This is a genomic window from Dongia sp. (genome assembly GCF_041909655.1).
In the GTDB taxonomy this organism is placed as follows: Bacteria; Pseudomonadota; Alphaproteobacteria; order Dongiales; family Dongiaceae; genus Dongia.
Genome location: NZ_JAYRDA010000007.1, coordinates 55,570 through 137,184, shown reverse-complemented (window position 1 = coordinate 137,184; position 81,615 = coordinate 55,570). Strand labels below are relative to the sequence as shown.

86 protein-coding genes (1 of these 86 only partly in view) are annotated in these 81,615 nt (G+C 63.0%); 44 read left to right on the top strand and 42 right to left on the bottom strand.

Going from position 1 to position 81,615, the window contains the following annotated elements; translation table 11 throughout:
• Positions 1-403: hypothetical protein (locus ACE3PR_RS15710; RefSeq protein WP_374373777.1), on the top strand; the 403-nt coding region annotated here is incomplete at its 5' end.
• On the top strand, positions 400-798 hold the full coding sequence (locus ACE3PR_RS15705) for a hypothetical protein (RefSeq protein WP_374373775.1): 399 nt from the start codon (positions 400-402) through the stop codon (positions 796-798). The genes ACE3PR_RS15710 and ACE3PR_RS15705, both read left to right, overlap by 4 nt.
• Here ACE3PR_RS15705 and arsC read toward each other — a convergent pair.
• Positions 795-1,142, bottom strand: coding sequence for an arsenate reductase (glutaredoxin) (gene arsC, locus ACE3PR_RS15700; protein ID WP_374373773.1), 348 nt, complete (start codon positions 1,140-1,142; stop codon positions 795-797). The two genes, ACE3PR_RS15705 and arsC, sit on opposite strands and share 4 nt — an antisense overlap.
• 124 nt (positions 1,143-1,266) lie before the next feature.
• Here arsC and ACE3PR_RS15695 point away from each other — a divergent pair, with 124 nt between their 5' ends.
• Genes ACE3PR_RS15695 through ACE3PR_RS15685 form a run of 3 tightly spaced genes read left to right on the top strand, consistent with a single transcriptional unit; the run spans position 1,267 to position 2,586 of the window.
• Positions 1,267-1,848, top strand: coding sequence for a PAS domain-containing protein (locus tag ACE3PR_RS15695; RefSeq protein WP_374373770.1), 582 nt, complete (start codon positions 1,267-1,269; stop codon positions 1,846-1,848).
• A complete protein-coding gene (gene moaD / locus ACE3PR_RS15690; protein ID WP_374373768.1) occupies positions 1,845-2,099 on the top strand; it encodes a molybdopterin converting factor subunit 1 in 255 nt (84 codons plus the stop codon). Before ACE3PR_RS15695 ends, moaD begins: the two co-directional genes overlap by 4 nt.
• A gap of 22 nt (positions 2,100-2,121) precedes the next feature.
• Positions 2,122-2,586: a molybdenum cofactor biosynthesis protein MoaE gene (locus ACE3PR_RS15685; protein WP_374374013.1), complete on the top strand. Its 465-nt coding sequence runs from the start codon at positions 2,122-2,124 to the stop codon at positions 2,584-2,586.
• A gap of 2 nt (positions 2,587-2,588) precedes the next feature.
• Here ACE3PR_RS15685 and ACE3PR_RS15680 read toward each other — a convergent pair whose 3' ends face one another.
• Both ACE3PR_RS15680 and ACE3PR_RS15675 read right to left on the bottom strand, forming a co-directional pair.
• Positions 2,589-2,921: a hypothetical protein gene (locus ACE3PR_RS15680; protein WP_374373765.1), complete on the bottom strand. Its 333-nt coding sequence runs from the start codon at positions 2,919-2,921 to the stop codon at positions 2,589-2,591.
• 70 nt (positions 2,922-2,991) lie between these two features.
• Positions 2,992-3,801: a helix-turn-helix domain-containing protein gene (locus tag ACE3PR_RS15675; RefSeq protein ID WP_374373763.1), complete on the bottom strand. Its 810-nt coding sequence runs from the start codon at positions 3,799-3,801 to the stop codon at positions 2,992-2,994.
• 99 nt (positions 3,802-3,900) lie between these two features.
• Here ACE3PR_RS15675 and hppD point away from each other — a divergent pair, with 99 nt between their 5' ends.
• From hppD to ACE3PR_RS15660, 3 genes are read left to right on the top strand one after another with little or no spacing between them, the layout of a single operon-like run.
• On the top strand, positions 3,901-4,998 hold the full coding sequence (hppD, locus tag ACE3PR_RS15670) for a 4-hydroxyphenylpyruvate dioxygenase (RefSeq protein WP_374373760.1): 1,098 nt from the start codon (positions 3,901-3,903) through the stop codon (positions 4,996-4,998).
• On the top strand, positions 4,995-5,555 hold the full coding sequence (locus tag ACE3PR_RS15665) for a VOC family protein (protein WP_374373758.1): 561 nt from the start codon (positions 4,995-4,997) through the stop codon (positions 5,553-5,555). The genes hppD and ACE3PR_RS15665 overlap by 4 nt, the downstream gene beginning before the upstream one ends.
• The gene (locus tag ACE3PR_RS15660) at positions 5,552-6,571 is read left to right on the top strand and encodes a fumarylacetoacetate hydrolase family protein (protein WP_374373755.1); all 1,020 of its coding nucleotides are present in this window, start codon (positions 5,552-5,554) and stop codon (positions 6,569-6,571) included. Before ACE3PR_RS15665 ends, ACE3PR_RS15660 begins: the two co-directional genes overlap by 4 nt.
• On the opposite strand, the gene ACE3PR_RS15655 is transcribed toward ACE3PR_RS15660, so the two are convergent.
• Positions 6,549-6,776, bottom strand: coding sequence for a hypothetical protein (locus ACE3PR_RS15655; RefSeq protein ID WP_374373753.1), 228 nt, complete (start codon positions 6,774-6,776; stop codon positions 6,549-6,551). The genes ACE3PR_RS15660 and ACE3PR_RS15655 overlap by 23 nt on opposite strands.
• Before the next feature lie 158 nt (positions 6,777-6,934).
• Positions 6,935-7,144: a cold-shock protein gene (locus ACE3PR_RS15650; RefSeq protein ID WP_374373750.1), complete on the bottom strand. Its 210-nt coding sequence runs from the start codon at positions 7,142-7,144 to the stop codon at positions 6,935-6,937.
• 407 nt (positions 7,145-7,551) lie between these two features.
• Here ACE3PR_RS15650 and ACE3PR_RS15645 point away from each other — a divergent pair, with 407 nt between their 5' ends.
• Positions 7,552-9,795 (top strand): esterase-like activity of phytase family protein, encoded by a 2,244-nt coding sequence (locus ACE3PR_RS15645; protein WP_374373748.1) that lies wholly within the window; start codon positions 7,552-7,554, stop codon positions 9,793-9,795.
• A 46-nt stretch (positions 9,796-9,841) separates the two neighbouring features.
• On the opposite strand, the gene ACE3PR_RS15640 is transcribed toward ACE3PR_RS15645, so the two are convergent.
• From ACE3PR_RS15640 to ACE3PR_RS15630, 3 genes are all read right to left on the bottom strand, one after another.
• A complete protein-coding gene (locus ACE3PR_RS15640) occupies positions 9,842-10,951 on the bottom strand; it encodes a hypothetical protein (RefSeq protein WP_374373746.1) in 1,110 nt (369 codons plus the stop codon).
• A 121-nt stretch (positions 10,952-11,072) separates the two neighbouring features.
• The gene (locus ACE3PR_RS15635) at positions 11,073-11,849 is read right to left on the bottom strand and encodes an enoyl-CoA hydratase (RefSeq protein WP_374373744.1); all 777 of its coding nucleotides are present in this window, start codon (positions 11,847-11,849) and stop codon (positions 11,073-11,075) included.
• Positions 11,850-11,869: 20 nt separating this feature from the next.
• Positions 11,870-12,232, bottom strand: a complete 363-nt coding sequence (locus tag ACE3PR_RS15630) for a hypothetical protein (protein ID WP_374373741.1) — start codon at positions 12,230-12,232, stop codon at positions 11,870-11,872.
• 201 nt (positions 12,233-12,433) lie between these two features.
• On the opposite strand from ACE3PR_RS15630, the gene ACE3PR_RS15625 reads away from it, so the two are divergent.
• Entirely contained in the window at positions 12,434-12,637 is a 204-nt protein-coding gene (locus ACE3PR_RS15625) for a DUF1127 domain-containing protein (protein ID WP_374373739.1), read from the top strand.
• Positions 12,638-12,647: 10 nt separating this feature from the next.
• Here ACE3PR_RS15625 and ACE3PR_RS15620 read toward each other — a convergent pair whose 3' ends face one another.
• Positions 12,648-13,124, bottom strand: coding sequence for an HIT family protein (locus ACE3PR_RS15620; RefSeq protein WP_374373737.1), 477 nt, complete (start codon positions 13,122-13,124; stop codon positions 12,648-12,650).
• 251 nt (positions 13,125-13,375) lie between these two features.
• Here ACE3PR_RS15620 and ACE3PR_RS15615 point away from each other — a divergent pair, with 251 nt between their 5' ends.
• The 7 genes from ACE3PR_RS15615 to hemW all read left to right on the top strand — a co-directional run bounded on the left by ACE3PR_RS15615 (position 13,376) and on the right by hemW (position 20,166).
• Positions 13,376-14,314, top strand: coding sequence for a hypothetical protein (locus ACE3PR_RS15615; RefSeq protein WP_374373734.1), 939 nt, complete (start codon positions 13,376-13,378; stop codon positions 14,312-14,314).
• Positions 14,315-14,359: 45 nt separating this feature from the next.
• Positions 14,360-14,941: an OsmC family protein gene (locus ACE3PR_RS15610; RefSeq protein ID WP_374373732.1), complete on the top strand. Its 582-nt coding sequence runs from the start codon at positions 14,360-14,362 to the stop codon at positions 14,939-14,941.
• A gap of 476 nt (positions 14,942-15,417) precedes the next feature.
• Entirely contained in the window at positions 15,418-16,353 is a 936-nt protein-coding gene (locus ACE3PR_RS15605; protein WP_374373730.1) for a ribose-phosphate pyrophosphokinase, read from the top strand.
• Positions 16,354-16,456: 103 nt separating this feature from the next.
• Positions 16,457-17,173, top strand: coding sequence for a 50S ribosomal protein L25/general stress protein Ctc (locus tag ACE3PR_RS15600; protein WP_374373728.1), 717 nt, complete (start codon positions 16,457-16,459; stop codon positions 17,171-17,173).
• Positions 17,174-17,203: 30 nt separating this feature from the next.
• Positions 17,204-17,833 (top strand): aminoacyl-tRNA hydrolase, encoded by a 630-nt coding sequence (gene pth / locus ACE3PR_RS15595; protein ID WP_374373726.1) that lies wholly within the window; start codon positions 17,204-17,206, stop codon positions 17,831-17,833.
• Positions 17,834-17,894: 61 nt separating this feature from the next.
• On the top strand, positions 17,895-18,998 hold the full coding sequence (gene ychF, locus ACE3PR_RS15590; RefSeq protein WP_374373724.1) for a redox-regulated ATPase YchF: 1,104 nt from the start codon (positions 17,895-17,897) through the stop codon (positions 18,996-18,998).
• 7 nt (positions 18,999-19,005) lie between these two features.
• A complete protein-coding gene (gene hemW / locus ACE3PR_RS15585; RefSeq protein ID WP_374373721.1) occupies positions 19,006-20,166 on the top strand; it encodes a radical SAM family heme chaperone HemW in 1,161 nt (386 codons plus the stop codon).
• Positions 20,167-20,254: 88 nt separating this feature from the next.
• Here the strand turns inward: hemW and ACE3PR_RS15580 are convergent, their stop codons facing one another.
• Both ACE3PR_RS15580 and ACE3PR_RS15575 read right to left on the bottom strand, forming a co-directional pair.
• Complete coding sequence (locus tag ACE3PR_RS15580) at positions 20,255-21,988, bottom strand: methyl-accepting chemotaxis protein (protein ID WP_374373719.1); 1,734 nt, start codon at positions 21,986-21,988, stop codon at positions 20,255-20,257.
• A gap of 200 nt (positions 21,989-22,188) precedes the next feature.
• Positions 22,189-23,349 carry a penicillin-binding protein activator gene (locus ACE3PR_RS15575; protein ID WP_374373717.1) on the bottom strand — a complete coding sequence of 387 codons (1,161 nt, stop codon included), beginning with the start codon at positions 23,347-23,349 and terminating at the stop codon, positions 22,189-22,191.
• Between the two features lie 201 nt (positions 23,350-23,550).
• Here ACE3PR_RS15575 and rsmI point away from each other — a divergent pair, with 201 nt between their 5' ends.
• The 5 genes from rsmI (at position 23,551) to gshB (ending at position 27,563) form a co-directional block, all read left to right on the top strand.
• Positions 23,551-24,396, top strand: coding sequence for a 16S rRNA (cytidine(1402)-2'-O)-methyltransferase (rsmI, locus tag ACE3PR_RS15570; protein WP_374373715.1), 846 nt, complete (start codon positions 23,551-23,553; stop codon positions 24,394-24,396).
• The gene (locus ACE3PR_RS15565) at positions 24,389-24,781 is read left to right on the top strand and encodes a YraN family protein (protein WP_374373713.1); all 393 of its coding nucleotides are present in this window, start codon (positions 24,389-24,391) and stop codon (positions 24,779-24,781) included. The genes rsmI and ACE3PR_RS15565 overlap by 8 nt, the downstream gene beginning before the upstream one ends.
• A gap of 64 nt (positions 24,782-24,845) precedes the next feature.
• Complete coding sequence (locus ACE3PR_RS15560; RefSeq protein WP_374373711.1) at positions 24,846-25,658, top strand: BON domain-containing protein; 813 nt, start codon at positions 24,846-24,848, stop codon at positions 25,656-25,658.
• Positions 25,659-25,691: 33 nt separating this feature from the next.
• The gene (locus ACE3PR_RS15555; protein WP_374373708.1) at positions 25,692-26,543 is read left to right on the top strand and encodes a SirB1 family protein; all 852 of its coding nucleotides are present in this window, start codon (positions 25,692-25,694) and stop codon (positions 26,541-26,543) included.
• Positions 26,544-26,624: 81 nt separating this feature from the next.
• On the top strand, positions 26,625-27,563 hold the full coding sequence (gene gshB / locus ACE3PR_RS15550; protein WP_374373706.1) for a glutathione synthase: 939 nt from the start codon (positions 26,625-26,627) through the stop codon (positions 27,561-27,563).
• 6 nt (positions 27,564-27,569) lie between these two features.
• Here gshB and ACE3PR_RS15545 read toward each other — a convergent pair whose 3' ends face one another.
• Entirely contained in the window at positions 27,570-28,514 is a 945-nt protein-coding gene (locus ACE3PR_RS15545) for a DMT family transporter (protein ID WP_374373704.1), read from the bottom strand.
• Positions 28,515-28,681: 167 nt separating this feature from the next.
• On the opposite strand from ACE3PR_RS15545, the gene irrA reads away from it, so the two are divergent.
• The 4 genes from irrA (at position 28,682) to ACE3PR_RS15525 (ending at position 31,905) form a co-directional block, all read left to right on the top strand.
• Positions 28,682-29,101, top strand: a complete 420-nt coding sequence (gene irrA / locus ACE3PR_RS15540; protein ID WP_374373702.1) for an iron response transcriptional regulator IrrA — start codon at positions 28,682-28,684, stop codon at positions 29,099-29,101.
• A 182-nt stretch (positions 29,102-29,283) separates the two neighbouring features.
• Positions 29,284-29,703, top strand: coding sequence for a rubrerythrin family protein (locus tag ACE3PR_RS15535; protein ID WP_374373700.1), 420 nt, complete (start codon positions 29,284-29,286; stop codon positions 29,701-29,703).
• Between the two features lie 142 nt (positions 29,704-29,845).
• Entirely contained in the window at positions 29,846-31,177 is a 1,332-nt protein-coding gene (locus ACE3PR_RS15530) for a heterodisulfide reductase-related iron-sulfur binding cluster (protein ID WP_374373698.1), read from the top strand.
• 134 nt (positions 31,178-31,311) lie between these two features.
• Complete coding sequence (locus ACE3PR_RS15525; protein WP_374373697.1) at positions 31,312-31,905, top strand: DUF3501 family protein; 594 nt, start codon at positions 31,312-31,314, stop codon at positions 31,903-31,905.
• A gap of 4 nt (positions 31,906-31,909) precedes the next feature.
• Here the strand turns inward: ACE3PR_RS15525 and ACE3PR_RS15520 are convergent, their stop codons facing one another.
• Positions 31,910-32,410 (bottom strand): SH3 domain-containing protein, encoded by a 501-nt coding sequence (locus ACE3PR_RS15520; protein WP_374373695.1) that lies wholly within the window; start codon positions 32,408-32,410, stop codon positions 31,910-31,912.
• A gap of 278 nt (positions 32,411-32,688) precedes the next feature.
• On the opposite strand from ACE3PR_RS15520, the gene ACE3PR_RS15515 reads away from it, so the two are divergent.
• Positions 32,689-33,672: a 2-hydroxyacid dehydrogenase gene (locus ACE3PR_RS15515; protein ID WP_374373693.1), complete on the top strand. Its 984-nt coding sequence runs from the start codon at positions 32,689-32,691 to the stop codon at positions 33,670-33,672.
• Between the two features lie 22 nt (positions 33,673-33,694).
• Here ACE3PR_RS15515 and ACE3PR_RS15510 read toward each other — a convergent pair whose 3' ends face one another.
• The 10 genes from ACE3PR_RS15510 to ubiE all read right to left on the bottom strand — a co-directional run bounded on the left by ACE3PR_RS15510 (position 33,695) and on the right by ubiE (position 43,120).
• Entirely contained in the window at positions 33,695-35,470 is a 1,776-nt protein-coding gene (locus ACE3PR_RS15510) for a hypothetical protein (RefSeq protein WP_374373691.1), read from the bottom strand.
• Between the two features lie 244 nt (positions 35,471-35,714).
• Complete coding sequence (locus ACE3PR_RS15505; RefSeq protein ID WP_374373689.1) at positions 35,715-36,206, bottom strand: hypothetical protein; 492 nt, start codon at positions 36,204-36,206, stop codon at positions 35,715-35,717.
• Positions 36,203-36,970, bottom strand: a complete 768-nt coding sequence (locus tag ACE3PR_RS15500) for a ThiF family adenylyltransferase (protein ID WP_374373687.1) — start codon at positions 36,968-36,970, stop codon at positions 36,203-36,205. The genes ACE3PR_RS15505 and ACE3PR_RS15500 overlap by 4 nt, the downstream gene beginning before the upstream one ends.
• Positions 36,971-37,093: 123 nt before the next feature.
• A complete protein-coding gene (gene cysK / locus ACE3PR_RS15495; protein WP_374373685.1) occupies positions 37,094-38,053 on the bottom strand; it encodes a cysteine synthase A in 960 nt (319 codons plus the stop codon).
• A 34-nt stretch (positions 38,054-38,087) separates the two neighbouring features.
• Entirely contained in the window at positions 38,088-38,543 is a 456-nt protein-coding gene (locus ACE3PR_RS15490) for an Rrf2 family transcriptional regulator (protein WP_374373682.1), read from the bottom strand.
• Between the two features lie 31 nt (positions 38,544-38,574).
• Positions 38,575-39,063, bottom strand: coding sequence for a dUTP diphosphatase (dut, locus tag ACE3PR_RS15485; protein WP_374373679.1), 489 nt, complete (start codon positions 39,061-39,063; stop codon positions 38,575-38,577).
• The gene (coaBC, locus tag ACE3PR_RS15480) at positions 39,060-40,268 is read right to left on the bottom strand and encodes a bifunctional phosphopantothenoylcysteine decarboxylase/phosphopantothenate--cysteine ligase CoaBC (RefSeq protein WP_374373677.1); all 1,209 of its coding nucleotides are present in this window, start codon (positions 40,266-40,268) and stop codon (positions 39,060-39,062) included. The genes dut and coaBC overlap by 4 nt, the downstream gene beginning before the upstream one ends.
• A gap of 87 nt (positions 40,269-40,355) precedes the next feature.
• Positions 40,356-40,790 carry a YqaA family protein gene (locus ACE3PR_RS15475; RefSeq protein WP_374373675.1) on the bottom strand — a complete coding sequence of 145 codons (435 nt, stop codon included), beginning with the start codon at positions 40,788-40,790 and terminating at the stop codon, positions 40,356-40,358.
• Positions 40,787-42,340 (bottom strand): 2-polyprenylphenol 6-hydroxylase, encoded by a 1,554-nt coding sequence (ubiB, locus tag ACE3PR_RS15470; protein ID WP_374373672.1) that lies wholly within the window; start codon positions 42,338-42,340, stop codon positions 40,787-40,789. The genes ACE3PR_RS15475 and ubiB overlap by 4 nt, the downstream gene beginning before the upstream one ends.
• Complete coding sequence (ubiE, locus tag ACE3PR_RS15465; protein WP_374373670.1) at positions 42,341-43,120, bottom strand: bifunctional demethylmenaquinone methyltransferase/2-methoxy-6-polyprenyl-1,4-benzoquinol methylase UbiE; 780 nt, start codon at positions 43,118-43,120, stop codon at positions 42,341-42,343.
• 117 nt (positions 43,121-43,237) lie between these two features.
• Between ubiE and mutM the strand changes: the two genes are divergently transcribed.
• Positions 43,238-44,062, top strand: coding sequence for a bifunctional DNA-formamidopyrimidine glycosylase/DNA-(apurinic or apyrimidinic site) lyase (gene mutM / locus ACE3PR_RS15460; RefSeq protein WP_374373668.1), 825 nt, complete (start codon positions 43,238-43,240; stop codon positions 44,060-44,062).
• Here mutM and ACE3PR_RS15455 read toward each other — a convergent pair.
• The 3 genes from ACE3PR_RS15455 to ACE3PR_RS15445 all read right to left on the bottom strand — a co-directional run bounded on the left by ACE3PR_RS15455 (position 44,059) and on the right by ACE3PR_RS15445 (position 47,392).
• A complete protein-coding gene (locus ACE3PR_RS15455) occupies positions 44,059-46,122 on the bottom strand; it encodes a pyridoxamine 5'-phosphate oxidase family protein (RefSeq protein WP_374373666.1) in 2,064 nt (687 codons plus the stop codon). The two genes, mutM and ACE3PR_RS15455, sit on opposite strands and share 4 nt — an antisense overlap.
• Before the next feature lie 70 nt (positions 46,123-46,192).
• Positions 46,193-46,804 (bottom strand): glutathione S-transferase family protein, encoded by a 612-nt coding sequence (locus ACE3PR_RS15450; protein WP_374373664.1) that lies wholly within the window; start codon positions 46,802-46,804, stop codon positions 46,193-46,195.
• 36 nt (positions 46,805-46,840) lie between these two features.
• Positions 46,841-47,392: a carboxymuconolactone decarboxylase family protein gene (locus ACE3PR_RS15445; RefSeq protein WP_374373662.1), complete on the bottom strand. Its 552-nt coding sequence runs from the start codon at positions 47,390-47,392 to the stop codon at positions 46,841-46,843.
• Between the two features lie 150 nt (positions 47,393-47,542).
• Here ACE3PR_RS15445 and ACE3PR_RS15440 point away from each other — a divergent pair, with 150 nt between their 5' ends.
• The 3 genes from ACE3PR_RS15440 to ACE3PR_RS15430 all read left to right on the top strand — a co-directional run bounded on the left by ACE3PR_RS15440 (position 47,543) and on the right by ACE3PR_RS15430 (position 50,462).
• Positions 47,543-48,436: a LysR family transcriptional regulator gene (locus ACE3PR_RS15440; protein WP_374373660.1), complete on the top strand. Its 894-nt coding sequence runs from the start codon at positions 47,543-47,545 to the stop codon at positions 48,434-48,436.
• Positions 48,437-48,597: 161 nt separating this feature from the next.
• Complete coding sequence (locus tag ACE3PR_RS15435) at positions 48,598-49,425, top strand: UDP-2,3-diacylglucosamine diphosphatase (RefSeq protein WP_374373657.1); 828 nt, start codon at positions 48,598-48,600, stop codon at positions 49,423-49,425.
• An 8-nt stretch (positions 49,426-49,433) separates the two neighbouring features.
• Positions 49,434-50,462: a glycosyltransferase family 4 protein gene (locus ACE3PR_RS15430; protein WP_374374010.1), complete on the top strand. Its 1,029-nt coding sequence runs from the start codon at positions 49,434-49,436 to the stop codon at positions 50,460-50,462.
• A 16-nt stretch (positions 50,463-50,478) separates the two neighbouring features.
• Here ACE3PR_RS15430 and ACE3PR_RS15425 read toward each other — a convergent pair whose 3' ends face one another.
• Positions 50,479-51,672 (bottom strand): acetate/propionate family kinase, encoded by a 1,194-nt coding sequence (locus ACE3PR_RS15425; RefSeq protein WP_374373655.1) that lies wholly within the window; start codon positions 51,670-51,672, stop codon positions 50,479-50,481.
• A gap of 135 nt (positions 51,673-51,807) precedes the next feature.
• On the opposite strand from ACE3PR_RS15425, the gene ACE3PR_RS15420 reads away from it, so the two are divergent.
• The 3 genes from ACE3PR_RS15420 to ACE3PR_RS15410 are packed head-to-tail and all read left to right on the top strand — an operon-like array spanning position 51,808 to position 53,661.
• Positions 51,808-53,025 (top strand): CCA tRNA nucleotidyltransferase, encoded by a 1,218-nt coding sequence (locus ACE3PR_RS15420; RefSeq protein ID WP_374373653.1) that lies wholly within the window; start codon positions 51,808-51,810, stop codon positions 53,023-53,025.
• A gap of 46 nt (positions 53,026-53,071) precedes the next feature.
• Entirely contained in the window at positions 53,072-53,371 is a 300-nt protein-coding gene (locus tag ACE3PR_RS15415; protein ID WP_374373651.1) for a type II toxin-antitoxin system RelE/ParE family toxin, read from the top strand.
• Positions 53,368-53,661, top strand: coding sequence for an addiction module antidote protein (locus ACE3PR_RS15410; protein WP_374373649.1), 294 nt, complete (start codon positions 53,368-53,370; stop codon positions 53,659-53,661). The genes ACE3PR_RS15415 and ACE3PR_RS15410 overlap by 4 nt, the downstream gene beginning before the upstream one ends.
• A gap of 7 nt (positions 53,662-53,668) precedes the next feature.
• On the opposite strand, the gene hemF is transcribed toward ACE3PR_RS15410, so the two are convergent.
• Both hemF and ACE3PR_RS15400 read right to left on the bottom strand, forming a co-directional pair.
• Positions 53,669-54,547, bottom strand: coding sequence for an oxygen-dependent coproporphyrinogen oxidase (gene hemF / locus ACE3PR_RS15405; protein WP_374373647.1), 879 nt, complete (start codon positions 54,545-54,547; stop codon positions 53,669-53,671).
• Entirely contained in the window at positions 54,544-54,999 is a 456-nt protein-coding gene (locus tag ACE3PR_RS15400; protein WP_374373645.1) for a tRNA (cytidine(34)-2'-O)-methyltransferase, read from the bottom strand. Before ACE3PR_RS15400 ends, hemF begins: the two co-directional genes overlap by 4 nt.
• 318 nt (positions 55,000-55,317) lie before the next feature.
• On the opposite strand from ACE3PR_RS15400, the gene petA reads away from it, so the two are divergent.
• From petA to ACE3PR_RS15375, 5 genes are all read left to right on the top strand, one after another.
• Entirely contained in the window at positions 55,318-55,869 is a 552-nt protein-coding gene (gene petA, locus ACE3PR_RS15395) for a ubiquinol-cytochrome c reductase iron-sulfur subunit (protein ID WP_374373642.1), read from the top strand.
• 17 nt (positions 55,870-55,886) lie between these two features.
• Positions 55,887-57,215: a cytochrome bc complex cytochrome b subunit gene (locus ACE3PR_RS15390; protein ID WP_374373640.1), complete on the top strand. Its 1,329-nt coding sequence runs from the start codon at positions 55,887-55,889 to the stop codon at positions 57,213-57,215.
• Positions 57,215-58,009, top strand: a complete 795-nt coding sequence (locus tag ACE3PR_RS15385) for a cytochrome c1 (RefSeq protein WP_374373638.1) — start codon at positions 57,215-57,217, stop codon at positions 58,007-58,009. Before ACE3PR_RS15390 ends, ACE3PR_RS15385 begins: the two co-directional genes overlap by 1 nt.
• A 179-nt stretch (positions 58,010-58,188) precedes the next feature.
• Positions 58,189-59,085, top strand: a complete 897-nt coding sequence (locus ACE3PR_RS15380) for a VOC family protein (protein ID WP_374373636.1) — start codon at positions 58,189-58,191, stop codon at positions 59,083-59,085.
• Positions 59,082-59,834 (top strand): trans-aconitate 2-methyltransferase, encoded by a 753-nt coding sequence (locus ACE3PR_RS15375; protein ID WP_374373634.1) that lies wholly within the window; start codon positions 59,082-59,084, stop codon positions 59,832-59,834. Before ACE3PR_RS15380 ends, ACE3PR_RS15375 begins: the two co-directional genes overlap by 4 nt.
• A gap of 171 nt (positions 59,835-60,005) precedes the next feature.
• Here the strand turns inward: ACE3PR_RS15375 and ACE3PR_RS15370 are convergent, their stop codons facing one another.
• The 8 genes from ACE3PR_RS15370 to ACE3PR_RS15335 form a co-directional block, all read right to left on the bottom strand.
• Positions 60,006-61,304, bottom strand: a complete 1,299-nt coding sequence (locus ACE3PR_RS15370; protein ID WP_374373632.1) for a DUF3422 family protein — start codon at positions 61,302-61,304, stop codon at positions 60,006-60,008.
• Positions 61,305-61,392: 88 nt separating this feature from the next.
• Positions 61,393-62,835, bottom strand: a complete 1,443-nt coding sequence (locus tag ACE3PR_RS15365; RefSeq protein WP_374373629.1) for an MFS transporter — start codon at positions 62,833-62,835, stop codon at positions 61,393-61,395.
• Between the two features lie 119 nt (positions 62,836-62,954).
• On the bottom strand, positions 62,955-65,009 hold the full coding sequence (locus tag ACE3PR_RS15360; protein ID WP_374373627.1) for an ASKHA domain-containing protein: 2,055 nt from the start codon (positions 65,007-65,009) through the stop codon (positions 62,955-62,957).
• A gap of 162 nt (positions 65,010-65,171) precedes the next feature.
• The gene (locus ACE3PR_RS15355) at positions 65,172-66,119 is read right to left on the bottom strand and encodes a methyltetrahydrofolate cobalamin methyltransferase (protein ID WP_374373625.1); all 948 of its coding nucleotides are present in this window, start codon (positions 66,117-66,119) and stop codon (positions 65,172-65,174) included.
• 37 nt (positions 66,120-66,156) lie between these two features.
• Entirely contained in the window at positions 66,157-67,167 is a 1,011-nt protein-coding gene (locus ACE3PR_RS15350) for a methylenetetrahydrofolate reductase (RefSeq protein WP_374373623.1), read from the bottom strand.
• A complete protein-coding gene (locus ACE3PR_RS15345; protein ID WP_374373621.1) occupies positions 67,164-67,706 on the bottom strand; it encodes a methylenetetrahydrofolate reductase C-terminal domain-containing protein in 543 nt (180 codons plus the stop codon). Before ACE3PR_RS15345 ends, ACE3PR_RS15350 begins: the two co-directional genes overlap by 4 nt.
• A gap of 6 nt (positions 67,707-67,712) precedes the next feature.
• Positions 67,713-68,024, bottom strand: coding sequence for a virulence factor (locus ACE3PR_RS15340; protein ID WP_374373619.1), 312 nt, complete (start codon positions 68,022-68,024; stop codon positions 67,713-67,715).
• A 10-nt stretch (positions 68,025-68,034) separates the two neighbouring features.
• Positions 68,035-68,658: a DUF1638 domain-containing protein gene (locus ACE3PR_RS15335; protein ID WP_374373617.1), complete on the bottom strand. Its 624-nt coding sequence runs from the start codon at positions 68,656-68,658 to the stop codon at positions 68,035-68,037.
• Positions 68,659-69,039: 381 nt separating this feature from the next.
• On the opposite strand from ACE3PR_RS15335, the gene ACE3PR_RS15330 reads away from it, so the two are divergent.
• The 3 genes from ACE3PR_RS15330 to ACE3PR_RS15320 all read left to right on the top strand — a co-directional run bounded on the left by ACE3PR_RS15330 (position 69,040) and on the right by ACE3PR_RS15320 (position 72,669).
• Positions 69,040-70,407, top strand: a complete 1,368-nt coding sequence (locus ACE3PR_RS15330; RefSeq protein WP_374373614.1) for a protoglobin domain-containing protein — start codon at positions 69,040-69,042, stop codon at positions 70,405-70,407.
• Between the two features lie 121 nt (positions 70,408-70,528).
• Entirely contained in the window at positions 70,529-70,738 is a 210-nt protein-coding gene (locus ACE3PR_RS15325) for a hypothetical protein (protein ID WP_374373612.1), read from the top strand.
• A gap of 245 nt (positions 70,739-70,983) precedes the next feature.
• Complete coding sequence (locus ACE3PR_RS15320) at positions 70,984-72,669, top strand: hypothetical protein (protein ID WP_374373609.1); 1,686 nt, start codon at positions 70,984-70,986, stop codon at positions 72,667-72,669.
• Positions 72,670-72,690: 21 nt separating this feature from the next.
• On the opposite strand, the gene ACE3PR_RS15315 is transcribed toward ACE3PR_RS15320, so the two are convergent.
• On the bottom strand, positions 72,691-76,161 hold the full coding sequence (locus ACE3PR_RS15315; RefSeq protein ID WP_374373607.1) for an FAD-dependent oxidoreductase: 3,471 nt from the start codon (positions 76,159-76,161) through the stop codon (positions 72,691-72,693).
• A 380-nt stretch (positions 76,162-76,541) separates the two neighbouring features.
• On the opposite strand from ACE3PR_RS15315, the gene ACE3PR_RS15310 reads away from it, so the two are divergent.
• Positions 76,542-77,024 carry a tetratricopeptide repeat protein gene (locus tag ACE3PR_RS15310; RefSeq protein ID WP_374373605.1) on the top strand — a complete coding sequence of 161 codons (483 nt, stop codon included), beginning with the start codon at positions 76,542-76,544 and terminating at the stop codon, positions 77,022-77,024.
• A 200-nt stretch (positions 77,025-77,224) separates the two neighbouring features.
• Here the strand turns inward: ACE3PR_RS15310 and ACE3PR_RS15305 are convergent, their stop codons facing one another.
• From ACE3PR_RS15305 to ACE3PR_RS15290, 4 genes are read right to left on the bottom strand one after another with little or no spacing between them, the layout of a single operon-like run.
• On the bottom strand, positions 77,225-77,938 hold the full coding sequence (locus tag ACE3PR_RS15305; RefSeq protein ID WP_374373603.1) for a hypothetical protein: 714 nt from the start codon (positions 77,936-77,938) through the stop codon (positions 77,225-77,227).
• A 3-nt stretch (positions 77,939-77,941) separates the two neighbouring features.
• Entirely contained in the window at positions 77,942-78,613 is a 672-nt protein-coding gene (locus tag ACE3PR_RS15300) for a phytochelatin synthase family protein (RefSeq protein ID WP_374373601.1), read from the bottom strand.
• Complete coding sequence (locus tag ACE3PR_RS15295; protein WP_374373599.1) at positions 78,610-79,500, bottom strand: fatty acid desaturase; 891 nt, start codon at positions 79,498-79,500, stop codon at positions 78,610-78,612. The genes ACE3PR_RS15300 and ACE3PR_RS15295 overlap by 4 nt, the downstream gene beginning before the upstream one ends.
• Complete coding sequence (locus tag ACE3PR_RS15290) at positions 79,497-81,212, bottom strand: adenylate/guanylate cyclase domain-containing protein (protein ID WP_374373597.1); 1,716 nt, start codon at positions 81,210-81,212, stop codon at positions 79,497-79,499. The genes ACE3PR_RS15295 and ACE3PR_RS15290 overlap by 4 nt, the downstream gene beginning before the upstream one ends.
• 88 nt (positions 81,213-81,300) lie before the next feature.
• On the opposite strand from ACE3PR_RS15290, the gene ACE3PR_RS15285 reads away from it, so the two are divergent.
• Positions 81,301-81,615, top strand: partial view of a diaminopropionate ammonia-lyase gene (locus ACE3PR_RS15285; protein WP_374373595.1) — the beginning only. The gene runs 906 nt beyond the window's last position; only the first 315 of its 1,221 coding nucleotides appear in the window; the start codon lies at positions 81,301-81,303; its stop codon lies off the right edge, out of view.

Here is an 81,615-nt window from a genome sequence, read left to right as displayed (position 1 = left end):
GGAAACCAAGACTGCGGAAACCAAGACTGCGGAAACCAAGACTGCGGAAACCAAGACTGCGGAAACCAAGACTGCGGAAACCAAGACTGCGGAAACCAAGACTGCGGAAACCAAGACTGCGGAAACCAGGGCCGCAAGCTGGACGATCGAGCGCGTCCAAACGGGCGTGCGCCTGGAAAAGCGGCTGCTGAAAGTGCTGAAGGCGTTGGCCGAGTTGAAGGACATAACCCTCGGCGACCTGCTGGAGGGCATGGCGCTGCATGCCTTCGAGGGCAAGGTGCCTTTCGACAAGGAAACCATCGGCCAGATCGCCGCCCTCAAGAAGGTCTATGGCCTGCCGCTGGGCGCCGATGCCAGTCATCGGCTGAAGGAAAAGGCGCCGATCGACGGAGAAAGATCATGAATGACACTGAGTTTCTGCGGGCCCTTGAAGCCGGCACCCTGCCCTTGAGCGCGTTCGACCACACGGCCCATATCCGCGCCGCCTGGCTTTATCTGACGCAGCGGGATTTCACCGATGCCATCGAGGGGATGCGCCGCGCGATCAAAGGCATTGCGGCGCGGAACGGCAAAGACGGTCTTTATCACGAGACAGTCACCGTCGCCTTCATGACCCTGATCAACGAGCGAGTGGCGCAAGGCGGCGGCGATTGGGAGAGTTTCCGCGCCGGCCACGGCGATCTCTTCACCGGCAACCCGCTGGCAGCCTTCTATTCGAAGGAACGCCTGGCGAGCCCCCTGGCACGACGCATCTTCCTGCTGCCGGATCGCGCCGGCAGCGGCCGCGAAGCCGCCTAGGAAACGATTTCCCAGACCCGTTCCGGCGGGCGGCACAGAACCGCCGCCTTGTCGGTGATGACGATCGGGCGCTCGATCAGCACGGGATCCGCCAGCATATGGGCGATGAGTGCTGCATCGCTCAATTTCGCCGGATCACCCAGCGCCTCATAGGCATCGCCCTTGCGGCGCAGGATGTCGGCCGGCTTCGCCTTCATCAGCTTCAGGATGCGCTGCAGCGTCGCCGCATCGGGCGGGGTTTTCAGATATTCGACAATCTTCGGCGCATGACCTTTTTCCTGCAGCCAGGCAAGGACTTTGCGCGAGGTGCTGCATTTCGGATTGTGGTAGATAGTGATGGCCATCTCGATGGGTCCCGCCGGTCGCCGTGCTCAACTCGATCAATTGCGCGAAGGTAACGAAGCCGGCCGGGCGAGTGCAAGAGATGGTTGCGGGGTGTGCCTGCCAGGAAGCGGATGCCGCGAGCCGATGATGCATGAGGAGATCACCGACGCGGCTGAATTGTGGTCGCATCCCGGGTTCGGGCGGCTGCTCGGCTATGTCGATCAGAAGCGCGGCGGCAACAGATGGGCGCGGCGATCCGATATCGATCCCTGCGAGATTCCGGGCCTGCTGCCGCATCTGTGGCTGATCGAGGTGGCAGAGGGCAGCCCACGGCTGCTGGTGCGCCTGGCCGGCACGCGAGTGGAAAGCGTCTATGGCCGCAGCCTTACCGGAATCCATCTGGAGAATCTCGATTGGGGCCCGAATTCGGCCCGCATCTTCGCCTCGCTCCACGGCATGGCCGATACCGGGCGGGGCCATTTCCTGGATGTGGCGGCGCATGTGACACCGCGCCTCGCGCGGCGGGTGCAGCGCCTGGGCCTGCCGCTTTCCGAGGATCAGGAACGCGTCTCGCATCTGCTGCTGGTGGCGTTCTACGCCTTCACCCGCGGCGGCCAGGGCAGCATCGGGCCGGAACATTTCCGCGAATTCTGGCTGGAGGATGCGGATACCAGGCGTGATCGGGCTGGACGCATCGCCCCCGCCGCACTAAATGAGAAGCCATGAAGCTGATGTATTTTGCCTGGATCCGCGCCAAGATCGGCATGGCCGAGGAAATCGTGACGCCGCCCGCCGACGTGCGCCGGGTGGGCGAGCTTCTCGATTGGCTGGAAGGGCGCGGTGCCAATTTCGCCGCCGCCCTCAAGGAGCGGCGCGTGGTCAAGGTCGCGGTCAATCAGGAATATGTCGATGCCGATCACCTCTTGCAGGCGCAGGATGAAGTGGCCTTGTTCCCGCCCGTGACCGGCGGGCATTGAGCGCATCGGACAACCCATGCCGATCACCATCAAGGTACAGGCAGAGGATTTCGATGTCGGCGCCGAACTCGCCGCGCTGAGCGATGGCCGCGCCCAAGTGGGTGGTGTCGCGAGCTTCCTGGGATTGGTGCGCGACATCGCGCCGGATGCGGCCAGTACGTCCAGCATGACGCTGGAGCATTATCCCGGCATGACCGAGAAGCAACTGACCGCCATCGCCGAAGAGGCGATGCGCCGCTGGCCGCTGGAGACCTGCCTCATCATCCATCGCCATGGCAGATTGCTGCCCGGCGATCGCATCGTGCTGGTGGGGACGGCCTCAGCGCATCGCGAGGCGGCGCTGGAATCCTGCGCCTTCCTCATCGACTGGCTGAAGACCAAGGCACCGTTCTGGAAGATCGAGGATGACGGGCGCCAGCAGCGTTGGGTCGAAGCCAAGGAAAGCGACGACGCAGCCGCCGCGAAATGGGCGCTGCCGAAAAGCTGACGTTATTTGCCGCGGGCGTCTTCGGCCAGCAGCTTCGTCAGGATGTTGCGCCAGGAAGGCAAAGGCGGCGAATAGCGGATGTCGAGACCGGCCGCATCGTTCTTGATGACGACGCCATAGGTCGGCAGCGATCGCTCCCAATCCTTCAACGTGATCACGAAGGAAAATTCCACGCGCTGTCCGACGGACATCCAATCAGGCATGCCGCCGATCAGCACTTCCTGGATGTTCATGTTGACGATCGGATGGGTTTTGCGGTCGACCAGCACGTGCATGCATTTGAGCGTGAAGCGCGGTGATGCCTGGGCGGCGGGTGGTCCCGATTGGGCCTGCATTGTTGAGCCTTTTCTGGATCGAAACGATCCTCTCTCCCTGCAGGGTGCAGCAAGATGGTTAGGAATTGGTTTATAGCGTTTTTGTGACGCGGTTCCCGGCCTTTCCGAGGGATGCGACAATATTCCTGACAGCGAGTTTGAGATCGGATAAATGGCCCCGCGCGACCGCTTCCGGCGCGGCATCTTCGCTGGGCCAGACCAGACTGACGCAACCCAAGACCTTGCTGCCGGCGACGAGCGCCACGGCGATGTCCATCGGCTCGCGCCCATAATCCGAAGATTGCGGCCAATAGCCTTGCGCGCGAATCCCGTAGCCCCGCTTTTGCGTGCGGGCGATTTCGGCGGCGAGCTGACCGCTGGTCGCGGCATGTCGCTCGGCCGGTGAATCGGTCCGCAGCAGATGCTGGAGATGCCGCGCCCGCTCCGCTTCCGAACTTGCCGCGAGAAGCGCGCGGCCGGGCGCCGAGAAAGCAAGCGAGGGACGGAAGCCCGCCACTTGCGGGTCGACGCCGCCCGCCTTGCGCCGGCGGGTGGAATCGATGACCTCGAGGATGCCGGGCTCGATCAGCCAGGTGAGATCGGCGGCAAGGCCGGTCCGCGCCGTGAGGGCGGCCAGATGCGGCAGCGCCAATTGCGCGGTGCGCGCGGCCGTCGCCAAAGCCTGCGGCCCGATGACGGCGACATAGCGGCCGTCATTCCGGCGCCGATAGACCCAGCCGGATCCCGCCAGCGTGTTCAGCAGGCGATAGATGGTGGGCTTTGGCAAGGCGGCGGCGCGGGTGAGATCGGCGAGGCCCAGCGCCCCGCTTTGCGCGAGATGGTCGAGGAGCTGGAGGCCGCGCTGGAGCGAGCGGTTGGCCTTGGGGGCGGGCGGTGCCATGAGGGTAGTGTTTCACCAGGTGAAACACTTGTCTAGGCAGCAACCACAAGGGGGCTTTAGCGTTACCACTCAGGATGACATCCGCGACGGAGCCGCCGCATGCTCGACACCGTTAACCCGATTGGCAACCCGATTGGCCTCGACGGATTCGAATTCGTCGAATTCGCCGCCCCCGACGCAGCTGAGCTCGATCGGGTCTTCACCGGCCTCGGCTTTACCAAGATCGCCGCGCATCGGTCGAAGAACGTGCAGCTCTATCGCCAGGGCGGAATCAATTTCATCGTCAACCAGGAGCGCTCGAGCTTGGCCGATTACTTCGCCGAGGAACATGGCCCCTCGGCCTGCGGCATGGCCTTCCGCGTCGCCGACGCCCATCACGCCTATGCCGAATTGCTGCGCCGGGGCGCGCAGCCGATCGACATCCCGCCGGGGCCGATGGAATTGAAGCTGCCGGCGATCAAGGGAATCGGCGGCGCGCCCATCTATCTCATCGACCGCTATCAACCGGGTGCCAGCATCTACGATATCGATTTCCGCTATCTCTCGGAGGAGCGGCATCCGGTGGGCGCGGGCCTCACCGAGATCGATCACCTCACCCACAATGTCTATAAGGGCCGCATGGCCTATTGGGCGGCGTTCTACGAGCGCCTGTTCCATTTCCGCGAGATCCGCTATTTCGACATCAAGGGCGAATATACCGGGCTCCATTCGAAGGCCATGGCAGCCCCCGACGGCCGCATCCGCATTCCCTTGAACGAAGAAGCCTCGCGCGCGACGGGACAGATCGAAGAATTCCTGATGCGCTTCAACGGCGAGGGCATCCAGCATATCGCGCTTGCCACCGACGACATCTACGCAAGTGTGGACCGGCTGCGCGCGCAGAACGTCGCCTTCATGCCTGCCCCACCCCAGGCCTATTACGACATGTTGGCCGAACGCCTGCCGGGCCATGGCGAGGATGTGGCGGCGCTGCAGGCGCGCGGCCTTCTCATCGACGGCAGCACGGAGAATAACGATCCCCGCATCCTGCTGCAGATCTTCACCGAGACTTTGCTGGGGCCGGTCTTCTTCGAGATCATCCAGCGAAAGCGCGAGGAGGGATTCGGCGAGGGGAATTTCGCCGCCCTCTTCCGCTCGATCGAGCGCGAGCAGATGAGCCGCGGCGTGATTGGCGAGAAATCGGGAGGCCCGGGATGAACAGGCCGGTGAAACTGCCCGTGAAACTACAGGGCGTCCATCACGTCGCCTATCGCTGCCGCGACGCGAAGGAGACGGTGGAATGGTACGAAAAACATCTCGGCATGGATTTCATCCTGGCCATCGCCGAGGACGAGGTGCCCTCGACCAAGGAACCGGATCCCTACATGCATGTCTTCCTCGATGCGGGCGGCGGCAATGTGCTGGCCTTCTTCGAACTCCCCACCAGGGAGCCGATGGACCGCGACCGCAACACGCCGCTCTGGGTGCAGCATCTGGCCTTGAAGGTCGCGAGCGAGGCGGAATTGCTCGGGGCCAAGGAAAGCCTGGAGGCGGCCGGCATCAAGGTGATCGGCCCAATCGATCACACGCTCTTTCACTCGATCTATTTCTTCGATCCCAACGGCCACCGGATCGAACTGGCCCATGACGTGACCACGCCGGAAATGCAGGCGCGCCTTGACGCGGTGAAGCGCCCGATGCTGGAGGAATGGGCGCGGACGCGGAAGGCGCCCAAACATGCCGATTGGCTGCACAAGAAAGCACCCGCTTCGTGAAACTCGCCAGCTTGCGCAACGGGCGGCGCGATGGGGCGCTGCATGTGGTGGATCGCGACCTCACGCGCGCGTTGCCCTGCCAAGCCTTTCCGACCTTGCAGGCAGCCCTCGACGATTGGGACGAAGCGGCGATCATGCTGCAACGCCTGGCCGATGAATTGCGCGACGGGCGCCGGGAAGGCACCCTGCCCTTTCGCGCGGAGGATTGCCTGGCGCCCTTGCCGCGCGCCTATCAATGGGCAGATGGCTCGGCCTATGTGAATCACGTGGCGCTGGTGAGACAGGCGCGCGGCGCCGAGATGCCGGAGAGCTTCTGGTACGATCCCCTGATGTATCAGGGCGGCTCGGACAGGTTCCTGGGGCCTTGCGATCCGATTCCGCTCAAGGATCCGGATTGGGGCTGCGATTTCGAGGCGGAGGTGGCGGTGGTGACCGGCGATGTGCCGATGGGCGCGACACCGGCAGAGGCCACCGAAGCGATCCGCCTTATCATGCTGGTCAACGACGTTTCCCTGCGCAACCTTATCCCGGGTGAATTGGCCAAGGGCTTCGGCTTCTTCCAGTCGAAACCGGCCTCCGCCTTCTCCCCGGTCGCGGTGACGCCCGATGAACTGGGTGCTGCCTGGGCGGGGGCGAAACTTGCGCTCCCCTTGCTCAGCCATTTGAACGGTACGCTCTTCGGCCGGCCCGATGCCGGCCAAGACATGATCTTCGATTTCGGTCAGTTGATCGCCCATGCGACAAAGACACGGGATCTGGCCGCCGGCAGCATCATCGGCTCAGGCACCGTTTCCAACCGCGACGCGGAGGGCGGGCCGGGCCGGAAAGTGTCGGAAGGCGGGCGCGGCTATGCCTGCATCGCCGAGCAGCGCATGGTCGAGACGATCCGGAACGGCGCACCGGCGACGCCCTTCCTCAAACCCGGCGACCGGGTGCGGATCGAAATGCTGGACGGTGCCGGGAAATCGATCTTCGGCGCCATCGACCAGGTGGTTACTGATTCGGCGAGCGCTTGATGGTTTTGATGCGGCCGCGGGACTGGCCGGACATTTCGGCGATCTTGCGGTCCTGGGCTTCGATGATGGTCTTGGCGGGCGTGTCGCCGTCGAGGCCGCCGAGTTCGCCGGCCGGCACCTTGCGGTTCGAAGTCTGGCGACCGTCTTCGTAGATCACGTCGAACAGCACGAAGCCGCTTTCGACGACGGGTTTCTTGCGGGCCATATGAAAATCTCCATCGGGTCGGGCTGATGCGCGCGACCCAACCGAGGGACAAAATCCCGGGCACGACACAAGCAAGGATAAAACAAAAGCAATGGGGCACCAGTTTCCTGGTGCCCCATCAAGCTCGGCGCTGGCCTAAGGCCGGCGCGCGAAAAGGCTTAGACCGCCTTCAGGTTCTCGGCCGAAGTCTTGCCGCGCTTCGGATCGCGCTGCTCTTCGTACGAAACCTTCTGGCCGTCCTTCAGGGTGCCGAGACCGGCACGCTCGACCGCCGAGATGTGCACGAACACGTCCGGGCCGCCGGCTTCCGGCTGGATGAAGCCATAACCCTTGGTGTTGTTGAACCATTTGACAGTGCCGACGGGCATTGCTGTCCTCCGTTAGAAGTTGGGTGGCACCGCTCCCATTGAGCCGTGCATCAGACTGTGTCTCGGAATGACGCGATCTGGGCACCCGGAGGGCGTAGCAGGTCGGCAAGCTCGAAGCAGAATGACGGCCATAAGATAGAAAATCCCACAAAAGACGCAAGAAGAAAGGCGAGCCGGATTCCGAGATTTTTTACTAATACTATGATTTACCGAGATTAATTCTGTGATTGCCGCAACCGCAAAAATGCAATCCCTGCGTGCCTTTGCGCCATTTTCGGAACTTTTGCCGGGCGGGGCGTCATGGAAGTTTCGCCGGGAGGTCACGAAACCATCATCAGCCACCCCTAGCTGTGGCTTTCCGGCCGCCTGCCATCGCGGGCGCCGCGCTCATTGGAGGGGACCCAGATATGAACAGCCAACGCCGTCTCGACACCTTGCTGGCAGGAACCGCGCTGAGCCTTTGCGCCCTTGTCGCCAGCCAATCCGCGGCCCGGGCCGAGGAATCCTATTTCAGCCGCTTGGCGACTCTGCCCGCCTTCCTCAACCTGCCGCAGGACAGCGATCCCGCGACGGAGGCGGCGGCCGAGATCATCACGGCGACCGCCGACGGCATGGGCCTCGTCTACAGCAACAGCCCGGGGAAGGCCCTGGGCTTTGTCGACATCACCGACCCCATGGCGCCCAAGCCCACCGGCCAGATCGACATGGGCGGCGAGCCCACCTCGGTCACCGTGATCGGCAATGTGGCGCTGGTGGGCGTCAACACCAGCGAAAGCTATGCAAAGCCCAGCGGCCATGTGGCCATTGTCGATCTCACCAGCCGGCAGGTGACCGCCACCTGCGACGTGCAGGGCCAGCCCGATTCGGTGGCGGCAAGCCCCGACAAGAAATACCTCGCCGTTGCCATCGAGAACGAGCGCGACGAGGATCTGAACGAGGGCGTCCTCCCGCAGATGCCGGCCGGCCACCTCGCCATTTTCGACGTGGAGAGCGACGGCACCTTGGCCAATTGCGATGCCGCGACCATCGTCCAGATGACGGGCCTCGCCGAGATCGCAGGCGACGATCCGGAACCGGAATTCATCGACATCAACAGCGACAACATCGCCGCCGTGACCCTGCAGGAGAACAACCATATCGCGCTGGTGGATCTCGCCAGCGCCAAGGTCACCGCGCATTTCTCGGCCGGCAGCGTGGATCTCGACAAGATCGACGCCAATGACGACAAGGTCATTTCCGCCATCGACAGCAAGGCCGGAATCCTGCGGGAACCCGATGCGATCGGCTGGCTCGACAACGAGCGATTCGTCACCGCCAATGAAGGCGATTACAAGGGCGGATCGCGCAGCTTCACCATCTTCGACAAGACGGGGAAGGTGCTCTACGAATCGGGGAACGCGGTCGAGCATCTCGCCATGGCCAACGGCCAGTTCCCGGTGAAGCGCGCCAAGAGCAAGGGCGTCGAGCCCGAAGGCCTGGAGATCGGCAAGTTCGGCGACGACACGCTGATCTTCGTCCTGGCCGAGCGCGGCAATTTCGTCGCCGTCTATCGCGACAAGGGCAAGACGGAAGCGCCGGAATTCCTGCAATTCCTGCCGACCGCGGTGGGCCCCGAAGGTGCCATTGCCATTCCCGCGCGGAACCTCTTCGCGGTGGCTTCCGAGACCGACAGCGCCGAGGACAATCTGCGGTCCAGTGTCAGCCTTTACGCCCGCGACGCAGCGGCACCCTTTGCGCCGGCCATCGTCTCGGAAACCGATCCCGCGACCGGTGCCCCGATCGGGTGGGGGGCACTTTCCGGTCTCGCCGCCGATCCCGCGGCGGAGGGCAAGCTCTTCGCGGTCAATGACAGCATCTATGGCCTCTCGCGCATCTACGATCTCGATGCGACCGCCACGCCGGCCAAAATCACCGGCTATGTCGATCTTCAAAAGGACGGCAAACCCGCCGGCTATGACATCGAAGGCATCACGCTCAGGGAGGGCGGTGGCTTCTGGCTGGTCTCGGAAGGCAATCCCGAGAAGGAATTGCTCAACAAGCTGCTGGCGGTGAAAGCCGACGGCACCGTCGAAGAAGAGATCCTGCTGCCCGAGGCCTTGACCGCCCAGGCCGAGCGTTTCGGCCTCGAAGGCATCGCCGCCTGGGACGACAACGGCACCGAGAAGCTGATCCTCGCTTTGCAGCGTGAATGGAAGGACGATCCCAAGGGCCTGGTGAAGCTCGCCATCTATGAGCCGAAGAGCAAAGCCTGGAGCTTCGTCCACTATCCGCTCGAGAAGCCGAAATCGGCCAATAAGGGCTGGGTCGGCCTCTCGGAGATCACGCATCTCGGCGGCTCGCGCTTCGCCCTCATTGAGCGCGACAACCAGCCGGGTGTTTATGCCGCGATCAAACACATCACCACGATCGATCTGGCCGGCATCGAGCCGAAGCCGCTGGGCGAGACCCTGCCGGTGGTCGAGAAAAAGATCGCGCTGGACGTCCTCCCGCTGATGCAGGCCAGCCATGGCTGGATCTCGGACAAGATCGAGGGCCTGACCGTCACCAAGGACGGCCAGGTCTATGCGGTCATCGACAATGACGGTGTCGCGGACGCGCCGGGCGAGACGCAGTTCCTGCGCCTGGGTGCGCTCGATCAGTTGACGCAGTAAACTTCGAACGAACGGGAGCCCGGCACCGAAGCACGGTGCCGGGCTTTTATTTTGCCGTCAGGATAAAATCCGCTTCGCCCAGGATGCGGCCGTTGACGCGGATGTCGAGCTTGTGGGCGCCGGGGTAATAGCGCCGCGTCGTCACGGGTTTGAGGCTGTGCTTGCGCGAGAGAGCGATGGTTTCGCCCGGGGCCAGTTCGACCTGCTTCCATTTGAAGACCTTGGGCCGCAATTCGCCGCGGGCACCGAGATGATGGACGGCATAATCGATGATCGCCATCGCCGCACGCTTCCCCGCATTGCGCAGGGCAAGATCGATGGGGAGAGAGCCGCCGATGGCGATGCGCGTTTTTCCAAGGGCGAGGTCGCGCAGCTGGAATTTCGCCGCCTGATCGACCCCCATCAAATGCAGCGCGCCGCCATGGCCCTGCTTCACCAGATGGCGCAGCGCATGACGGATGAGCGGCGCGCGGCTGGAATCGCTGCGCCAGGCGCCCAGAATTTCCACGGCGAGATCGGGATGGTCCTTGGCGATGTCGTTGAGGGAATTGGCGACCGAGCGGCGCACGGCTTCGATCGGATCGTCGCGCAGGGCTTCGAGAATCGGCAACAGAGGCGCGGGATCGGCGACCAGCGCCTGGAGCCTGAGGCCCCAGGGAAGACGCGGCCGTGCGCCTTCCGAGGCCAGGCGCCGCACGCGCCAATCCTTGTCATCGGCCCAATCGCGCATCACGCCCAGCACGCGGGCCTGATCGCGCACCAGAAACGGGCGGATGTCGAATTCGCCGGAGAAGTGCCGCGTCGTATCCTTGAAATAGGCAAGCGCATGGTCGGTGTGATCCAGCCCGGCCTGCGCCACGAAGCGGTGGCAGGGAAGCACGCGGAACGAACCGAAATCGGTGCCGTCACCGGCGGGCGGCGGCGCGCCCAGGGCCTTGGTAACGATCCGCACCGCTTTCCGGAAATCTGCCGGCAGGGTCGCCTGCATCTCAAGCGCGATGCGGTCGACCCGCGCGATGAGTTCCAATGCTGGCAGATCAGCGAGTATCGCGCGCTTGAACTTGGCGGCAGGGAAATCCGGCCAGGCCGAACCGAGCCGCCCGGCCAGCCAATCGACCGCCGCCTTGTTGAACATTTCCTTCAAAGGCTCGGCCATCGTCACCTCGTCATCCCTGAACAATCGGATGGGAAGGCCTGTAACGCGATTCGGGGCGCGGGCAAACCGGTTCGCGGCAAGCCTATCCTCACTGCTGCCACAACGCTGGCAGCAGCGATCGTCAGCGATGCTTGAAAGCAGGCTTCCGCTTTTCGACGAAGGCTGCCATGCCTTCCTTCTGGTCCTCGGTACCGAAGGCGGCGTGGAACATCCGGCGCTCGAACTTCACCCCTTCGGCGAGGCTGGATTCGAAGGCGCGGTTCACGGATTCCTTCGCCATGAGGACGATGGGGAGCGAGAAGCCGGCGATCTTGCCGGCAACTGCCATCGCTTCTTCCATCAGCTTCTCGGGTGCTACGACGCGGGCGACGAGGCCCGCGCGTTCGGCCTCGGCCGCATCCATCATGCGCCCGGTGAGGACGAGATCCATCGCCTTGGCCTTGCCCACGGCGCGGGTGAGGCGCTGGGTGCCGCCGGCGCCGGGGATGATGCCCAATGTAATTTCCGGCTGGCCGAATTTCGCGTTTTCGGCGGCGATGATGATGTCGCACATCATCGCCATCTCGCAGCCACCGCCCAAAGCGAAGCCCGCCACCGCCGCCACCACCGGCTTGCGGCATTGCGCGACACGTTCCCAGCCCTTGCTGATGAAATCCTTGACCAGCACGTCGACAAAACCGCGGCTGGCCATTTCCTTGATGTCGGCGCCGGCGGCGAAAGCCTTTTCAGAACCGGTAAGGATGATGGCACCGATCGCGTCATCGTTTTCGAGATCGTCGAGGGCAATCCCCAGTTCGGCGACCAATTGATCGCAGAGCGCATTCAAAGCCTGGGGCCGGTTCAAGCGAATGATGCCGACGCGGCCCTCGCGCGTCAGGTCGATGGTGGCAAAAGCCATGATCGCAAACTCCCGATCGATTAATTGTCCGAGGAAAGGGTGAAGGTCGCCGTCACCGGGCCGGCTTCGGGTCCGAGCACGTCGATCTTGAGGACCTGGTTCTCGCGCCGCCAATTGCCCTCGTCGGTTTCGTCCCAGCCCAGTTGCGGCAGAGTCGATTCGTAAAAATCGTGCACCGAATCCGCGGTGCCGGGGCCGCTGGCGTAGGCGGTGACGATGCGCCCGACTGCGGAATCGAACACGGTCGATTTGTCCTTGGCCTCCTTGAGGCCTTCGGGCAGCGGCAGATCGCTGATACCGGTGAGGTAATCGGTGGCCAAAACCGGCAGAGCCGGCAGGAAAAGCGCGAAAGCGAGGCTGGCGGCAGCAAGGAATCGGCGCATTTCCGTCTCCGAGAAAAGGGGCCTTTTTCTACCCCGGATAAGGCGGCGTCACAAGCCGCCCTGAGCGGCGGGATTTCACGCAGGTGACATGATCCGGACACAGGATGCGGATAGCTCATAGTTCGGTCGCGATCTAAGCATCAGGCATGGTTTCGGTGGTTACTTGGGGGACGAAAAGACGCCCGCCACAGGAGGAAACAGATGTTTGCCAGCAACACACGATCTGCCCGCTCGACCGCCCATGGCAGCCTTCTCCAGGCTGTCGGCACCCATTTCCGGGATATGGCCGAGACCTGGCGCCAGCGCCGGCATCTCGCCAATCTGAGCGATGGACAACTTCGGGATATCGGCCTCACCCGCGCCGATGTCGCCGCCGAGACAAACCGACCGTTCTGGAAGCTTTAGGCCCGCGACCTCAATCGCGCAGCAACATCTCTCGCACGCTGTCTGCGGTGCCTATCAGCTGGTCACGCGGCAATCCGGGAAATTCCTGGCTGTAGAAGCGGGTGAGGCCATTCGGCAGTTTTTCCTCGACGATCTCGCCCCGGATCATTTGGTCGCTCAATGCGTCGCCGGAGCGATGCGGCGCCAGATGGACGTGAAGGTGCGGAACGCCGTCACCGAAAATGTAGACATAGACGATTTCGCTCTGCGTGGCGGCTTTCAGTGCCTGGGTGCATCTTGCCAGCGCAGGACCGAAAGTCCTGGCCTCGTCGCCATCAAGCACGTGTATGTGAGAGATGTGGCGCTTCGGTTCGAGATAGGCAAAGCCTGCAACCTCGGCGGAGAGGCTGACCGTCAGGCGCCAATGCGCATCCTGCCAGACCTCGATGCGCTCGAGCTCGGCATCGGCGTCGGCGCCGCGACACAATATGCACGCTCTGCTGGACATTTCCCGCTGATCCCCATCTTGCCAGTACATCGCCGGGCGCGGCGCCCGTAACGGTTGGGCGGCATGCGCGCGGATCGGGTAACTATGCCCGCCATCATGGCTCTTGCGTCAATCCCGTGCCAGGGATTCAGGCCTGGGGTTTGGAACGAGAGACGGCGCCTTGTGAAACGCTTCACAGCCGCGAGACCGCGCACCCGCTAGGTAAGACTCGACCGGCAAATGGCCGGAAACGACCTAGCGGAATTTAGAGGATGCGGCATCACGGGTTTTCCTATCAGGCGGCGTTTCGGAATTCGCTCCGCGTGAAATGGCAGATCGAGGATCTGATCGGCGGCGACAAGACGCTCGATTTCTCGCGGCCCTTTCTGCCCGAGGCGCTGGCCGCCACGGCGACGCTGCCCGGCCTCGATCGGCACGAGAAGACGCTGCTCAACCAGATTCGCGGGCACAATTATCTCTATCTCTTCGGTCTGGTCGAAGAATTCATTCTGCCCTTCGTGCTGGATCACGTGCGCAACCGGTTGCAGGCGCCGGATATCGAGACGCGGGCGCTCCTGAATTTCGCGGCTGAGGAAGCCAAGCATATCGACCTCTTCAAGCGGTTCCGCGCCGCCTTCGAGATGGGATTCCGCGTGCCCTGCCGGGTGATCGGGCCGCCCGAGGCCATCGCCGAAGCGGTGCTGGCCCATCACCCGCTGAGCGTCGCCCTTGCCATCCTGCAGATCGAATGGATGACGCAGCGTCATTACCTCGACAGCGTCGAAGGCGACGATTCCCTCGATCCCTGTTTCAAGGATCTGCTGAAGCATCACTGGATGGAAGAAGCGGGCCACGCCAAGCTCGACACGCTGATGGTCGAGGAACTGGCCTGGCACCTCACCGCCGCCGAAATCGCCGAGGCGGTCGATGGCTACATCGCCATCATCCAGATCCTGAACGCGGGCCTCCTGCAACAGGTGGAATTCGACCTCACTGCCTTGCAGGCCGCCAGCGGGCGTTCGCTCACAGAAAAGGAACTGGCCGAGATCCGCTTTGCCCAGCAGGCCGCCATGCGCTGGACCTTTCTGGGAAGCGGCATGAGCCATCCCATGTTCCGCGCCACTTTGGGCGGCATCAGCCGCCAGGGTGCCGTGCGGGTCGACGCCCTTGCCGGCATTTTCGGCCGGCCGGAGAGCGTGGTCGCGGGCTGAGCGACCCACGCCGTTTTCACCACAACAGCCAATGAGGACATGCACATGAGTATGACAAAAGCAGCCAACAAGAATGCCCCCGCCAATATCGTCAACGGTATCGATCTGGATGCCCTGCACGAGACCGTGGCAGCGATCGAGCAGGATCCCACGCGCGCGCTGTTGCGCTTCCGCGTCGCCACGCAATGGCTGGGCCAGACCCGCACCCGTGCGACGATCGAAGGTTTCGAGCGGGCCGGCGAATGGATCGAGCGCGGCTTCACCATCGCCGCCGACGAACCGACCGAACTCCTCGGCAGCAACACCGCCCCAAATCCGCAGGAATTGCTGATGGCGGGGCTCAATGCCTGCATGTCGGTGGGTTACGTGGCGGGTGCTGCCACCCGCGGCATTACCCTTAACCATCTGCGGATCGAATCCGAGGGACGTATCGACGTCCGCGGCTTTCTTGGCCATCCCGATGTCCCGGCCGGCTACACCGAGATCAAGCTGAAGGTGGAGATCGGGGGCAACGGATCGGCCGAGCAGTTCCGCGAGATCCATGAGGCCGTGCTGAAGACCTCGCCCAATGTCTTCAACCTGACCCAGCCGGTGAGGATCGCGGCTGACCTCGCCATCAGGGGCTAGGCGGCAGCGGTTGGCCGGGCGATGGGGCTTGCCATCGCCCGGCGGCGCATCCTATGGACTCCGGAAAGCTTGGGAGAATGGGATGCCCTATATGATGCTGATGGTGGCGGGGCTGATCCTGGCCAGCTTCATGATTTTCCTGGCCCTCTAGGGAAGACGGGGTAGCCAGGACGCCCGCCGGAACACCGCCGCCCGCCGCAAGGCTGCCCTGCTTTGACATTTTATTTATATATTTCAGTTAGTTAAATATTGTTCGCCGATGCACACGCCGGCCTTTACGGCGTTGGGACCCGCTGATACATTCCGCGCGCCTTTCGACCCCCCGCTGGCCCCGTGCCGGCGGTTCAGGGGAGGGGCTCTTTTGTCTTGGCCGAATCGGCGAAAGCCGGCCAGCCGACAAGAATGCGCGAACTAGAGAGATGGGATGCGAGACCATGGGTCGCAAGGCACTCAGGTCGCCAGGAGACGGACGCAGCATGAAGATCCTTACCGGCAACAGCAACCGGCCCCTGGCGGAGGCGATTTCGGCCTATCTCAACCTGCCGCTGGTCAATGCCAGCGTGCGGCGCTTCTCGGACATGGAAGTGTTCGTCGAAATCAACGAGAACATCCGCGGCGAGGATGTCTTCATCGTGCAGCCGACGTCGTTTCCGACCAATGACAATCTGATGGAATTGCTGGTCTCGATCGATGCGTTGAAGCGCAGTTCCGCGCGCCGCATCACCGCGGTCATCCCCTATTACGGCTATGCCCGCCAGGACCGGAAATCCGGCCCCCGCACACCGATTTCGGCCAAGCTGGTCGCCAATCTGATCACCACCGCCGGCGTCGACCGCATCCTCACCGTCGATCTTCATGCCGGCCAGATCCAGGGTTTCTTCGACATTCCGACCGACAATCTGTTTGCCGCCCCGGTCCTCACCAAGGACATCAAGGAACGCTTCGGCACCGGCAACAATTTGTGCATCGTCAGCCCGGATGTGGGCGGTGTGGTGCGCGCCCGCGCCTTTGCCAAGCGGCTGGACGCGGATCTCGCCATCGTCGACAAGCGCCGCGAACGCGCCGGTGTTTCGGAAGTCATGAACATCATCGGCGAGGTTGACGGCAAGCGCTGCATCCTGGTGGACGACATCGTCGATTCGGCGGGCACGTTGTGCAACGCCGCCGTGGCCTTGAAGGAAGCTGGCGCGCAATCGGTCGCCGCTTATGTCACCCATGGCGTGCTTTCCGGCGGTGCCGTGGCCCGCGTCTCGGCCTCGCCCTTGGAAAGCCTCGTCATCACCGATTCCATTCAGGCCACCGAAGCCGTGCGCGTGTCGCAGACGGTGCGCCAACTGAGCATCGCGCCGCTTCTCGCCGAAGCCATGGCGCGGATCAGTGAAGAGAAATCGGTCTCGTCCCTGTTCGACTGAGCAGGGTTACGCGACCGAAATCCGATCGACACCCCTGGAGGTCGATCGGTCGGTGCCCGGATGGTCCGGGTTCCGGTAACTGCGATTTTTATAGGAGACAGCAATGTCCGCAGTTCAGTCCGTCAGCGCGGAAGTTCGCGACCGCGCCGGGAAGGGGGCCGCCCGTGCCACGCGTCGTGCCGGTCGAGTGCCCGCCGTCATTTATGGTGACAAAAAAGAAGCGACCATGATCTCCCTCGACCCCAAGGAGATCGACAAGCACATCCACAAGAAGGGTTTCTTCGCGACCCTCCTGGACGTGGAAGTGGCTGGCAAGAAGCATCGCGTCCTGCCGCGCGACGTGCAGTTCGACGTGGTCACCGACCGCACCCTGCATGTCGATTTCCAGCGCGTCAGCAAGGACACCAAGATCCACGTCAACGTGCCGGTCGTGGTGCGCAACGAAGCCGCCGCTCCGGGCATCAAGAAGGGTGGCGTGCTCAACATCGTGCGTCACGAGATCGAATTCATCTGCTCGCCGGACAACATCCCGCAGATGATCGAGATCGATCTCACCGGCCTCGATATCGGCGCCAGCGTGCATATCAGCTCGGTGAAGCTGCCGGAAGGTGCGACGCCCGCGATCCGCGAGCGTGACTTCACCGTCCTTACCCTGGCGGCACCGTCGGCGATGAAGTCGGAGGCGGAAGACGCCCCGGCGGCAGCGGCGGCGGCTCCGGCGGCGGGTGCCGCGGCACCGGCCAAGGGTGCAGCACCTGCCAAGGGCGCTGCCCCGGCAGCGGCGGCAGCCCCGGCCAAGGGCGGCGACAAGAAGAAGTAAGAACTGTTATCGGTATAAGCGGGGTCCGCGATGCGTCTTATCGTTGGATTGGGCAATCCCGGCCCCCGCTATGCCGGCAACCGGCACAATATCGGTTTCATGGCGGTGGACGAGATCGTCCGCCGCTATTCTTTTGGCCCGATCAAGAGCCGCTTTCACGGCGCCGTTGCCGAGGGCGAGATCGCGGGCGAAAAGACCATCTGCCTCTGCCCCACCACCTTCATGAACGATTCGGGCCGCGCCGTGCAGGCGGCCCTGCAGTTCTACAAGCTGGCGCCCGGCGACATCATCGTGCTGCATGACGAGATCGACCTGCCTTTGGGCAAGGTCAGGGTGAAGAAGGGCGGCGGTGCCGGCGGCCATAACGGCCTCCGGTCGATCGATGCCCATATCGGCGCCGATTACTGGCGCATCCGGATGGGTGTGGGGCATCCCGGCGTCAAGGAGATGGTCAAGAATTTCGTGCTGATGGATTTCGGCAAGGAGGAGATGAAGGAGGTCGCGCGCATCAACATCGCCTGCGCCGATGCCCTGCCCTTTCTCTTCACCAAGCACGAGAACGAGTTCATGAACAAGGTCAATCTGGCCTTGAACCCGCCGCCGCCCAAGGACGAGAAGCTGAAGGTAGATCGGCGCGGCAAGGCGGATGAAGGCGAATAGAGATATCCTCGCCCCACGCCTGTGGGAGCGGGTTCCAGAGTCGATGCAAAGGTAGAATTCCATGGGTTTCAATTGCGGTATCGTCGGTCTGCCCAATGTCGGCAAGTCGACCCTCTTCAACGCGCTGACCGCGACCGCCGCGGCGCAGGCCGCCAATTATCCGTTCTGCACGATCGAGCCCAATGTGGGCCGCGTCTCGGTGCCGGATGAGCGGCTGGAGAAATGCGCCGTGATCGCGAAATCGGCAAAGCTCATTCCCACACAGCTGGAATTCGTCGACATCGCCGGTTTGGTGCGCGGCGCCAGCAAGGGCGAGGGTCTTGGCAACAAGTTCCTCGCCAATATCCGCGAGGTGGATGCGATCGTCCATGTGCTGCGCTGCTTCGACGGCGAAGTGACCCATGTCGAGGGTTCGGTCGATCCCATCCGCGATGCCGAGACGGTCGAGACCGAATTGATGCTGGCCGATCTCGAGAGCGTCGAGAAGCGGCTGGAGAACGCGCAGAAGCGCGCCAAGATCGGCGACAAGGAAGGCAAGGCCCTGGCCGATCTCCTGGGCCCGATCGTCGAAGCTCTGCGCGCCGGGCGGCCCGCGCGCACAATCCTGCCGCAACTGACCGCCGACCAGAAGCCCCAGTTCCGGCAATTGCAGCTGATGACGGGCAAGCCCGTGCTCTATGTCTGCAATGTCGAGGAAGCCAGTGCCGCCACCGGCAACGATTGGTCAAAGAAGGTCGATGCGATGGCGAAGGCACAGGGTGCTGCAACCGTCATCATCTCGGCCGCCATCGAGGCGGAAGTGGCGCAGCTCTCGAGCGATGCGGAGAAGCAGGAATATCTGGAGACCCTGGGCCTCCAGGAAACCGGCCTCACCCGCGTCATCCGCGCCGGCTACAAGCTCCTCGACCTCATCACCTTCTTCACCATCGGGCCGAAGGAAGCCCGCGCCTGGACCGTGCGCCACGGCGCCAAGGCGCCGGAAGCGGCGGGCGTCATCCACACCGATTTCGAGCGCGGCTTCATCCGCGCCGAGACCATGTCCTGCGAAGACTTCATCGCCCTGGGTGGTGAAGCCGCGGTGAAGGAAGCCGGCAAGTTCCGCCAGGAAGGCAAGGAATATGTGGTGCAGGACGGCGACATCTTCAATTTCCGCTTTAACGTCTGACGGTGGGATGAGCGAGGACAAACGCGGTTTTGGAATCTATGTGCATTGGCCCTTCTGCAAGGCCAAATGTCCTTACTGCGATTTCAATTCCCATGTCCGCGCCGAGATCGATGAGGCCGCGTGGCGTGAATCATACCTCAAGGAACTGGCGCATTTCGCGGCGCTGACACCGGGGCGCAGCGTCAGCAGCATCTTCTTTGGCGGGGGCACGCCCTCGCTGATGAATCCCGCGACGACCGCGGCCGTGATCGATGCGGTGGCGCGGCATTGGCGCATCGCCAACGATATCGAAATAACGCTGGAAGCCAACCCGACTTCGGTTGAGGCGGGGAAGCTCCACGATTTCCGGCAGGCCGGCATCAACCGCGTCTCGCTCGGCATCCAGGCCCTGGACGACCGCGAATTGAAATTCCTGGGGCGCCAGCACAATGCGGATGAAGCGCTGGCGGCACTCGACCTCGCCGCCAAGACCTTCGCGCGCTTCACCTTCGATCTCATCTATGCGCGACCCAGGCAGAGCGTTGCAGCATGGCGCGAAGAACTGACCCGCGCGCTTTCTTTCGCCGCCGATCACATCTCGCTCTATCAACTCACCATCGAGACCGGGACGGTGTTCGAGCAGGCCTATGCGCGCGGCGATTTTCAGCTGCCGGATGAAGAGGCGCAATCGGCGCTCTTCGAGATGACACAGGAGATTCTGGGTGGCGCCGGGATGCCGGCCTATGAGATTTCCAACCATGCGAGACCTGGATCGGAATCGCGGCACAACCTCGTCTATTGGCGCTATGGCGATTATGTGGGGCTTGGCCCCGGCGCCCATGGTCGCCTGACACTCGACGGGCGCAAGATCGCCACCCGCCAGCACCGCGCGCCGGAACGCTGGCTGGAGATGGTGGCGGCGCAAGGCCATGCCACGCGCCAGCAGGATGAGATTGCGCGCGACGACCGAGTGAGCGAGATGGTGATGATGGGCCTGCGCCTGGCCGAAGGAATTCCGCTAGCGCGTTTCACAGCCGAGACGGGCAAGGAGATGCGCGATTGCCTCGACGCAGCAAGGCTTGCGCGATTGATCGGCGGCGGGTTCCTGGCGTTGCGCGATGAACGGCTGCTGGCGACCGAATCCGGCCGCCAGCGCCTCAATGCGGTGTTGGGGGAATTGCTGGGGTGACAGCTTCTCCTCCCCCCTTCAGGGGGGAGGTCCGTCGGCGCATGCCGACATGCGTCGGCGGGAGGGGGGCATGGGTTCGCACCACCCGTCACCTGCGTGGCCCCACCCAGCCCGCCCCCCGCCGGGGGGGGGGGGATCCGGAATCATTAAACAGCCCGATCCGGCCGATGAATTCGCCGGAAAGGGTGCGGAGCTGATCGACATCGCCGGCCAAGGCGATCGCTTCGTCGCGCAGTTTCGCGGCACCGGTGCCGGAACTGCCGGCGGCTTCGGCGGCGGCGGCGATGCGCTTGCTCACCGTTTCGGTCTCGGACGAGGCCTGCTGGACATTGCGCGAGATTTCGTTGGTGGCTTCCAACTGCTGGGCGACGGCGTCGCTCACCACATGGGCCTTCTGGTTGATGTCGTTGATCGAGGTGGCGATATCGCTGATGGCGCCCACGGCCTTCTGCGTTTCCGCCTGGATGCCCTGGATCTGGGCCTGGATTTCGTCGGTGGCCTTGGCGGTCTGGGTCGCCAGATTTTTCACTTCCGAGGCCACCACGGCAAAGCCCTTGCCGGCATCGCCGGCACGGGCGGCTTCGATCGTCGCGTTCAAGGCGAGGAGATTGGTCTGGGACGCGATCTCGTTGATGAGTCGCACCACTTCGCCGATGCGGTTGGCGGCCTCGGCGAGGTTCTGCATGGTCCCGCTGGTGGTGTTGGCCTCGCTCACCGCGCGTTCGGCGGCGGCGGAGGTTTCGCTGACCTGGCGCGAGATGTCGCTGATCGAGGCGGTCAGTTCCTCGGTGGCGGCGGCCACCGCTTCGACATTCCTGGCGACACGTTCGGCGGCTTCGTTGGCCGAGCCCACATCGCCGGTGGTCTCGCCCGCCTGATGGGCGACATTATCGGCACCGCCGCGCAGGGAGCCGGTCGCGGTGGCGACGCGGTCGACCACGCCCAGGACCGAATCGCGGAATTGCGCGGCGACGTTCTGGAGTGCGTTGCTGCGCTCGGCCTGCGCCTTCTGGCGTTCGCTTTCCTGCGCCGCCTGAAGGCGGTTCCGTTCTTCCATGCCGTCCTTGAAGATGGCGACGGTACGCGCCATGACGCCGATCTCGTCGCTGCGCTCGGTATGCTTCACGGTGACGTTGAGATTGCCGGCACCCAGGGCACTCAAATCCTCGCGCAGTTCCGCCATCGGGCGCATCAGGCGCTTGGTGACGAAGAAGCCGAGGCCCACCAACACCACCGTGACGACGAGGGTGACGAGGCCGAAACGCCAGAGCAGGTTGTCGACGACGGTAAAGAAATCGGCCTTCTTCACACCGACATAGAGGATGCCGATGGTCTCGCCGGCCGCATTCTTGATCGGGTCATAGCCGGTGAAGAAGGTATTGCCGAGGATGTCCACCGTGCCGGCAAAAGGCTCGCCACGGCCCAGCACCGATTCATGCGCCGCGTTCTTGGCGAGCTGCGTGCCCACCGCGCGGCCCGAGCCGTCGGGCTTCATCACATTGGTGGCGACACGGGTATCGCCCTGGAAGATGGTGGCGGTGCCGCCGACCAGCTCCTTCACCTTGTCGACCAGGTCGTTGTTGTCGTTGAGCAGCACGTCGCCGGCATAGAGCTTGCCGTCCTTGATGGCATAATCGGTGCCCGCCTGCTGCAGCACGTTCCAGGCAACGCGCATGCTGGTCTTCTGCGCCGAAACGGCCTGATTTTCCATTTCCTGCGCCACCAATTGGTAGGCGGAGAAGATGAGCACGCCGGCGAGAAGGATGAGAAAGGCCGCGATGGCGATCGAAATGCGCGCGGCGACGGAGAGACGTTTCAGCATGGCTTTTCGGGTTCCCGAACTGGCTAGACGATAAGGGGGGCGAGCCGCCCACATCTATGCCGGCGGCTGAATGCCCCAGTATTTACGTCAAGTATACTAATGAAACGTTACCGCGCCTGACCAGGATCAACCGGAAATTGGGACGTCATTCCGATAGCTTACATCGGATATGACGCCTCAAAATCAGAGTTAACTCTCTTTCAGTTAATCGTTGCCGCGAAGCTATTCGGTGCCGGATCACGGACCGAAAAACCGCCCGGACTGACTTCCAGAACGGCCAGGCCGCGCTCGGTTTTGCCGTCGGGGAGCAGCCGGAAAACCCCGGTCACGCCGGCAAAACCGGAGGGATCGGTGATGCGGGCGGCCGAGAAATCGCCCTCTGGCTTGGATTGTGCCAGAGCGACGGCGAGGGTCACGGCATCGTAGACGATCCCGGCGCGGGGATCGGGCTGGCCGCCATAGAGGCCGGCATAACGCTGCGCGAAGGCCTGCCAGCGATCGGGTGGTGTTGCCGGGAACCAGCCGCCGACGAGGGCCGGATCCGCGAGCGTCGCATTGTCCTGCCAGAGCGAGGTGCCGAGCAGGCGCACGACACCCGGCGGCAGGTCGAAGGCCGGCAGCATGGAGGCAAAGCCGCGCAGGCGCTGGCCGCCTTCCGGGATCATCAGCGCGTCGAAAGGATCGCGCTTGTAGGCCTCGCCGATCGCGCGCGCCGGCACGGTGATGTCGGGGTCCTGCGGATCGTAGAACGTGATCTGCGATACGGTGCCGCCATGGCGCACGACAGCTTCCTGATAGGCACTGAGCACGGCGCGGCCGAAGCCGGAATTCGGCAGCAGGATGGCAAAGCGCTTCAATTGCTGGGAGGCCGCATAGCCCACGACGCGGTCGACCTGAGCCTCGGGTGTCACCCCCAGAACATAGACGCCAGGCTGGGCGGCGCTGGTATCGTTGCTGAAGCTCACCATCGGCACCCGGCCGGCGGTGGCGGGAGGTGCGGCCATTTTCAGTTCGGCGCCGAAAAGCGGCCCCAGGATGATGTCGGCCTTTTCGCCGAGCACGCTCACCACCGCCCCGTCCGGGCCGCCCGCGGCGGCGCTGTCGCGCACCAGGAGGTCAAAATTATCGCCGGCCACGTCGAAGAGGCCCATTTCGGCCGCCTGCAGCATGGCGCGGCCCAATCCGGCCTGGGGTCCCGAGAGCGGCAGGAGGAGGCCCACCTGGGCACCCTGGCGGAATTGCTCGGGCGCCGGGGCCGGGGCCTGCACCGTGGGTGCCGGGAGAGCCGGCGCCGGGGCCGGCTGCACGGGCTTGGGCGGCGGCGCACTGGGAGCGCAGGCGGCTAGGATAAGGCTCGACAAGGTAAGGGCGGCAAGGGCAGTTAGAAGACGTGGCCGCCCGGATGAACCTACCTTGGGGCGCCGCAAACCAATCATGATGACTCCACTGGACAATCGAGCGATATGAGCAGGCCGCCGAAGCCGACCGCAGAGAACCCTAACGAGAGAGCTGGGCCAAGTAAACCGAGCGATCCAGGCCGGAACAAGTCGGGTGCGGGGGAGTTGGGCCTGGTGGCGACGCCGATCGGCAATCTGGGCGACCTCACCGAACGCGCCGCCGCGTATCTCAGGGACGCCGATTGCATCGCTTGCGAGGATTCGCGCATCACGATCCGCCTGTTGCAGCATCTCGGGATCAAGAAGCCGCTCCTCTCCTATCACGACCACAATGCCGACGAGATGCGGCCGCAACTGATAGAACGCCTGCAACGTGGCGAAAAAATGGCGCTGGTCTCCGATGCGGGCACACCGCTCATTTCCGATCCCGGTTTCAAGCTGGTGCGGGAAGCGGCGGCCCTGGGCCTGCGCGTGACCGCTTTGCCCGGCCCCTCGGCGCCGATCATGGCGCTCATCCTCTCCGGCCTGCCCACGGACCGGTTCATGTTCCTGGGATTCCTGAACGCCAAATCGGCGGCGCGGCGGACCGAGCTTGAAGAAGTGGCATCGGTGCGCGCAAGCCTGATCCTGTTCGAGACGGCGCCACGTCTGGTGACGGCACTCGAGGATCTGCTGGCGGTGCTGGGCGACCGGCCGGCGGCGGTCACCCGCGAGCTTACCAAGATGTTCGAGGAGGTGCGGCGCGGGACTCTCGCCGAACTCGTGGCCCATTACCGCGAGGCGGGACCGCCCAAGGGCGAGATCGTGCTGGTGGTGGGACCGCCCTTGGCAGCGCCCGCCACGGAAGGTGCCGATCTCGACGACGCCCTGCGCCGCGCCCTCGAAAAGATGCGCGTCAAGGAAGCGGCGGAGGCGGTCGCCGCCGCCCTCAACCTCCCCAAGCGCCAGGTCTATCAGCGGGCGCTGGAGCTGAAATCGGCCGGCAAAGACGACGCGGGTGGAGATGACTAGAAGCGGCAAGAAGAACCATCGGCAACAACGCGGCACGGCGGCGCGGCGCCGGGGAATCTGGGCCGAGACGCTGGCGGTCGCCTATCTGCGGCTCAAAGGCTACCGGGTGATCGAGCGCAATTGGCGCTCGAAGCTGGGCGAGATCGACATCCTGGCCAGGCGCGGCAATCTGTTGGCCCTCATCGAGGTCAAGACCCGGGCCGATACGGGCCTGGCCGGCGGCGCCCTCCTCCAGCCCCAGCGCCAGCGCCTGCTCCGCGCCCTCAGCCACTATCTGAAGACCCGGCCGGAATTGGCGGGGCTGGATCTGCGGTGCGACGTGCTGGCGCTGGGCCGCTTCGGCTGGCCGGTGCATCTCGTCGATGCCTGGCGGCCGGATTTTTGACGTCATAAATCCATAAAACGGGGGTGGGCTTGAGGGGCGGGCCCGGATCAGGCATGATTCGCCCATGAATCGGGCCCGAATCCCTCATCTGACCTTGGCGCCGATGCCTGCGGCAGCCATCGGATGTGCCGTGGGCAGCCGGAAGGGTGTCGGTTTTTTGCTGGTGTTTGGAATGCTGGGCGGCGGCTTGCTGGGCGGATGCTCGCCTGTAGGGACAGCCGTGGGCGTTGCCGCCACGACCATCAACCTCGCCACGCAGGAACGCGGGCTGGTGACCGGGGTCGACGACAATCTGATCTGGGTCGGCATCAACGAACGCCTGTTCCGCAAGGATGCCGATCTCTTCCAGAAGGTGAGCTTGCAGGTGCATGAAGGCCGCGTGCTGCTGACCGGTTTCGTGCAGAAGCCCGAACACCGGGTGCTCGCCAGCGAACTGGCCTGGCAGGCGCGGGGTGTCCGCGAGGTCGACAACCAGATCCAGCTGGGGCCGAGCCTGAATGTCGGGGATTACAGCGAGGATGCCTGGCTGATCGCGCGGCTGCGCGTCAAGCTGATGGCTGATGCCCAGGTGCGCGCCAACAATTACAGCATCGATTGCATCCGCTCGACCATTTACCTCACCGGTGTGGCACAGGACGCGGCCGAATTGCAGCGCGTCATCGATCATGCCCGCGATGTCGCCTATGTCGATGCGGTGGTGAGCCGCGTCCGCCTGCAGGATGCGCCCCTGCTGCCAATCCCGGATGAGAAGCCGGTCATGACGGCGACGCCGGGAGCACCGGTGGAAGCGGCGGCACCCGTGGACGCGCCGTCAGCCAATGCGGCCGAGGCCAGTGCCGCGCCGGCCGATTCCGTCCAGGCCGCACCGCTGCCGTGACGCCATGTCGAATGCCAGCATGATGGAACCGGCATGACCGGCCGCGACGCCATCGAAGCCGATCTGGCGAAGATCGGCACCCTGCCCGATGAAGCGATCGATATCGCCGAGGCGGCGCTGGCGCTGGCCGCCCTCGACCGGCCCGAGCTCGGCCGCCATGCCCATCAATTGCACCTTGCCGCCATCGCCGACAGCATGCGCATGGCGGCGATCCTGCCGGAGCTTGCCATGCAAGGTCAGCCGGGCCTCGCCGCACGCTGCCGGGTGCTCAGCGATGTGATGGCGGGCGAATTCGCCTATCGCGGCGACCGGGTCAGTTACGACGATTTGCAGAACGCCGATCTGATGCGCGTCATCGACCGGCGCCAGGGCCTGCCGGTGGCATTGGCCATTCTCTACATGCATGCCGCGCGCAGCCAGGGCTGGGCGGTGGAGGGCGTCAACTTCCCCGGCCATTTCGTGATCCGCCTGTTCCATGAGGGCCGCGCCGCGATCCTCGATCCCTTCGATGGCGGCAAGGTCCTGGAGACCGGCGATTTGCGCCAGCGCCTGAAGAGCGTCATCGGCGACAAGGCGGAATTGCAGCCCGGCCATTACGCGGCCATCGGCAATCGCGACATCCTTTTGCGCCTGGTCAACAACATCAAGGTGCGCCTCATCCAGGACGGCGATCTGCCGCGCGCCGCGACCATGGTCGGGCGCATGCTGCTGGTGGCGCCCGAGGCGGCACCCTTGTGGCGGGAGAGCGGCCTCATCCAATCGCGCATCGGCAATCTCCTCGCGGCACGTGCGGCCTTTACCCGCTTCCTCGAGATCTCCGACAATGAGAACCAGCGCCATCAGGTGGCGCGGCTGCTGCAGGAGCTGACCCAGCGTTTGCAATAGGGTTTGCTGTCGCTTTTGCAATGGTGTTTGCCGGACGCCCGGCTAGAGTACGGCGCATCCCACAGATTAAAGAGCCTTCCCATGCCGCTCCATGTCGCCATCCAGATGGACCCCGTCGAGACGATCGATATCGACGGCGATTCAAGCTTCGTCCTGGGCCTTGCCGCGCAGAAGCGCGGGCACAAGCTCTATCACTATCATCCGCGGCAATTGTCCTGGCGCGACGGCAAGGTGACGGCGCGGGCGCGCCCCGTCGAGTTCCGGCGCGAGCGCGGCAATCATGCGACTTTGGGCGCCGAAGAAGTGCTGGATCTCTCGAAGCTCGACGTCATCCTGATGCGCCAGGATCCGCCCTTCGACATGGCCTATATCACGGCGACACATATCCTGGAGCGGATCCATCCCGATACCCTGGTGGTGAACGACCCCAATCACGTGCGCAATGCGCCGGAGAAATTGTCGGTCACGGAATTCAGGAACGTGATGCCGCCGACCTTGATCACCAGCGACCGCGCCGAGATCATGGCGTTCCGCGCCGAGCACAAGGACATCATCGTAAAGCCGCTCTTCGGCAATGGCGGGGCTGGCGTCTTTCATGTCAAGCCCGATGACGAGAACCTCGCTTCGCTTTTGGAGATGTTCACGCAATTCTACCGCGAGCCGATCCAAATCCAGCGCTACGAACCCAAGGTGCGCGAGGGCGACAAGCGCATCATCCTCATCGACGGCAAGGCGGTGGGTGCCATCAACCGCGTGCCGGCGGCGGGCGAGGCCCGGAGCAACATGCATGTGGGCGGCGTCGCCACCAAGACGACGCTCACCAAACGCGAGCAGGAGATCTGCGAGATCATCGGGCCGGAATTGAAACGCCGCGGCCTCATCTTCGTCGGCATCGACGTCATCGGCGATTACCTCACCGAGATCAACGTCACCTCGCCCACCGGCTTGCAGCAGATCAACCGCTTCGACGGCGTCTGCCTCGAGGACCAGATCTGGGACGCGATCGAGGCGAAGCTGTAGAGGTCGCTATTCCGTCACCGGCATGGCCGGGATCGTCGCGGCGCGGCGTCTTTGCCGGGCGAGAACGGTTTCGCGGTGGATGATGTAGATGCCGCTCGTGACGACGATGGCACCGCCACCGATGAGATAGGCATCGGGCACTTCCTCGAAGAGGAAGAAGCCAATGAGGAAGCCATAGACCAGCGCCATGTAATCGAAGGGTGCCACCAGCGAGACGGCGCCGCGGCGGAAGGCGATAGTGAGGGCGATCTGCGCGCTGCCGCCCATGATGCCGATGAGGATAAGCAGGCCCAGTTCCTTGCCGTCCGCCGGCCAGGCCCAGGCGAGCGCCGGATCGATTGCGCCCAGAGGCAAGGTCACGAGCGAGGCCAGCACGGCGAAGAGCGTGAAATAGAAGACGATCGTGGTGGGCGGTTCGGTCTGTGCCAGTTTCCGGATCGAGATCATGGCAAGCGCGTAGAAGACCGAAGCGAGGAGCGGGATGAGAGCCGCCGGGTCGAAGATGCCCGAGCCCGGGCGCGTCATGACAAGGACGCCGACGAAGCCGAGGATCACCGCCGACCAGCGCCGCCAGCCGACCTGTTCACCCAGCAAGGGCACCGACAGCACGGTCAAGAAGATGGGGCCGGAGAGACCGAGGGCGATCGCATCCGAGAGCGGCAGGAGTTTGTAGGAGAGGAAATAGCAGAACATCGCCGAGACGCCCATGAGACCACGCCAAACATGACTCCAGGGACGTGATGTCCGCAGATTGATGCGGCGCTCGACCACCAGCATGAAGGTGAGGAGCGGCAGGAAGGCGAAGAGATTGCGCGCAAAGACCAGCTCGCCGGTCGGGAAGCTGCCCGAGACCGATTTGATGATTCCATCCATGGCGGTGAAAATGAAGACCGCCAGGTTCATCAGCAGGATGGCCTGGATCGGGCGTTCGGCAGAAGCGGCGCTGGTCATGAGGGGGTGATCTGACTGATTTCGGGGGGATGGTTCGCGTCACCATAGCGAGGGCCGCAGCAATAGGCCATCTGGTGATCTGGGACTTGATTCCGGCGATGGAAGCCGTCTTGAGCGGTTACAGAATCCGCCTTTCCACCTTGTTGCACTTACATTATATTTTACACATGGAAAACCTACGGCCCTATACCTCGATCCTCGCCAAGCTGAAGGATGCGGGGCTGCGCCCGACGCGCCAGCGGCTCTCTCTCGCGAAATTGCTGTTCGAAGGCGGCGACCGCCATGTCTCGGCGGAGGATTTGCATGCCGAGGCGGCGACGCAGCGCATCTCGGTCTCGCTCGCCACGATCTACAACACGCTCCATCAATTCACGAGTGCTGGATTGCTGCGCGAAGTGGTGGTCGAACCCGGCCGCTCCTATTTCGACACCAACACCAAACCGCACCATCATTTCTTCGTCGAAGGTGCCGGAAGGCTGATGGATATTCCCGCCGACGAGGTCTCTCTCTCGCAATTGCCTGAGCCCCCCGCGGGCATGAAAGTGGCGCGTGTGGACGTCATCGTCCGACTTGCGAATGACAATTAATTCGCCAAGTAAATCAGTCACTAGTAAGCAATATTAAAACCGTTCCAGTCTGTTGACACCCCTCGGGACGCGGCATAGATTCGAGCGCAACAAAGAGCTTGTCGCGGCGGTGATCGCCCGTTTTCAAAAGCCGAACCGCCGTGCCGGGATTGTGTGCAACCCATTTAGCTAGGGAGACTGAAATGGCTGCTCTGAAAGGCTCCAAGACCGAGGGCAATCTGAAAGAGGCCTTTGCCGGCGAAAGCCAGGCTAACCGACGCTACCTCTATTTCGCCCAGAAGGCGGATGTCGAAGGCTATAACGACGTGGCGGCGGTGTTCCGCTCGACCGCCGAAGGCGAAACCGGCCATGCCCACGGCCATCTCGAATTCCTGGAAGAAGTCGGCGATCCGGCGACGGGTCTGCCCATCGGTGCGACCGCGCCCAATCTCAAGGCCTCGATCGCGGGCGAGACCCACGAATATACCGACATGTATCCGGGCATGGCGCGCACCGCGCGCGAAGAGGGCTTCGACGAAATCGCCGATTGGTTCGAAACCCTGGCGAAGGCCGAGAAGTCCCATGCCGGCCGCTTCCAGAAGGCGCTCGACACGCTGGGCTGATCCCGGCGTCTTGAAAGCTCGAATCTGATCGTCACCGGACAGCCGGATTCCCATCGCGGGAATCCGGCTGTCGCGGCGATGCCTTCGGCCCTATCGTTCCTGCAACCCACGCGCCCAGCAACCCAGATGCGAGGTCGGATCCATGCGCGAAGGCAGCCTGGAATCACCCATTCGGCACAAGCTCGATTGGCAGAATCCCGATTTCTACGACATGGCGAAGATCGAGGCGGAGATGCACCGCGTCTTCGACATCTGCCATGGCTGCCGGCGCTGCTTCAATCTCTGCGATTCCTTCCCGCGCCTGTTCGACCTGGTGGATGCGAGCCCCGACGAAGTGGCCGGTGTCGCCACATCCGATTACAAGCAGGTGGTGGATGCCTGCACGCTCTGCGATCTCTGCTTCATGACCAAATGCCCTTATGTGCCGCCGCATGAATGGGCGCTGGATTTTCCGCATCTGATGCTGCGCTACCGCGCCGCTGAGAAGAAGCTGGGCAAGAACGACAAGGTCTATGGCCAGCTGACCGAGACCGACCGCAACGGGAAGCTCGCCGGGATGGCGGCACCGCTGGCCAATGCCTTCACCGAAAACGCCACGGCGCGCCAGGCGATGGAGAAGGTGGCGGGGATCGATGCCCGCGCGCATCTTCCGAAATTCAACGGCCGCACCTTGGTGCTGCGCGCGATGGAGGAGAAGCCGGAGATCAACCAGGCAGCACCCGGTTTCGGCCGCAAGGCCGTGATCTATGCGACCTGCTTTGCCAATTACAACAATCCCGAGATCGGCACCGCCGCGATCGAGGTTCTGGCCAGGAACGGCGTCGAGACCGAGGTGGTCTATCCGCGCTGCTGCGGCATGCCGCAACTGGAACAGGGCGACATCGCGCGTGTCGCCGAACATGCGCATTCGGTGGCCGATGCGCTCCTTCCTTATGTCGATGAGGGCTACGACGTGGTGGCGCTCGTCCCCTCCTGCTCGCTGATGCTGAAATTCGAATGGCCGCTGATCTTGCCGGACGAGGCGAAGATCAAGCGCCTTGCCAACGCGACCTTCGACATTTCGGAATATGTCGTCGACATCGCAAAACGGAACGGATTGGCGCCGGGCCTCCAGCCTTTGGAGGGTGGCGTTGCGCTCCACATCGCCTGCCATTCCCGCGCCCAGAACATGGGCCAGAAGGCGACCGAGATGCTGAAACTCATTCCCGAGGCGGATCTGACCGTGATCGAGCGCTGCTCGGGCCATGGCGGCGCCTGGGGCGTCATGAAGGGAAATTTCGACGTGGCGCTCAAGGTGGGCCGCCCGGTCGCCCGCCAGGCGATGAATGCGGGCAAGCGCCATGTCGCCTCGGAATGCCCACTGGCCGGCGCCCATATCCAGCAGGGCATCGACGCGCTCAGGAACGACGAAGCCAAAGGCGGCGAGGCACCGCACCCGATCCAGTTGTTCGCAAAGGCGTATGGATTGGGATAGGTAGATGGGTTTGTTCTCTTATTGTCATGGCCCGATTTAGTCGGGCCATCCACGAGTTTGTCGGCAACTGAACAAAGCAACTCGTGGATCCCCCGCCTTCGCGGGGGATGACATTGTCAAACTGAGGAAATCACATGACCACCCGCAAGCGCGAGATCACCAAGGCCGACATCCTGCCGATCGCGGATTACACCCAGCGCCGGGCCGAGATGCGCAAGGCGGTGGTGGCGTTGAAGAAACCGCGCCGCATAGAGGTGGGGCCGGCGGCCACTTTCTATTTCGAATGCTTCGAGACCATGCTGCAGCAGGTCCAGGAGATGCTCTATATCGAGAAGGGCGGCGACGAACAGCTCGCCGACGAGCTCCGCGCCTATAACCCGCTCATTCCGCAGGGCCGCGAATTGGTGGCAACCGTGATGTTCGAGATCGACGAGCCGATCCGGCGCGCAAATTTCCTGGCGCGGTTGGGCGGCGTCGAGCACTCGGCCTTTCTGAAATTCGCCGGCGAGACCGTGAAGGGCGTTCCGGAAGCCGACCAGGACCGCACCAACGAGGCCGGCAAGGCGTCATCGGTGCAATTCATCCATTTTCCCATGAGCGATGCCCAGGCGGCCGCCTTCAAACAGGCCGGCCAGCAGATCATCGTCGGCTTCGACCATCCGGCCTATGCCCATATGGCGGTGATCGGCGAGGAATCGCGCCTGTCACTGGCCAAGGATCTCGATTGAGCAATCAGTCGGTGATGGATTCGGTGGCGTAGACGCCCCAGAATTCGCTCTTCTGCAACCAGCCCTGATAGCCCTGGACATCCAGCCGGCACCAATCGCCCTCGCATTCCAGCACCGAGAGGATGACGCCGGGATCGACATAGGCGACCGGTGCCGCATCGGGCATGGGTTCCCGGCGCAACATCCGCTGCTGATCGCGCACCAGGACATGGCGCTTGCCGGTGAGGAGCGTGCTCTTCACCCAGCCCACCACGCCGTCATGGTCGCGGATGCGGCGCCAGATCTCGAATTCCTCGATGATCTCGACCGGGAGATTGGCGCGCTGATAGGTCCAGAGGATCGGATAGGTCTCGCCGGGTCCTGCCCGCATGTTGACCTTGGCCGATTGCAGGCTGGCAAAGCGCGGCAATGGCAGCTTGTCCTGCGCCCAGGCCCCGCTTGTGGTGAGCAGGAGGGCCAGCGCAAAAGCCAGGGCGGTGGTGATGAATGTCCGAGTCGCGACCATGAAGCCCGATTATAGGCGCCCGAGCCGGTGGTCAAGCCATTGCCGTCACATCATTCATCGTTTGATCCAGGATCGGGCCGGCACATGTCGCGAATGGGACCTCGGGTGGCGCGATACCGCCCAAACCCGGCCCAGAATGACCCGGCGGGTGACCCGGCGGCGGCCTGCCCCTCGACAAATCCGCCACCCGCTTGCTACCACTGCAGCATTGGAATCTGGCGGGGGAACGCGGCCTGGTCCGGCCACGGCATCGCCCCCGCACGGGAGATGGTCAGAAGATGAGCAACAAGCCCCTGGTGGTGGTGACGCGCAAGCTGCCCGACGTCATCGAGACGCGGATGATGGAGCTGTTCAACGTCCGGCTCAATCTCGATGACCATCCCATGACCCAGGCGGAGATGATCGAGGCGGTGAAGACCGCCGATATCCTGGTGCCCACCGTCACCGACCATATCGATGCGGGCGTCCTCTCCCAGGCCGGGCCGCAATTGCGTCTCATCGCCTCGTTCGGCACCGGCGTCGATCATATCGACCTGGCGACCGCCCGCCAGCGCGGCATCACGGTCACCAACACGCCGGGCGTCCTCACCGAGGACACCGCCGACATGACCATGGCCTTGATCCTCGCCGTGTCGCGCCGCCTCTCCGAGGGCGAGCGCCTGATCCGGTCGGGCAAATGGCAGGGCTGGGGACCGATGAGCATGCTGGGCCACCGCATCTATGGAAAGCGCCTCGGCATCATCGGCATGGGCCGCATCGGCCAGGCGCTGGCGCGCCGCGCCAAGGGCTTCGGCCTTTCGGTCCATTACCATAACCGCCGCCATGTGGCGCCGGCGGTCGAACAAGCATTGGAGGCGACCTATTGGGAGAGCCTCGACCAGATGCTCTCGCGCATGGACATCATCTCGGTCAATTGCCCGCACACGCCGGCCACCTATCACCTGCTCTCGGCCAGGCGGTTGAAGCTGCTCCAGAAGCATGTCTTCCTGGTCAACACCGCGCGCGGCGAAGTGGTCGATGAGAATGCGCTCACCCGCATGCTGGACAAGAAGGAGATCGCCGGCGCCGGTCTCGACGTCTTCGAGCACGAGCCGGCCTTGAACCCCAAGCTCCTGCGCCTCGACAATGTCGTGCTGCTGCCCCATATGGGCTCGGCCACGATCGAAGGCCGCGTCGATATGGGCGAGAAGGTCATCATCAACATCAAGACCTTCGTCGACGGCCACAAACCGCCCGACCGGGTGCTGGAAGCTTTGCTATAGGAGAAACGGGTCGCGCGCAGGTCTATCGGGCCAAGTACTCAAGTCGCTTGATGATTCGTTCCCCGTCCGGGTTTTTACTGGCTGTTACTGCTGCAAGCCGGGCTTTTGCCAGTTCGGCAATCCGCTGCCGCATGGCTTCGTCAGACCTAGCGAAAGAGAGACTATAGAGACGGTCGCCAATCTCTAAAAAACCCAGATCCGACATCGCCGGCAAGAAATGCAGAGCCAAGCTGATCTCGTCCTTTGTCCAATTCTTATCGAATGACGCGCAGATAGCTGACCAACCAAGAATTTCGACATCGACGGTGTGTCTCACTACCCGCTCGAACGCAGCTACCGGCATCTCGGCGAGGATATTGTCCATGACGTCGCGAGCGTTAGGCTCTCCGCACGAAACCATAGCCAGAAAGATGGTTGTCCGACGATCTGGCTGCAGGTCGGTTCTAAGCCGCTCTACGATGCGATCACGCCGAGCACCGTCAATCGGCAGCTTCGCCTCCGGAAAGAGGCGCCAGAACATATCAATGTATTCGCCTGTCGGCTGAGACACGTCTCGATCAATCAAAGCGAAGATAACTTCACTGAAATCGCTGACGGCCCCCTTCTCAAGCCTCGAGATTTGCCTGGCTGCCATGTTAGCCTGCTCCATATCGCCGGAAAGCAGAGCTTTCGTGACAAGCGCACGGTACGGAACAAGGGTGGGCGGGTTATACTTTCCCAGCGCGATCAGCACGGATCGATCGTCATATTCACCGGCCTCCAGTCCTTGTAGCAGGTGTTCCGCAACGATCTCCGGATATGCCCCCTGATAGTGATTCAAGAGCTCGAACAATGCTCTTAGCGCGCCCTCGTCAAGGCGCTCATCCTGTCGCGCCAAGGTGATCGCGCGCAAGGATTGCTGCATTCGGATTTGTGAAATCTCCTGATCGTAGGCCGACTTGACGCCCAATGCCTCAACAACGAAGGCATCATCCGTGAAAAATTGGCCAACTTTATTGAACTTCGGGCGACCTAGCACCAGATCATTGAGGTTGCCATCCCGCTGTTCCTTGATCTCTCCGTGGAGCCACCTGCCCAGCAGCCTCTCCCTTCCATCGATGCGCTCTAGCAATGCCGCTGCAGAGCCGGAAAAATACCTACCGACTTCGGACTCTTCGGACGCCCAGTAATCCCGATTGAATCGTAAAATGAGTGCATCAGGAAGTGTGGTTGACCCGGTATTCAGAGCTTCCGTTTGAGCGCACACAAAGCCGTGACCCTTCTCGGCAAACTCGAGTACACTTCGATCAATACCCCTCTCAAGGCAGGCTTCGCCCTTCAATGCAACGACCTGCTGCTTACGCGCAGTTAAGATCACGCGCGCGTATTTTTCCGAGGCAAGTATCTGCTGGCACAACTGGTTGCAAAAATAGTCGTTCAGCTCGATCGTTGTGAACGAACGTGACGGTTTCTCTATGGTACGGGACTGAAGCTCGGGATTCCGTTCGATCAAAGATTCCGTCATTTCATCGACGGAACGGATCTCCGACCGATGAGCAGCAATACCGATGCCTAGGGCTAAAACGACGCCGAGGGCAAAGGCGCCTGAGTTCTTTGCTAGCCCCAGGACACCGAGTCCAACCACCGCCAGATACGGTAGCGCCAACAGGATTAGAACAACGGGAATCGCGAAAATGATGGCAAACCCGGCGCTTTCGGCGATCGAGTCTGACAGGGAAATGGCAAGGAAGAATCCGGCTAGGCCGATCAGGACGCCGGCTAGACCCTGCAGCAACCAGTTGAGATATTTGGCAACCACGTTGTTCCCCGCTGGTTTCCCACTTCCCTGACAGCTAGGATAAGCATTAGATTTGCGTCGTCATCTTCAATTGCGCGAGACTCGTTCGCGTCAGCTTCACAAGGCTGAGTTGTTCCCGACGACGCGAACTCAGCCTGTAACTGACGCGCTCACCCCACTGCTCCCGATCCCTGGTCAAGCGACGCGCGTTTTCCTCGCTGCTGAGCAGATGGGCCGTATCGTCCTTTTCGGGAGGGGCCGCTTCTCATTCTGGGGTCTTTGCCGGTGCCACACTAAGGCGCCAGAAAATCCAGCCGGAAAGGATGCCGGCGGGTGTCAGGATGAGGCCGAGGATGGCGCCCAACTGCGGCAGGTGTTCGCCACCCATCAGAAAGAACGCAGGAAAGAAGATCATCGTCGGCAGCGGACCCATGATGTCCAGTTCGACCGCCAGGAAGAACGCTTCGGCCAACAGGAAGGCGGCAAGGCCACCGACGGCCAGGCATTCCACCAGACCGATCCGTTTGCGCAAGCGTGATACAGCGTTGAGATAGAGCACGGCGAAGGCAAAGGCGAAGCCCCAGACATACGCATATGTCTCCGGAATCCACCATTGCAGCAAGCGGTCGATTTTCTTGTCACTGTTGGCCAGCACGAAAGCAGCGAAGCCGATATAGAGCGCTGGTACGGGTGCGATCGCCGCGCCGAGGATGAGTCGCGGCCACGACAAATCCTGCCAAGCACGCCTCTCCTTCATGCCGGCCGCCCGCAGGTCGGGCATTGTGGGTCGCGCTTGAATTTGACTTCGCGGAATTGAGGCCCCAAGGCGTCGTACATGAGGAGGCGGCCGGAGAGGCTGTCGCCGATGCCGATGATTTCCTTGAGGATCTCGGTTGCCTGCAGCGAGCCCATGACGCCCGCGACCGAGCCCAGGATGCCGGCACTTTCGCAGCGCGGGATCAAATCTTCCGGCGGCTGTTCGGGAAAGAGGCAGCGATAGCAGGGATGATCGCCCCCCAGATGCGGCTTGAAGGTCGAGAGCTGCGCGTCGAAGCGCAAGAGGGCCGCCGAAACCAGGGTCTTCTTCTGGCGGTAGCAGACATCGTTCAAGAGATAGCGCGTGGTGAAATTGTCGCTGCCATCGGCGACGAGATCGAAACGCTGGACGATCTGATCGGCATTCTCGGCGGTGAGGCGTGCCGCGATCATCTCGATCGTGATATCGGGATTGAGCGCCTGCAGCCGCGCGGTGGCACTTTCCACCTTGGGCCGGTCGATCGAGGCCTCGTCATGAATGACCTGGCGCTGCAAATTGGAGAGATCGACAGTGTCGTCATCGATGATGCCGAGCGTGCCCACACCCGCGGCCGCGAGATAAAGCAGCAGCGGCGCACCGAGGCCGCCCGCCCCCACCACCAGCACCTTGGCATCGAGCAGACGGCCCTGCCCCTCCTCGCCCACTTCGTCGAGGATGACATGGCGGGCGTAACGTTCCAGCTGCCGGTCGGTGAGGTCGGTCATGGCTTACCCGATGATTTTTCGTCATCCCCCGCTTCAGGCGGGGGATCCACGAGTTTCTTTTCATCAATGGCGGACAAACTCGTGGATGGCCCGCCTGCGCGGGCCATGACAGTTTAAACTCTGTTACTCCAGCCCCTCGAACAAGGCGGTCGAGAGATAGCGTTCGGCCGAGGACGGCAGCACGACCAGGATGCGCTTCCCGGCCATTTCGGGGCGCTGGCCGAGCTCGATGCCGGCGGTGAGTGCAGCACCCGATGAGATGCCGACCGGCATGCCTTCGATCTTGGCAACCTTCCGCGCCATCGCGAAGGCATTGACGTTGGAGATGCGCAGCACCTCGTCGATGACACCCTTGTTGAGAATCTCCGGCACGAAGCCGGCGCCGATGCCCTGGATCTTGTGCGGGCCGGGCTGGCCGCCGGAGAGGACCGGGCTGTCCTCGGGCTCGATGGCGACGATCTTCACGCCGGGGATTTCCTTCTTCAGGATTTCGCCGACACCGGTGATGGTGCCGCCGGTGCCGACGCCCGAGACGAAATAATCGAGCTTGCCGCCGCAATCGGCGATGATTTCCCGGGCGGTCGTCTCGCGGTGGATCGCCGGATTGGCCGCGTTCTTGAATTGCTGCGGAATGACGGCGCCCGGCGTCGCGGCCGCCAGTTCCTCGGCGCGCTGGATGGCGCCCGACATGCCGCGCGCGGCCGGCGTCAATTCCAGCTCGGCGCCCAGCAGCCGCAGCATCTTGCGGCGCTCCAGCGACATGCTTTCCGGCATGGTGAGGATGAGGCGATAGCCCTTGGCGGCCGCGACGAAAGCCAGCGCGATGCCGGTATTGCCGCTGGTCGGTTCGATCAGCGTCCCACCCGGCTGCAATTTTCCGCTCTCCTCCAGCGCCTCGATCATGGCAAGGCCGATGCGGTCCTTCACCGAGGAAAGCGGGTTGAAGAATTCGAGCTTGCCGAGGAGATCGGCCGCGACGCCCTCGGCCCGGGCCAGCTTGCCGAGGCGCACGACCGGCGTGGCGCCGATGGTGGCGAGGAAGTTGTCGTAGATCTTGCCGCGGAAGGTGGGGGCGTCACTCATGATATCGGTCTTTCTGATGGATCGGTCGAATGGGTCAGATGCTGAAATCGAGACGGTGCATGGCATCGGTCTGGATGCCGGCGGTTTGCGCCTTCTGGCAGAGATCCTCGAGCGTCATGTCGTCGAGGCGGTTGAGCATTTCCTGCTGCAATTCGCGCCAGACCGGCCGCACGATTTCGAGGGCGACGCGCGAACCGGCGGCGGTCTGGATAGGATCGGGCTGGCCCTCGAACTGCCGGACGGCGCGCACAATTTCACCAAGGTTGATGCGGCGGCGTTCGCGCGCCAGCACATAGCCGCCCTTGGGCCCGCGATGGCCGGCGAGAATGCCGGTGCGCACGAGATGCTGCAGCACCTGTTCGAGATAGCGGCGCGGGATGCCCTGGCGTGCGGAAATCTCGCCCGATTGCACCGGCTGCGACCCGCCATAATAGGCGATGTCGAGCACCGCTTCGATGGCGAAGAGAAGGCGTTTCGATGGATGCAGCACGTTCTGTTTCCCCGGAAAGCAAAAACGAAAATCAGCGGGCGGCGATACCCGCCGAAGCGATACCCGCGGAACCGACACCGGTTGAACCGAAGCCGCCGCTGCCGCGATCGGTCGCCGGCAGTTCGGTGACTTCGTCCCAGGCGAGACGCGCGACTCGGGCCAGCAGCAATTGCGCGATGCGGTCGCCACGCTGCAGCGTCACCGGCGCGTCGGAAAGATTGACCAGGATGACGCCGATTTCGCCGCGATAATCGGCATCGATCGTGCCCGGCGCATTGAGGATGGTGAGGCCCTGCTTCAGGGCAAGGCCCGAGCGCGGCCGCACCTGTGCCTCGTAACCCGCCGGCAAGGCGATGGCGATGCCCGTCGGGATGAGCGCGCGCCCCAAAGGCGGCAGCGTCACGGGTGCCGCGATCGCCGCCACGAGATCGAGGGCCGCGGCGCCCGCGGTCGCATAGGCCGGCAAGGGTAGATCCGCGCCATGGGGCAAGCGCTTGATGGCGACTGTGACGTCATTCATGCAACCGATTTCCCGAAATGATCCGCGATGCGGGCGGCAAGGCGCGCCGCGAGCTCGCGCTTGGAAAGACGCGGCCAGGCTTCGGCGCCGGAAGCCGTGATGAAATGCACCTCGTTCTCCGCGCCGCCGAAAGTACCGGTCTGGGGCGAGACGTCATTGGCGAGGATCCAGTCGCATTGCTTCTTCGCACGCTTCACCTGCGCGAACTCGACCACGCGTTCGGTCTCGGCGGCGAAACCCACGACGAGACGCGGGCGCTGCGGACCGGCGGCGGCAAGGGTCGCGAGGATGTCGGGGTTGGTCGCCAGCTCGATCCGGGGCGGCTCGCCACCCTCGCGCTTCTTCATCTTCTGATTGGCAAGATGCGCCGGTCGCCAATCGCTAACCGCCGCCGCGCAGATGGCGATATCGGCGGGCAGCGCATTCTGCGCCGCGGCCAGCATCTCGGCGGCACTTTCGATATGGATGACCTTGCAGCCGGCGGGATCCGGTTCCGCCGTGGGGCCGCTGATGAGGGTCGTAGCAGCACCGGCCGCAGCGAGGGCCGCGGCGATGGCGTGGCCCTGCTTCCCCGAGGAGCGGTTGCCGATGAAGCGCACGGGATCGATCGCCTCGAAAGTGGGGCCGGAGGTGACGAGCGCCTTCAATCCGGCGAGCGGGCCGGGGGCGAGGCGCGCCAGCATGGCGCCTACGATGTCGAGCGGGTCGGCCAAACGCCCGTCGCCCACTTCGCCGCAGGCAAGATCGCCGGCACCGGGACCCACGGTGAAAACGCCGCGCGCGCGCAGGGTCGCGATATTAGCCTGGACCGCCGGATGCGCCCACATGACGGCATTCATCGAAGGCGCGATCAGCACCGGCCGGTCATTGGCGAGAAGTGCCGTGGTCGCGAGATCGTCGGCGAGGCCATGGGCCATCTTGGCGATGATGTCGGCGGTGGCCGGGGCCACGACGACCAGATCGGCTTCGCGCACCAGACGGATATGGCCCATTTCGGCTTCGTCCGTGAGCGAGAAAAGATCGCCATAGACCTTGTGGCCAGAGAGGGCCGAGACCGAAAGCGGCGTCACGAATTGCGCCCCGCCTTTGGTCAGGATGACGCGGAAGGTGAGGCCACGCTCGCGCCCGCGCCGGATCACGTCCAGCGCCTTATAGGCCGCGATCCCGCCGGCGATGATGAGGAGAACCCGCTTGCTGGCGCTCATTTCCAGACATTCCACAGTGAATGTTAGTATTTACTGTCAGCAGTGGCGAAATTCAAGATGCCCGGTCCCGGCCAGGCACCGAACCGCCTAGGCGATGGCGGAAACGGCGAAGCCGATCATCCCGTAGCGCGCCGCCTTGCCGATGAGAACCAGCACCAGGAACGGCAGAAACCGGGCCCTGAGGACACCCGCCGCCACGGTCAGGGGATCGCCGATCACCGGCAGCCAGGACAGCAGCAGCAGGGGATAGCCGAAACGCTGGAAAAGCTGGCTGGCCCGATCCAGCCACCGGGGATTGACGGGAAACCAGGGACGCTCCTGGAACTCCACAAGGAAACGTCCCAGCAGCCAGTTGACGACGCCGCCCAGGGTATTGCCGATACTGGCCACGATGAGCAGCGGGGTAAGGGCTTCCGGGTGTTCGAGCAGCAAAGCGGTGAACACCACCTCCGACGAGCCGGGCAGGATCGTCGCCGCGCCGAAGGCGGCAAGAAAAAGCGTCAGATAGGCAAGGAGGGTCAACGGAACAGAAGGGCCGCGGTGAGGACGGCGATGATGATCCAGAGCCACCAATTGGAGCCGGTGCGGTTGATGACGCGGAGCGCCTCGGGATCGAGCTTCAACCCGCCTTCGGCCAGATGGCTCACCAGTCGGTCGACATTCTTGAGGACGCCGGGACCACGTTCGATCACATCGAGGAAATCGACGATGCCCTGTTCGATCCGGGCCTTGGGACCGCGATTCTCGATCATCCATTGTTCGATCAGCGGCCGGGCCAACGTCCAGATGTTGAGCGTGGGGTTGAGCTGGCGCGACACACCCTCGGCCATCAGCATGTTCTTTTGCAGCAGCAGCAATTGCGGCTGCACTTCCATGTCGAAGGTCTCGGCGATGGAGAAGAGCTGGCCCAGCATGGTGGCAAAGCTGATCTCGTGAAGGGGTCGGCCCTGGATCGGCTCGCCGATCGAGCGCAAGGCCAAGGCGAATTCATCGATCGACTGGGTCTGCGGCAGATAGCCTGCCTCGATATGCATCTTGGCGACGCGCATGTAATCGCGTTCCAGGAAGCCCAGCAGCATGTCGGCCAAGTAAAAGCGCGTCTTGCGGTCGAGCCGGCCCATGATGCCGAAATCGACCACCTGGATGGCGCCGTCATAGCCCACGGTCATGTTGCCGGGATGCTGGTCGCCATGGAAATAGCCGTCGCGGAAGGCCTGGTTGAAGAAGATGCCCGCCGCCTTGGTCAGCACCTCGTCGACATCGAGCCCGGCCTGGCGCATCGCCTCGCCGTCATCCATCGGGATGCCGATCATGCGTTCCTGGGTCATCACCCGCTGCGCCGTGCGCGACCAATCGATCGCGGGGACACGGTAGGTGGGATCGCCTTCGAAATTGTCGCGGAGTTCCGATGCCGAGGCCGCTTCCAGGCGAAGATCCATTTCGATGCGGACGGTGGCGGCGAAGGTGCGCACCACCTCGACCGGCTTCAAGCGCCGGAGCTTGGGCTGCGTGCGCTCGATGATCTCGGCGATCCACAGCAGCAGATCGATATCGGCCTGGAAGGCATCCTCGATGCCCGGGCGCAGCACCTTCACCGCGACCGGACGGCCGTCGGGATGATCGAGTTCCGGCGACGTGACCGCAAAATGGACCTGGCTGATCGAGGCGGCGGAAACCGGTTCGTCATCGAAACTGGCAAAGAGATCGGCCAGCGGTGCGCCCAGTTCCGATTCGATCCGGCTTTTGGCGGCAAAGGCGCTGAAGGCCGGCAATTGATCCTGAAGCTTGGCGAGATCCGCCGCCACCTGCTCCCCTAAGAGATCGGAGCGGGTGGAGAGCACCTGGCCCAGTTTGATGAAAGCCGGGCCAAGCTCGGACAAAGCCGCGGCCAGACGCTCGCCCGGGCGCGAGCCTTCGATCGGGCGGCCGAACAGGACACGGGCGAAAAACAGCAGGATCGGCGCGAGACCCGCATTGCTGAGGGCTGCTTCGAACGGCGCCAGGGCGCCATGGCGGGCGAAGCAGATGGCAATGGCAAAGAGCCGGTAGAGCGAACGGATGGAGCGGATCATCTAGACCCGCCAGCCGGAATGAAGGGCGGCGATCCCGCCGGTGAGGTTGCGGTAGGAAACCTGGCGAAAGCCGGCCTTGGTCATCATCGCGGCGAGATTGTCCTGGGTCGGGAATTTGCGGATCGATTCCACCAGATATTGGTAGGAATCGCGATCCTTGGCGACGATCTCGCCCAGCCAGGGCAGCACCTTGAAGGAATAGGTGTCGTAAAGCTGTGCCAGTGCCGGCACGGCGACATGGCTGAATTCAAGACAGAGGACGCGCCCGCCGGGTTTCAGCACCCGGTAGGCTTCTTCGAGGGCCCGCTGCTGACGCCCGACATTCCGGAGGCCGAAGGCGATGGTGTAGGAATCGAATTGCATCTCCTCGAAGGGAAGATCCTCGGCATTGCCGCTGACCCAATCGAGGCCGCTCAAGATGCCTTTGTCGATTGCGCGATCGCGACCCACTTCCAGCATCGCCGGGGTGAGGTCGCAGATGGTGACATGGGATTGGGGCTGACGCTCCCGGATACGGAAGGCGATATCGCCGGTGCCGCCCGCCACGTCAAGGCAGTTCCAGCCCGGGCGCGGATTGAGCCAATCCAGCATCGCCGCCTTCCACAGGCGATGGATGCCCCCGGACATCAAATCGTTCATGAGGTCGTATTTCCCCGCGACCGAGGAGAAGACGCCCTGGACGAGGGCCGCCTTCTGCCCCGCCTCGATCCGGCGATAGCCGAACCAGGTGGCGCCCGATTCGGGTTGTGTCTGATGATCTTCGGGTGTTTCGACCGGCATGATTCTGTCCTGTTTGGCCGGACTTTAGCGGCACTTGCCCGCCGAAGCCAGCCTGCCGGGACCGATCCTGCGGGGCGGCTTGACGCAGGCCGCAAGCGGCCTTACCGCTAGACCGCCATGCCCGAATTACCCGAAGTCGAAACCGTCTGCCGCGGCCTTGCCCTCAAACTCCTGGGCAGGCGCCTCCAGCATGTCGAGCAGCGCCGGGCCAATCTGCGCTTTCCCTTCCCGGAAGGATTCGCCGAGCGGCTCACGGGCCGCCGCATCGAATCCATTCGCCGGCGCGCCAAATACATCGTCATCGATCTCGATGACGGCAATGTGCTCCTCGTCCATCTCGGCATGTCGGGCTCGATGGTGGTGAATGAAAAGCGGCCGGGCCTCCTCGACCGCCATGATCATGTGGTCTTCGACATCGATAACGGCACCTGCGTGCGGTTCAACGACGCGCGGCGCTTCGGCATGATGGATCTGGTGCCGGCGGCCAGCCTCAATGACCACAAGCTGATCCGGGGTCTCGGCCTCGAGCCGCTCGATCCGGCTTTCGACGGGCTTTCGCTCGCCACGATGCTGAAGGGCCGCAAGACCTCGGTGAAGCTCGCCATCATGGATCAGCGCCTGGTGGTAGGAGTCGGCAACATCTATGCCTCGGAGGCCCTGTTCCGCGCCGGGATCAGCCCCAGGCGCCGCGCCGGCACCGTCCAGGGCGAGCGCGCGCAGAAGCTCGCCGCCGCCATCAAGCAGGTCTTGAAGGACGCGATCAAGGCCGGTGGCTCGTCCTTGCGCGATTACGTCCAGGCCAATGGCGAGCTCGGCTATTTCCAGCACCGCTGGAAAGTCTATGACCGCGAAGGCGAGGCCTGCCGGATCTGCGGCGGGCCGATCAAGCGCATCACCCAAGGCGCGCGCTCGACCTTCTATTGCCCGCACGACCAGCGCTAGAGATCAAGAAGCAGCCGCGTGGTCCCTTCCGCCGGCACCGCCGAGCAGATGAGCGCCTCGTCCTTGCCGATCTCAGCACTGGGGAGTGTGTGATAGGTGACGGCTCCCTCGACGATCCTGGCGCGGCAGCTGCCGCAACTCCCGGCGCGGCAGCTGAAGGGCGGCGCCAGGCCGCGCGATTCCGCGAGCTCCAGCAAGGATCCGCTGGCCGGTGACCAGCGCGCTTCCTTGCCCGATGCCGTAAAGGCCACGGGCACGGATTCTTTCGACGGCGCCCCCAGCACGATCGCAGGCGCGCCGACATCCGCGACGCGCGTCAGCGATGCCGGACCGAACGCCTCGGCATGGATGCGCCTATCCGAAATATTGAAGCCGCGCAGCCCGTCATAGACCGCCTGCATGAACGGCCCCGGCCCGCACAGATAAAAATCGTAATCGCCAAAGGGCAAAGTGGCGCTCAGCAGCGGCATGTCGATGCGGCCCGCGACCTCGTAATCTTCCTGGGCGCGCGCGTCGCCGGGTTCGCTCAGCACCCGCACCAGGCGCACCAGGCCCTGCCCCTGTGCCAGCAATCCGGCGATCTCGCCGTCGAAGGCACGGTCGTCCGTGTTGCGGGCGGCGTAGAACAACCAGGTCGGGCGGACCCGGCGCTTGCGCAAGCCCTCGAAGATGATGTGCCGGAGCATGGCGAGCATCGGGGTGATGCCGATGCCGGCCGCCATCAGCACGGCCGGCCGGGGCTCCAGCGCATCCACGGTGAAACGGCCGGCGGGTGCCCGCACCTCCAGCGTATCGCCGGCGCTCAGCCCATGGAGATGCATCGATACCGCGCCCTGGCGTTTGACGCTGATGCGATAGAAGCCGTCGGAGGGCGCTGCCGACAGCGTATAGGTGCGGATGACGGGCTTGTCGGCGCCCGGCAAAGTGAGGCGGATCGGCAGATGCTGCCCCGCCTCATGCGCAATGAGGCCGACGCCGTCCAGCGGTTGCAGATAGAACGACTTCACACTGGCACTTTCCGCCACGATTTTCTCGATGCGGAACGGGCGCCATTGCTTGGCGCGATCCTGTGCCTGGAGCCGCGCCGCCATCTCGGCCCAATCGCCGGTCATCAGCGAATTGGGCGAGGCCCCTTGCGTTTCATCAGCCCAGTGCAACGGCAACGCCGCCGGGCGGTAGAGGATGCGGGTGGGTGTTACGCGCCAGAAACGCTCCGCCCCCTGGAACGCCGCGATCTCCGGCCCCTGGAGCACGACTTCCGGCACGCCGGTGATCTGCAGCAGATCGCCGGTCGCAAAATCGACGAAGACCAGCCCGGCGCGCGGATTGACGCTGAAATTGCCCAGCGTGTTGAAGAACAGGTTGCCGGCGAAATCCGGCACGGTGAGGACGTCCGTGTCGCTGATATGCACAAAGCCCGGCTTGCCGCCGCGATGCGACACGTCCACTTGACGCCCGCCATCGGCCAAATCGACATAGGAGGCGACGAAGAACGTATCGGCGCTGCCGATCATCTCCTTTGCGCGGTCGTTCAAGGCCGTCAGGTGTTGCACGGTCTCGACCGGCTGGAACCGGACGGCCGGACGGGTGAATTCGAAATGCCGCAGCTGGATGTATTGCGGGCAATTGCCGTAACTCTGCCCCACCGCGATGGTGAAACCGTTCTCGTCTTGACGCCGTATGGTGCCGTTCATCCGGTTCCGGCGCCGCGTGTGCAATTCGATCCCGAGCAGCCCGACAGCATCGCCGTCCTCGAAACCCGCCTCCGCCGGATCGCCCGGATCACGGGCAAGGCTGACACGAAGGCGCCGTGGATCCGGCGAGTGCATGAAGCCCGGCTCATTCGCCCGCAAGGTCGCCCAGACGTCGCCCTGGGCATCGACCGATCCCAGCACGACGAAGGGCAGCTGTGCGAAAAAATCGCGATGCTGGTCCGGCATGTAGTCGCGGATCACCCGGCGACCCACATCCGCCATGCGGTCGGCGACGCCGGCGCTGCGCTGAAGGGTGACTTCGCCGTCATGCCAGGGTGATGCGGTGGTGATTTCTGCGAGGGTCATCTGCTGACCTTTCCTTTGAAAGAGTAACACGGGATGAAAGCGAAGCCCGCACCCCGTGCCGGTTCGATCTTTAAGCCGCCAGGCCCACAGGCGTTTTCTGAAATTCGACGAAGCCCGGCAGTGCCTCGATCCGTGCCAGCCACGCCCGCACATGGGCATAGTCCGCGAGATCGACATTCCCCTCCGGCGCGCTGGCGATGTAGCTGTAGAGCGCCACATCGGCGATGGTCGGTGTCGCCGCGACGATGAACGGATGGCCGCTCAATTCGGCGTCGATCTGCTTCAGCAAATTGTGTGCACGGGTCAAAACTTCTTCCGGCCGGAAGTTGGCGCCGAACACGGTGATGAGGCGCGCCGCAGCCGGACCGTAAGCGATTTCACCTGCGGCGACCGACAGCCATTTCTGCACCCTGGCGGCAGCCAGGGCGTCTTCCGGCAACCAATCGCCGCGCCGCAGCTTCTTCGCGAGATAAACCAGGATGGCGACGGAATCGGTCACGATCACACCGTCATCTTCCAGCACCGGCACCTGGCCGAACGGATTGAGCTTCAGGAATTCCGGGGCCTTATGGGCGCCCTTGGCAAGATCGACCAGGACCAACTCATGTGGAATGTCCAACAGCGACAGGAACAGGCGGGCACGGTGGGAATGACCGGACAGAGGATGATGATAGAGCTTCATGAGGACGTCTCCTGGAGAGAAAAGGGAAGGGAAGGGTCAGGCTGCGTTGCGCAAATTGACGCGCGGGAAATCGATCTCGGTCTTGAACACCTCGTTCACATAATTGGTCCAGGTGTTGAGGGCGACGTGCTGCACGATCTCGAGCAGCTGGCCATCGTCATAACCGGCGGCTTTGACCGCGGCGATGTCGGCCTCGCTCACCTGGCCGCGCGAACGGGCGACCAGTGCGGCGAAGCTGACGGCGGCATCCGCCTTCAGATCGTTGGAGCGGCCGCTGCGATTGGCGGTGATTTCCGCATCGTCGAGCTTGGCGAGATTCTTGGCCGTGTAGGTGTGGGCCGAAAGGCAATACTGGCAGCCATTGATCTCCGCGACGGCGAGGGCGATGCGCTCCCGGGTCTGCGGCGGCAAGGCGCCCTTGCCCAAAGTGTCGGCGAGGTCGAGATGGCCCTTGAGGGCGGTCGGGCTGTTGCTGATCAGCTTGAAGATATTGGGCACCATGCCGAACTTCTTTTTGACGCCCTCGAGCAGAGACTGCGCCGCGGCGGGGGCTTCGGCGATGGTGGCTGGGGTCGGAATGCGTGACATGGGGAACCTCCTCATTTGGGGATGAGGCGGGGAGGAAGTTCCCGGCGCGTCATCTGTCCCAAAGCTAGGCCCTCCCGGAAAATTGCGGTAGAATGCCATTTCGAGAATTATCCTCCTGAAAAATGGGAGGATGAAAACAGGAGAAATGACATGGACCGGCTTGAGGCGATGGCGCTCCTCGTCACGGTAACCGAAGCCGGCAGCCTCTCCGCGGCGGCCCGTCAATTGCGGGCACCCCTCGCCACGGTCAGTCGCAAGGTGGCCGACCTCGAAGCGCATTTGAACGCGCGCCTGCTCACCCGCACCAACCGCAAGGTGCAGCTCACCGAAGCCGGCCGCGCCTATCTCGCCGACGCCAAGGAAATCCTCGGGCGCGTCGAGGAGGCCGAGCGAAAAGTGGCCGGTGAATATGTGACCCCCAAGGGTGAGCTCACGGTGACGGCGCCGCTCGTCTTCGGGCGCCTCCATATCCTGCCGGTGGTCACCGATTTCCTGCAGGTCTTCCCGGAGATCACGCTGCGTCTGATCCTCGGCGACCGCCTCTCGAACCTCGTCGAGGACCACATCGACGCCGCCTTGCGCATCGGCAATCTGCCCGACAGCAATCTCGTGGCGACGCGCCTTGGTGCGACGCGGCGCTCGGCCTATGCCAGTCCCAATTATCTGAAGCGCCGCGGCACGCCAACAAGGCTCGAGGATCTCAGTCGCCACGATTGCGTCAGCTTTGAAAACATGACCCCGTCGAAATTCTGGATCTTTCATGACGGCAAGCGCGACATGCCGATTCCGGTCCGCACGCGGCTCAGCGTCACCACGGCGGAGGCGGCGATCGATGCCGCGATCGCCGGCATCGGCATCACCCGCGTGCTCTCCTACCAGGCCGCCAAGGCAGTGGCCGCGGGAACGCTTGTCCCGGTCCTCGAAGATTTCGAGCTGCCCGCCTGGCCGATCCATTTCGTCCATGTCGCGCAGGGCGCGCTGCCCCTCAAGATGCGGGCCTTCCTCGATTTCGCCACGCCGAGATTGCGCGCCAAGCTGGCCTAGCGGCTTTCATCCGTTCCGCCATGACAGATTGGCGTCACCCGCGTGACACCCCCATGAAATCAGAGGCTTGCCGGCGCGAAAGCTGACCGCGTCATCATCCTGCAACGCATTTGTCGTTATGAGCGGGCCAGGTGCAATCACTGGCGAGTCGGCTAAAGCTCATGAACGCCATGTCGCAGATGTCGGAATCATCAACGCGCTACCGGGCGATCTTCATTTCCGACGTGCATCTGGGCACGCGCGGCTGCAAGGCCGAATACCTGCTCGACTTCCTGAAGCATAACGAGGCGGATTACGTCTACCTGATCGGCGACATCATCGATTGCTGGCGCCTCTCCAAGGGCTGGTACTGGCCGCAGGCGCATAACGACGTGGTGCAGAAGCTGCTCCGGAAGGCACGCAAGGGCACCCATGTGATCTATGTGCCCGGCAATCACGACGAACCATTGCGCGATTACGACGATCACGATTTCGGCGACGTCAAGGTGATGAACGAGGCGGAGCATGTGACCGCCGATGGCAGGCGCCTGCTGATCATCCATGGCGACGCCTTCGACGGCATCGTGCGCTACGCCCCCTGGCTCGCGAAGCTGGGCGATTCTGCCTATACGATGGCCCTGGCGCTCAATCACTGGTTCAACCGCGCGCGCGTTGCCTTCGGCTATCCCTATTGGTCGCTCTCGGCCTGGCTGAAATCCCGGGTCAAGGACGCGGTCAAGTTCATCGCCGATTTCGAACATACGGTGACGGCCGAGGCGCAGCGCCGGGGCTATGACGGCGTCGTCTGCGGGCACATCCACCAGGCGGCCCTGAAAGAGATCGACGGCATCCTCTATGCCAATGACGGCGATTGGGTGGAAAGCTGCACGGCCCTGGTCGAACATCGCGACGGGCGGCTGGAGATCATCGCCTGGGCGCAGGACCGGCAATTGTCGATGCTGCCCAGGCCCGTCGCCGTCTCTGAAACAGCGCCGATCGCCGCCGAATGACGCGCTCCTTGAACATCGCCATCGTCACCGATGCCTGGGCACCGCAGGTGAACGGGGTCGTGCGCACGATCGGCCGCACACGGGACGAATTGATCGAGGCGGGCCACCGGCCGACGATCCTGTCGCCGCAAAGCTTTCGCTCGGTCGCCTGCCCGACCTATCCTGAAATCCGCCTCGCCCTCTTTCCCTATCGGCGCCTCGCAGCCCGGCTGGATGCGCTTCGGCCCGATGCCATTCACATTGCCACGGAAGGCCCCCTGGGCCTTGCCGCCCGGCGTTATTGCCTCCGGCGCGGCCTGCCCTTCACCACCGCCTATCACACGCGCTTTCCGGAATATGTGGCGGCCCGCTTCGGCCTGCCGCTCGGCATCACCTATGCCTGGCTCAGGCGCTTTCACGGAGCCGCGCAGGCCACCATGGTGGCGACACCCTCGATCGAGGCGGAATTGCTGTCACAGGGCTTTTCGCGCATCAAGCGCTGGTCGCGCGGTGTCGACACCCTGCTGTTCCGCCCGCGCCCCAATACCAATGAGGAACCGCCGCTCAAGGATCTGCCGCGACCCATTCATCTCTATGTCGGCAGGCTGGCGGTCGAGAAGAATATCGAGGCCTTCCTGAATCTGGATCTCCCGGGCAGCCAGGTCGTGATCGGCGATGGGCCGCAATGCGCGGATCTCCAGGCGCGGTTTCCCAAGGCGCATTTCCTGGGGAAGCAGGTGGGCGAGGATCTCGCCAAGCATTACGCCGCGGCGGATGTCTTCGTTTTCCCGAGCCTCACCGATACGTTCGGCCTCGTCATCCTGGAAGCCCTGGCGAGCGGCGTTCCCGTCGCGGCCTATCCGGTGCCGGGGCCCAAGGACATCATCCGCGAGGGCGTCTCGGGCGCCCTCGATGGCGATCTCGCCATCGCGATTGCACGCGCGCGGCAACTCCCCCGGGCAGCCTGCCGGGCCGAGGCCGAGCGCTTTTCCTGGAGCGCTGCCACCCAGCAATTCCTCGCCAATCTCGCCCTCGTTCCGGCGCGCCTGTTCGGCTGAGTTTCAGGGCCGTGATTCAGGGCCAGAGTGTCGCGTAGGTGTGGCGCGCGATCATGCGTTCCTCGTCGGTCGGGATGACGAGGCAGCGCGCACTGGCGCCCTTGCCGGAAATATCGAGTGCGCGGGCCTGATTGGCGGCATCGTCGAGGCCGAGGCCGAGCCAGGCACCGGCCGCCACGATCTCTCTGCGCAAGGCGGCGCCGTTTTCGCCGATCCCGGCGGTGAAAACCAGCGCGTCGATCCCGCCCAGAACGGCGGCGAGCGCCCCCATTTCCTTGGCGATGCGATAGACGAAATGATCGAGAGCGAGGCGCGCCATGGGATCGGCGCTCGCTTCCAGCACGCGCACGTCGTTGCTGATGCCCGACAAGCCCTTGAGGCCGCATTCGTGATAGAGGAAGCGTTCGATCGCCGCCGCGTCCATGCCTTTCTCGCGCAGGAGATAGAGCACGATGCCGGGATCGATGGCGCCCGGCCGCGTCCCCATCGGAATGCCGTCCAGTGCCGTAAAGCTCATCGTACTGTCGATGCTGCGGCCGTTTTTCACGGCGCAGAGCGAGCAGCCATTGCCGAGATGAGCGACGATGACGCGGCCATCCGCGATTTCCGGCGCCACGTCCCGCAAGCGCTGGGCGATGAATTCATAGGAGAGGCCGTGAAAACCGTAGCGCCGCACACCTTCCCGGTAGAGCGCATCGGGAATGGCGAATCGATCGGCAAGTTCACCATGGCCGCGATGGAAGGCGGTGTCGAAACAGGCGACCTGCGGCAGATTGGGTTGTCGGCGGCGCCAGGCATGAATCGGCGCCAGGTTCTTGGGCTGGTGCAAGGGAGCAAGATGGGTGAGCGCCGTGATGCGCGCGAGCACGCCGTCATCGATAGCGGCCGGTCCGGCAAATTCGGGACCGCCATGGACGACACGATGGCCGACAGCATCCAGCGGGCCGCCGACCGCCCGGGCGCCGTCGGCACCCAGAAGCCAAATGCCGATCAATTCCTCGGCCGCCTCGACGCTGGCGATCTCGCCGGTCGCAAAGGATTGCTCCTTGAGAATGTCACCCGCGCCCGTCTTGATGACAAGGCGCGGCTGGCTGCCGATGCCGTCCAACTGGCCGGCGACGCGCCGCTCCAGCGACGCATGGTCGGCGGCGAAGGCCTGGAACTTGATGCTGGAGGAGCCGGCATTGACGGCAAGGATAAGGCGCTGCATGGCGGCGATCCTCATCCGCCCCACCCCTCTCTGGCAAGGGCCAGAGACAGTGTGCGGGCCGTGCCAGTTCCGCCACATTTGCCAAAGGCGGCGCGAATCGTGTTACCTCAGCCCCCGAAGGGGATTCAAAGCGCCATGACAGAGAAGCCGCAGATCGACGTCACGGCCTGGCCGCATGCAGCAGCAGCGGCGAAGGTGCTGGCCGCTTTGGCGGCCGCCGGCGGCGAGGGGCGATTCGTGGGCGGCGCGGTGCGCGATGCCCTGGTCCAGCGCCCGGTCAAGGATCTCGACATCGCCACCAATCTCGAACCGGCGGCGGTGATGGCGGCGCTCACCAATGCCGGATTGCGCGGCGTGCCGACCGGCATCGAGCACGGCACGATTACCGCAATCGCCGATCATGTGGGTTTCGAAGTCACCACCTTGCGCCACGATCTCGAAACCGACGGGCGTCATGCCAAGGTGGCCTTCACGGATGATTGGCAAGCCGACGCAGCGCGGCGCGATCTCACCATGAACGCGCTCTTCTGCGATAGCGCCGGGCGGGTTTATGATTATTTCGACGGCGTCGCCGATCTGCTGACCGGCCGCGTACGCTTCGTCGGCGATCCGGCGCAGCGCATGGATGAGGATTATCTGCGTGTCCTGCGCTTCTTCCGCTTCCACGCCGATTACGCCTTGGGCGATTTCGATGCCGCCGCCATCGCCGCCGCCACATTGCGCCGCCAGGAACTGAAGCGTCTTTCCGGTGAGCGCCTGCGCCAGGAGACGCTGAAGCTTCTCCTCGCGCGGAACGGCGTTTCCGTCTGGGGCGAGATGCTGCGCCTGGGTTTTGCCGAAGCCTATCTGCCGCAGGCCACCACCCTCGACCGGCTGGCGAAGGTGGCGAAGCTGGAAAGAGAACTGGGCGAAAAGCCGGATGCGATCCGGCGCCTCGCCGCCCTCGCCTTGACCGGCAGCGGCCCCGCTATCGGCGAGACGCTCAAGCTTTCCAATGCCGAGCGGGCGCGGCTGGATCTCATGAGCGCCGCGCGCCCGGATTTCAACGTCGACGACCCGCATTTCATCCGCCGCCAGATCTACGATCTCGGCAATGAGCGGGCGCTCGATCTGCTGCTGATCGATTGGGGCCTCACGCAGCCCGAAAGCGCCTGGTACCGCGCCCTCGACATCATCCGCCGCTGGCCGAAACCGACCTTTCCCCTGGCCGGGCGCGATCTCCTCAAACTGGGCATGAGCGCCGGCCCCGATCTCGGTGCCCGCCTCGCGGAACTGGAAGCCTGGTGGATCGCCGGCGATTTCGCCGCGGATCGCGCAGCGTGCCTGGAAAAGGCGCGCGCCATGACGGATTGACGGCTGGACAATTCGTATCTTATAGGATACTAATAGACTTCACGCCATGATCGAGATCCGGACGACCGATGCGTTTTCGAAATGGCTTCTGGATTTACGGGACCGGCAAGCACGCGCTCGTATCGCCGCGCGTGTGCAGCGCCTGGCCTTCGGTCATTTTGGCGATGTCAAATCGGTCGGCGACGGTGTCCACGAACTGAGATGTCATTTCGGATCGGGATACCGCATCTATTTCATGCGGCAAGGCGATGTCGTGATCATCCTGCTCTGTGGTGGCGACAAGGATTCCCAGGTGCAGGACATCGCCCGCGCGAAACTACTGGCCAAGGATGTGACGGAGCCATGAAAATGAAAACGCGCCCCTTCGATCCCGCGCAATATCTCGACGACGAAACGGCGATGGCGGCCTATTTGTCCGAGGCGCTGGAAACGAACGATCCGGCTTTTATCGCCGACGCGCTGGGCGTGCTGTCACGGGCCCATGGCATGACGGAGATCGCCCGGCAAACCGGTCTTGGCCGCGAAAGCCTCTACAAGGCGTTATCGCCAGAGGGCAATCCAGAATTGCAGACGGTCCTCAAAGTCCTCAAAGCACTCGGCCTGAAGCTAAGCGCGCAGACCGCCGCGGCAGCCTAGACCGGCCTTACGGCCACGCCACCTCAGGCGGGAGCGACATCAAGATCGCTTCGGTATTGCCGCCGGTCTTCAAGCCGAACGTGGTGCCGCGGTCATAGAGCAGGTTGAATTCGACATAGCGGCCGCGGCGGATGAGTTGCTGCTGCCTTTCCTCGGGCGTCCAGGAACGTGCCCAATGGCGCCGCACGATTTGCGGATAGATGTCACGGAAAGCTTTGCCGACATCACGCGTGAAAGAAAAATCGCGTGCCCAATCGCCGGAATTCACCTGGTCGTAGAAGATGCCGCCGAGCCCCCGCGGTTCGTTGCGATGGGGCAGGTAGAAGTAATCGTCGCACCATTTCTTGAAGCGCGGATAATAATCGGCATCGGTCGCATCGCAGGCGCGTTTGAAGGCGGCGTGAAACAGCGCGCCGTCTTCGCCATGCGCTTCGGGAAACATCGGTGTCAGATCGGCGCCGCCGCCGAACCAGGCCTTGGACGTCACAATGAGGCGCGTGTTCATATGCACCGCCGGCACATGGGGCGAGCGCATATGCGCCACGAGACTGATGCCGCTGGCCCAGAAGCTGCCGTCACCGGCGGCACCTGGAATCTGCTGGCGGAATTCCGGCGAGAAGGTGCCGAAGACGGTCGAGATGTTGACGCCCACTTTCTCGAAGAGGCGCCCTTTCATCAGCGAGATCGTGCCACCCCCTCCCCCATCGCGCTCCCAATCCTTGCGCTCGAAACGGCCGGGACCCGCATCGCTGCTGGAATGCAGCGGCGCCTCGTCCTCCAATTGCTCGAAACTGGCGCAAATATCGTCGCGCAGGGTCTTGAACCAGGCGCGAGCCTGATCCTGGTAATCGGCGGGGTAATCGGCGCGCTCGCTATAGGGAATCATGAGATATTGGGAAATCCGAATTGACGTTGGGCTTCGGCGGCGACAATGGCGGCCGCCATCGCCACATTGAGCGATCTCATCCCGGCCTGCAACGGAATGACCAGGCGGTGATCCGCCGCATCATGCACGTGATCCGGAACGCCGCTCGATTCGCGCCCGAGCAGAAGCGTGTCGTCGGGCTGGAAAACGAAGCGGTGATAGGGTTCGGCCGCCTTGGTGGAGAGCAGGAGCAACCGGCCCTTGCGGGCTATTTTCTGATACGCCTCCCAGGAGGTGTGGCGGCGGATGTCGACCCGGTCGATGTAATCCATGCCGGCCCGGCGCATGCGTGCATCGTCGAAGATGAAGCCGCAGGGAAAAATCACATCCACACCCAGGCCGAAGCAGGCGGCAAGGCGCAGCAACGCCCCGGTATTCTGCGGAATGTCCGGCTCAAACAAGGCCAAGCGCATGATTTGACGGCACTTTCTGGCTAGGGGCAGGGCTGGTCGGAAAGGTGGCCTGCCTTGCAAAACGGCGGAAATCGTTTATACCCTTGGCCCGGTTAAGGGGGAATGCCATGACCTGACGGGGTCGCGGCCGAGGGGGGACGGAAGATCGTCCCGGATGCGGCGTTCTGTCGCGATTTCTCGGCAACGATCGGGACTGGGCCTCATGGTATAAGCCCCAGATTATTTTGAGTATTCGAGACTTGTCTGCGTTCCCAGAGCCGTTCCGAGAAGGAAGGTGATAGGCGCGGGCAGGTCTGTCTTGCCGGAGGGACAAGAGACATGGCGGATCACGCGCAATCGCCCAGTGGGCATGCCCAGGAGGGCACACGGCGCGACTTTCTGAACTTAACCGCAGCTTCGGTGACCGCCTTTGGCGCAGCCGCTGTCGCGTGGCCGTTCATCAGCAGCCTCAACCCGTCCAAGGACGTCCTGGCGCTGTCCTCGACCGAGGTCGATATCGGCCAGATCGCCGAGGGCCAGGCCATCACGGTCATGTGGCGCGGCAAGCCGGTCTTCATCCGCCACCGCACGGCGGCCGAGATCGAGCAGGCGAAGAAGGACGATACCGCCGAAATGAAGGACCCGCAGCCCGACGAGGCGCGGGCCGAAAAGCCGGAATTCCTGATCCTGGTCGGCGTCTGCACCCATCTGGGGTGCATTCCGCTGGGTCAGAAGGATGTCGAGCCGAAAGGCCCGTTCGGCGGCTGGTACTGCCCCTGCCACGGCTCGGCCTATGACACGTCGGGCCGCATCCGCCGGGGTCCGGCACCGCTCAATCTGCCGGTGCCGGAATACCAGTATCTGAGCGACACGCTCGTTCGTATCGGCTGAGGGGTGGGGAAATAGCCATGGCTGCCAATTTCAAAAACCCGGTCGTCCGCTGGATCGACCATCGCCTGCCGGTCTTTACGTTCCTGCACCACGAGGCGAACGAATATCCGACCCCGAAGAACCTCAGCTACTGGTGGAACTTCGGCTCCCTGGCCGGCTTCATGCTGCTGGTGATGATCGTCACCGGCATCTTCCTGGCCATGCAATACACGCCGCATGTCGATCATGCCTTCAATTCCGTCGAGCGCATGATGCGCGACGTGAATTACGGCTGGCTGCTGCGCTATATCCACATGAACGGCGCGTCGATGTTCTTCGTCGTCGTCTATATCCACATGTTCCGCGGCCTTTACTACGGATCCTACAAGGCGCCGCGCGAATTGCTGTGGCAATTGGGCGTCGTCATCCTGCTTCTCATGATGGCCACGGCGTTCATGGGCTATGTCCTCCCCTGGGGTCAGATGAGCTTCTGGGGTGCGACCGTCATCACCAATCTGTTCTCGGCCATTCCGGTCGTGGGCGATTCCATCGTGACGCTGCTCTGGGGTGGTTTCTCGGTCGACAACCCGACCTTGAACCGCTTCTTTTCGCTCCACTATCTCCTGCCCTTCGTGATCCTGGGTGTGGTGGTGCTGCATGTGGTGGCCCTCCACCGCTTCGGCTCCAACAACCCGATCGGCATCGACACCAAGGGCCCGCAGGACACGATCCCCTTCCACCCCTATTACACGGTGAAGGATCTGTTCGGCCTCGGCGTGTTCATGATCTTCTACGCCTACTGGGTGTTCTATGCCCCGGTGACCCTGGGCGATCCGGTCAACTTCGTCCCCGCCAATCCCTTGTCGACGCCCGAGCACATCGTCCCGGAATGGTACTTCCTGCCGTTCTACGCGATCCTGCGGTCGATCCCGGACAAGCTCATCGGCGTCTTGGCCATGTTCGCCTCGATCCTGGTCTTGTTCGTGCTTCCCTGGCTCGACCGCTCGCCGGTCCGCTCGGGTGCCTATCGTCCGGCCTTCAAGTTCTTCTTTTGGATGCTGGTCTTCGATTGCGCGATCCTCACCATCTGCGGCAAGAACGCCCCGGACTGGATCTGGTCGCCGCTCTCGTTCTCGATCGCGCCGGATGAAGGCCAGGCTGGCATCAGCATCATCGCCATGGGCCAGCTCGCCACAGCTTATTACTTCGGTTACTTCCTGGTGGTCCTGCCGCTGCTCTCGATCTTCGAGAAGGCGAAGCCGGTCCCCCTGTCGATCTCTCGCCCGGTCCTTGGCGCCGGCGGTTCGCACGCCGCCATCGCGCCCACTTCGGCACCCATGGCCCCCCAGCAGATGGAGAAGCTCTGATGAGCGCGGGTTCCCTCATTCTCAAGGGCGTCACTGCGCTCGTCGGCATCACGGCGGTGCTGTTCGTCGCAGCGACCCCGTATCACGGTGTCCATGTCGAAAAAGAGGAATGGTCGTTCGAAGGCTTCTTCGGCAAATTCGACCAGGCGCAGATGAAGCGTGGCTTCCAGGTCTATTCGGAAGTCTGCGCCGCCTGCCACTCGATGGACCTCATGCATTATCGCAGCCTCACCGAGATCGGCTTCACCGAAGCCGAGGTGAAGGACATCGCGGCGGCGGTCACCGTCATGGACGGTCCCGACGATGCGGGCGAGATGTTCGAACGTCCCGGCCGCCCCTCCGACAAGTTCAAGGCGCCCTTCGCCAATGCCAATGCGGCGCGTGCCTCGAATAACGGCGCTCTGCCGCCGGATCTGTCGCTGATCGCGCGCAGCCGTGCCGGTGCCGGTTTCGGCGCCTATGAAGGGGCCGATTACATCCACGGCCTGCTGACCGGCTATGAAGAACCGCCGGCCGGTTTCCAGCTCGCCGAAGGCATGAGCTACAACAAGGGCTTCGTCGGCCATCAGATCGCCATGCCGAATCCGATCTCGGATGGCGGCGTCACCTATGCCGACGGCACGGCAGCCACGGTGGACCAGCAGGCCCGCGACGTCTCGGCCTTCCTGACCTGGACCGGCGAGCCCAATTACGAGAACCGCATCTATACCGGCATGAAGGCGATGCTGTTCCTGATCGTCTTCACGCTCATCGCCTATGCGGTGAAGCGGCGGGTCTGGGCCAAGATTCACTAAGCCCGGACATCCCTGTCGAAGATCGAACCGCCGCCAGGCCATCGCCCGGCGGCGGTTTTCTTTTGCGGCAACACAGATGTGTCCCGATCCGGCAGGTGTGCGCTTATCCAGCCCGGCCCGTTTACCGTCGGCGGGAAAAAGGTTATGAGTGATTCGCGCTGAACCGCCAGGGATGGGCCATGACCACCGGAGCGACGCCAATGTCCTTGAGCGCCGATCTCATCAAGCCGGTCCCGGCCATTACGGGTATCGATCATCTGCTGGTGGGCGTCCGCGATCTCGAGGCGGCGGCGCAGCAATGGCGGCGTCTGGGCTTTCAGCTGACCCCGCGCGGCCGCCATATCGGCTGGGGCACCGCCAATTACTGCATCATGTTCCAGGACGATTATCTGGAACTCCTCGGCATCGTCGATCCCGCGCAATTCACCAACAATCTCGACCGCTTCCTGAAGATCCGCGAAGGCCTGACGGGCGTCGCCCTGGCGACCGACGATACGGAAGCCTGCGCCCGCGAATTGCGCGGTGCCGGTATCAAGGCCGAGGGCCCGAAGGATCTGAAGCGCATCCTGGAATTGCCCGAGGGCGACGTCATGCCGGCCTTCGGCCTCGTGATGCTGCCGACGGAAGCAACGCCGGGCCTCTCGGCCTTTGTCGTCCAGCATCTGACGCCCGACCTCGTGCGCCGGCCGGAATGGCTGCACCACGCCAACCGCGCCAAGAGCGTCGTCTCGGTCACCGTCGTGGTCGATGATCCGGCGGCGACGGCCTTCGACTGGCTGCCGATCTTCGGCGAGGACGCGATCAAGACCGCCAATCTGGTGACCGTGATCGATACCGGGCGCGGCCATATCCGCTTCACCACGAAGGATGGCCTCGCCCAGCTCTATCCGGCGCTGGAGCCGCTGCCGGAACATCCCACCCCCTGGATCGCGGCGATGAAGATCGCGGTCGCCGACAAGGCGCGCTGCCGCGACCATCTCCGGTTTGAAAATGTGCTGGCGCTCAAGACCGGCAAGGGCTGCATCGTCCCGCCCGAGGAAGCCAACGGCGTCATCATCGAATTCGTGGAAGAATGATGCCGCCGCAAACGGAAGACGACCGCCTCTATCGCGACCCGCAGCTCACCGATTTCTACGACCTCGAAAACGGCTGGGCGCCGGACACGGAATATTGCCGCGCTCTGGCGCGGGATGCCAAATCGGTGCTCGATCTCGGCTGCGGCACCGGATTGCTGGCGGCGGCACTTGGCGAAGGCCGCGCGGTGATGGGCGTCGATCCCGCGGGCGCCATGCTCGATGTGGCGCGGGCTCGGCCGGGCGGCGACAAGGTTACCTGGGTCGAGGCCGATGCGCGGCACTTCCGCTCGGATCGCCGCTTCGACTTCATCCTCATGACCGGCCATGCCTTTCAATGCTTCCTCAATGACGCCGACCAGCGCGCCTTGCTGGCCACCATCGCCCATCATCTGGCGCCCGCGGGCCGCTTCATCTTCGATTCGCGCAACCCGGTGCTTGAAGAATGGCGCGAATGGGTGCCGGCGGACCGGCGCCGTCTCGATCATCCGCGCTTTGGCGCCGTCACCGCCTGGAACGACGTCGCCCACGATTCCGCCACCGGCATCGTCACCTATCAGACCTTCTACCGGATCGACTCTACTGGGCAGATCTTGAACGCCGCGTCGCAGATCCGCTTCACGCCGAAAGACGTGATCGCCGCCCATATCGCCGGGGCCGGCCTCATGGTGGATGAATGGCTGGGCGATTGGCAAGGCGGGCCGTGGCACGCCGATGCCAAAGAGATCATCCCGATCGGGCACAGAACGTGAGCGGCTTCTCTAGAATGCTTCATGTTTAGATAGAGGTGCGCCACTTATTTTGTCATCCCCCGGCTTGGCCGGGGGATCCACGAGTTGCTTCAATCACTTGCTAGCAAACTCGTGGATGGCCCGCCTAAAGCGGGCCATGACAAGAACAACACAGCAGCCATTCCAATTACACTAACTTCCGCCTTTGATCGCGCGGCGCAGGCGTTTGACGCCGAGCCAGACGGCGCCCAGCACGATCGGCACGGCGATCGCTGCCAGGATCTGATGGGCATGGCCGTGATCGCCGGGGAAGAGGCCCTCGGTCACGACCTTCAAAAGGCCGATCAGGTAATAGGTGATGGCGAAGACCGAGAGGCCCTCGACCGCTTCCTGGATGCGGAGCTGGACGCGGGAGCGGCTTTCCATATCCTTCAGCAGCGCGCTGTTCTGCGCCTGCAGATTGACGTCGACGCGGGTGCGCAGCATGTCGCTGGCGCGGTCGATGCCGGTTTCCAGTTGCTCGAGCCGGCGCGAGAAGGCCTCGCAGGTGCGCATGGCCGGGGTGAAGCGGCGGTCGAGGAAACTGGAGAGGCGCGAGAGGCCGTTGATGCGGCCCTCGCGAATATCGGCAAGGCGCCGCGCCACCAATTCGGCATAGGCATTGCCGGCACTCAGGCGATAGCGCGTGCTCGTCCGGAGGCTCGCGGTTTCGGCGGCAAGCCGCGTCAATTCGCTGAGCAGCAGTCGGTCGCTATCGTCATTGCCGCCATCATTGCCCAAACTCGCCGTGCGTTCGATCAGAGATTTGAGATGCGCTTCCAGACCGGCCAGCGTGCCGCCGGCGCGGCGTGTGAGGGCGAGGCCGAGGAGCGCCATCAGGCGATAGGTCTCGATCTCCAGCAAACGCTGCACCATGCGCCCCGCACGCCCGCCGGTCAGCGATTTGTTGATCATCAGCATGCGGCCGAAGCCGGCGGCATCGAGGCGGAAATCGGTCCAGATCTCGGCCGCTCCCTCGCCGACGCTGGAGGCGACCACATCGCCGGAGGGAAACAGGCTGGCGATATGGGCCGCCGCGCCGGCCGGCGAATCGGGGCGGATTTCGAGCACCAGGGCCACCACGCATTGCCCCGGGCATTGCGCGGCCAGCGTCAGCGCATCGGGGGGAAGATCGGCCCAGCGTGCTGCATCGGCGCCAAGATCGGCGCGCGGCATGACCAAAGTGTAGCTGGTGAATTCGGTATGAAGTTCCCATTTCAGCTGGGTCTCGCCCCGCGGCAGGATGCCGTAGCGGCTGGCGGGATCGGGTGCCGGTGCCCCGTGATGCCGCGCAAGATCGGCGATATAGCGGAGATCGCGCTCGCCGCCGGGATCCTCCGCCATGCGCAGGCAGGCGAGATGCAGGACGACGGCCGGCCCTTCGATCCGCAAGGGCGGCCGTGCATGGACCTCGTCGTTCAGTTCCCGGCGATGGGGATGTTCGGCGAACATCTGCGGCGTCCACTTTTCCAGAAGAACAATGTGGATCGCAGCATATCAGGTTCGGGGTGTACTGGCGCTGGTCTTGTCGCGCCATCCATTAGCGCGATCGCGTTTCCCTGACCGCCTCCACGGCCGGAACGACGGCGGCGGCCGGCTGCCTGTTACCGCTGACATTGGCACCGGCCCCTTGCGGCAGGCGCGCCAGCAGCAGAGCCGACACGATCACGATGCCGCCGATCACCAGATAGGCCGGCTGGAAATCCGCCGCGGTGAGCGTGTCGCTGCCGCTGGCGACCAGGGTCAAATGCAGCGTCAGCGCCGCCGTGCCGGCACCGAGGCTCAAGGACAATTGCTGCATCATCGCCGAGAAGGTGGAGGCGCTGCTCATCGCGGTCTCGCCGATATCGGCATAGGAGAGCGCGTTCAATGCGGTGAATTGCAGCGAACGGATCATGCCGCCCAGCAGCAATGCCACGAAGATCACCGCATGGGGCATGGTGGGGTCGAACAGGGCATAGCCCGCCATCACCGCCCCGCTCAGCAGGCCGTTGACGATGAGAACGCGGCGGAAGCCGTGGCGGCGCAAGACGAATTGCGTGGCACCCTTCATGACCAGGGCGCCCGCCGCACTGGCAAAGGTGATGAGGCCCGAGGCGAAGGCGCTGAGGCCGAAACCCAGTTGCAGCATCAGCGGCAAGAGCACCGGCAGGGCACCGATGCCGATGCGGAAGAGACTGCCGCCCAGGATCGCGAGGCGATAGGTCGGCACCTTGAGGAGGCCGAGATTGATGAGGGGCGCAATGCTGCGATGGGCATGGCGCGCATAGAGGAGGAGACAGCCGAGGCCGAAAGCCGCGATGAGAAGAAGCGTCGCATTGGAAAAGGGTGAGCGGCCCAGCGCCTCGAAGACGAAAACCAGCGCCGCGAGGCCGCAGCCGGTGAGCGCGAAGCCGATGCCGTCGAGCTTTGCCACGTTCTCGGCCTTGATCGGCGGGATGAAGATCTGGCTCAAGATGATGCCGACGATCCCCACCGGGATATTGATGAGGAAGATCCAGCGCCAATCGTGATAGGTGACGAGGAAACCGCCCAGAGGCGGCCCCAGCACGGGACCCAGCAGGGCCGGAATGGTGAGATAGGTGAGCGCCTTGATGAGCTCGCCCTTCGGCACCGCGCGCAGGATGACGAGGCGCCCCACCGGCACCATCATGGCCCCGCCCAGCCCCTGGAGAATGCGGGCCAGCACCAGGGTCGTAAGCGAATCCGCCGCGGCGCAAGCGAGCGACCCCGCCATGAAGATGAGAATCGCCGAACTGAACACGCGGCGCGCGCCGAACCGGTCGGCCATCCAGCCGCTTACCGGGATGAAGATCGAGAGACTGAGGAGATAGGAGGTGATCGCAAGATTGACCTTGAGCGGCGCCACGCCGAGATCATGGGCGATCTGCGGCAAAGCGGTCGCGATGATCGTGCCGTCGAGATTCTCCATGAAGAGGGCGGCGGCCACAATGAGGGCCAAGGTGCGGTAGCTGGGATACATCGGCAGCCGGGAAATTGCGGGTCCCCGTCAACATAGAGAGTCAGGCCCCGATCCGCTTATGCCGGTTCGGGGCTTCTGCCATGCGGCGATGGCGGAAGCCGATTTTAACCCTAGCAGCTCTAGCCGCGCCGCCTGTTGCGGCGCCGGCCGCCATCCTCGCCCTCGGGCTGCGAGGCCGTTTTGGGTGCAGGAAGATTTACCGCCTTGGCGAGATGCGGATAGGGCGAGGTCTTGTGGGGAAGCGCCATCGCCTCGATGAAATGTTCCTGGAACCGGGCCTCCACCGCGGTCTCGACCTTTTCGACCTGCTTCACCACGCGGGCGATCTCGTCGCGCGCCCCGCGGTTGAGGAGGGCGATGCGGGCGCCGGTACCCGCGGCATTGCCGGCCGAGGTCACCTTGGCGAGATCGCAATCCGGGATCATGCCGAGGACCATGGCGTATTTGACATCGATATGGCTGCCGAAGGCGCCGGCCAGCGTGATGCGGTCGACCTTCTCGATGCCGAGCTTGTCCATCAGCAGGCGGGCACCGGCATAGAGCGCGGCCTTGGCCAGCTGGATGGCGCGGATATCGTTCTGCGTGATGCGCAATTGCGGCTGGCCGTCATGCAGCAGGTAATAGAAGGTGCGTCCTTCCGCCTGAATGCGCGGGCTCTTTGCCGCCATGCCGCCATCGATGACGCCGTCTTGCGTGAGAATGCCGGCCAGGAACATCTCGGCCAGGGCCTCGATGATACCGGAGCCGCAGACGCCGGTGATGCCGAAGGCCTCGGTCTGTTTGGCAAAATCCGGATGATCGGACCAAAGATCCGAGCCGATCACCTTGAAGCGGGGCTCCAGCGTGTCGCGGTCGATGCGCACGCGCTCGATGGCGCCGGGTGCCGCACGCTGGCCGCAGGAGATCTGGGCGCCTTCAAAAGCGGGACCGGTCGGCGAGGAGGCCGCCAGCAATTTGTGTTTGTTGCCGAGCACGATCTCGGCATTGGTGCCGACATCGACGATGAGCGTCATCTCCTCCGCTTCATAGGGCGTCTCCGAGAGGATGACGCCGGCGGTATCGGCACCGACATGGCCGGCGATGCAGGGCAGCACATAGATGCGCGCATTGGGATGGACCTTGAGGTCGATCTCGGTCGCCCAGATCTGCACCGGCCCATCGGTCGCCAGCGCAAAGGGCGCCCAGCCGAGCTCGATCGGGTTAATGCCGAGGAGCAGATGATGCATGATCGGGTTGCCGACGAAGGTGCATTCAAGCACATCCTCGGGCGTGCAGCCGGCTTCCCGGACCACCGCCTGGACGAGATCATTGAGGGCCTCGCGCACGGCCTTGGTCATGTCCGCATCGCCGCCCGGATTCATCATCACATAGGAGACGCGGCTCATCAGATCCTCGCCGAAGCGGATCTGCGGATTCATGAGGCCCGATGACGCCACCACCTCGCCCGTGGCGAGATCGCAGAGATGCCCGGCGATGGTGGTCGAGCCCACATCGACGGCAAAGCCGTAGATCTTGTCCTGGAAGCCCGGCCAGACGGCGGTGATCTGCTTGCCCATATGGACGGCGACGGTCACTTTCCATTCGCCCTTGCGCAGGGCCTGCTGCAGGCCCTGGATCGCGCGCACGTCGCAATCGAGACCCTCGAGGTCCCATTGTTCCTTCAAGGCCATGTTGAGGCGCTGCAGATCGCCCGTGGGATCATGCATGTCCGGCTCGCGCACTTCGACGTAATGAAGGCGGATGACCGGATCCAAGGTGATCTCGCGCATTTCGGCGCGCTTTCGGACCACCTGCTTGTGGACCTGACTATCGGCCGGCACGTCGATGACGAGATCGCCCAGCAATTTCGCCGAACAGGAAAGCCGGCGGCCCGGCTTCATGCCGCGCTTGTCGGCGTAACGCTGTTCGACCGACGAGAAATCCGAAAGATGATGCGCGTCGGAGGTCACACCCAGTTTTGCAAACTCGCCTTCCGAGACCACGACCTGGCAGCGCCCGCAAATGCCGCGCCCGCCGCAGACCGAATCGATATCGACGCCGAGTTGCCGCGCGGCGGTCAGGATCGGCGTGCCCAGCGGGAAATAGCCGCGCCGGCCCGACGGCATGAAGACCAGCAACGGGTCACCCGTGACGCTATTGCCTGTATCGACATTATCCGTGGTGACATCCGCCATGATACTGATCCCGCGATAATCTTGTGGTCTTTAGCAAGCCCTGAAACACCGAACCCCATCCTTGGCTCAAGGATGGGGCGCATGCAAATACGAAACTGTCATTCAACCTTGCTGACTCCTCCCCCCTTCAGGGGGGAGGGAAAACTCTCTTGGTAGACTAACTTACGCGCTGGCCGTTTCCGGGCTGCCGCCACCGGTGGCACCGCCGCCGCCACGGCGGCCGGTGCGTTCGCGGCGGCCGCGGGCACCCGCTTCGCCTTCGGCGGCCGGTTCGCGGAACCGCTTGATCCAATGCGCGCAATGCGCATCGGCGCCCATGAGCACGTCGGCGCCCCAGATGCCGGTCATCTCTTCCATGTGCAGCGGGTTCATGATCGCCGAGGTCATGCCGGCACCGATCGCCATCGAGAGGAAGGCCTGGTTGAGGCTGTGGCGGTTGGGCAGGCCGAAGCTGATATTGGAGGCGCCGCAGGTGGTGTTGACCTTCAATTCCTCCCGGAGGCGCCGGATCAGGCTGAACGCGGCCTTGCCGGCATTCCCCAAGGCACCGATCGGCATGACCAGCGGATCGACCACGATGTCGCTGTAATGGATGCCGTAATCGGCGGCGCGCTGGACGATCTTCTTCGCCACTTCGAAACGCACGTCGGGATCTTCCGAAATGCCGGTCTCGTCGTTGGAGATCGCGACCACGGCGGCGCCGTATTTCTTGACCAGCGGCAGGACCACTTCGAGGCGTTCTTCCTCGCCCGTGACCGAATTCACCAGCGCCTTGCCCTTGTAGACCGCGAGGCCGGCTTCGAGGGCCGCCACGATCGAGCTGTCGATCGAGAGCGGCGTGTCGGTCAGCGATTGCACCAGCTGGATCGATTCAGCAAGGATGCGCGGCTCGTCGGCCATCGGGATACCGGCATTGACGTCGAGCATATGCGCACCGGCCTCGACCTGGGCCAGGGCATCGGATTTCACGCGGCTGTAATCGCCCGCCGCCATTTCCGCGGCCAGCAGCTTGCGGCCGGTGGGGTTGATGCGCTCGCCGATCACGCAGAAGGGGCGCTCGAAGCCGATCACGACTTCCTTGGTGGCTGAGCTGACGACGGTATCGGTCATAACGAAAGGTCCTTTCTGAACACGCTAATTTCTTGGCTCATGCCGAAATGGAGACATGCTCCGCGGGCCGGGGGGCTCGCTTCGGCTTGCGATTCTTCATCACGCCCGAAGCGTGGATGATGTCGTTGACGAATTCTTCCTGGCGGTAGGCCATGACATGCACGCCATGGACACCCTCGATCTCGCTGATCTCCTGAATGAGGTCGATGGCAAGTTGCTTGCCTTCGGCCTTTTCATTCTGGGATTTTTCCATGCGTTCGATCACCGCGTCGGGAATATGCACGCCCGGCACATTGCTGCGCATCCAGCGCGCAGTCTTGGAGGAGGGCAAGGGACCGACGCCGATCAGGAAGAAGGCCTTCTCGTGCAAACCCTGCGCGCGCACCTGGTCCATGAACGTCCGCAGCATGGGGACGTCATAGCAATATTGCGTCTGGATGAACTGGGCGCCGGCGGCGATCTTCTTGCCGATATGGACGGCGCGATAATCCAGCGGCGGCACGAACGGGTTCGCAGCACCACCCAGGAAGACGCGCGGCGGCACGGTGATCTTGCGCCCCGAGAGGAATTTCCCCTCGTCGCGCATGCCGCGGATGCAGCGCAGCAGCGAGGTGGAATCGAAATCGAAAACCGGCTTGGCTTCCGGCTGGTCGCCCGCCTGCACACCGTCGCCGGTGAGGCAGAGGATGTTCTGAACACCCATGGCGGCGGCACCCAGCACATCGCCCTGGATGGCAATCCGGTTCCGGTCGCGACACGAGATCTGCATGATGACGGCATAGCCGGCACGCGTCAGCAGCGAACAGATGCCGACCGAGGACATGTGGCAATTGGCGCCCGAGGCATCGGTCGCGTTGATCGCGTCGCAGACTTCCGAGAGCACGAGGGCGCGGTCATAGACGTCGCGCGGATCGGCGGAATCGGGCGGATTGAGTTCGGCGGTCACGGCGAAGCGGCCCGAGCGCAGGATGCGCTCCAGGCGCCCGCCCGAGGAATGGCCGGGCAGCGAGGGCAGCGGCGCCGAGGGATCGAAATGAAGATCGCTCATGCCGCCTTCCCCTCACCGGCGGGTGAAGCTGGTTTCGCGACTTCCGGTTTTTTCGCGGGCGGCGCTTTTGGCGGCTTCGGCGCGAATTCGCCGATTTTCTTCTCCATCCGCACGACGCGGAGCCAGGAGGAGCGGCCCTTCAGCTTGTTGTCGACCTGAAGCTGCACGTCCTTGATCTTCTCGAAATCGCCCATCTGCGCGGCGCCGTTCCAGCCCTGCACCCAGACGCATTTCATCTCGGGCTTCACCTCGCAATGGCCGTTGGGGCGCACACCGCCGCAAGGACCGTTACGCAGGGTCTTGGGGCAGTTCATCGGGCAGGACATGCCGGTGGACGAAAGCGCGCATTGCCCGCACATCTGGCAATCGAACAGAAAGCCCTTGGTGACCTTTTCCAGCACCTGGAACGGTTCCTCGACCTTGTCATAGCCGATCTTGTTCCAGACGGGATGGAGCGCCACCATCACGCGCTCGAACGCCTTGTAGAAACGATTGAGGCCCTTTGCGTGGCGCACCGACCAGAGGCGCACTGCGTACATGGGATGTCAGCCTTCATTGGCGGCGGCAAGGCCGCCTTGTTCGACGAGTTGTTTCAGCTTCTCTTCCGGAAAGGCGGCTTCCAGATCGGCTTGGGCCTTCACCGCCTCGGCTTCGAGATCATCGCTGACCTCAACGGGTGCCGCGCGGCGCCATTCGGCGAGATATGAATCGGTGTCGCGCAATTTGGCGCGCATGGCAGCGCGGTCGATCGCCTTCTCAAAGCGCTCGTCCAATTGCTTCTTGGCGCTCTCGCGGCCCTTCTTGACGATCACCTGGGCCGGAATATCGCGCCAATAGACCACGGTCAGTTGCGCCATTTCTTCTATCCTATCCTTCACTCTTGTCGCGGGCCTGCGTCATGAAGGTCGCAAGCTCGCCATATCCCGTAAACCGCCGCTCGAAGGCGAGGCCCAGTCTTTCGGCCGCCGCCTCCGCCTTGGCCGTCAGCGCCGGGTCGTCGATCTGTGCCAGATAAACGACGCGGCGGTAATGGCCGAAATAGGCATCGCGCAATTCCGGATGCCGGTCGAGCCCCATGCCCTGCCAGATGATCCGGTCGAAATGCCGGGCGATGTAATCGGTGAGGAAGAAGCTGCCCAGTTCTTCTTCCATCAACTGATCGAAGGCCGCGTGTCCCGCATAAAAATCGTAACAATGCGGACCGTCGATGCGCTCGATCCCCTCTTCCTTCAACACCTCGTCGAGGAGGCCGCCGGTGCCGCAATCGCCATAGAGCACGAAGATGGATTTGAATCCCTTCTTCCGGCCCCATTTGATCTTCGACCTGACGCCTTCCGGAATTTTCTCCGGGCGGTTATGCCAGATCGCCGGCAGGCAGGTCACCGCCAATTGCGAATCGTCCCAACCATTGGCGACGCGCACAGCCAGCATTTCCCTGGCAAGCGCACCGCAGGCAATGATCAGGCAACCCGATGTGGCAGTAACCGCCAAAACAGCCTCCGTTCCCGGTCATTGGTAGGGCTTTGCCATCATATGGGCTGCAATCCCGGCGACGGCAGATAGTCGATTAACGACCAAGGATTATGTCGCAAACTGAACTTTTCTCACGCCCGAGTGAGGCTGAATCATGCTCGGAACAATCCCGACCGGCGCATTTAGCCTGATTTCAGCCATGAGTCCCGGCGCCATTGCGCCCGGCCCCCGCCATGATAGTCCGGAAAGCCTACGGAGGACATCTGAATTCCTGATTCATCGTTTATTAACATATTGAAATCGCAAGGTTATTTGATGAAATTTGATCCATATCAACGTAGCATCCCATGCCAGCCGATATGGATAAAAGGCACTCATGCCCCTTTCACGAGGTCCGACATGCAAGCTGCCCAGCAGGAACTCCACATCACCGAGCGTCTCGCCTTTTCCGGCATTGATGAAAAGATCCTGCGGCGCATCGCCGATTTCCGGCCGGAAATCGAGGCGGCTCTGCCGGCGGCGATGGCGGATTTTTATGGGCACCTGGCCAAATGGCCGGCGCTCACCTCGATGTTTTCCGATGCCGGGCGCATGGAATACGCAAAATCGGCGCAGATCGCCCATTGGAAGCGGCTGTTCTCAGGCCGCCTCGATGCGGAATATTTCCAATCGGCGCTGAAGATCGGCCTCGTCCATGCGCGGATCGGGCTGGAGCCGCGCTGGTATATCGCCGCCTATCACAGAACCCTCTCGCATCTCATCCACCTCGCCGTGGCCAAGCGTTATTCGAGGGTCAATGCCGCACAATCCCAGCACGAGATGGGTGATCTCATCTCCGCCCTCACCCAACTGGCGATGCTGGACATGGATATCGCGGTCTCGGCCTATTTCGAGGAATTGCAGGCGCGCCATGGGCGCGAGATCGAACGCATCGGCGAGGATTTCCGCGGCAAGGTATCCGGCGTCGTCGACGGATTGAAAGCGGTCACCGAGCATCTTTCGAGCGGGTCGGGTGAATTGCTGGCGAGCGCCAATGCCGCGGCGACCGATGCGCAGGCCGTCTCGGAAGCCTCCGAAATCGCCGCCGGGAATGTGGAAAGCGTGGCGGCGGCGGCCGAGGAACTGACCGCCGCCATCGCCGAAATCCAGCGCCAGACCACGACCGCCAGCAATATCGCCCATGAAGCCGTGGCCGAGGCGGAAGCCACCGGGAAAGCGGTGGCGACGCTGGAAGAGGCGGCGGGCCACATCAATCATGTGGTGAAGCTGATCGACGACATTGCCGGGCATACCAATCTCCTCGCCCTCAACGCCACCATCGAGGCGGCGCGGGCGGGTGATGCCGGGCGCGGCTTCCAGATCGTGGCGGCGGAGGTGAAGGGCCTGTCGCGCCAGACGGCAGATGCCACCGGCCAGATCAGCGGCGAGGTGAAGGCGATGCAATCGGCGACCGGGCAATCGGCCGAGGCCATCCACGCCATCGCCAACACGATCAACCGGATCAGCGACACCAATACCGCGATCGCCGCCGCGGTCGAGGAGCAGGGTGCCGCCACCAGCGAGATCGCGCGCAGCGTCGAGAGCGTTTCCCAGAACACCGCCGCCGTCACCACCCGCATCGCCGCCGTCGCCCGCTCGATCAGCACAGCGAGCCGGGTGGCCGACAATGTGGCGCTCGAAATCCAGGCCCTCACCCAGCAGACGGCGGCGCTGGAACGCGAGGTCGCCGGCTTCCTCGACAGCCTGCAGCGCAAGGGCGCTGCCTAGGCGAAACAGGGTCCAGGACCGAAGTCACAAAGAAGAAAAGCGCAGGTGTGGTCGTTTGTCTCATTGTTGCAGCGCAACATAATCCCTATATCTGACGTGTCGGGGGATGTAGGAGAAGCAAATGACTGATTCAGCTGCACAATTCACTCCCGCGACCCGTTTTCTGGCGCCGCTGAACCATTTCGGTCATGCGGTGTTGGACTTCCTGCGGAGCCTGGAAGCAGCGCGCGCCTGCGCCGCGGCGGTCGAGCACCAAGCCCAGCCTGAAGCCGATGACCTCCGGGTCCTGGGCATCGACCCCAAGGCTTTCGGCAAGATCCGCCTGATGTAATCGAGATCGGCCCCCAAAAGGGCCGGGCCTGCCACCCGCCTTTGCCTGAGCACGGATGTACTGTGAGGTGAAGGGACGGGGTGGTGGGAGATTACCTTTTCCCGATCGTGAACGAGTCTCTCGCTAATCACGTGTAGCTAAGTTGCGTCCATTGGTACCCTCTCGCAATAAGAATACGAGAGAGGGCATGTGTGGTGCGCGGACTAGCCAAAGATACCGTAATCAGCTTGGTGGTGAGCTGTGGCTTGATTGCAGCAGCAAGTGGGGTCGTCAACTCGGTTGAGTTCTTCGCGGCCGTCATATTTGTGCCCCTGCTGATAATCCCGATCGCAGCGCTTGTCTTCGGTGGTCCGGCATTGGTTGCAATCGTAGGCGGACTGCGAGGGCGCCCAGGCAATATCCTGGGGCCAATTCTGCTGTTCGCACTGGGGCCGCTTGTTGCCTTCCTCGACATCTCCATAAATGCGGCGATTGCCCGCAATCAGGATTTCATGAGCGTCGCCACCCCCGTGGACCCTGAGGCCACGCTTGTCCTTGAAATCGACGAAAGATCTTGTCGAGAAGATTGTCTGGCTGTCATCGCGCAACGTAACGGTCAGGTCACGAATGCCTGGGGAGAAACAAGAAGACTGACTGAGGGCAAGTATCGTGAAATCAAAACATATGTGAAATCCACCGGCCAAGATTGCGTACTTGTCGCCGATAAGATCAATCAAGCCACATATGAAAGTGTCGCCCACTTTCTCTCCCTGGGCATAGCAGATACCTGCTGGAAGGTCAGAGTGGACGAGAAATTACCGGACGGCTTTGCCATCCGCGTATCGGATCTTCGTGACAATGGGGGCATTGCCCTCGGCACATTCCGTGGAGAGGTATTCGAACTGATTGAGCGTCGGAATGGCGTGGAAAATATTGTCGGTCGTCGCTTGGCCGGTCGGGTCTCTACCCATGTGCCAAATGTACTTCTCGTTCCGGCGGCGCTGCTCGGCTTGAAACTCGACATACCGAGATTGGGGAGCGTGAACACCAAGATCGACTTCTATCGCGAGGTACTGAACGTCAATCTCAGCGAGCCGGTAGTGGAGGGAGACCAACTGGTTGCTGCTCTCTCAGGCCTGCTCGAACTGATGGAGAAAAGTCAGGAGTACAGATTTGATTCCAAAGCCGTAAAGGCGTTCACGGAACTGGTGCGCAAAAGCGACTGCCAGAATCTCAAGGCCATTGTTCCTCAAATACGTCGTCTTTTACTGACGCCGAATTATGAGGCGTATTTCAGCGCAAGCAATATGTTTGGTCTCTGCTACAGGGGTGACTTGACGAGATTGACTGCTGAGAGTGAGGCGTTCCTGGTCAGCGAGGACCCAGAGGATGTCGCTCTCGGTCTGCTGCTTTTGAAAGGCAGCGTGCAGGCCTCGCAGGCATTGAAAGATCATCGCCAGCTCATTCTTCGTGCGCTTGAGGGTGACGATCCAGAAAGCACAACGACTGCAATTATCGCTCTTTCTCGTACCAAGGCGGCTTTCGCACAATCCAGCCTACATTCTCTTGCCTTTGGCCCATTCCTGCGCAGGGAAGGTGCGCCGGTTCTCTACCCCCTCCTAGACGCCATCGATACCCCACTGGACGAAGCGACAACCGCCCGCGCTCATACCGTGTTTATGGACTCTAACAGCTTCACCATCGAGCAGAGGTTAGTTGCCTTTGCGATGATCGCGCGGGCAAAGGGTCAGGTGGCGGCGTTTGAGCTATTGACTCGGTTGAAAGGTCGCGCATTTGCAGAAACGGTAGTTGCAATCGATAGGTTGGGATGGCGTTCTATACTGAATCAAGTGGGTGTGAGGTGGCAAAAGAACCAGCGAGAGATACTCGCTTCACGAAAGGGAGAAGTATCAGAAGAATATATGGGCGCCTTCTCGAAGATTGCCAAATGACCGCTCAGCAGGAGTACGTCCCTATTCCGCCGCCCGTTCCCGATCGAGTTCACCCAGAGCATGGGCGATCCAGTTCTTGGTCAGTTTTTCCTGCACGGAATTCTGGCCGAGGCGTTGGCGGAGGCCCGCGAAATCGACCCGGTCGAGATCCTGATCCTGGTTGAAGCAGGAGAAGACGACGCTCTCCTTCCCCGTCACCGGATCCCGGTGCGGCTGCAAACACTGCGCACAGATTTCCTTCATCATGCATTGCATCGGCGAGTTGATCGAGCCGATCGCGCAATGCTTCTCCTTGAGATAGGGCTTCAGCACCTCGTGCCGCGCGCGCTGCACGGCGGCCATCATGCCGTCGGAACCGATGGCGATGATGCGGTCGACATCCTGCAACTTGATCGCGGTCTCGCCGAGGCGCCCATCGGCATAAGCGAGGATGCTGTCGATGATGTTGCCGCTATGGGTCTTGTCCTGCGGGCGCGTGGGCGTGAAACCCGGCGCCTCATCCGAGGACCAGACGACCACATCCGCCGCTGCCTCGATCTCGGCCACCTTGTAGCGGTCGACGAGTTTCTTGTAGCCGGCGAAATAGAGCACCTTGGATCCAGCGGCGCGCAGCGCGCGGCCGATCGAGAACAGCACCGCATTCCCAAGCCCGCCACCAGCCAGCAGGACGGTTTCGCCCGCCGGTGTTTCGGTGGGCGCACCGGTGGGGCCCATCAGGATCACCGGCTCGCCTGTCTGCAACCGCGCGCAGAGATCGGACGAGCCACCCATTTCAAGGACGATGAGGCCCACCAGGCCGTGTTCCGCATCGGTCCAGGCGCCGGTCAGCGCCAGCCCTTCCATGGCGAGCCGCGTCTCGGCCGCCCGCGGGGCGAGGCTTTCGAAATTCTGCAGGCGGTAGAATTCGCCCGGCTGGAAATTGGCGGCGGCCTGGGGGGCTTCCACCACCACCTCGACGATATTGGGGGTGAGGCGGTTGACCGCGCGGACCTTGGCACGGAGGCGCCGGTTGAGGTCCTGCAGGAAGGCGCCCGTGTCGGTATCGGCTGGCGCCGGACGATGTGTGAGTGCATCCGCCACCGCCGGCCAGCCCTGCTTGGCGCTGCCCATCGCCTTCACCACATTGCCCGCGAAGCTGGGATGGAGATCGCCGAAGAAGGAAACCGCGCAGCCATCCTCGCGGCGCTGCGTGATGATTCGAATCTCGTTGGGCTTGGCCAGCTTCTCCGGCGTTACCACCTCGCCGTTCTCGTCGATCGCCCGGAAATACTGGCCGTCGAGTGAAAAATGCGCGGCATCCTCGCGCGCCAGCACCGTGTTGGGCCGCGTCCCCGCCGCCACCAGCACGGAACGGGCCGGCAGCAGATGTGCACTGCCATCGGCATGTTGCAAATGGATCGCCTCGGCAAAGCCAGCCGCGTCGACATCAATCCGGGTGGGCGCGAGATTCTCCGCGAAGCGGATGTTCTCCTCCAGCGCCTTCTCCACCTCTTCGTGATTGAGGGTATAGGACGGCGCGTCGATGAGGCGGCGGCGATAGGCAAGAGTGACACCACCCCATTCCTGCAGCATCGCCGAGATGCGCGGGTTTTCGCCGGCAGATGCCGCGCGCATACGTTCGGCTCGGATGGCACGCGCATGGCCGAGATATTCGTCGACGACGGCCAGTTCCGCCGCGTTCCATTGCGCGCGTAAACCCGCCTCGCCTTTCTCGGCGGCGATGATCTCGTAGCGCTTCAGGAACTTCTCGACCTGGAGCGGGTAATAGGCCATGGCCTCGGTCGCGGTATCGATGGCGGTCAAGCCACCGCCGATCACCACGGCGGGCAGACGCAATTGCAGATTGGCGATCGAATCCGTCTTGGCAGCGCCGGTCAGTTGCAGCGCCATCAGGAAATCGGAGGCCATGCGGACACCTTTCGCGAGGCCACCCGGCATGTCGAGCAAGGTCGGTTTGCCGGCGCCCATGGCGAGTGCCACATGATCGAAACCCATCGCCCAGGCTTGATCCAGCGTGATGGTGCCGCCGAAGCGCACGCCGCCGAACATGGCGAAGGTCTCGCGCCGTTCCAGCAGCAGGCGGATGACTTTGAGGAAATTCTTGTCCCAGCGGACGGTGATGCCGTATTCGGCAACGCCGCCGAAACCCGCCATGGCGCGGCTGCCCAGATCTTCCGTGAGTTCCGCCATATCGCGGATCGGCTTGAAGGGAAGGCGATTGCCGTCAGGGGTGACGCCCGAGAGATCGGCGCTGAGCGGCTCGATCTTCAAGCCATCCACCGCCACCACGGTATGGCCGTCATTCAAGAGATAATGTGCGAGCGTATAGCCGGCGGGGCCGAGGCCCACCACCAGCACCTTCTTGCCCGAGGCGGGTTTCGCAACCGGTGCCTTGAAATTGAGCGGGTTCCAGCGCGTGAGCAGCGCATAGATCTCGAAGCCCCAGGGGAGCGAGAGCACGTCCTTCAACGTCCGCGTTTCGGCTTGCGGGATGTCGACGGGCTCCTGCTTCTGATAGATGCAGGCCTTCATGCAATCGTTGCAGATGCGGTGCCCCGTCGCCGCCACCATCGGATTGTCGATGGCGATGATGGCGAGTGCCCCCAAAGGCTGGGCATTCGCCTTGGCCGTATGCATCTCGGAAATCTTCTCTTCGAGCGGACAGCCGGCCAGCGTCACGCCGAAGACGCTTTTCTTGAAAGTGCCGTCCTTCTCGTGGAGGCCCTTGGCGCAGGAATCCTTCCCCTGATTGTGGCACCAGATGCAGTAATTGGCCTGGTCGAGGGCGCCCTTGAGATCGGTGCCGGGATCGGTGAGCGCGAAGCCTTCGCGGTGACGCAGCTTCTCGGTGGGCAGTTTGAACGCGGTGACGCCGTTCCGACTCTCGCTTTTCATATGGAGGAGATGTTCGGGATCAACCTTGCGCGGCGCCTTGAAGAGGATGCCGTCGCGGTGCAGCTTTTTGCCGGCCTCGCTCTGCGTCGCCCAGGCGGCATATTGGGTGGCGAGATCGAGGGCGGCGGTGTTCGCCGCCTCATCCTTCAGCCAGATCTCGACATGGGTCGCGAAAACGAGTTCGTCGAACCGGCCGCCGAAAAGATCAGTGAGTTGCGCGCGCAAGGCATCGGCATCCATCGCCGCCACCTTGTCCGGGCCATGAGCCTTCAAGGCACGGCGCTGCACGAAAAGGCGCTTGCAGGTGTAAAGCGGGGCAAGCTCGCTGTGCCGCCGGCGCAGGGCATTGAGGTCATCGGTGATCTTGAAGAGCTTGCCGATGAAATCCTCGAGCGGGCCGGCAAGATCGAGGATGAGCTGCGACTGGTATTTAGCCTCCAGCCCGCCGGGATCGCCGCGCACCGCCATCAACCGGGCGTGCAGGCTGGGATCGCCGGATTTCAGATCATCGAGAAAGGCCGCGTCCAGCCGGGCGAGACCGCCGGGCGCGTAGAGATCCGCAAAGCCTAGGCCGAAAGCCAGGTCGAGATCGCGCATTGGGCTTCCTTCATCACCCGCGACCTTGACGGCAAAAGAGCCAGGCACGGTATCCGGTGGCAACCAATGGCGATATTATTCGTACACAAACGAATTTCCGCAAGATAGATTCGGTTTCGCAGGCGCGAAACGGCAAAACCGGTAACATTTGGCGGAAGTGTCGCGAATTCGTGCTTGGACATTTACGAGCGCTTTTCAAATACTTCCCGGGAGATTTATCGGGAATAATCCGGCCCCTCGCGGCATCCTGTGATGGGTCCTTGTGAAGCCCTTCACAGCGGCACCGGGGCGGCCGGGCTAATTGATGGCGCGATCGGTATGCATCCGACGCGCCGGAAGCGGCGTAATAACCAGGAAATACCTGCCCTACCAGGAGAGAAATGATGAAGAAGACCCTGACCGCTTTGTTGACCGTGATCAGCCTCGGGCTCGGCGGGATCGGCTTTGCCGCGCAAGGCTTCGCCATGGGCTCGGATTCGACCGAGCCTGCGAAGAAGGCCGACGATTACACCAAGGCGGTGGATCTCATCGATGATGAGGAATACGCCAAGGCCATTCCGCTGCTGGAAAAGTCGATCAAGGAAAAGGGCGAATATGCCGACGCGCTCAACCAGCTGGGCTATGCCAACCGGAAGCTCGGCAATTGGGCGGCGGGCATGGAATATTACCTGAAGGCCCTCAAACTCGAGCCCAACCATCTCGGCGCCAACGAATATCTGGGCGAGCTCTATCTGGAGCAGAAGGATCTCGCCAGCGCCGAAGCGCAGCTGGCCAAGCTGAAGGCGGCTTGCGGCGATTGCGACGAATATGACGAGCTCGAAGACTCGATCGACGATTACAAGGACGACAACAACATCAATTGAGGGCGGTCCTAGCTCCAGCGTCATGCCCGGGCATGACGCTGGAGCAACTGACAGGTCGGATGCCAATTTAGGTTTTACGGACGACCAGTTTAGACAATCTTCTCGATACTCGAGTATTTCGTAGAGCGTGGAAGTTTTAGCGAAAAATTGAGACCAGGCATCACAAGCGCACTTCCGCTAGATCTTACTGAACGGACTATTTATTCACCGTCTTTTTCTAGCTGCTGCTGTTGTTGTCTCATTAGCTCTCTATTAGCGCTTCGCCTTTCTTCCTTTCGATCTTCTAATTGCTGACGCTTACCACGCTCTTTAAAAGCGATATTGCGTAGCCACCACATTGCCGGCTCCTGATCTACATGCAGATCGAAGTAGCCATTCTTGCCTTGCATAAGACTACGTGAGTTTGCCTCAGCGCTTCCACCATTTAGGATTCCGATTGAATTCACTTCAAAATCCCTCCAGTGCTCCGAAGGAATCTTGATAAGTGGTCCATACACTTCTTCGAATTGAACTGGTCCCTCTCGCCCCCACAAGGTGAGAGACCCATCTAGACCCGACTGCTGCATGACTTTTGCGAAGTCAAGAATCTCCAAGCTCTTTTGGCTATCAAAATCCCATCCAATCTTCTTCGCAGCTTCAGTTAGAGCCTTTCCCGATATCAAATTTGGAAACTCTGCTACGCGGAGTTGATTGTGGACTGCTTGATCAATAAGAACACCAGCAACAAACACCAACAGGTAGTTGATCCAGGGCTCGATGTTTTGAGCTATAGCGGGATAGTCGCCTAGTATTGTCGCAATTAGACGATCTAACCTCAGTATGCCAAACACTGTTAAGCAAATTGCGATTAACCCTCTTGGCGTTCGAAACGCTCGCCAAATCGTATTGAACAGTTTTGTGAATGTGGCATGCATGCGTTATCTCCGCTGCCGCATGATCAGATAGCCGCGCAATTGGCCGTCCTCACAGGGTTTCGCCATCGCCTTCAACAGATGGTCGACCGGCGCCCAGGCGGGTTCGTAATCGGCCTTGTAGACATCGAGCACCAGCACGCGGTCGCGCGGGGCGTCATAGGCGGCCAAGGGCGAGAAATGACCCACATCGGTGCCGTCGCCATAAAAGAGATCAAGATGGAAATTGGCAATCGGGAAATAGCCCGGATGTTCTTCCATCGCGGCAAGATGCGCGCGCAAGACATCGCCCGCTGCGGCATCGGGTGAAGCCACGGCCACGCGATCGATCTGCCAGCCGGGAAGATCATAGAAACCCAGGGCCTCCTCGAGATGATCGGCCAGTTCCAGCAATTTGCGGCCGCCGCCATCGAGCGCCACGCCCGACGGCCAGGTGGTGTGGCTGAATTTCTCCAACAGACGTTTCTCGCTGACCAGACCGCCCACGCGGTTGTGGCCCGCCAGACCGCGCGCGGCATTCAAAACCATGACGGCGCTGGCAAGGGAACAGGCGGAATCGGTGTGCTGGTGCAGTTGATGCGGCATCAGGGCCCAGAAATTCGGCGCTGGATGTGCGCGCAGATGTGCCTGGTCCCGGGCGAGCGGCGTCAACGCACCAAGGCTGCCGACATCGTTCATGCTTTCAGCCTCGCAAGGATCCAGCCGGTCGCGGCGAGATAACCGGGCGATGTCGTGCCGAGCTGATCCCGCACCAGATCATTGGCGCGCGGCAGCGCGTGGAAAGGGAGTGCGGGAAAAGCGTGATGCTCGGCATGGAACGGCATGTTCCAGGCGAGGAAGCGCATTGCTCGGTTGGTGTAGGTCGTGCGCGAGCGCAGCAGCATGGCGATGGGCGAATCGGCCGGCGAAAGCGGGCAGCCCCAATGTTCGGCCAGCAGATAGAGCCTGAGGAAAGGTTGACCCAGCAAGGCCGGCAGCAGCCAATAGCGCCAGGCGACGTCACTCTCAAGAACGAGCGATGCGATGAGGATCGCGGCATAGATCGCGATCACGAGACGCGATTCGGCGACGACCTTCTGCCGCTGGGCATTGTTGCCGTAGAATTCTTCGCCGACCTTGCCGAGCGCCCGCATGACGAGGCCCTGGATCTGCCAGCGCCAATAGGGAAGACCGCTGACATAGAGCAGCCATTGGCCGCGCGTGGCAGGACGCGGCGAGCTCAGTTCCGGATCGCGCGCCGGATCCTGGGTGTGGCGGTGATGGGCGAAATGAAAGGCGCGGAAATAGTCGCGCGGCAGGATCAGCAGCAGGCCGATCGCGAAAGCGATGCCGTCATTGAGCCAGCGGCTCTTGAACGCCGTCCGGTGCACGGTTTCATGCAAGGGCGCAAAGAGAAAAATGAGGACGATGCCGTGGAAAAGCGCCGCCGGCAAAAGCCACCAGCCTTGTGCCCGCGCGACAAGATAACCCGTGGCCAGCAATAGTGCGAGATGGCCGGCAAGATGCACGAGCCCCTTCGCATCGGAGCGTTCCTGAAGGGCGCTGATGCTTGCCGCGCTGCTCATTTGCTATCGCCAAGCTGCATGTCTTGCGCGTCCTTGATCGCCAGGACCTCGAGCACCGCCTCGCGGCCGCGGATCTGGAGCGGGTGGCGTTCGCCGATCGGGTCGAGGCCCGCCGCCTGGGTCACATGTTCCGAGATGACGAGCTGGCAATCAAGTTCCTTGGTGGCGGTTTCCAGGCGGCTCGCCGTGTTGACCGTATCGCCGATCGCGGTCAAATGCTGGTTCGCGCCGAAGCCCATATCGCCGACGATGACCGGGCCGAAATGAATGCCGATGCCGATGCGCAAAGGCGATTTCAAATCATGGGCGAGATGCCGGTTGAGTTCGGCGAGATTGACGCTCATGCGCCGCGCTGCGTCGAGGGCCTGGCGGCAGGCGGTCTCGCTGGCAATCGCCCCCACCCCTTCCTTGATGCCGAAAAGCGCCATGACGCCGTCGCCGATGAATTTGTCGAGATAACCACCGGCCTCGGTCACGGCCTCGCCCATCGCCTTGAAATAGCGGTTGAGGAGAAAGACGACGTCATAGGGCAGGCGTCGTTCGGAAAGCTGGGTGAAGCCGCGGAGGTCGGCAAAGAGCACGGCGATTTCAAGCTCGCGCCCGGCATGGAAATCAGGCCGCGCCAAGGCCTGGCGCGGTCCCGCCTGGGCCGGCAGCAAGGGCGTGATCGTGACAGGCGATGTGGGCCGCAACTGGCAGGCAAGGCGCGTATCGGGGGCGGCACCCACGCGGGCCAGAACGCGCTTTTCATCCTCGCTGGGTGGGGGCAATTGATCGGCGCCGGCATTGATCCGGACGCGGCAGGTGGAACAGCGCCCGCGCCCGCCGCAGACCGAGGCATGGGGAATATGGGCCATGCGGCTGGCTTCCAGCAGCGAGGTTCCGGCCTGGATGCGCACCGATTTCCCGTTGTCATAGGTGACGAGAATGGCGCGGCGGCGGTTGAGCTGCTGGCGGATGAAGCGCGCGATGAGCACGAAAGCGAGCAGACCGGCACAAATCCAGAGGCCCAGACGCTGCAGGAAATAGATTTCGCCGATGGCATCGCCGCCCGGCCAATTCTGCGCGGCGGCGATCTGTTGCTGCCAATCCGGATTCTCGAGTTTCTCGGCTGCCTCGCGCCCGCCATCGACGAAGCCGATGAGGGCGAGGAGCGGCAGCATCACGGCGAAGGCGAAGAGATAGGGCCGCGCGGTGGGATACCAGGATTTGAGGCGCAGCCAATAGGCCATGCCGATACAGCCGTGGATCCAGGTGACCAGGATCGCGACGGCCTGCAATGCACCTTGCACCGGCAGATAGATCCAGAGCGAGAGGAGGACGAAGGCGTAGGAATCGGTGAAGTCGAAACGTTCGCTGGCATAGGCCGTGCCCAGCACATGGAGCATGAGCAGCGGCGGGGTGCTGAGGCCCAGCACCAATTGCGCCGCTTCCCAAAAGGGCATGCGCAGGGAGTGGCGGCGATAGAGGGCGATGAGCGCCACGGTGATATGCAGGAAGACGCTGGCAAAGAGCGCCCATTCGATGGGGGCAAAGCGCCAGAAGGCGAGGAAGACGTAGCGGCCCTGTTCCAAGGCATCGAGCGAGAGGATGCCGAAGGCGTGGTTGAGATTATGCGTGAGCACATAGGCAAAGAGCACCAGGCCGGTTACCAGGCGCACGCGGCCGAGCAATTGACGGTCGAACATCCTGGAAAGTACGGGAATGGCCAAAGCAATGCGCTTTCTGCGTGGCTGGGGGATTTTATCGCCGGGCTGCCTAGTTTGCCTAAGATAGGCCGGTTTGATAATAGTCGCAGCCATGAGCGAATGGAATCCACCGCGTTTCAACGCCAGTTGCTTCGTCAATCCGCGCCTCAGCCCGGCAGAAACCAGCCTCGCGGCGGCGGCGCCGGGCGTGGTGGATGAAGAGGGGTTTGCCCGCGCGGTGGCTGAAATCACGCGCTGGCCGGATTATCGGCCCACGCCCCTGGTGCCTCTTCCCGGCCTCGCAAAGACCCTTGGCATCGGGCGGCTTTACTACAAGGATGAGAGCGGGCGCTTCGGCCTTGGCGCCTTCAAGGCCTTGGGCGGGGCCTATGCGGTGCTGCGGCATCTCCAGAATGTGCTGGGAGAT

Excerpts from the sequence above, each read along its gene's own strand:
- ACE3PR_RS15410 (WP_374373649.1), top strand. The coding sequence starts at position 53,368 with ATGAAAATGAAAACGCGCCCCTTCGATCCCGCGCAATATCTCGACGAC.
- ACE3PR_RS15530 (WP_374373698.1), top strand. The coding sequence starts at position 29,846 with ATGCGCGAAGGCAGCCTGGAATCACCCATTCGGCACAAGCTCGATTGG.
- ACE3PR_RS15415 (WP_374373651.1), top strand. The coding sequence starts at position 53,072 with ATGATCGAGATCCGGACGACCGATGCGTTTTCGAAATGGCTTCTGGAT.
- ACE3PR_RS15610 (WP_374373732.1), top strand. The coding sequence starts at position 14,360 with ATGAGTATGACAAAAGCAGCCAACAAGAATGCCCCCGCCAATATCGTC.
- ACE3PR_RS15600 (WP_374373728.1), top strand. The coding sequence starts at position 16,457 with ATGTCCGCAGTTCAGTCCGTCAGCGCGGAAGTTCGCGACCGCGCCGGG.
- ACE3PR_RS15455 (WP_374373666.1), bottom strand. The coding sequence starts at position 46,122 with ATGACCCTCGCAGAAATCACCACCGCATCACCCTGGCATGACGGCGAA.
- ACE3PR_RS15390 (WP_374373640.1), top strand. The coding sequence starts at position 55,887 with ATGGCTGCCAATTTCAAAAACCCGGTCGTCCGCTGGATCGACCATCGC.
- ACE3PR_RS15565 (WP_374373713.1), top strand. The coding sequence starts at position 24,389 with ATGACTAGAAGCGGCAAGAAGAACCATCGGCAACAACGCGGCACGGCG.
- irrA (WP_374373702.1), top strand. The coding sequence starts at position 28,682 with ATGGAAAACCTACGGCCCTATACCTCGATCCTCGCCAAGCTGAAGGAT.
- ACE3PR_RS15350 (WP_374373623.1), bottom strand. The coding sequence starts at position 67,167 with ATGAGCGATCTTCATTTCGATCCCTCGGCGCCGCTGCCCTCGCTGCCC.
- ACE3PR_RS15580 (WP_374373719.1), bottom strand. The coding sequence starts at position 21,988 with ATGCTGAAACGTCTCTCCGTCGCCGCGCGCATTTCGATCGCCATCGCG.
- dut (WP_374373679.1), bottom strand. The coding sequence starts at position 39,063 with ATGAATGACGTCACAGTCGCCATCAAGCGCTTGCCCCATGGCGCGGAT.
- ACE3PR_RS15615 (WP_374373734.1), top strand. The coding sequence starts at position 13,376 with ATGCGGCATCACGGGTTTTCCTATCAGGCGGCGTTTCGGAATTCGCTC.
- ACE3PR_RS15365 (WP_374373629.1), bottom strand. The coding sequence starts at position 62,835 with ATGTATCCCAGCTACCGCACCTTGGCCCTCATTGTGGCCGCCGCCCTC.
- ACE3PR_RS15420 (WP_374373653.1), top strand. The coding sequence starts at position 51,808 with ATGACAGAGAAGCCGCAGATCGACGTCACGGCCTGGCCGCATGCAGCA.
- ACE3PR_RS15695 (WP_374373770.1), top strand. The coding sequence starts at position 1,267 with ATGATGCATGAGGAGATCACCGACGCGGCTGAATTGTGGTCGCATCCC.
- ACE3PR_RS15310 (WP_374373605.1), top strand. The coding sequence starts at position 76,542 with ATGATGAAGAAGACCCTGACCGCTTTGTTGACCGTGATCAGCCTCGGG.
- pth (WP_374373726.1), top strand. The coding sequence starts at position 17,204 with ATGCGTCTTATCGTTGGATTGGGCAATCCCGGCCCCCGCTATGCCGGC.
- ACE3PR_RS15305 (WP_374373603.1), bottom strand. The coding sequence starts at position 77,938 with ATGCATGCCACATTCACAAAACTGTTCAATACGATTTGGCGAGCGTTT.
- petA (WP_374373642.1), top strand. The coding sequence starts at position 55,318 with ATGGCGGATCACGCGCAATCGCCCAGTGGGCATGCCCAGGAGGGCACA.
- ACE3PR_RS15295 (WP_374373599.1), bottom strand. The coding sequence starts at position 79,500 with ATGAGCAGCGCGGCAAGCATCAGCGCCCTTCAGGAACGCTCCGATGCG.
- ACE3PR_RS15635 (WP_374373744.1), bottom strand. The coding sequence starts at position 11,849 with ATGGCTTTTGCCACCATCGACCTGACGCGCGAGGGCCGCGTCGGCATC.
- ACE3PR_RS15645 (WP_374373748.1), top strand. The coding sequence starts at position 7,552 with ATGAACAGCCAACGCCGTCTCGACACCTTGCTGGCAGGAACCGCGCTG.
- moaD (WP_374373768.1), top strand. The coding sequence starts at position 1,845 with ATGAAGCTGATGTATTTTGCCTGGATCCGCGCCAAGATCGGCATGGCC.
- ACE3PR_RS15435 (WP_374373657.1), top strand. The coding sequence starts at position 48,598 with ATGAACGCCATGTCGCAGATGTCGGAATCATCAACGCGCTACCGGGCG.
- ACE3PR_RS15360 (WP_374373627.1), bottom strand. The coding sequence starts at position 65,009 with ATGGCGGATGTCACCACGGATAATGTCGATACAGGCAATAGCGTCACG.
- ACE3PR_RS15370 (WP_374373632.1), bottom strand. The coding sequence starts at position 61,304 with ATGTTCGCCGAACATCCCCATCGCCGGGAACTGAACGACGAGGTCCAT.
- ACE3PR_RS15375 (WP_374373634.1), top strand. The coding sequence starts at position 59,082 with ATGATGCCGCCGCAAACGGAAGACGACCGCCTCTATCGCGACCCGCAG.
- ACE3PR_RS15380 (WP_374373636.1), top strand. The coding sequence starts at position 58,189 with ATGACCACCGGAGCGACGCCAATGTCCTTGAGCGCCGATCTCATCAAG.
- coaBC (WP_374373677.1), bottom strand. The coding sequence starts at position 40,268 with ATGAGCGCCAGCAAGCGGGTTCTCCTCATCATCGCCGGCGGGATCGCG.
- ACE3PR_RS15385 (WP_374373638.1), top strand. The coding sequence starts at position 57,215 with ATGAGCGCGGGTTCCCTCATTCTCAAGGGCGTCACTGCGCTCGTCGGC.
- ACE3PR_RS15535 (WP_374373700.1), top strand. The coding sequence starts at position 29,284 with ATGGCTGCTCTGAAAGGCTCCAAGACCGAGGGCAATCTGAAAGAGGCC.
- ACE3PR_RS15515 (WP_374373693.1), top strand. The coding sequence starts at position 32,689 with ATGAGCAACAAGCCCCTGGTGGTGGTGACGCGCAAGCTGCCCGACGTC.
- cysK (WP_374373685.1), bottom strand. The coding sequence starts at position 38,053 with ATGAGTGACGCCCCCACCTTCCGCGGCAAGATCTACGACAACTTCCTC.
- ACE3PR_RS15355 (WP_374373625.1), bottom strand. The coding sequence starts at position 66,119 with ATGACCGATACCGTCGTCAGCTCAGCCACCAAGGAAGTCGTGATCGGC.
- ACE3PR_RS15560 (WP_374373711.1), top strand. The coding sequence starts at position 24,846 with ATGAATCGGGCCCGAATCCCTCATCTGACCTTGGCGCCGATGCCTGCG.
- gshB (WP_374373706.1), top strand. The coding sequence starts at position 26,625 with ATGCCGCTCCATGTCGCCATCCAGATGGACCCCGTCGAGACGATCGAT.
- mutM (WP_374373668.1), top strand. The coding sequence starts at position 43,238 with ATGCCCGAATTACCCGAAGTCGAAACCGTCTGCCGCGGCCTTGCCCTC.
- ACE3PR_RS15650 (WP_374373750.1), bottom strand. The coding sequence starts at position 7,144 with ATGCCCGTCGGCACTGTCAAATGGTTCAACAACACCAAGGGTTATGGC.
- ACE3PR_RS15340 (WP_374373619.1), bottom strand. The coding sequence starts at position 68,024 with ATGGCGCAACTGACCGTGGTCTATTGGCGCGATATTCCGGCCCAGGTG.
- ychF (WP_374373724.1), top strand. The coding sequence starts at position 17,895 with ATGGGTTTCAATTGCGGTATCGTCGGTCTGCCCAATGTCGGCAAGTCG.
- ACE3PR_RS15625 (WP_374373739.1), top strand. The coding sequence starts at position 12,434 with ATGTTTGCCAGCAACACACGATCTGCCCGCTCGACCGCCCATGGCAGC.
- ACE3PR_RS15655 (WP_374373753.1), bottom strand. The coding sequence starts at position 6,776 with ATGGCCCGCAAGAAACCCGTCGTCGAAAGCGGCTTCGTGCTGTTCGAC.
- ACE3PR_RS15505 (WP_374373689.1), bottom strand. The coding sequence starts at position 36,206 with ATGAAGGAGAGGCGTGCTTGGCAGGATTTGTCGTGGCCGCGACTCATC.
- ubiE (WP_374373670.1), bottom strand. The coding sequence starts at position 43,120 with ATGCCGGTCGAAACACCCGAAGATCATCAGACACAACCCGAATCGGGC.
- ACE3PR_RS15300 (WP_374373601.1), bottom strand. The coding sequence starts at position 78,613 with ATGAACGATGTCGGCAGCCTTGGTGCGTTGACGCCGCTCGCCCGGGAC.
- ACE3PR_RS15315 (WP_374373607.1), bottom strand. The coding sequence starts at position 76,161 with ATGCGCGATCTCGACCTGGCTTTCGGCCTAGGCTTTGCGGATCTCTAC.
- ACE3PR_RS15605 (WP_374373730.1), top strand. The coding sequence starts at position 15,418 with ATGAAGATCCTTACCGGCAACAGCAACCGGCCCCTGGCGGAGGCGATT.
- arsC (WP_374373773.1), bottom strand. The coding sequence starts at position 1,142 with ATGGCCATCACTATCTACCACAATCCGAAATGCAGCACCTCGCGCAAA.
- ACE3PR_RS15325 (WP_374373612.1), top strand. The coding sequence starts at position 70,529 with ATGACTGATTCAGCTGCACAATTCACTCCCGCGACCCGTTTTCTGGCG.
- ACE3PR_RS15425 (WP_374373655.1), bottom strand. The coding sequence starts at position 51,672 with ATGCAGCGCCTTATCCTTGCCGTCAATGCCGGCTCCTCCAGCATCAAG.
- ACE3PR_RS15620 (WP_374373737.1), bottom strand. The coding sequence starts at position 13,124 with ATGTCCAGCAGAGCGTGCATATTGTGTCGCGGCGCCGACGCCGATGCC.
- ACE3PR_RS15500 (WP_374373687.1), bottom strand. The coding sequence starts at position 36,970 with ATGACCGACCTCACCGACCGGCAGCTGGAACGTTACGCCCGCCATGTC.
- ACE3PR_RS15665 (WP_374373758.1), top strand. The coding sequence starts at position 4,995 with ATGAACAGGCCGGTGAAACTGCCCGTGAAACTACAGGGCGTCCATCAC.
- hemW (WP_374373721.1), top strand. The coding sequence starts at position 19,006 with ATGAGCGAGGACAAACGCGGTTTTGGAATCTATGTGCATTGGCCCTTC.
- ACE3PR_RS15680 (WP_374373765.1), bottom strand. The coding sequence starts at position 2,921 with ATGCAGGCCCAATCGGGACCACCCGCCGCCCAGGCATCACCGCGCTTC.
- ACE3PR_RS15525 (WP_374373697.1), top strand. The coding sequence starts at position 31,312 with ATGACCACCCGCAAGCGCGAGATCACCAAGGCCGACATCCTGCCGATC.
- ACE3PR_RS15640 (WP_374373746.1), bottom strand. The coding sequence starts at position 10,951 with ATGGCCGAGCCTTTGAAGGAAATGTTCAACAAGGCGGCGGTCGATTGG.
- ubiB (WP_374373672.1), bottom strand. The coding sequence starts at position 42,340 with ATGATCCGCTCCATCCGTTCGCTCTACCGGCTCTTTGCCATTGCCATC.
- ACE3PR_RS15705 (WP_374373775.1), top strand. The coding sequence starts at position 400 with ATGAATGACACTGAGTTTCTGCGGGCCCTTGAAGCCGGCACCCTGCCC.
- ACE3PR_RS15450 (WP_374373664.1), bottom strand. The coding sequence starts at position 46,804 with ATGAAGCTCTATCATCATCCTCTGTCCGGTCATTCCCACCGTGCCCGC.
- ACE3PR_RS15675 (WP_374373763.1), bottom strand. The coding sequence starts at position 3,801 with ATGGCACCGCCCGCCCCCAAGGCCAACCGCTCGCTCCAGCGCGGCCTC.
- ACE3PR_RS15400 (WP_374373645.1), bottom strand. The coding sequence starts at position 54,999 with ATGCGCTTGGCCTTGTTTGAGCCGGACATTCCGCAGAATACCGGGGCG.
- ACE3PR_RS15520 (WP_374373695.1), bottom strand. The coding sequence starts at position 32,410 with ATGGTCGCGACTCGGACATTCATCACCACCGCCCTGGCTTTTGCGCTG.
- ACE3PR_RS15440 (WP_374373660.1), top strand. The coding sequence starts at position 47,543 with ATGGACCGGCTTGAGGCGATGGCGCTCCTCGTCACGGTAACCGAAGCC.
- ACE3PR_RS15330 (WP_374373614.1), top strand. The coding sequence starts at position 69,040 with ATGCAAGCTGCCCAGCAGGAACTCCACATCACCGAGCGTCTCGCCTTT.
- ACE3PR_RS15545 (WP_374373704.1), bottom strand. The coding sequence starts at position 28,514 with ATGACCAGCGCCGCTTCTGCCGAACGCCCGATCCAGGCCATCCTGCTG.
- ACE3PR_RS15555 (WP_374373708.1), top strand. The coding sequence starts at position 25,692 with ATGACCGGCCGCGACGCCATCGAAGCCGATCTGGCGAAGATCGGCACC.
- hppD (WP_374373760.1), top strand. The coding sequence starts at position 3,901 with ATGCTCGACACCGTTAACCCGATTGGCAACCCGATTGGCCTCGACGGA.
- ACE3PR_RS15630 (WP_374373741.1), bottom strand. The coding sequence starts at position 12,232 with ATGCGCCGATTCCTTGCTGCCGCCAGCCTCGCTTTCGCGCTTTTCCTG.
- ACE3PR_RS15345 (WP_374373621.1), bottom strand. The coding sequence starts at position 67,706 with ATGTACGCAGTGCGCCTCTGGTCGGTGCGCCACGCAAAGGGCCTCAAT.
- hemF (WP_374373647.1), bottom strand. The coding sequence starts at position 54,547 with ATGATTCCCTATAGCGAGCGCGCCGATTACCCCGCCGATTACCAGGAT.
- ACE3PR_RS15445 (WP_374373662.1), bottom strand. The coding sequence starts at position 47,392 with ATGTCACGCATTCCGACCCCAGCCACCATCGCCGAAGCCCCCGCCGCG.